This is a genomic window from Bacillus luti, from assembly GCF_001884105.1.
GTDB classification, from domain to species: domain Bacteria; phylum Bacillota; class Bacilli; order Bacillales; family Bacillaceae_G; genus Bacillus_A; species Bacillus_A luti.
Genome location: NZ_MACI01000069.1, coordinates 1 through 115,343 on the forward strand (window position 1 = coordinate 1; position 115,343 = coordinate 115,343).

Below are 115,343 nucleotides of genomic sequence, written 5' to 3' on the forward strand. Positions count from 1 at the left end.
AGATAGTTGTACTCTCGATAAACACTTTTTTAGACGGGATAGCACAACATGCTCATAAACTTAAGTATTTTATTACACCTCAAAACAAAAAATGTACATTTTCTCTTGGAGACGGCCATTTATTCGTTTTGAGATATTTGCTTTTTTTAGCTTGATGACGATGGAGTTCCTTCATCAAAACATTACTTCTTCTTATTTTTATCCAACACATTTTGTTCTTCCGCAAATTCTGTGCCATATGCAAAGCGGCGATTAATATGAATGTTATCGTTGTTGTGCCTTGTGTGTGAATTAGAAAAGCGATGAACGATTACTTCAGACAATGTAAAGATAATTGCAGATAGGATACTGCCCCATGCAATTTGCATATAGTTGTCTAATAAAATATTACCGAAAATCCATACGCTTAAATATGTTAATAAGAAATCTGACATAATGGCACCATTATTGCCAATTCGCTCTAAAATAATTTTATCAACGAACATATAAGATACGATTGTAACGAAGAGACTGAACGAAATAATTTGAACAAACGTTGCAGGGAAAAACAAAGCGAGTCCAATGCTAAAAGCGATGATGCACGATATAAATTTGATAAGTACTACAGTAAAACCATTCAATATTTACACCTCCGATTTATACATAGTTTTGCAATAAATTCAGGAGTTCATACATTGTAACGAATTTATTTAAATAAAACTTTTTCATGTCGTTGTTTTTGTCTAAATATTATAAAAACAATGAAAAAATGTTATAGTAAAATGAGAGTATATGACATTTTTAGGTAAGGGGGAATCCGGGATGTGGATTACTTCAGAAGTAGAAATTCCAGATGAGTTAATTGATCATCTTGAACAAGGGAAGTTAGTGTTATTTGTTGGAGCAGGAGTTTCTATGCAAGGGAAATCAAACTTACCAAATTTTGATGATTTAGTTGATGAAATTGCAAAAAAGTTATACGTTGAAAAACGTGAAATCACTGAACCACATGATTATTATCTTGGTAAAATTGCGAAAACGAAAGACGTACATCAAGTTGCGAGAGATGTTGTTTATATAGAAAAATCAAAACCAAATCCCCTCCATTATGCAATTCCAAGGTTGTTTCCTTTAGATACAGATGTCCGTATTGTGACGACAAACTTTGATCAACATTTTACAACTGTAAGTAAAGAAATGAATAGGGAAATAAATGTTTATTACGCACCAGCTTTACCGACAGGGAGAGCGTTTAAAGGACTGGCATATATACATGGCAATGTAGAACAGGAGAAAGAAGCTTTAATTTTAACAGATGGTGATTTTGGAAGGGCTTACTTAACGGAAGGATGGGCGAGAAGGTTTTTAGTTGATTTATTCTCGAATTATACCGTGTTATTCGTTGGATATAGCCACAATGACCCAGTAATGAAATATTTAGCGACTGGTTTACCACCAAGTACAAGGCGTTATGCATTTGTCGCACAAGGGGAAAATACATACCACTGGGAGCATTTGGGAATCAGACCGATTGTGTATCCAAACAAAGCGAATAATCATCAGTCCCTCGTCAAAGCCGTGAAGCGATGGGCGGAATTAATGGGCGATAATTATATTACAAAAAGAATGCGCATTCGGGATATTGTAACAGTGCCACCATCAGTAGAGCAGGAACAATTATCGTACATAAAGCAGTCAATAAAGAAAATTGAAACAGTTCGTTACTTTGTTGAATTTGCACGAGATTATGAATGGGTGGACTGGCTTGAAGCAGAAGGGAAATTACGCAATTTATTCTTGCTCACATCAAACTATAACGAGGTAGATGAATTACTTGCGGAGTGGTTAGTAGAGCAATTTCTTTTTAGTCATCAAAAGGAACTATTTCAACTTATTTATAAAAATCATTCAAAAATATCCCCATTATTATGGCGAACAATTTGTCGCTATTTAAACGAGATGAAAATAAAGATGGATCCGTTGTTGTTTGCAAGGTGGACACTTCTTTTATTAGAAACAGCTGAAAAAGATAGTAGCTCTATTGAAACTATTTCATATTTACTACAAAAATGTTCTTTTCCTGAGCATAAAGAAATTGCATTATTGTTACTAGCGTTTATTCTAGACGGGAAACTTAAATTAAAGCGTGTAAGAAAGTGGGGAAATGATACGCAAGAATCAATAGAACTCGAGGAATCGAGTCGTATACCAGTGTCTACGTTTTCTCATGTGGAGAAAATTTGGGATGAGAAAATGCGACCGCATATTTCGTATTACGCTGTTCCAATAATGATTATGGGATTAGAGAAGATGCGACTGTTGTCATTAAGACAAACAGCTCTGAAAAAAAGAGATAGGGAAAGTGAAGAGAAAGAATTTCATCAAAACGACCTTGCGTTTTTAATTCAAATTGTAAAAGAGTGTTTAACTTATTTATGTGAAAACGATGAGAAAAAAGCGAATTATTATATTACAGAAATGATAGAAACGAATAGTGTACTTCAAAAGCAAATTGCAATTGATGCGATGAATAAAAATATATTCGTTAGTGCAGATGACAAAATAAAATGGTTGTTACATGAAGGGCTTCTTTTAGATTTCACGTATAAACACGAAGTTTTTCAACTTTTAAAAAGGCAGTATACACATTCTTTAGAAGAAACAAAGGAAGAAGTCATTCAAACGGTATTGAAACACCTTACAGAGGAAAGGGCATTTGATGTATGTCTCGTCTTAGATTTATTATTCATATGCGATTCGAACAGTCCATCTACAGCAAAAGGGTATGAGCTAATGAAGCAAAAGCATCCTCACTTTCATTCTGATCGATACAGTGTACAAAAGAAAGAGACTACAGAACAAAGTATTACTTGTAATGTGACTGCGGATGGTTTACTGCAATTAAAAGATGATGAAATTATGAAGCAAGTTCGGCAATTTTCACAAGACGGTGTTTTCGAACAACGTCATTTTTTAGAGATGTTATCTAAAGCATGTAAATTGAATACAGAGTGGAGTATTTCATTCGCATATCAATTAGTAGGTGTGCATGAAATAAGTAATGAAGTATGGTTTGTTTGTATTAGAGAGTGGCGAAATAACAGGGAGCTGACAAATGAGCAAATCCAAAAAATTATTCCGCTATTGCAGAAATTTGTTAGAAATACAGCTTTCCATTGGTTAATTAGTAGTTTTCTATATGAAATTAGCAATCGATTAGAAGAGTTAGAAGAGAATAGTATACGAGTTGTAAAACGTTTTGCTTTTTCAGTTTTTCCTCAAGTTATGAAAAGTAATACGGATTTTAAGCTTGGAAAACAGGACTTTTACAATGAATCGATTCAGCATCCTGTTGGAAAAATGACAGCTGTATTATTAAAACTGTTATCATATGATCATTTATACGATCGTAATGTGTATGAATATTTATTTTTATTTGAAGAGCAAGTAAGAAATAGTTCAGAACGGACGAACTTTATGTTTGCTCGTTTAATAGCAGATATTACATTTTTATATCATATAGAGAAGCAATGGTGCCGAAAATATTTGTTACCTTACTTAGATTTAAAGAAGGAAAATGAGATTACGAAATATGCGTGGGCAGGTTTATGTTACACGCAAATTAATTTACCGTTATTTACAGAGATGAAGCGATTTATTAAGTGTGCGGTAGAACATTTGGAAGTGTTGCATCCGCATACACGAGAAGCTTTCTTGAAGTGGCTTAGCTTTGTATTTATTAAATGCGTACTGTACTGGGAGCAAAAAACAGATTGGTTATACCCGTTACTCATGCAAGGAAACGAAGAGAAGAAAATTACGTTTATGCAGCATGTATGCTATTACGTCAAAACATTAAGTGCAAAAGAGCAGCAAAAATTTTGGACGGCTTGGCTCAGTGTATTTTTGCGAGAACGGCCAAAAATGGGAGAAATAACAACGAGAGAATATGTAATGCTTTTACGCATTATTTTATACATGGATGAGATTGTAGAAAAAGGATTAGGTATTATATCTCGTACATTTTTAGATGTGAATGGAAAATGTACGGGGGAGGAAATGAAGCAGTTATTTAGTGAAATACTAGATAAAAATGAAAAGATAAAAGCGCATAAAGAAATGTATGCAAATGTGTTTTTTATTTTACTACAAACATGTCAGGAAGCCGATTTTTTTGAAAGTGAAATCATACAAATTAAAAAACAATTAATTGAGTATGAAGTAGATAAACGTGTATTAAATTTAATAGAAAATGAGATAATTCGTATCGGAATTGTAATGGGGAATTCACAAAAGGAGTTATAGGTTGAAAGTGGAATTTTAAAAAATAAATAAAAAGTTGTTGACAGTGTTTTGAAAAGCGTTCTATAATACGAATCATACTTATTCAATTTCAAAAACATTTGAATAAACAAAGTGCAATGAAGAGATCACAGTAGTGGTTAGTCTTACTGTAACAGAGAGCTGGTGGTTGGTGTGAACCAGTACAGGGATAATCATGAATTACAGTCTTGGAGCATCTTTTTCGTAGTAAAGATAGTTTCATCTTTATGAAGGAAAAGCGGTCAATTGATCGTTAACAGTGAAGAGAGGTAGACGGAAAGATGGTCTACAACTAGGGTGGTACCGCGATAAATATCGTCCCTACTGATTTATTCAGTAGGGACTTTTTGTATTTCAGTGGTCCAACTTGAAAATAAAATAGTCATGCGTTGAAAGGAAAAGCAGTAGTTGTTGTTTCCCTGTAACAGAGAGCTGGTGGTTGGTGCGAACCAGTACAAAAACAAGAGCGAATTACAGTCCTAGAGCATCTTTTTCGTAGTAAAGATAGTATTTGTCTTTATGAAGGGAAAGACGGTCAGATGATCGTTAACAATGAAGAGAGGTAGACGAAAGAAGTCTACAACTAGGGTGGTACCGCGATAAATATCGTCCCTACTGATTGGATCAGTAGGGATTTTTTGTACAAAAAAGTGGGGTTTTATCTAGTAGATAGTGTCCTTATAGTAAGTATTCGTTTAAAATAAGAAGAGGTATCGATTCCACTTAAAATTTGTATAATTTATCAGTTCAGAAAATAGAGAATTTTTCATTCTCTTACTATACTTTTAAAACATTAGAGGAGGATTTCCAAATGGCAAATCATGAATTAGATCAATTACGTAAACAGGTAGATGAAATTAACTTACAACTATTACACCTTTTAAACAAACGTGGTGAAATCGTTCAAAAAATTGGTGAGCAAAAGCAAGTACAAGGTACGAAACGTTTTGATCCAGTACGTGAGCGTGAAGTACTTGATATGATCGCAGAGAATAACGAAGGACCATTCGAAACGTCAACAGTTCAACATATTTTCAAAACAATCTTCAAAGCTAGCTTAGAATTACAAGAAGATGATAACCGTAAAGCATTATTAGTATCACGTAAAAAGAAAAAAGAAAACACAATCGTTGATGTAAAAGGTGAATTGATTGGTAACGGAACACAAACGTTCATCATGGGACCTTGTGCGGTAGAAAGTTTAGAGCAAGTTCGCCAAGTAGGGCAAGCTATGAAAGATCAAGGCTTAAAATTAATGCGCGGTGGTGCTTTCAAACCGAGAACATCTCCATACGATTTCCAAGGTTTAGGAGTAGAAGGGCTACAAATTTTACGCCAAGTAGCAGATGAATTCGACTTAGCAATCATTAGTGAAATTTTAAATCCGAACGATGTTGAAATGGCATTAGAATACGTTGATGTAATTCAAGTAGGCGCACGTAATATGCAAAACTTCGATTTATTACGAGCTGTAGGTAAAGTTAACAAGCCAGTATTATTAAAACGTGGATTAGCAGCAACAATTGATGAGTTCATTAACGCAGCTGAATACATCATTGCACAAGGTAACGACCAAATTATTCTATGTGAGCGCGGTATCCGCACATACGAAAGAGCAACACGTAACACATTAGACATTTCAGCAGTACCGATTTTAAAGAAAGAAACACATTTACCAGTTATCGTTGACGTAACGCATTCAACTGGACGTAGAGATTTATTATTACCAACAGCGAAAGCGGCACTTGCGATTGGCGCAGATGCAGTAATGGCTGAAGTACACCCAGATCCAGCAGTTGCATTATCAGATTCTGCACAACAAATGGATATTCCGGAATTCCATAGATTCATGGATGAGTTAAAAGGATTCAAAAATAAATTATCTTAATTCCATATTATATATGCGCTGAAGAGGAAACAGTAGTGCTTATCTCACTGTTAAAGAGAGCTGATGGTCGGTGTGAATCAGTACAAAGGTAAGCATGAATTACAGCCTTGGAGCATCTTTTCCGCTAAATTTTGGAGGAAAAGACGGTCAAACGATCGTTAAAGAAGAAGAGAGGTAGACGAAAGAAGTCTACAACTAGGGTGGTACCGCGATAAATATCGTCCCTACTGAGCGCTCAGTAGGGACTTTTTTGTACAAAAAAATAGTAAAGGGGCAAGAGAAATGAGATACATTACAGCTGGAGAATCACATGGTCCGCAGTTAACGGTTATTTTAGAAGGTGTACCTGCAGGGTTAACACTCGCGGCGGAACATATTAATAAAGAATTATTAAGAAGACAAAAAGGGCACGGACGCGGAAGACGTATGCAAATTGAAACGGATACAGTTGAAATTGTAAGTGGTGTTCGTCATGGGATGACACTTGGCTCACCTATTACGTTAATCGTAAAAAATGATGATTTCAAACATTGGACGAAAGTAATGGGTGCAGAGCCAATCTCGGAGCAAGAAAGTAAAGACATGAAACGTACAATTACGAAACCACGTCCAGGACATGCGGATTTAAATGGAGCAATTAAATACGGTCACCGTGATATAAGAAACGTACTAGAGCGCTCATCAGCAAGAGAAACGACAGTTCGTGTAGCTGCTGGAGCAGTTGCGAAGCAAATATTAAAAGAATTAGGTGTAGAAATTGCAGGACACGTGCTTGAAATTGGTGGAGTAAAAGCAAAACATATTTCTAACTTATCAATTGAAGAAATTCAAACAATTACTGAAAACTCACCAGTTCGATGTTTAGATAAAGAAGTAGAACAAGAGATGATGGATGCGATTGATAATGCCAAAAGTAGCGGAGATTCAATTGGCGGTATTGTTGAAGTCATTGCAGAAGGAATGCCGATAGGCGTTGGTAGTTACGTTCATTACGATCGTAAATTAGATGCAAAACTTGCTGGTGCGATTATGAGTATTAATGCATTCAAAGGTGCTGAAATTGGCGTTGGGTTTGAAGCGGCAAGACAGCCAGGAAGTAAAGTGCACGATGAAATATTGTGGGATGAAGAACAAGGATACACGAGAAAAACGAATAATGCAGGTGGTTTAGAAGGCGGTATGACAACGGGAATGCCAATTGTTGTAAGAGGCGTTATGAAGCCAATTCCTACATTATATAAACCGTTAGCAAGCGTGGATATTGATACGAAAGAAGCATTCCAAGCGAGTATTGAAAGATCTGATAGTTGCGCAGTACCAGCAGCAGGTGTAGTTGCTGAATCTGTTGTAGCATGGGAACTTGCACATGCACTAGTCGAACAATTCGGAAAAGATCGTATGGAGTTAATTCAGCAAAACATTACGCAACATAACAAATACGCAAAAGAATTTTAATAAAAAGGTGGTTTTAACATGCAAGTAAAAGATCAACTATCATCATTACAACCATATAAACCAGGTAAATCACCTGAACAAATGAAAGAAGTGTACGGAGATCATGCATTTGTGAAACTAGCATCGAATGAAAATCCATTCGGTTGTTCACCACGTGTGTTAGAAGAGTTGCAAAAGTCTTGGTTGGAACATGCTTTATATCCAGACGGAGGTGCTACAACGCTCCGTCAAACAATCGCAAATAAATTACATGTACAAACGGAACAAGTACTTTGCGGTAGTGGTTTAGATGAAGTTATTCAAATAATAAGCCGTGCCGTACTGAAAGCTGGAGATAACATCGTAACGGCAGGGGCAACATTCCCGCAGTACCGTCACCATGCAATTATAGAAGGTTGTGAAGTGAAAGAAGTTCCATTAAATAACGGTGTATACGATTTAGACGAAATTTCTTCTGTAGTAGATACCAATACAAAAATCGTATGGATTTGTAATCCGAACAATCCTACAGGAACATATGTTAATGAGCTGAAATTAACTCAATTCATTGAAGGCATTAGTGAAAATACGTTAATTGTCATTGATGAAGCGTACTATGAGTATGTAATAGCGGAAGATTTCCCAGAGACATTACCGCTTTTAGAAAAACATAAAAACATTCTTGTGCTTAGAACGTTTTCTAAAGCATACGGATTAGCTTCTTTCCGAGTAGGATATGCAATTGGACAGGAAGAGTTAATCGAGAAATTAAATGTCGTACGTTTACCATTTAACGTATCTTCATTAGCGCAAAAAGCAGCGACGATTGCTTTTAACGATGAAGCATTTATCGAAGAAATTGTACGTGTGAATGCTGAGGGACTACAACAATACGAAAGTTTCTGTAAGGAAAATGAAATTCCATTTTACCAGTCGCAAACAAATTTCATCTTCTTACCAGTTGAAGATGCTGGAGAGATTTATGAAGCTAGTGCACACGCAGGGTTTATTATTCGTCCGTTCCCAAACGGGGTCCGTATTACAGTCGGAACAAGGGAGCAAAATGAAGGAGTGATTTCAGTGTTAAAACAACACTTTGAAAATAAAAAAAGTAAGTCTCGAGATGAGGCAAATGCGTAAAAAGGTAGTATTAATTGGAACAGGTTTAATAGGAGGCTCTCTCGCATTAGCAATTAAGAAAGAGCACGATGTAACGATAACAGGTTATGATATTTTTCCAGAACAAGTAGAGCGTGCAAAAGAATTACACGTAGTAGATGAAGTAGCAGTAGATTTACAGCATGCATGTGAAGAGGCACATTTAATTGTTTTTGCTTCTCCAGTTGAAGAAACGAAGAAATTATTGCACAAACTAGCGTCATTCCGTTTACGAGAAGATGTAATAGTGACCGATGTTGGCAGTACAAAAGGAACGATTATGAACGAAGCGGAAGCTTTATTTTCAAAGGAAGTTTCTTTTATTGGTGGACATCCAATGGCAGGATCTCATAAAACAGGAGTTGAAAGTGCAAAAGCACATTTATTTGAAAATGCATTTTACATTTTAACACCGATGAAACATGTACAAAATGAACATGTGGAAGAGTTAAAAGGCTGGTTAAAAGGAACAGGATCACATTTTCTCGTTTTAAATACAGAAGAACATGATTATGTAACAGGAATTGTGAGTCATTTTCCGCATCTGATTGCGGCGGGTTTAGTAAAGCAAGTTGAGAAGCATGCAGGTGATAATCCGCTCATTCATCAACTGGCTGCTGGAGGTTTTAAAGACATTACACGTATTGCATCTAGTAGTCCGAAAATGTGGAGTGATATTGTAAAGCAAAATCGTGAGCATTTAATGGTATTATTAAAAGAGTGGATCTCTGAAATGGAAGGTTTATATCATACAGTTTCTACCGGAGATGCAGGCGAGATTCAAAACTATTTTGCAGACGCGAAAGAATACCGTGACTCTTTACCAGTACGAAAGAGAGGGGCAATTCCTGCTTATCACGACTTATACGTCGATGTTTTAGATAAAGTAGGGGCATTGGCTCACATTACGAGTATTTTGGCGCGTGAGGAAATTAGTATTACGAACTTGCAAATATTAGAAGCGCGTGAAGGGTTGCTTGGGGTATTACGTATTAGCTTCCAAAGAGAAGAAGATCGTATGAAAGCAAAGCTAGCGCTTGGAGAAGAAAAATACCAAACATATGAAACAATTTAAATGAGAAGGTGAAAACGTGAAGGAAAGAACGATACAACCTGTTAATAACGGATTAAATGGCAACATTACAATTCCAGGTGATAAGTCCATTTCACACCGCGCTGTTATGTTCGGCGCGATTGCAGAAGGAAAAACGACAATTAAAGGTTTCTTGCCCGGTGCAGATTGTTTAAGTACAATTTCTTGCTTTAAAGAAATGGGAGTAGACATTACGCAAAATGGCGATGAAGTCACTGTAGTTGGTAAAGGGTTAGAAGGTTTACAAGAACCGAAAGCGGTATTAGATGTTGGTAATTCTGGTACAACGATACGATTAATGTCAGGAATTTTGGCAAATACACCATTTTTCTCTTGCGTACAAGGTGATGCGTCTATCGCCAAAAGACCGATGCAACGTGTAACAAATCCATTAAAACAGATGGGTGCCAAAATCGATGGCCGAGAAGAAGGAACGTTTACACCGCTAACAATACGCGGCGGCGATTTAAAAGCAATCGAATATACGTCGCCAGTTGCAAGTGCGCAAGTAAAATCAGCTATTTTACTTGCAGGACTTCGCGCAGAAGGTGTAACAGCTGTTACAGAACCACATATTTCACGCGACCATACAGAAAGAATGCTTGAAGCATTTGGAGTTAAAGTAACTCGCGTGGGGAAAACTGTGAAACTGGCAGGTGGACAAAAGTTAACAGCGACAGACGTTCAAGTACCAGGTGACGTATCATCAGCAGCATTTTTCTTAGTAGCAGGCGCAATCATTCCAAATAGTAAACTAGTATTAGAAAATGTAGGGATGAATCCAACTCGTACAGGTATTATTGATGTTCTAGAGAAAATGGGTGCTACGTTTACTGTAGAGTCAATTAACGAAGGAGCTTCAGAACCAGCTGCAAACATAACAATCGAAACATCCTCATTAAAAGGAATCGAAATCGGCGGAGATATTATCCCAAGATTAATCGATGAAATTCCAGTAATCGCATTAGCGGCAACGCAAGCAGAAGGAATTACAGTAATTAAAGATGCGCACGAATTAAAAGTTAAAGAAACGAACCGTATTGATACAGTCGTTGCAGAGTTAACGAAACTAGGAGCTCGCATAGAAGCAACGGATGACGGCATGATTATTTACGGAAAATCAGCTTTAAAAGGCAATACAGTAAATAGTTACGGCGATCACCGCATCGGAATGATGCTTGCAATTGCTGGATGTATCGCAGAAGGAAAAACAACAATTGAAGATGCAGAAGCAGTTGGCGTATCATACCCTACATTCTTCGAAGAACTTCAAACGTTAGCTAAATAAAGTGATGCAGAGCAGATACGGAATGTATCTGCTTTTTTATGTTAGATTGCAGATAAACATATGTTAGGAAGTTTACGTATAATTTCACTTACCGAACTGTAATAGTAAGAATTATGGTACAATTCAAACAAGGAATGGAGGAGAATTATATGAGTGTCATACAATTAAAAGAAGATAAGTTCAGAGAAGCATTACGTTTATCAGAATACGCTTTTCAATATAAAGTAGATGAGGAACGATTACAGCAACAACTTACAAAGATGAAGGAAAGTCATGAAATATACGGCATTATGGAAGGGAAAGACTTAGCAGCAAAACTACATCTTATTCCGTTTCATATTTACATAGGTAAAAAAAGATTTAAAATGGGAGGCGTTGCGGGGGTAGCGACGTATCCAGAGTACAGAAGAAGCGGGTATGTAAAAGAATTACTTCAACATTCACTTCAAACGATGAAAAATGACGGATATACAGTTTCGATGCTACATCCATTTGCCGTTTCATTTTACCGTAAATACGGCTGGGAACTTTGTGCAAATCGATTAGTATGTCATATGACTAAGAGCGATTTAATTATGAAAAAACAAGTGAATGGTACTGTGAAACGTTTTAATAAGGAAAATCATCCAGAAGAAGTAGAGAAAATCTATGAAACATTTGCAGAGCGTTTTTCAGGGATGCTAGTTCGCAGTGAAAAATGGTGGTTGCAAGCAGTCTATCATGATTTTACATTAGCGATTTACTATGATGAAAATAAAACGGCAGCAGGTTACATGTTATATAAAATAGAAAACTATAAAATGACAGTAGAAGAATTTGTTCCATTACATAATGAAGCGAGAAACGGCCTATGGAACTTTATTTGTCAGCATGATTCTATGATAAAAGAACTAGAAATGACTATAAGTGAAAAAGAACCATTGTTATATACATTACAAGAGCCAAGAGTGAAGGCGGAAGTGAAACCATATTTTATGGGCAGGATTGTAGATGTGGAGCAGTTTTTAAAACAATATGAGTTGAACTGGAACAATGTACAGCAAGAAGTGATCTTACATATTACAGATTCATTTGCTCCGTGGAATAATGTTACAGTGAGACTTGCAAATCATGAAATAACAATTGTAGAAGAAGCAATGGATAAAGGAATCAAGCTAGATATAAATGCACTATCTACAATATTGTTTGGCTACAAACGCCCACTAGAACTTAATGAAATAGAATTAATTAGTGGAAGTGAAGAGGAAATACGAGCATTTGAGAATGTAGTACCAGTGTATGAAGCTTTTATTTACGATTTCTTTTAATTTGCATATAGGAAGTCGGGCTATCCCAATGGAATTTCGGGATAGCTTCTTCTAATATTGTCGGCTTTTGTCGGGAAGTCAATATAATTGGAGTTGAGCTGATATAATTTCATTCACAAACAAGGGATAGAAAATCGCAACTATACTTGTCATACCCTTGACTTTTAATCCATCTAATTTATAATTAAAAAACGGAATGAATTTTCATTCCTGAAAATTGAGGTGGAAAAATGGCTAAAAACAAACAAGAAGACATTTTTGATGCTGCAATACAACTTTTTGCAGAGCGGGGTTATGATGGTACAACAATTCCGATGATTGCTGAAAAAGCAAAAGTAGGTGCAGGTACTATTTACCGTTATTTTGAAAATAAAGAGGCACTTGTTAATTCTTTATTTACGAAAAGTGTTTTACAACTATCGGAATTAATTAAAACCGATTTTCCAGTCGATGCAAATATTCGTGAACAGTTTAGCCATACGTATAACCGTTTATTTGAATTTGCGAGACAAAATGCGGATGCTTTCCTTTTTACAAATTCTCATTGTGATAGTTATTTTCTAGATGAACATAGTAATGAAATATTCGAGGACTTTATGGGCTTCTTCATGAACTTAATTGAAGATGGAATCGAAAAAGGTTTTCTTCGTCCATTACCACCAATTGCTTTAATTATCATTGTATACCAACCAATTGAAAAATTAATTAAAGTTATGGAAACAGGGCAATTAGAATATACAGAAGAATTGGTAAAAGAATTGGAAGAAAGTTGTTGGAATGCTATTAGAATCATTTGATTCTATAGCTTTATAAGGACAGGAATGAACATTCATTCCGAGAAAAGTATTAAAAAAATAACAGGAGATGATAAATCTGTACAATTTAAGGAATGAATGTTCATTCCGGAATTCGTAGTTTTTTAGAATTAAAAAGTAATGTAATAGAAAGATAGGAATGAACGTTCATTCCGAAAAAGGTATTTCTGAAAGAATGGGAATGAATATTCATTCCGTAACTAACGTGAAATTTTATTAGCAGGAGATGATTCAAATGAGCAAGTTAAAAAGTTGGAGAAGTTTATCTTTACTATTATGGATAGTTATTACCATTACAATGATCGTAACGATACCTAATATGGATAAATTAGTGAAAGAAAAAGGGCACATTACGATTCCTAATACAGAACAAAGTAGTATTGCTGACAAAATGATAAAAGAAATGGATAAAGACGGGACAGAAAAGTATGATATTATAGCTGTTTTTAATAGTGGTAGTAAAACAGCATTAACGACTGAGCAAAAAGAAGAAATAACAAAAACAATCAACGCTTTGCAAAATGAAAAAGAACAATTAGGAATTAAAGAAGTTGTTTCACATTTAGATAATAAAGACTTAGAGAAGCAATTAGTTTCTAAAGATAATACGACTATTTTAACGCAAATATCGATAGATAAAAAACATGGTGAAATATCAAAAGTTACAAATAATCTTCATAAAAAAGTGCAAACGAAAGAGGTAAAAACGTACTTAACAGGAAGTGACCTAATAGCGGGTGATTTTCTTAAATCTTCTCAAGAGGGAGTGAAAAAGACGGAAGTTATTTCAATCATTTTCATTCTTGTAGTATTAATCATTGTATTTCGTTCACCTATTGTTCCGATTGTTTCTCTACTTACAGTTGGGGTATCGTATTTAGTTTCTATGGGGGTAATTGCTCATCTTGTAGATCAATTCAATTTTCCATTTTCAAACTTTACACAAGTGTTTGTAGTTGTCGTTCTGTTCGGAGTTGGAACAGACTATAACATTTTACTATATACGAGATTTAAAGAGGAATTAAGTAAACAAGAAAATGCATTTTTGGCCACGAAAGAGACTTTTAAATCGGCAGGGAAAACAGTTATATATAGCGGGGTAGCTGTATTAATTGGATTTGCATCACTTGTTTTAGCGAATTTTAAATTGTATCAATCCACTTCAGCAGTATCAATTGGGGTTGCAGTATTACTACTTGTATTGACGACATTAAATCCATTTTTCATGGTACTTTTAGGGAAAGGAATGTTTTATCCCGTTAAAACATTTAAAGGACATGAAGATAGTCGTTTATGGGGATTTTTTGCAAAAAACTCAGTTGCAAGACCATTTGTCGCTTTAATCATTGTATTCGTGATATCGATTCCATTTATTGTGAAATACTCTAACACGCTTAATTATAATGATTTATTTGAAGTCGATAATAAGTATGAGTCAAAGATGGGGATTAACGTAATTGAAGAGCATTTTCCACCTGGTTTTTCTTCACCAAGTACGTTAGTCATTCAATCGAATAACAAGTTAGATGAGGCGAGTTCGCTTCAAACTTTAGATGAACTAACTGATAAGATTTTGAAAGTGAAAGGTGTTTCAGAAGTATATTCACCGACACGTCCAACTGGTGATAGGATTAAAGAACTATATATAAATAAACAAGCGGGAGAACTAAATACAGGTTTAGGAGATGCCAATGGTGGTATCAAGGAAATTAATGATGGATTAACTACTGCGAAAGATAAAATGGGTAGTAAGGACTCAAATAGCCTTGCAAACGTTCAAAAGTTAATTGATGGAACAAATGAAGCGGAAAATGGTGTTTCAGCATTAGGAACAGCTTTAAATCAACTATCAAATGGCATAAATGACGGAGCACAAGGTGCGCAGCAAATTGAGAGCGGGTTAACTTCAGTAAATGAAAATATAAATGTTCTATCTAATGCAACGTCGCAGCTACATGCTGGTTATGCGCAGTTAGAGAAAGGTTTAAGTTCTTACGATCAATACTTCGGAAGTATTTCTCAAGCGATTGATGGTGCGAAAAAAGGTTATGAGCAAATTGAAATGTTAATGACCAATTTCATTCAAATGAAACCAGAATTAGCAAATGATCCTAACATTCTGCAGACGATAGGTATTGCTAAAGAGGCTCAAAAGCAATTAGGTGGGCTTTCAAATGAGTTAAATCAATTAGCAACGCAGCATAAAGCAGCTATGGGTTCATTTAAAGAAGCGAATCAGTCACTATTGAAAGTAGATAACGGTTTAAAAGAAATGAACAGTGGTGTTACTAAGTTACAAAAAGGCGTTGGTGAGCTGAAAAACGGCTTGAATGAAGGTGCTACAGGTTCAAAACAAATTGCGAATAAATCAGCTGAGTTACAATCTGGTTTAGCGAAAATAAACGATGGGCAAGGGCAGTTATTAACTGGACTAAAAGATTTGCAAGACCAGATGGGGCAATTACAATCTGGTTTATCTAAAAGTACAGAAGGGCTTGGAAAAGTAAGTAACGGCCTGAATGACGCACAGAAATATTTAGGAGAACTGAATGAATCAAAAAGCTCTGAGAAATTCTATATTCCAAAAGAAGTTTTAGAGGGAGAAGATTTCCAAAAAGCTTTGAATACGTACATGTCTCATGATAGAAAGACTGCTAAAATGACAATCATTTTAGACGTAAATCCATATTCGAAAGAAGCGATGCCAATTATTCAAGAAATCAATAAAACAATAGAGGGTACTTTAAAGGGAACGGAATTAAATGATGCGAAAACAGCAATCGGAGGGACAACAGCTAGAAATGTTGATTTAAAAGAAGTAACCGGGCAAGATTTCTTGCGTACTGCTACGATTATGTTGATTGGAATTGGGATTGTATTAATCGTGATTACACGTTCATTATTAAACACAATCTTTATTATTGGATCGTTAATATTAGCGTACTTCGCATCACTGGGCATAAGTGAACTAATTAGTACACATGTATTAAACGTTGAATCATTAAGCTGGAATGTTCCATTCTTTAGTTTTATAATGCTTGTCGCTTTAGGAGTGGATTATAGCATTTTCTTAATGATGCGTTATAACGAGTTAGAAGGGGATTCGGTAACGAAAATTGTAACTGCATCTCGTCACATAGGCGGAGTTGTATTATCAGCGGCATTTATTTTAGGAGGGACCTTTGCAGCGTTAATACCTTCAGGTGTATTAACTCTTATACAAGTTGCTTCAGTTGCTGTTATTGGGCTTCTATTATTAGCGCTTATTATTATGCCAATATTATTGCCGGCTTTAATTGGTTTAACAAGTAAGTTGAAGGGCTATACAAAGAAATTGAGTAATAAAAAATAATTGAATCCCCCTTTAAAGGGGGATTTTTTTGTTACTTAATAAACTTGTCCATGACATCTTTATATTTTGCAAATTCTTCATCTTTCATATCGCCATTCATTTGCAAAAGAAAATCGCCTTTTGCATGTGTATGAGAGAATAACATAGGAGCAGAATTTCCTAATTCATCGTAATATTTCTTAACTTTTTCTAAATCTTCTTTTTTAGTTATCTCAAATAAGCGACCACCGTTATCCTCACCAAGTGCTGGTACTATAATACGTTTCCCTTCTTTACGCAAGTTTCCGAACTCTTTTTGAGGTAAATCAGTTGGGTTTTCTGCTTGGAGACCAGCGTTTTTAAACTCAGTGATAATCGAATCGACAGTTACTTTTGTTTCTTTTTTTTCTTGTTTTGATTCAGTAGGTGTTTTTACGTTATTATTACTACATGCAGTTAAGGAAGTGAGAGATAAACATAATGCTCCAATTATAAATATTTTCTTCAAAATAACTCCTCCTTAAATTGTGAAAATCGCTTCTATATAATATGGTTTCGTTAAAAACATACATTTTATTCAAGATAGAAGATGGATGAATAGCAATCAACCGTTGCTATTCATCCATCTTCTACTATATAATAGCTATAGTCTACAATAATTGAGTCGTAATATGCGATTTTTTAAGACAATCGGTGAGAAAACGCTGAAATAAGCGGTATTAGTAGGAGGACACAAATGATTACAGTAAGTAACGTTAGTTTGCGTTTCGCGGATCGCAAATTATTTGAAGATGTTAACATAAAATTCACGCCAGGTAACTGCTACGGTTTAATCGGAGCGAACGGTGCTGGTAAATCAACATTTCTAAAGATTTTATCTGGAGAAATCGAACCATCAACAGGTGACATACATATTACGCCAGGTGAGCGTCTAGCAGTATTAAAACAGAACCACTTCGAATATGAAGAGTTCCCAGTATTAGAAACAGTAATTATGGGTCACACGCAACTTTACAAAGTAATGCAAGAAAAAAATGCCATTTACATGAAAGAAGACTTTAGTGATGAAGATGGTATGCGTGCTGCTGAACTTGAAGGTGAATTTGCTGAGCTTAACGGTTGGGAAGCTGAGTCAGAAGCTGCAATCTTACTAAAAGGACTTGGTATTGGTGAAGATCTTCATGATAAGAAATTGTCAGAATTAACTGGGGCAGAGAAAGTAAAAGTATTACTTGCTCAAGCATTATTTGGTAAACCTGACATTCTATTACTAGATGAGCCTACCAACCACTTGGACTTAAAAGCGATTCAATGGTTAGAAAACTTCTTAATGAACTTTGAAAATACAGTAATCGTTGTATCCCATGACCGTCACTTCTTAAATAAAGTATGTACGCACATGGCTGATCTTGATTTCGGTAAAATTCAACTTTATGTTGGTAACTATGACTTCTGGTATGAGTCAAGCCAATTAGCTTTAAAATTAACACAAGATGCTAATAAGAAAAAAGAAGAGAAAGTTAAAGAGTTACAAAACTTCATTGCACGCTTTAGCTCAAACGCATCTAAAGCGAAACAAGCAACTTCTCGTAAAAAATTATTAGATAAAATTACATTAGATGATATTAGACCATCATCACGTCGTTATCCATTCGTTGGCTTTACACCTGAGCGTGAAATAGGAAATGACTTATTAACTGTTGAAGGTCTTTCTAAAACAATTGATGGTGAAAAAGTGTTAGATAATGTGTACTTCACTTTAAATAAAGGTGATAAAGTTGCATTTATCGGTCGTAACGATATTGCGATGACAACATTATTTAAAATCCTTATGGGTGAAATGGAGCCAGATAGCGGTTCATTTAAATGGGGCGTTACAACATCTCAATCTTACTTCCCAAGAGATAACTCTAAATACTTTGAGAACAGTGACTCCAACTTAGTTGATTGGTTACGTCAATTCTCTCCACAAGATGAGTCAGAAAGCTTCTTACGTGGTTTCTTAGGCCGTATGTTATTCTCAGGTGAAGAAGTTAAGAAGAACGTTTCTGTATTATCTGGAGGCGAAAAAGTTCGTTGTATGCTATCTAAAATGATGTTAAGTGGTGCGAACGTAATTACACTTGACGATCCAACGAACCATTTAGACCTTGAGTCTATTACAGCATTAAACAACGGTTTAATCGCGTTCAAAGGTACAATGTTATTCACATCTCATGACCATCAGTTCGTACAAACAATTGCAAACCGCATTATCGAAGTAACGCCAAACGGTGTAATCGATAAAGAGGCTACTTACGATGAGTTCTTAGAAAATGAAGAACTTCAAAAACAAGTAGATGAAATGTACAAAGGTCAATAATATATAATGAAAAAACTCGCTCTTTTTAGAGCGAGTTTTTTTGTCGAGAAGACGTACAATCAATGGTGGGTTAAATGAATAATTATTCAGATATAACATTAATGATCAAAAAAAATTAATGTACGAAAGGAATGTAATGATTATAAGGATTTAAAGAATTAGTTGAAGTAGGGGGAATATAATTAAATTGCATTATTTTATCATGTGAAAAATGTGCCAAAACTGGAGATAGATTTGTTTGCGAATGAGTTTATAAAGGTATATAGTATGGGATGTCATAATTAGTGGATGAATCCTTGGGAGAAAACAGGAAATGTTACAAATGTATTTCATTAAATAGAAACCAAGGTCAAAATGTCTAGAAAGAAATAGTTGAATAAATACTAGCTTCAAATTATAATTACTAATATTCTTCATATAGTTAAATAAAAATAATCTATTTGAAGAAGAAAAATTGAATAGAGAGACAGACTTATAATAAATAAGCCTTGGATGATCAAAAGAGGTGGAGAAATGAAACAGTTCTTATTAAAGAGTAAAAGTGTGTTAAGCAATCATTTTGGATTCTTTCTGTTTGCCGTTATATTATTATGGCTCAAAACATATGCAGCGTATGTAACAGAATTTAATTTAGGAATTTCAAACACAATCCAAAAATTCTTGCTGTTTTTTAACCCGCTTAGTTCAGCAGTTCTATTTTTAGGGCTTGCATTATTTGCAAAAGGGAAACGAGCTTACATTTGGGTAATTATTATTAATTTGCTAATGTCCATACTTTTATATGCAAACGTAGTATATTACCGCTTTTTCAGCGACTTTATTACGTTCCCAACATTAACACAATCGAATAACTTTGGAGATTTAGGTGGTAGTATTTTTGCATTGCTACACGTATATGATCCACTATATTTCTTAGATACGATTATTCTAATTGTTTTAGTCGCAACGAAATTTGTAAATCCTAAACCAATCCGTGTTGCGAAGCATAAATTATCTCTAGTATTTGTAGCAGGTATTTTATTCTTTAGTGTTAACTTAGGACTTGCAGAATCTGACCGTCCGGAATTATTAACAAGAACATTCGACCGTAATTATATTGTGAAATATTTAGGCGCGTACAACTTTACAATTTATGATGGTATTCAAAGTGCGAAAGCATCAACAGAACGAGCATTAGCAGATGGTGATAATATGACAGAAGTTAGAAACTATCTCACATCAACTTATGCAAGTCCAAATCCTGAGTATTTCGGTAAAGGAAAAGGAATGAACGTAATTTATATTCATTTAGAGTCATTCCAAAACTTTTTATTAAACTATAAGCTAAATGGTCAAGAGGTTACACCGTTCTTAAACTCATTTACAAAAGATGCGAATACGTTATATTTTGATAACTTCTTCCATCAAACAGGACAAGGTAAAACATCTGATGCAGAGTTCATGTTAGAGAACTCAATGTATGGATTACCGCAAGGATCTGTTTTTACAAATAAAGCTCATAATACGTATCAATCAGCACCAGCTATTTTAGGTCAACAAGGATACACATCAGCAGTGTTCCATGGTAACTACAAAACATTCTGGAACCGTGATGAAATTTATAAATCATTTGGTTTTAATCAATTCTTTGATGCGTCATACTATGATATGAACGAAAAAGATGTAGTAAACTATGGTTTAAAAGATAAACCGTTCTTTAATGAGTCAATTCCATTATTACAAACGTTGAAACAACCGTTCTATACGAAGTTCATTACGTTATCTAACCATTTCCCTTATCCGATCGATAAAGCGGAAGCGACGATTGAACCAGCGAATACAGGTGATTCATCAGTAGATACGTATTTCCAAACAGCACGTTATTTAGATGAATCTGTAAAAGGATTCATTGATTACTTGAAACAATCTGGTTTATACGATAACTCAATTATCGTTATGTATGGTGACCATTACGGTATTTCAGATAATCATAGTGCAGCAATGTCTCAAATAATGGGTAAAGAAATGAACTCATTTGAAAATGCTCAATTACAACGTGTACCTTTAATCATTCGCGTACCAGGAATGGAAGGCGGCGTACAACATCAATACGGTGGAGAAATTGACGTGTTGCCAACGTTATTACACTTACTAGGGACAGATACGAAAAATTATGTCCAATTCGGATCCGATTTATTATCACCAGAGCATAAACAAGTCGTTCCGTTCCGTAACGGTAACTACGTAAGCCCAACGGTAACTGCACTGAACGGTAAATACTATGATACGAAGACTGGAAAACCTGTTGAATTAACAGACGAAATAAAACAAAATGAAATCATGGTTCAAAAATCACTTAAATACTCTGACCAAGTTGTTAATGGAGATTTATTACGATTCTACACACCAGAAGGTTTCACTCCAGTAGATCGTTCGAAGTATAACTATAACCATCGTGACAAAAATAACACGAAAGTTAAGACGACTGAAGACGGGGAAACTAAATAGGTAATAAAAATCCTACTCATTTGAGTAGGATTTTTTATTTGAGAATATATTTATATCGTTCAAAATTTATCCCGCTATTTGCCGGGTAGTAAGACTCCGAGCTTAAAATTCAGCGAAAGCAAAGAAGGTTAAGGTTAGGTTACGTTGCCCGTAAAAGCCTGCTAGGTCAGGAATAAAAAGCAGCGGGGATAAGGAAAACCCAACTGTTTAAAGCTTTACTTTATTTAGAACCATTGTTTACTTTTTGTTTCGCTTTTCCAAAGAACACTACACCCGCAATGATAATAATGATGAATGCCCATTTAATGAAAGGATTACTTTCGAAAAATCCAGCGAACCATTTCTCATCTACAATCATTTTTGCAGCAGTATAAGCTAAAACAGCAGCCCCGATCGTAATGATGACAGGAAAGCGGTCAACCCATTTTAAAATTAATGTACTGCCCCATACGACTACTGGAATAGAAACTAATAACCCGATGATTACTAAAGAAAAGTTACCATGAGCAGCTCCGGCAACAGCGAGAACATTATCAATGCCCATTAACGCATCAGCAATAATAATTGTTTTAATAGCAGACCAAAATCCTTCTTCTGCCTTAATATCATGATCTTTTCCTTCAGCAATTAATTTATAAGCAATCCATATAAGAAGTACACCACCAATTAGAAGTAATCCTGGTATTTTTAATAACCAAACGACAACTAAGGTGGCAGCAGCTCTTATAGCGATTGCTCCAACCGTTCCCCAAATAATAACTTTCTTTTGTTGATCTTTCGGCAGTCGTCTTGCTGCTAATCCGATTACAATAGCGTTATCTCCAGCCAATACTAAATCGATTACAATAATGGCAAGTAGGGCAGACCAATATTCAGGTGAAAGAAAATCCATACATGTATCACTCCTTAAGAGTAATATGTGCTTAGCTGCTCAACGGTATGAAAATTACAAGGAAATTCTTTTTTGATGCATAATTAGGAAAGAAAGGCTTAAAAAAACAATTTCTTCAAATAGTAACCGAACATTATGTACCCGATTATAATGATGGTTATTAACAAAGAGCACTCAAAAAAATGATCCTGGTACAACTCCGGAGCCATCTTTTAAGAATTTAATATTAAATGTGTAGGTTTTGTTTTAAGATTTACTTTCATCTTTTGGGATTACTATTTTTTTTAGGCATGAAACATGCAATAATTAAAGCAACAAAAGATAAGACTAACATAAATACGTAGGCATCACTTGAGCTGAAGATAGAAGTTAATTTCGCTACTTGCATAGCTGATATGTTTCCATGTTCATTAGAGAGCTGTAAAGTATGTGAAGTGGATTGGATTGTATATACGGTGATGATAACCGCTGTTCCAATCGCCCCCGCTAATTGACGAATGGTATTGTTTACTGCTGAACCATGTGAACCCAGCTCTCTTGGTAAAGCATTCAGCCCTGCAGTATTTAAGGGCATCGAAATGAAGCTTAACCCGATTCGTAAAATAATGGTACGAACCATTATATACATATAAGTTGTAGATTCGGTTAAATCAATCACACCCCACATTGAAATAATTATACATATTAAGCCTGTAATAAAGAGTGGCTTTGCTCCGTATTTATCAAACATTTTGCCTGTGATAGGGGATAAGAAGGCATTAATTACAGCTCCAGGTAAAAGAAGTAGCCCGGATTCAAATGCGGTAAAACCACGTCCATTTTGCAAGTAAATAGGTAAAAGAATTAAATCAGCATACATAATCATCGTAATCAGTACGTTAATGACTGAAGTAAGAGTGAAAATTTTATATTTAAATACAGATAAATTTAGTAATGGATCAGTAGACTTTATTTGACGGAAACAGAATAAAGTTGTAACGAATATACCGATGATAATGGTAGTAATAACAACCGGATGATCCCAACCTTTGCTTCCTGCACTACTGAATCCGAATATAAAACAACCAAAGCCAATCGTTGATAAAAAGACACTTAGTATGTCTAATTTTACTTTTGTTGTCTCAGAAACATTCATTAAATATTTTAGCGCGAGAATTATAACGATAAATACAAATGGAGTTAATCCAATAAATAGCCATCTCCATGATACATATTCAATGATAAAGCCAGATAAAGTTGGAGCGATGGCTGGCGCAAAAATGATAGCGAAACCGATGGTCCCCATAATACTTCCGCGCTTTTCACTAGGGTATAAATATAAAATAACAGTCATCATTAGTGGCATAATAATTCCTGCTCCAACTGCTTGAATCATTCGCCCCGTTAACAGAACGCCAAAATTCATGGCGCATGCACAGAGAACAGTTCCAATAAACAAAGAGAGCATCGAGCTAATAAAGAGCTGCCGTGTTGTATAACGTTTCATTAAAAATGCAGTAATGGGAACAAGAACACCGTTTATGAGCATAAAGCCTGTTGATAGCCATTGTACTGTTGCAGCTGTAACATCAAATACGTCCATTAAGTTGCTCATCGCCACATTTAATAAAGTTTGATTTAATGTTGATAAAAAACAACCGGTAATGAGGACAATTAATATAATTTTTTTATTTCTTTCTGATATTTCCTTTTGCATTGGTAAACTCCTTCGTTGTTATCTTGATTTATCGACAGTGTGTCGATAAAATAAATGGTAACAAAATAAATTTTCTTTGACCATGAACAGTTTTACTGAAAATGTCCACTACTCGACATAGAAGGTATGCTCTGTCGAGTAAGTAAAGAGAAAATCTATAAAGGAGTTTTAAAATGTCTACACATAAAAAAGAAGATCCTCGTACAGTTCGTTCCAGAGAAATGTTTAAAAATGCTGTTTTTACTCTTCTAAGTGAGAATCCTAGTATTTCAAGTTTAACGGTTCAGAAAGTCGCAACAAAAGCAGGATTAAATCGAACTACATTTTACTTACATTATCAAGACATTCAAGATTTACTAGACAAAATCACGAATGAGATTTCAAATGAACTTTCTAATAAAATTGTGGATTTAATACATGCTAGAGAGTTATCAGAAAAACAAAAGCTAACACAATTACTGGATTATTTATATACCCATCGAAACTATTTATTTATTTTATTTAAAATGAATCAATTTGAGGAGCAATTATTTTTATTTATAAAGCAATTAATAGAAACGAGAAGAGAGAATACAAACAAGGAGTTACCAGATGATTATGTTGCAGTCGATATTAAAACTGCCTCATTGGTAGGCATTATCATTTGGTGGATAAGGAAGGGACTTCATTTTAGTTCAGATTATATCGCAAATCAAATTTATTTCATGTATAAAGGGTAGTAAGTTGAAAAAATTTATTTAGTGGGGCACCTAAAGAAAAAATTAAAAAGGCAATCTCGCTTGGTATAACGTAGAATTTACCACACCACTTATTTACGGAGAAAACTGTACACGAAGTGTTTCAGGAGAAATTGTCCTGCTTAGATTGACAAACTGTTTTCAAAATAAACATATGTATGGTGTAATTTCATATACCGCACGTATATAATTAAACTTTTAAATAAAAGTCCAATCGTTGCACAGTGCATAAACGAAAATTTGGACTTAATTTTAGGAGAGTTACAAGATAAGATATTAATAGAAAGCGATTTCAAATTCTAATTTTGCAAAGTTAGTATCTATACTTGCAAATCTTCTTAATAACAAGTATAGAAAGGGTGTATGTCATATATGATATTAGATAATCGAAGTATAAGTATATTACAGCAAATTATTCAAGCTGATAGTTATGTTTCTGTATCTCAATTAATGGAAGTCGTGCAAGTTTCTAAGCGAACAATTTATTATGATATGAAAAAAATAGAAGATTGGCTAGTGGCAGAGGATTTAAATTCGTATGAATATATTCGCCCTTTAGGATATTGTTTTGATAATGAAACAAAGCAAAGTGTGATAAAAAAGTTAAATGGATTTACAACTAGCCAATATGAATATTCTCCACAAGAACGAAAAATATTGTTGGTTCTTTATTTATTAACAATAGAGAAAAGAATTCTGTTAGAAGATTTAATAGAGCTTGTGCAAGTAAGTCGTAATACTGCACTTGCTGACTTAAAAAAAATAAAAACAGAGTTAGTGAAGTTTCAGCTCTCATTAAATTTTGATCGGAAAAATGGTTACTATATTAAAGGAAATGAACATGGGAAACGAAATATATTAATCTTAAATCTTTCACAAATAATTTCAAAGCATGGATGGGCATATTTAATCTCGCATGTGAAATACATTACGAATGAGAATAAAAGTATAAACGGTAATAAAGATCACGATGAACTTCTTATAATAAAAAATATACTATCCAATTGTGAAGAGCTTTTAGGAGTTCAGTATACAGATGAGGTACTTGAAAATTTAAGCGTTTACATGTATTTATTCCGTAATCGTATTGTAAATGGAAAATGTGTTGAGATGGTAGATGCTGAAAAGGATGTACTACGAGAAACAAAACAATTTGAGGCAGCAAAATATATTGCAAAACAGTTTGAAAGAGTATTTTTCGTAGAGTTTCCAATAGACGAAATTTATTATATTACGACTCATTTGTTAGGCGCAAAAATAAATGCTCAACAAGCAGATATTGAACAAAATGATATCGATGGAATACAATTTATCGTCGAATATATGATAAAGGATTTTCAACATTATGCTTGTGTTATTTTTCAAAATTACAAAGGGCTTACATCAGACCTATATTTGCACATGAAACCGGCATTTTATCGTGTGAAGTATGGAATTGAAATAGAAAACCCATTACTTTATACAATCCAGCAAAATTATGAAGAAGTGTATATCCTAACAAAAAAAGTGATTCATCATTTTGAAGAATATGTTGGAAAAGCAGTATCAGCTGATGAAATTGCATATATTACTATGCATTTTGGGGCATGGATGAGGAAAGAGGGAATCGTTCCCAGTACAAGGAAAACAGCTCTGCTTGTTTGTCCAAACGGAATCGGTACATCGCGTATGTTGCAGTATCAATTAGAGCAATTATTTTCGAGTGTTGATATATTAAAAGCCATTTCAAAGCGGGAATATGAATTAAATACATTTGATGTAGATTGCATCATTACAACTACTGAACTTGAGAAGGAGAAAATTCCTATCTTTAAGGTGAATCCAATTCTAACCGATTCCGAAAAAGCATCGTTACTACGAAAAATAAATGTAGTTTTATATGGTGAGGATCAAAGTGATTCTGTTGATATGATGATGGGAATTATCCAAAAATACGCAGACATTTTAGATGAAAAGTCTTTGAAAAATGAATTGAGAGAGTTTATGAGTGGCCCGGTACACATTGATAAGGAGGAGAAATATAAGCCTATGTTAAACGAGCTATTAACTAGAGAATTTATTCAGCTTGAGAATCATGTTGAGACTTGGGAGGAAGCAATTCGTGTTGCGTCTGAGCCTTTATTACAAAACGGAAATATTGTTGAAGAATATATTTCTGAGATGATTGTGAATGTAAAGAATTTAGGTCCGTATATTGTAATCGCACCTAAAATTGCAATACCTCACGCTCGTCCAGAAGCAGGAGTCAAAAGGTTAGGGATGAGTTTATTGCAACTAAAAGAAAGTGTTCTTTTTTCAGAAAAACAAGAGCATGCTGCTAATTTAATTATTGTATTAGCGGCGATTGATAATGAGACACATTTGAAAGCGTTAGCACAATTAAGTGAGATGCTATCTGAACCGAAAAATGTAGAGATGTTAATTCATTCAAATTCAGTAGATGAAATGCTAGAAATGATAGCTAAATATTCTAATTAAAGGGGAGATTGAAATGAAAAAAGTATTAGTTGTATGTGGAAATGGATTAGGAAGTAGTTTTATTGTAGAAATGAATGTGAAGAAAATTTTAAACGAATTAGGATTACAAGCAGAAGTATCTCATACAGACTTAGCATCAAGTAAATCAGAACAAGCAGATTTATATTTAGGTGCGAAGGATATCATTTGTAATCTTGAAGATGGTACTCGAACAGTTGCTGGATTAACGAACATTTTAGATTTAAATGAAATTAAAGAAGCATTACAAAAACACCTGATGTAGAAACAGTGAAAGGGGAGTAGTGCTATGTTTGACATAATAATGAAGGATATTTTGGGACAACCTGCAATATTAGTTGGATTGTTTGCGATGTGTGGCTTACTACTGCAAAAGAAAAATTTTGCAGACACGGTTTCAGGAACATTAAAAACAATTATGGGCTTCGTCGTTTTAGGAGGCGGAGCTACTATATTAATAGGAGCTTTAGATGTTTTTGGTAAAATATTTGATAAAGCATTCCATATTAAAGGGATTATTCCAAATAACGAAGCTGTAGTTGCAATCGCGCAACAAACATTAGGAACAGAAACAGCTTTAATTATGGTATTTGGGATGATTGCGAATTTATTAATTGCACGATTTACAAGATTTAAATATGTGTTTTTAACTGGTCATCATACCTTATTCATGGCATGTTTAATTTCAGCGGTATTTTCAACTACGGGTATGCAAGGTACTTCGTTAGTTATTGTAGGATCAATTATTTTAGGGGCACTCATGGTAATTTTTCCAGCGTTACTACAACCGTATGTTAGAAAAATTACCGGCATGGACGACATTGCAATTGGCCATTTCGGTTCGGTCGGATACTTAGCGGCAGGATTTGTTGGTAGTAAATTTGGAAATAAGGAAAAATCAACAGAACAAATTAAAGTACCTAAGTCATTAGGATTTTTACGAGATACATCAGTATCTATGTCATTAACGATGGCTGTGCTGTTCTTTATTGTCGCACCATTTGCTGGAAAAGAATTTATTGAAACAGAATTAAGCAACGGACAAAATTACCTTGTCTATTCTTTCATGCAGGCTATTACGTTTGCAGCAGGTGTTTATATAATTTTAGCAGGTGTACGTATGTTAATTGCAGAAATCGTACCTGCGTTTAAAGGGATCGCAGATAAACTTGTACCGAATGCAAAACCAGCGTTAGATTGTCCTACAATCTTTCCGTTTGCACCAAATGCGGTTATTATTGGTTTTTTAACAAGCTTTATTGCCGGATTACTTTCCATGTTTATTCTTCCATTTATCGGTTTAAGTGTAATTGTACCAGGGTTAATTCCTCACTTCTTCACGGGAGCAACAGCGGCTGTATTTGGAAATGCAACAGGAGGTAGAAGAGGGGCAATACTAGGAGCTTTTGTAAATGGATTACTAATCTCATTCCTACCAGCAATATTATTACCGATACTAGGTGGATTAGGATTTGAGAATACAACATTTGGTGATTCTGACTTTGCAGTTGTTGGTATTTTAATTAGTGAAATTGCGAAGTTATTAGGTTATATTTTTTAATATATAAGATGAAAAGACTTGATAACCTGCTAGAGGGAATCAAGTCTTTTCATTACATACGATTATCATGCCAGAAGTTTAATGGGAAATGTTCGTTCTCATGATAGGCTTCTAATTCATATCCTCTTTCTTTCAGTCCTTTAATAATACCAGGTACTGCTTTAACTGATTGAGGATGAATATCGTGCATTAGAATAACTTCTGTTGGATTTGTAGCATGAGCTAGAACGTTTTCTACAATTTTAGCTGATGCAGCATCAACAGGCATTTTGTTATATTTCCAGTCTAAAGAATCGATTGTCCAATCCCAAACTTTCAAACCATTCTCAACAACTTTGTTGCGAAGAGCTTCATTTAATCCCGGCATTGAGCCGTAAGATGGACGAGTTAATACAGGTGATTTACCTAGAACGCCAGCGATTAAGCCTTGGTCTTCTTTCATTTCGTCTACGTAATGACCTTCTGTGTAAAGTTTCTTGTAGTTATGAGTCATACTGTGCATCCCAACATAGTGGCCTTCAGCATCTTCACGTTTTACAAGATCAGGGAAAGCTTTTACGTTTGAACCAATTAGGAAGAATGTTGCTTTTGCATCTTCTCTTTTTAACATATCTAAAAGCTCAGCTGTATATTTTCCAGGACCATCGTCAAATGTTAAGTAAGCAACTTTTCTAACTTGCCCATTATAGTGCTTTGGAGCTTCTTTTGGTGCAAGAGAAGTTTGAATTTCACTTACAAGTTGAACTGATTTTGCTTCATCCTCTGTACTTGCTAGAGCGGTATGTACTGATCCAAAAGCGGCCTCGTAAGTAAGTAATACCCCAGCGCAAATCAACATAGCTCTTTTCACTAAAGTTGTCATTCGAATTCCATTGTGCATAATTTTCCTTCTCTCTATAAAAGTTCTACTCTACTATATTAGCAATTATAGGTAGGGAAATGCAAAAAAACTTTTTTACAAGTGTAAGAAAGTTTGTCCAAAAGTATGCAAGATTTTATAATAATGGTGTTTTGAGTAAATGGGATAAAAAATGGATAATTCTAATCCTTAATAGGAAACACTACAAAGGATATTTAATTTTAGGAGGCGCTTTAATTGAAGTATAAAAAAATACTTTCTATTTGTATGACAAGCATATTTACAGTAGGATTGCTATTTGGATGTAATACAGCTCCAAAGGATGAACAGGAACCAGATCCAACGGAGGAACCTTCTGAGCAAAGAGAACAGGATAAGAATAAACAGCAAAATCCTTCTAATGAAAAAAATAATGAGTTAAATAAAAAGGATGAACAGGAGCCAGATCCAACGGAGGAACCTTCCGAGGAAAGAAAAGAGAAAAAAGAAAATGAGTAATTATGGATTTGTAAAATTTACAGCATAAAAATGAAAAATAGAAGTAAGTAACTTTAAATTATAAAAGTCATTTCCTATATTTAAGGTAAGTGGCTTTTATATATTTTAAGCATTTCTTTTGAAATGATATTCTTATTAATAGATTTTATTATATCCATAGGTCCAACGATATAGATTGGGACAAATGATATGGTATCGCTTAGGAGTGAGATGGTTAGGGGCAAAAAGATGAAAAATTTTTTGGGGGACATTTATAAAATTTCACATACCGTAATTTAAAAATAAATATAGGAAAATCAAAAAATAATGTAGAATATATCGTACATACATATATGAAGTCAACATAAAACAAAAATGAGGTGGACATATGTTACTTGAAGAAGTAATGCAACAACTAGAAGAATGTGGGACAGAGCAAACGCGTAAGACGTATAAAAACCATGGGGCGAAAGAGCCTTTATTTGGAGTTAGCTTTGCGAATTTAAAATTGTTAAAAAAGAAGATAAAAAAAGATCATGATTTAGCAATTTCATTATGGGAAACAAAAAATATGGACGCTATGACTTTGGCGACGATGGTTTTAGATCCGAAGAAGCTTACGACAGAGCAGCTAAATGAATGGGTTGGAGAAGTCGATTATTATTGTTTAATGGACGTTTTGATGACGGCTATATGTACATCGCCAATTGCAATAGAAAGAATGGAAGAATGGACAAAATCTGATGATGAATGGATCGGAAGAGCAGGCTGGTCCTTATTAGCAAATATAGCGATTAAAAATAAAACGTTACATGATGGTTTCTTCTTACCATATTTAGAAGAAATTAAAACGCATATACATAATGAAAAAAATCGAAAAAAAGAAGCGATGAATAGTGCTTTAATCGCGATAGGAATTCGCAATGAAGACTTAGAGCGACAAGCGATTGAACTTGCACGTGAAATTGGAAAAGTACAGGTTGATCACGGCGCAACGTCATGTAAAACACCCGACGCAGAACCTTATATAAAAAAGGCGAGAGAAAGAGCTGAAAAAAAGAAAGTGAAATGAGAAAAGGGGAAAGGCTATGAAACCAATTGAAGCGGCACAAAGCATAATTACATCACAATTCCCGAATTGTGATGTAGCTTTACTCGGAGGGAGTGTTGCGCGAGGAGAAGCGACTAAAACATCTGACCTTGATATTGTAATAATAGACGATAGTTTGTCATCTTGTTATAGAGAATCCTTCTATAGTAATGGTTGGCCTGTTGAAGTATTTGTACATAATTTTGAAACGTATAAAATCTTTTTTAAAATGGATTGTGATCGAGGGAGACCTTCGTTACCACAATTAGTTTCAGAGGGAATTTCATTAAAAGGGGAAAATGAAATTGTTGAGAAATTAAAAAGAGAAGCGAATGATTTACTAAATAAAGGACCTGCTAAATGGACCGAGGAAACGATGAGGCAAAAACGTTATTTTATTACAGATGCTTTAGATGATTTTATAGGTGCAACAAAAAGAGAAGAAGAATTATTTATCGCTAATTTATTAGCGGATCTTGTACATGAATATGTATTAAGAGTAAATGGTATGTGGCTCGGAAATTCAAAATGGTTTATAAGGGTACTAAGAAGATATGATGAACAATACGCAGACCAATTTGTAGCGTCTTTTGATCATTTTTATACAACGGGAGAGAAAAGAAAATTAATTACTTTTGTAGAAAAAACGTTAGAACAGTATGGAGGAAGAGTCTTCGAAGGATTTTCTATTGGGAAATAAAAAGGGGATAGTAAAATGAATGTACCATTCGTTCAATTAAGAGAATTAACATTAGATGATATAGAAGATCGATATCAATGGTCATTAGATAAAGAAGTGACAAAGCATTTAGTCGTACCAGATCAGTATCCTCCGTTCACGCGTGAAGATACGAAAAAATGGATTGAAGCTTGTATAAGTCGAGCGAATGGTTATGAACAAAGAGCTATCGTTACTGAGAGCGGCATACATATTGGATGGGTAGACCTTAAGAACTTTGATAAAACAAATAAAAATGCAGAACTAGGAATTGCGATTGGAGATAAAAACTATTGGGGAAAAGGATTTGGGATGGCAGCTCTAAACAGCATGTTACTAATAGGATTCTCTCAGTTCGAATTGGAGAAAATTTGGTTACGTGTAGATGAGGACAATACACAAGCTAGAAAGAGTTATGAAAATGCTGGATTTGTATGCGAAGGGTTAATGAGAAATGATCGATTGCGCCAGGGGAAGTTCATTCATCGCTATCGTTACAGTATATTAAAAGAAGAGTATGAACCAAAAGTTAATAGCCTATAAAAATATTATGTAAATTAAAAAGGGGAAGATAAAATGATTCGATTACTTACAAAAGTGGATGCAAAACAATATTGGGAGTTACGTTTACAAGCACTGCAAGTAAATCCAGAAGCATTTGTAACGACTTATGAAGAAGCAGTGCGTCAAGAAAACCCTCTGGAACGTGTTGCTAGTAATCTTTCATCTAACAGTAGTTTTACATTTGGCGCTTTTAATAATGAAAATCGTTTAGTTGGAGTTGTTACGTTATTAACAGAAGAAAAGGAAGCATATAAGCATAAAGGACATATCGTTGCGATGTATGTAGATACTGATAATCGAAGAAGTGGTCTTGCGCGTGATTTAATACGTAAAGCTATTGAAAGGGCAAGAGAAATGAAGTTAGAGCAATTGAATTTAGGCGTGGTATCAACGAACGAACCAGCCAAACGATTATATGAATCAATGGAATTTAAAACGTACGGTATAGAAAAAAATGCTTTAAAGATAAATGGTGTTTATAGTGACGATCAATATATGGTACTGTTTCTTTAAGAGGAGAAGTTTATTATATTACATCCAATTTTAAAAATGTGAATTTTAATTATATTCATTTTTTTGTATAGTATTAAGAAGAAACTAAACAAGGGGTTTTATAATGAAAGCTATTGCAGTAGGAATTTTGGCATCATTTTTCTTTGCCTTTACCTTCGTGTTAAACCGGGCAATGGACTTAGAGGGCGGAAGCTGGATTTGGAGTGCGTCATTACGGTATTATTTTATGGTTCCAATGCTGTTACTTATTGTCATGTATAGGGGGAACTTAAAGCAACTCTTGCAATATATGAGAAACAATCCGAAAGAATGGTTAGTATGGAGTATTATTGGATTTGGCCTCTTTTATGCACCGCTTAGTTTTGCTGGTGCATTCGGCCCTGGTTGGCTTGTTGCATCAACATGGCAAATAACGATCGTCGCTGGTATTTTATTAACACCCTTTTTTGCGGTAGACCCATTACATAAAAAACTTCCAATGAAGGAATTAGTAATGTCAGGCATTATTTTATGTGGTGTTGTGCTTATGCAAGTAGAACATGCTTCTTCATTAGGCATTCGTGAAACCATTTTATGTGTCGTTCCTGTACTTATTGCAGCGTTTGCGTATCCTCTTGGAAATCGAAAAATGATGCAAGTTTGTAAAGGGGAGTTAGATGTATTCCAGCGAGTTCTCGGTATGACATTAGCAAGTTTACCATTTTGGTTTATTCTATCTGGTTACGAAGTATCAACAGGTGGATTACCATCAAGTAGCCAAGTGTTCCAATGTTTTATTGTAGCGGTTAGTTCAGGTTTAATCGCGACAGTACTATTTTTCTTTGCGACAGATCTTGTGAAAGATAATCCGCAAAAACTAGCAACAGTGGAAGCGACGCAGTCTGGTGAAGTTTTATTTGCGCTAGTAGGAGAGCTCATCTTGCTATCTGCTCCAATTCCATCATCTTTATCTTGGATTGGTATGAGTCTCGTAATTGTCGGCATGATACTACATAGTTATGTGGCTGTAGTTGTAAAAAAAGAAGAAAAGATAACAGCGTAATGAGATTAGCTCTTTTTATAAAGAGCTAGTCTTTTTTCATAGAAAGGGATGGAAATATGAATTTGCAGCGAATCAAACAGATTGAAAGCGAACCATTTTTAAATATACTACAGTATGCAGTCGGTCCAAGTGAAACAAGCTTAAAGAAAGCAGTAGTATTTTATCAAAGCGATAAAGGTAGATTATATAAATATGAAGAAAAGGCTTGTATAGGTATTGAAATAATCGGAGCAAATAAAGCGAGAATATGCCACATAGCAGTTGCTCCACAATATCGTCATAAGGGAATTGCGTTGCGAATGATAAGGAAAATAATAGTCATGCATCAATTGACTTATGTAGAAGCAGAGACAGATAAAGAGGCCGTAGAATTTTATAAGAAAATTGGTTTTCAGGTTAAAAGTTTAGGAGAAAAATATCCGGGGATAGAAAGATTTCATTTGTGCTTTAAAAATAAAACATATTGAAATAATCTTAGAATATAATATCCGGAATAGGAATTGAAGAGATAGGTCGTTTTTTATTTAACTGTTCTAATTTTAATAGAAGATATTTATTAGTTTTTGACAAAAATTTAAGCACGCTTGGAATGCTTATTTGATGTTAAGAAAGGAAGTAAAATATGAGTAGATCGATAAATGATGGAACAATTGAAAAAAAGCGTGCAGTCTCATTGGATTTAGCAAGGGGTACTATGCTACTGTTAATCGTACTTGCTCATGCACCGCTTTACTTGTATGCTGCAGATCCTGGAATTATGCACAGGGTGGAAAGCGGTAGTTTTTTTGATCAAATTGTAAATCTTTTTGGTATATTCATAATTGATAACCGTGCAAGAGCAATGTTTGCCGTATTATTAGGCTACGGTTTGGCTCTAGCACTTGAAGGACAAATATCCAAAGGGAAAAATGAAAATCATGCTGTAAAAATAGTGAGAAGACGCTCTTGGTATTTAATACTGTTTGGGATTGTGTTAGCGGTCATAATTGGAGGGCAAGATATTCTTATGGCTTATGGTTTAGCGGGGATTCTTGTTAGTCCACTATTAAAGAGTAAAATGAAAATATTAATTCGAACGTTTATAATTATCGCTATATTGTATATCATTTTTATTCCAATAATATGGGGATTTAATATGCAATCAATAGGCGATTATGGTTTTTCACCAGATGTTTCAGCAAAAGATACGTATTTTAGTACTACAATGTTAAGATTACTTTTCTTTCCAGTTATACCTGTTCTCATTCACTTTATGTTTCCAATTCTTCCTTCTGTAATTCTTGGCGTGTGGATTGCTAGATATCAGTTATTAATAAAACCAGAGAAACATTTAAAAAAATTATATTCTATAACAAGTATAGGATTAGCAATTTCCTTAATAGGTGCTTTGCCTCTATCTTTTATAGGGACTGTATGGTACCCCAGTGTATTTACAGCTGGAATGATAAATGGAATCCATATTTTAACTGGAATTGCTGGAGGGTTAGCATATGCAACGGGTTTCGGGATAATAGGAAGTAGATTGAAAAATCTAGGGTACTGTAGCCTTTCATTAATTGCTTTAGGAAAGCGCTCATTAACATTTTTTGTTTTGAATGAGGCACTACTTGTTATATTTTTATCACCAGTAGCATTTGATTTAGGAGGGTATGTAAGTAACACTCTTGCTGCATTGATAGCTATTAGTATTTGGGTACTGTCTGTCATATTAGCTACAATAATGGAAAAAAATAATCTTAATGGACCATTAGAGATTTTATTGAGACGTTTAGTATATAAAAATAAAAGACGACCCGAGTACTAGGTCGTCTTTTACTGTATTTAAGTCTATAGATAGGTAATCAGGCTATAATAATATTTCGTTTTCATTTAGAGAATAAAAACATAAAAATATGCAAATGTACATATTGTGTATAGTTTGAAAAAAATGCGATTTACATTATATAATAAAGGTAACTGGAAAATTATAGATAAAAGAAATTAGGTGTATAACACATGAGAATGGATAAAAGTAAATTTATGAAAGTCGCTGCTTCAATCGGTGTGTCATCTTTTTTATTAACGGGTTGTGGTGATTATGAAGAAGAAACTGCACAGAAAGAAAGTACGGCTGTAAAAACAGATGATGCGAAGCAAGGGAATGAACAAGGAACATTAAATTGTGACGATAAATCTCCAACAATGGAAAATGTAGAGAAAGATGAGTTATGCAAGGAAAATAACCCTTCATTTTCATCGTATCATGAAAGCTCACATTTACCGATACTTCCATTCGTAGCAGGATATTTATTAGCAAGCAGAACTTCAAATATGAACTATACAGCAAAGCCAAATGTAATGAAGAAGCCGTATACAAACAATGTTATTCCTTATCGTGAAAAAGATGAGAGGAGAACTGGTGGCAGTGGTGGAGGAGGCTATTATGGCGGCACTAACAGTAACAATAATTCTTCGAATAAAGTTGATTTGAATAAGCAACCACCAAATACAACAAATAAAGTGACGCCAGATACAAGTACGTCAAAATCATCTACGACACAAACGCCAAAAGTAAATTCTGGTTCAAGTGGAATTGGGAATGCAAAAGCGCCAGCCGGATCCTAAAATGAAAGGATAATGGAGTCATGTATACAGAACAAGAACAGAAAGAGTATATGAAAGTATGGTTTTCACTCGCAGAAGAGGCTGGTCGACATGGCTTTACTTGGCCGAGTCTTCTGGAGAAGGAAGAATGGAATCAATATATGGCAACAGGAATGTATCGTATGCCGGTAAACACATATATTGCTATTTCAAAAGCGACAGAAGAAATTATGTATGTGTTATATAGAACGTATCAATTTATTGTAAATACGACAGAAGATTTTCAAAAACTTGGATTTCCGCCCGAAACGTGGGAAATTGCGAGAATGAAACATACTGGGTTGTTTTCATATTTTACAAGGTTTGATTTTATCGTAAATGGTGATGATGTTAAATTAATAGAAGTAAATTGTGACACACCAACAGGGTACTTAGAGCCGTCTGTCGCAAATGAAGTGTTATGCCGTTATCATGATGTGAATCATCCCAATCATATTGAAGAGCATATTGTACAGGCGTGGGAACAAATTAAGCATGACTATAATATAGGGCCTGCAGAGACGATATATTTTACTAGTTACGATTGGCACGATGAAGACCGTCAAACAGTTCAATTTTTAAGAAGTTATTGCTTAAATCACCCTACGGAATATGTGGGAATTCAAGATATCGTCGTTGCAGATGATGGTATATATACGCCGAGCGGAGAAAAAATCCAATATTTATATAGACTGTATCCCATTGAATATTTAGTTTCAGATGTCGATAAAAATGGAAAAAGAATTGGACTTCAGTTTTTAGATCATATAGCGCAAGGAAGAGTCACAATTATTAATCCACCGGCTGCTTTTCTTATGCAAAATAAAAGTGTACTTGCATTAATTTGGCAATTTTTCGAAGAGGAAGTTTTCTTTGAGAAAGAAGAGCGAGAAATTATTAAGAACTACTTTCTACCAACATATTTTACAAATAAACCATTTTTAGAAAGAAATGAATCGTATGTTTCCAAACCTTTATACGGACGGGAAGGTGGCGGAGTATCTATATACGATAATGAGGAACTATTAGCTGAAGATAAAACGGAGTATTATTTTGAACAACGGAAAATATACCAGCAATACATAGAAATGCCTGACTACACCATTGATACTTGGGATGGCCCATACACTGGTAAACTATTAATTGGTTCACACTGTATTAGCGGGAGAGCTGCGGGGTTATTTTTACGTGTAGGTGAGAAAATAACGGGAAACTTATCAATGTTTACGGGGCTTACAATCGAAGGATAAAGTAAACAAAGAGCTCATCATTTGTGATGAGCTCTTTGTTTATGTATAAAAAAGCTTTTTTATTGTTGTGATGTAAAACCTTCATCTTTCTTCATTTCAAAGATCTTCTTTCCGTCGCCATCTACAATTTTAATAGAGTTTCTAAGTTTTGGTACACCAATATACAGTACAGGATTTTCATCTTTTCCTTTACCTTTTTCAATATGTAATACGATAACAGATGTGCCTTTTTCGTCTTTTATTTCTTGTACTGTAATTTTATCGTTTTTATATTCTTTTCCAAATGCTAAATAAACCATTCTTTGTCCTTCGCTAATACTACCATTCGAGTAATGAACCATAGTTGGGTCTTCTTGTGCTTTTTCATATAAATTTGATGGGCCATATCCACCTTCATTATATCTTGATTTTTCTAATACCCAATAACTTTCATAGTCATCTTGAATCGAAACACATGCACTTAAGGAAATGAGCCCAAATAGTAGAATAGAGAATAAAAATTTATTCATTTGTTCACCTTCTTTTAATATTGTAAACACAATTAAACTATATCTCACGTGATAATATTACCATTTTTATAGATATGAAAAATGATTAAGTTAAAAATTGAGAAAAATATGATAATATATTTATGTATAAGTTTAAATTTTAATATATAGCTAGTGGGGGAACCGTTATGAAAATAAATGAAATAGTAGCGAATACACAATTTCCAAATACAATTGAATCTATTACAAAAGATTTAAAGGCATTAGGAGTCAAAAAAGGAATGACAATTATCGTTCATTCTTCATTAAGTTCGATTGGATGGATATCTGGTGGCGCGGTTGCGGTAGTAGAAGCGTTAATGAAGGTTGTTACAAAAGAAGGAACGCTTATTATGCCTACGCAATCGTCAGATTTATCCGATCCGAAACATTGGTCAAGACCACCTGTACCTGAAGAGTGGTGGCAGATTATCCGTGATAACGTCCCAGCATTTGATCCACGTATAACACCAACAAGGGGCATGGGGGAAATAGTTGAATGTTTCCGTACATATCCGAATGTAGTGCGCAGTAATCATCCATTAGGAAGTTTTGCTGCATGGGGAAAACATGCAGAGGAAATAGTAAGGGATCATTCGCTATCAATGAGCTTTGGAGAAGAATCCCCATTAAGAAAAATATACGATTTAGATGGACACATATTATTAATTGGTGTTGGCTATGATTCTAATACGTCTGTACATATATCTGAAGTACGTTCTGGTGCACGTGAGTTAATACAAGTAGGAGCACCAATTTTAGAAAACGGTGAAAGGTTATGGAAAGAGTTTGTTGATATGAATTACGATTCTGATACGTTTGTAGAAATTGGTGTACAGTTTGAGCAAAAAGGAACTGTAACAAATGGAAAAATAGGCAACGCAACGTGTCGTATTATGAAGCAACGTGATATAGTTGACTTTGGAACAGAGTGGTTTCGTAAGAAAAATCAGTAAGGGATGGTTACAATGAAGGGGAAAAAAGTATTAATTACGAGCGGTGGTTGTTTAGAAAAATGGGACCAAGTACGCGGACATACAAATATGGCAAAAGGAACAATCGGAAGAATAATCGCGGAAGAACTTATAGTAAAAGGGGCACATGTTATATACTTACACGGTTATTTTGCTGAGAAACCAAGCGATGTACATAGAGGATTAGAATTACACCCATTTGAAGGAATAGTTGATTTACAAGATAAAATGAAAAGTATCATTACGCATGAAAAAGTCGATGCGGTCATTATGGCAGCGGCTGGATCAGATTGGGTTGTGGACAAGATTTGCGATCAAGATGGGAATGTTCTTGGTATGAATGGGAAAATTTCAAGTGATATAGCGCCGATTATACATTTTAAAAAGGCGCCGAAAGTATTAAAACAAATTAAAGAGTGGGATCCAGAAACAGTACTCGTTGGTTTTAAACTTGAAAGTGATCTAAATGAGGAAGAACTGTTTGAAAGAGCGAAAAATAGAATGAAAGAAGCAAAGGCGAATGTAATGATTGCAAATTCACCACATTCTTTATATTCGCGCGGGGCTGTGCACTATATAATTGGTCAAGATGGTAACGGTAAGTTATGTAATGGGAAAGATGAAACAGCGAAAGAAATTGTCAAAAGCTTAGAGATATTATGTAGTCGTATTACTGCTTTGTAAAATTTAATTTTTAGATAAGAATGAATCTGCATAGTATATAAATGAGCGAGACTTTAATCGAATGTGAAGCGTAAACCAATCAAGATCTATACAGAGAATAATTGGTGAGGAGTGGGTTCTATGGAACATTTATTAAAGCAAGCTATTAAACTTCGGGACGAAAAGAAATATGCGCAGTCCAGAGAGATACTTATAGGATTAACACATTTTACAAGGGATGCAGAAGTGCTTTATCAATGTGCTTGGATACATGATGTAATGGGTCTTGAAATAGATGCTGTGCCGTATTATGAGCAGGCAATTGCAAACGGCCTTGAAGGAGAATCACTTTGCGGTGCTTATATTGGTCTTGGCAGTACATATCGTTGTATAGGTGAATACGAAAAGGCAATTACAGTATTAGAAGCTGGGGTTAAGAAATTTCCAGAGAACGATCCAATGAAAGTGTTTTTATCATTAGCCAAATATAACGTAAACGATCACGAATCCGCAATGAAGTTATTACTAGAAACTGTCATAAAAGTAGAAGAGGTAAAAGAATTTGAACGTGCCATTTCATTTTATAAAGACCGTTTAAATGAGGTTTTTAAATAGAGGAGTGACCGTATGAACGTATCCATATCGCGAAAGCGAAAAGGAATTTGGATGGGGCTCGTATCTTTCATTATGTTATCAAACTATTTATTGTATGCCCTTCCAATAGTACCAGCCGCACCGAAAGAAGTAGTGCTTGGTTCATTATTAGATTGTATGTTTGTAATTCCAGTCATCACGTATTTCTTAATTATTCGAAAGAGATATTCATTAACGTATATATGCCCTGTTGTAATAGCTGGTTATATATTTGCCAGGTTTATTATTCCAAGTGACTATTTACAAGATTTTTCATACGTTTCTTATATTATTGTTGCGGGAGAAATTGTATTTGTATGCTTAGAATTATTCCTTCTGTATAAAATTGTTAGAATGTTCCCTAACATAGTAAAAAGATATAAAGAATATAAAAGAGAGTATTTTTCATTTTCTTATGCGATTGAAGCAGCGTTTGACGCTACTATGAAAAGGGGAAAATTAGTAGATGTCATTGTAACAGAGTGTAAGTTAATCTATTATGCATTTTTATCGTGGCGTGTAAAAGTACCAGAAGATGAATCTGCGTACTCATATCATAAAAAGACTGGTGCTATAGGTGTTTATATTATGATTATCCATGCAACAGCAATTGAAAGTATCGGTTTTCATTATCTGCTTCATCAATGGAGTCCAGTGGTAGCTTGGATTTTACTCATATTAAACATATATGCAATGATTTATTTTATAGCTGAAATACAAGCGATGCGTAAAAATCCAATTGTTGTAACAGAAGAACTAATAATCATTCAAATTGGATTAGGAAAGAAAGTTGAATTGCCATTTACACAAATTGATGATATTGCGTTCTACAAAGGAGAGTCCTTAAAAGCAAAAGAAGAAAAAGAGGTATTGGATGCAACTGTTATGGAGTTCATAAAAGAACCTGCTACTTTTGAAATAACACTAAAAGAGCCAGTGAAAGCACAATTATTATATGGATTTTCTAAAACAGTAAGTCGTGTTCACTTAAATGTTGATGAAGAACGGAAATTTTATGATGCGGTTACTGAAAGGTTAAAACATATGAATGGTGGATAGTGAAAAACTCCTTCTAAATAAGAGGGAGTTTTATTGTGTAATTGTAGACGACATAATATAAAGACTTCTTTATCACTATATAAATCGATATAATTAAGACTAGAATTAGCATAAGGGGAAACAAAATAATGAATAAATTACAAACAGCAAAAAGTGAAATTATAGAAAGAAAAATTCGGTATGACTCGACAATAGTAGATCACAATTGCTTAATACTTGAAAAGAAATCGCAGAGCATCATTTTATTTCATGAGGTGCAATATTCATTTACGATGACTACACATGATTCGAGTTTAACAATACCGAAAGGAAGTTACACCATTGCATACTATTGGGAAAATCGTCCGTACAATTTATACATATGGAGAGATAAGAATGGAATGTATTTAGGCTCTTATTTTAATGTTGTAAAAAATACGCAAATAAGAGACGAACTAGTGTCATTTGAAGACTTAATTATTGATATTTTGGTATTTCCAAGCGGAGAATACTTTATTTTAGATGAAGATGAATTACCGGAGCCTTTAGAGAATTTTGAGGGTGGTTATGTGGCTGAAGCTCTTTATGTATTAAAGGAAATAATTCAAAAATCGCTTCCTCAAATGATTGAAGAGACAGAAATGGTGCGGCCAAAATAAAGTGTAATCGATTTGAAAAGAAAATATGTATTTAATGAAATTGAGTAGTCTTAAGTTATATGAACTAACTTTTTGGATAAATCTAAAGTTAGAAGCATATTTCTTGGGGTTACTCTTTTTTATAGGGATTTAGTAAGTGAAGAAATTACAATACATTTACGAATATGTATGCTTAGTTTTGAAACTGATTTTACATTTTTATCCCGCTTTAATGGGCAATAAGACCCCCACCTCAAAATTCAGCGAAAGCAAAGAAGTTAGGTGGGGATCAACTGCCCATAAAAGTCCGATTGGTTCAACTAATAATCAGTGGGGGATGAAGAAAACCCCCACTGATTAAAGTTTCACTTTATTAAAAAAGATTGACTGAATTAAGTTCAGTCAATTATGATTGAATCAGATTCAGTCGTGAAAAAAACATACTAGGAGATGACCTATGAAAAGAATATCAAAAGAACCAGATATAAGAAGGCAAGAGTTAATGGATATTGGCTTTGAACTATATATGAAAAATGGTATGAAAGGATTTGGCATAAAAGATGTTGTGAATCATGCTGGTGTAGCAACGGGCTTATTTTATTATTATTTCAAGTCTAAAGAGAATTTTGTTGATGAAGTATTAAATGATTTTATTGTGAAAAATATGGAGTTAATTGAAGAAATACTTATTTCGAATGAACGGTCTGTCATGCAAAAGATGAAAGCTTCTCTAAATATATTTTGGACATTTATCGAAAAATTAGCACCTTATAAAAATGTGAGTTCGTTTCAGACGGAACAACATTTTCAACTGGAACAGAAATTATTTACGCGGATGCAGCCATTAATTCGACACGTAATCGAAGAAGGGGTGAAAACTGGGGTTTTTAATACTGATAACTCATTATTAGCATCAGGATTTATTTTATACGGTCTTAGCAGTATTGCTCATTCAGAGGTGAATTTGAATCTAGATACAAAGCAAGAAATGATTAATTTAGTATTAAATACACTACGATACGATCAAAGCGAAGGAGAATGTATATGAAAATTATTATCACTGGAAATAATATTTCGAATGAACAACTTACAAAGTGGAAAAGAGAGCGTATTAAAAAAGTTTTAAATACATTAGGACATAAAGAAACAGAGTTAAATGATACAGACGTTATGATCAAAAAACTAACGGAACTAAAGTTAAATTATTCATACAATAAAATGTATGCTAAGTTAAAATCTAAACTTAAATTAAGTGAAATGGGTATGCGTATTTGTACTGTTTTATCTGGCGATAGACGAAAGTTTTCAAAAACAAGTATATATTTAGACGGGATTACAGCAGAAGAAGCGATAAATGGAATTGATAGTTTTATGCTTGAACAATCACGTGAAAATGATCAAGTGAATTTATCAGCTTGTCCTGATCACTATGTACTAAGACCCTTTGGGGAAAATGAATTAGAGGTTATCGAAACTACTGGTAATTCTCCGTTTCCGGTTCAATTTTTTATTGTTTATGGTGACGAAACGGGATTGAAGACGCCTAGAGATAAGTCTTATCAATACCAATCAACAGGTGTAGCACGTATGAAAGACGGTACTACTATTGGTGGAGTTCGACATCAATTCAAAGATACAGATACTGGAATAGAAGTAAGTCTAGTTGTAGAGTTTCCAGCACTTTGTCCTAATAGCCTTATTAAATCGCATCAAATGCATTTGGCATGTGAGTTTTCTTATTGGCTACAGTGGATTAAGGACCGTAAAAAATAGTTTTCAAATAAACAATAGTCAAGATGTTCAAACAAATCATATGTATGTTTTAATAAAACCTAGTTGACTTATCGGAAATATTTGTATAATATGTACTTAATTCCATAACGTATTGCTGATTGGAGAAACCAAAGGCATTTTATCAATAGATAAAATGCCTTTGGTTTTTTTATTGCATAAATACTGAATCTGTTCATTTAGATGAATCATTTCAAGGAGGGGGAAAAGTGACTGTTTCAATTGATGGGGTATCAAAATGTTTTTCGAAACAAACTGGTACTGTTCAAGTATTAGAAGATATTAATTTCCAATTAGAAAAAGGGGATTTTATTACAGTAATCGGTCCGAGTGGTTGCGGAAAAAGTACACTATTAAAAATTATTGCGGGTTTAGACAGCGATTTTGAAGGTGAAGTCATTATTGATGGGGAGCACATAACAAAACCGAGTAAGAAGCAAGGGTTTATATTTCAAGAACACCGTCTGTTTCCATGGTTAACAGTCGAAGAGAATATTGCAGCTGATTTGTCATTAAAAGATAAGTATGTGAAGGATAAGGTAAAGGAATGGGTTGAAATTGTTCGGTTAGACGGTTTTGAAAAATCATATCCGAAAGAAATATCAGGCGGGATGTCACAGCGTGTTGCGATTGCAAGAGCGTTGTTAAGGGATCCGAATGTATTATTGCTTGATGAACCATTTGGGGCACTTGATGCGTTTACCCGGAGTCATTTGCAAGAAGTACTGCTCAACATTTGGGAACAAAAGAAGACGACAATGATATTCGTTACACATGATATAGACGAAGCCATATATCTTTCGAGCCGAATTGTCATTATGAGTGCAAAGCCTGGAAAAATACATAAAGTGATTGAAAATAATTTACCTTATCCGCGTAGTAAAACTTCAGAGTCATTCCAAGAGATTCGTAAGAAGGTATTACAGCAGTTTGAGCATGGGGGATTGATTCAAACAAGTATATAGGGAAAGAGTGATTATATATGTATAAAAAATTCAAAGGTCTTTCTTTTGCTTTAGCTATATCTTTATTTTTATTCGGATGCGAAAAAAGCACAGCAAGTAGTAAGAAGGAAGATGTAACAGTACAAATTGGTATACAGCAAGGATTAAGTCCACTATTACTCGCGCAGAAAAAAGGATGGTTTGAAGAAGAGTTTAAAAAAGAAGGCGTTAAAGTGAAGTGGACAGAATTCCAAAGCGGCCCTCCTTATTTTGAGGCTATCGCATCAAACCGATTAGATTTTGGTGAAGTTGGAAATTCTCCAGTCATTTCAGCGCAAGCAGCAGGTATTGGATTTACCGAAATTGCCAATACAAGTTACGCGAGAAAAGGAACAGGAATTCTCGTTCCAAAAGATAGCAAGATTACGAGTGTAAAAGATTTGAAAGGTAAAAAAATAGCGGTAGCAAAAGGAAGTAGCGCATTTAATTTATTATATCGCGCGCTAGATAAAGAGGGTATCGATGCAAAAGATGTAAATGTCATCCAGTTACAACCAGATGAAGCGCAGCCTGCATTCGAATCAGGATCAGTAGATGCATGGGCAATTTGGGATCCTTTTATATCGTTACATACGGTAAATAAAGGAGCGAAAGTGATTGCAGATGGTGAACTATTAAATGTTTCTTCCCCGGAATTTTTAATTGCGAGAACAAAATTTGCGAAAGAGCATCCGGAATTAGTTGAGAAATTTCTCAAAGTTTATGAAAAAGCACGCGTATGGCAAGATGAAAACTTAGATGAAGCGATAAAAATATATACTTCTGCAAAGAAAATAGATGCAGAGATTGTAAAAGAAGTGTTTAATCACGACAAACCTATTTTAGTTCCAGTTACGAAGGAAATAATAGCGGAACAGCAAAAGACAGCAGATTTTCAATATAAGCTTGGTTCTATCAAGAAAGAAATTAAAACAGATAATGTTGTAGATAATTCTTTCGTAGAAAAAGCGTTAAAGGCGAAGTGAAAAGAGGTTTTGTAAATTGGAAAATACGAAGGCTGTTGTGAAAAGGGCGAGTATAACGATTGGCAAAAGTAATGTGAAAAAAGTGCGAAAAACAAATGTAAAAGTGTTAGTAAGAGCGATCACTATACCAATTATCGTATTAATAATTTGGCAGTTAGCCGGCGTATTCGATCTAGTTTCTAAAACAGTATTACCAACGCCGTTGGATATATTTCTAGCTTTTCAAGAACTTATAAAAACAGGAGAGTTATTCGGTCATTTAAGTATTAGTGTATTCAGGGCTGCGGCTGGTTTCTTTATTGGCGGGAGCTTAGGAATTATTTTAGGAACGATTGTTGGATTTTCAACGAGAAGTGAGCAATATTTAGATCCCTCAGTACAGATGTTAAGAACTGTACCTCATTTAGCTGTTGCACCGCTTTTCGTATTATGGTTCGGATTTGGCGAAACATCGAAAGTGTTATTAATTGCAGACGGGGCATTCTTCCCTTTATACGTAAATGCATTTTTAGGTATTAGAGGTGTAGATTCAAAGTTATATGATGTTGCGAGAGTGTTAGAGTTTAATAAACGAAAATTAATTACGAAATTAATTTTGCCTGCAGCATTACCGAATTTATTACTTGGAGCACGTTTGTCTTTAGGCGTTGCATGGGTCAGTTTAGTAGTAGCAGAACTTATGGGATCTACAGAAGGTATTGGTTATATGATTATGGATGCAAGGCAATTTTCAAATACAGATATCGTATTTGTTGGAATTATTATTTTTGCATTCGTTGGGAAGTTTTCTGATTCCCTCGTACGTTTACTAGAAGTGAAGTTTTTAAGATGGCGAGATAATTTTAAAGGGGAAATAGGGAATTAATATATAAATTATTAGGGGTAATTTATATAGAGTGTATTAGTTGACGTTTCAAAACAATTAAGGGGTGTGTAAAGGTATGGAATTATTATGGTTTATTCCGGCGTATGGAGATGGTCGATATTTAGGAACGACTAAACGAGGAAGAGCAGCTGAGTATGGTTATTATAAACAAGTTGCACAGGCAGCCGATTATTTAGGATATACAGGTGTGTTACTTCCAACTGGTCAAGGATGTGAAGACCCTTGGGTGTTAGCATCAGCTCTTGCTGCTGAAACAGCGAAGTTAAAATTTTTAGTAGCGGTTAGACCAGGACTTATGTCACCAACAGTTGCAGCGAGAATGGCTTCTACATTTGATAGAATTTCAGACGGCAGACTTCTAATTAATGTAGTAGCTGGAGGAGATCCGGTTGAATTGCGAGGTGATGGATTATATCTTGAGCATGATGAAAGATATGAAGCAGCGGATGAATTTTTAAAAGTATGGAAATCGACATTGCAAGGTGAAACGATATCTTTAGATGGAAAACATATTAAAGTTACAGATAGTAAAGTTGTGTTCCCGCCAGTTCAAACACCGTATCCTCCTATATATTTCGGTGGATCATCATCTGCTGGAAAGGAAGTTGCAGCAGAACATAGTGATGTATATTTAACGTGGGGCGAGCCACCAAAGCAAGTAAAAGAGAAAATAGAAGAAGTAAGAAAACTGGCAGAAGAGAAGGGGCGTACAGTACGATTCGGCATTAGGTTACACGTAATCGTAAGAGAAACAGAAGAGGAAGCATGGGAAGAGGCTGAGAGGTTAATTCAATATGTAGATAACGAAACAATTGAACTTGCTCAAAAGACATTTGCAAGATATGATTCAGTTGGTCAAAAACGGATGACCCATTTAAATAAGGGCACGAGGGAGTCATTAGAGATAAGTCCTAACTTATGGGCTGGTATTGGTCTTGTAAGAGGTGGGGCAGGCACTGCGCTTGTAGGAGATCCGTATACAGTAGCGAAAAGGATAAAAGAATATGAGGCGTTAGGAATTGATACATTTGTTTTATCAGGATATCCGCATTTAGAAGAAGCATATGAAGTAGCGGAATTATTATTTCCATTATTGAAAGACGAGAAGAAACAAGAAAATAAAATCGTTGGTGAAATGATAGCTGATGCATATGCATTAAAAAAATAGTGAGAAATAAAAAACTCGCAAGTTATTAAGCTTGCGGGTTTTCGTCGTAAACAATTAATAAATATGGTAAAATTAAGAGGTAACTTATGGTACGGTTGGTTGTTCAATTATCACTTCTCCAAATTAGGAGGGGGGTGATAATACATGAGTGAAATTACGTTGTTACTGCAAGGTGGACTGTTTCTCGTTGCATTGTTAACGTTTATTGTCGTCTTAATTGACAAGCTCAAAAAATAACAACCCACCTATGCCTATAGAATGTGGGTTGTTTTGTTTGTAAGAAACAAATAGGATAAATGAACAATCCAATCTGCTAAGTTACGTGGACTAGTGTGTAGCCGCACACTAGTCTTTTTTATTTATATACAATTTATAATTAGATTATGTGATTGTATTGTTCTTTTCATAATCATTATAACATAGTGTCTTTTCATCAAGAAAGGAGACCGTATGTTCTGATTTCGGTTATATAGAAGGAGTTTTTTCTTTAAATAGCTCATCCATATACTGTTTTAAACTTTGGACATAAAATTCCTGCCTATTTACGTTATTTACACCGACAATTGGTGATGGAAGTTCATATCGTTTTTCTGATAAATGAACGACAACGTCAAAGATATCAAATAGACGAATGAAACAAAATAGGCCGTCTTTATCGCTTAATAAAATAAAATAATGGTTTTCACTATTTGTATTTAATGTATTCCATAGTGAACTTTTACTTAAGTCACGAACAATGCTCTTTTCTTTTAATTCCATAAAATCGGCATTTGATAGAATGTTAGAGATATCAATTGCATCGGGATCTTCAAAGTAACCATCAACTGTTTGTACACCAAAAGTATAGGCCATTTTTAATACACTCATTTTGTATTTGCGGTTATCTAAAAGTAATTCACGTTGAATAGAGCTAGCTACTTTCGTTACACGTTCTTCTTTCCAAATTTCATTATGTAGTGAAATATCGTGCTTTTTACATAGTTTCATAATTAATGCATTAGAATAAAGTATTTCATCACTTACTTCAACAACATCTGTCTCAGCCGCCGCAAGTTCCTCGCCGTGTTCATTCGTATAGAGAGGGGAGTCGATTTGTTTTTTCATTTGCTCAATCTTATATTGACTTAATTTATGCCTAATTAAAGGGCGATCAATATTTGTTGTCATTTGTTCATGACAAGTATCACAAATTGAGTTTGTGAAATAATATCCACATAATATTTCTGGAATGACATATTGTTCACTAAGTTCTTTCGTATCTTTTCTGCAAATGATGCATTGTGTCATATTTATCACCTTTACCTGCAAATTTGTATGTAATCTCATTGTAGTGTATTTATTGGCATTTTGGAATATTGTAAAGGAAAATATTATGTGAAATTCATGTTTATTTTGGTACAATATAAAGAAGTGCTAGTTTAAAGGAGGACGTTTTTTTGAAATCGAAAGTGCACTTTTGGACATTAGAAGTGCTGATGGTTGTAGGAATCATATTTATTTGCACAAAAATATCGTTTCTATTTCAACCGATCGGTATCTTCATATCAACATTATTTTTCCCAATTTTAATAGCGTTATTTTTATACTTTGTATTTAATCCTTTGTTAGTCTTTTTGGAGAATAAAAAAGTTCCTAGAAATTTAGCGATTTTACTACTATATCTTTTTATAATCACATTAGCTGGGGTTGCTATTGGAGTAGTTGTTCCAACCATCTCACAACAGTTAATGGATTTAGTAAAAAATATGCCAATGTACATAAAAGAGGGGAAAATATACATACAAGAGTTATCCCATCATAGATTTTTTGAATGGATATCTACACAAAACTACGTTTCCATTGAAACAATTGAAAAAAATGCGATTGAATCTTTAAAGGAAATACCGAACACAATTACGTCGAGTGCAACGGCTGTCTTTGGAATCATCACGAATGTTGCGTTAGTTATATTTACAGTACCTTTCATATTATTTTATATGTTTAAAGATGGACACGCCTTTCCAGGGAAAGCAGTTAGTCTATTACCTGAGTCTTACAGAGAAGAAGGACTTCGTATTATAAAGGAAACGAATGAAACATTATCTGCGTATATTCAAGGGCAATCGCTCGTTTGTATATTTGTAGGTGCTTTTACTTTTATCGGTTATTTAATTATCGGTTTACCGTACGCTTTCGTTTTAGGGATTATTGCAGCATTTACAAATATTATTCCGAACTTAGGCCCATTCATCGGTGCAGCACCAGCTGTAATTGTAGGTTTGTTCGTATCTCCAATGCAAGCGTTGTACGTAATAATTATCGTAACAATTGTACAGCAGTTTGAAAGTAACATTATTTCACCACGTATAATGAGTTCAAAATTAAATATCCACCCGTTAACAATTATTATATTAATTTTAGGGGTAGGTAACTTCGCAGGAATTATCGGAATGATTTTAGCAGTGCCAGTTTACGCAGTAACAAAAACGGTTGTTTCGAACTTAGTGAGATTGTTCAAGACGAAACGAAGTAATCGAAAATAGTATATGTTGAGAAAGATACACCATTTTTTAAGTGGTGTATCTTTTTGTTTAAAAATATTTAAAAGTGTATGAATGAGATGTTATTATATATTTTTTATATATCAAATGTAGCAGGAAACTCGTGTGACATATGCTTTATAAAGCTATGTGGAATCTCTCTGAACTATCCAAATCATTTCTTTACACCGTGCTATCGACATCACAATCGACTCCTTTCAATTTATATATTTAAACGATTAAAGGTGAGTGTAGTACTTACTTCTACGATCACGAATTTCATCAATAATTTGTTTATATTGTTGCTCTCGTTTTAATTCATTTTGAGATATCGTTTCTTTTTGAATCGTAATAGTTAAAAAGAAAAGGTGAAACTTCATATGTGAATTCCTCCTTTCAAATCGGAATTACAGATGACTACAGTAATGGCTTTGTCTTTCTTTTACATTATCCATAGCCTGATTAATTTGTCGTTCATGAAGCATGTCAGCCTTAGACAATTTGTTTTTTTGAATGGTAATGGTTAAAAAGAACACTTTAAATTTCATTGGATTTTTGCTCCTTTATAAGTGATTTAGAAAAGACGATTGTAAAAAGAAGATTGAAGTTCTTTAACTTCGTCCATAGTATTTTGAACGTGTTGTTCATGTAAAACCTCATTTTGTGAAAGTTTACGTTTTTGAATAGTAATAGTTAAAAAGAATGCTTTAAATTTCATTAGAATGTTGCCCCTTTAGGATTTATTTAGAAAAGACGGTTGTAAAGGGATGATTGAACCACTTTAACTTCGTCCATAGTATTTTGAACGTGTTGTTCATGTATAATCTCTTTCTGTGAAAGCTTACGTTTTTGAATAGTAATAGTTAAAAAGAATGCTTTAAATTTCATTAGGTTATTGCCCCTTTAAAATATATTTTTAACACATTTGTGTATAGTATGAACTTTTAATGTCCGTTATTTTATCCATAGTGTGTTTTAATTGTTGGTTACGAATGATTTCATCTTCAGATAATGTTTTTTTCTGAAGTGCAGTCGTAAAAAAGAAAATATGAAAAGTCATAAATGAATTCCTCCTTTCGAAAAGGAATTACAGGTGATCACAATACAGCACTTGGCGCTCCTTAACATCATTCATAGCATTTTCAATCTGCTCATTATGAAAAATTTCAGCTTTGGAAATTGTATTTCTTTGAATCGTAATACTTAAAAACAATACGCTAATAGTCATCGAATGTTGCTCCTTTCTTTAAAAAATAATGTAAGAGACTAAAAAATCGCACAAAAAAGCCACAGGAAGATATAGTTCTCCTATGGCCAGGCGTGAAAAAGCCACAGGAAAGTATACGACCTCCTGTGGCGAATTTATGAATTAATTGAGATAAAGTACGATTTTCAATTCTCCGTTAGGGTGGTCGAATTCATATTTAATTGTCCAGAAAACACAGGTGCAGTCAACGCTAAAGTTAATGCATGTAATTGTAATTTCATCATTTTCTTCGACCTCCTTTTAGAATATTTTTCTTACGTTAGTAAGTATATACAATTAATGGATAATTGTAAACATAAAAATTGAAAATTTTTAATTTTGATTAAAATGCGTATGTTTTAAAGGGATTTGACGAGAAGTTTTGTATTTAACGAAATAGCGATAAAAATGGGGGATGCTAAATGAAATATATGCATCGTAATGTGGTTGTTATGCTAACAATTTTTTTATTTATGACTACTTGTTCTAAAGGAGAAAGAATAAAAGAAATATCTGATGTTGAAACTACAAGTTTTTTTAAGGTAATCATTTTTAAACGAATGATTACCTTTTTTTGTATAAGAAATTTATGGAAAACTAAAGTTCTATGTGATATGGTTAATTACATAAGTAATGAACCTATGAACCTAAGGTGGTGAAATTGTGAAACCTACTCTGGAGCAAAACAAATTAATATACATACAAATTGCAGAAACCATTGAATCTGATATTTTAAAAGACATATTGCTTGAAGAAGAACAAGTTCCATCAACAAATCAATTTGCGAAGATGTTACAAATAAATCCAGCTACTGCAGCTAAAGGGGTAAATGTATTAGTGGATGAAGGGATTTTATATAAAAAGAGAGGGATCGGGATGTTTGTTGCAAAGGGAGCGAAAGAAGTTGTACTAAAAAAAAGACAAAACACTTTTATGACCGAATATTTACCTAAAGTGTGGGAAGAAGCGAAAGTGCTAGAAATATCAAAAGATGAATTGATGGATATGATTCAAAAAGTCACGAAGGAGGAGAAAGAGGGATGATTGCACTTGAAACGTTAGAGTTAACGAAAAAATATAAAAAGAAAATAGCTGTAAATGATGTAACGATTTCTTTGGAAGAGCATAAAATATATGGTTTGCTTGGAAGGAACGGAGCAGGGAAAACGACTTTATTAAACTTACTGGCAGGACAAATTATTTCGAGTAGTGGAAGTGTATCTGTATTTGGTGAAAGTGTATTTGAAAATAGTAAAGCAATGCAAAGTATTTGTTTTGTTAGAGTAAAAGAAGAAGCTCATTTAAGTTATAAAGTAAAAGAAATTTTTAAGATGTGTAGCATGTTTTATAAAAATTGGGATGGAGCTTATGCTGAAGAACTGGCAAATAAATTTCAGCTGAATATGACAGAGAAATACCATAAACTATCCCATGGTATGCAAACAGTCGTAGGAATTATTCAAGGGCTAGCAAGTAGAGCACCAATTACTATTTTTGATGAACCAACTACAGGTTTAGACGCAGCACACCGTGAATTATTTTATTGTCTACTACTAGAAGATTACGGTGAGCATCCACGAACAATTATATTGTCAACACATTTAGTAGAAGAAGTAACTCATGTTATTGAAGATGTGATAATCATCAAAGAAGGAAGATTAGTTGTTCAATCCTCGGTGGAAGATTTATTACAACAAGGTCATATTATTTCAGGGCAAAAAGATAAAGTGGACGAGTTCTCAATCAATAAAAAAGCGTTAGAACGAGAAGTTTATGGAAATAAGGGCATTACTGTCATATGGGAAGAATTGTCTAATGAAGATTATGACTCTATTGAAAAATTAGGATTAGTAGTTGATGGAATAACATTACAAAAACTATTTATACACATAACTGGCGGTGAATTGATATGACGATATTAATGAAGCAGTTAAAGTTACATATAAAATTTCACTATAAAGCAATATTAATATTTTGGATGGTAGCTTTACTCATTAAAGGAACTATGAATGCAGCTCATTTATATGAAATAGAAATTGGCTATATTCCTGAATTTATCGCTAATCCTTCAATAGCGATTATGGTGTTTATCGTAGGGAGTGTTTTCATTATTCAAGATGATTTATTTCGTTTAGCTGTTTCATTTGGTGTAACGAGAATACAATATTTTTTCGGAGCCATTTGTTACATTGTAATGCAATCCGCATTGTTTTCATTTCTTCAAGTATTGCTTTTACAAGATTTAAAATATAATGTAGTACATGTTAACTTTTGGGAGCAATCGATACAACAGTTTATTTTACAACTTTTATTTTATGTTACGACAGCATGTTTCTTTCAACTAGTAGTCGTGTTTAAGCAAAGATTTAAGTGGATCGGTCTTATGATTGGTGGGACGCTTTTCTTATCAATGAATAGTGTACTTTATGGAGAAGCCGGGATAACAGGTTTAATATTTACAAACGATGCATCTTTAATAGACATTCCTTATTTTACTGTTATTTCAATCGGATTAACTATTCTTTATATCATAACTAGTAGCATATTTATTCGTAAAGTTTCATTTGAACAAACAGTTTGAAATATTGATAGATTATTATTTTAGAGAGAAGGAAAGTATATGGGAGACACTTCTTCACTAATAACTGTCTTTTTATGTATTGCACTACTAATATTTTGGCGTCGTTATCGCTCTATGTATAAGCCAATAAAAGGCACAGGAAAACGTATTTTGTGGCCATTACTATTTTTAACTCCAGGTATTGTATGGTTTTTTGGTCCCGTACATCCAGCTATCTTACAAGTAATATTAGCAGCATTAATTGGGGTTCTTTTCGCTGTACCACTTATCGTTCTAACAAATTATGAGCGAAGAGATGATGGGAATATTTATACGAAAAAAAGTGCAGCTTTTTTAATTACTTTTATTGCACTTATTATTTTAAGATACGGTTCAAGACAATATATTGTTGATTTAGATCAACAAACGATCGGTTTATTATTTTACGTTGTTGCTGTATCATATATCATTCCGTGGAGAATTGCGTGTTATATTAAGTTCAGGAAAGTTTGGCGGGAAAATAATACTCATGCTATGTAAGAAAAAACGTCTCTTTCGAGAAGTTTTTTTCTTTTTATATGTAATTGAAATCATTTGTTGAAGTGCAAGCTGACATACAATATTATAAATATAAAAAAATTGAGGGGAAGTAGGGTGGATATAAATGCGTACGATTTTACTTTTTCTAAATAACATACCCATCAATGAAATAGAGAACATTAGACAAAAACATGATCCTTTATTTGGATTAATTCCACCGCATATAACGATCGTATTTCCATTTAAGAGTAATATTTCAAATGATGAATTAAAATCTCATATTTTGAATTTATCAAAAGAGGTAGGCAAAATTGAAATTGAGTTTGCAAATCGTACCACTAGTGTAGGAAACTATTTATTTTTGGAAGTGAAGAAAGGGAAAGAACAAATAGAAGAACTACATGATATCCTGTATACAGGACCTTTATTACAATTTTTGAATGAAGACATTCCGTACATACCACATATAACAGTCGGCAGAAAGACAAGTGCCGAGTTAGCTGCTGAAGTAGTTAAGGATATGCCTAGTTTTCATAAGAAGTTAAATTGTGTGATTGATAGAATTAGTGTAGAACGAATCGGAGAGAACGGGGAATCCATTATTGAATTTGAAGTGCCATTACAAAAAAGCTGACAAAAGTCAGCTTTTTAATTTTGTACATGAAGTAATGTACCAATCGCACCGCTGTAACCATCATCTTGTAGGAAGACTGGTATTTTATTTTGATATTCTGTGTAACTACGAATAATATTTTGAAGGTGTACGTTATGACATAAAGTCGAACCGATATAGATAATATGTCCCATGTCTTTCGTTTCGGCAAATTGGAGGCTTAATGCGGTAACGACCTCACCTACAAGCCCTTGAACGGTTGCGATTATATCTGACTTACTAAAATTCGAGTTTGTATTGGTTGCTTTCCCAAAGTTACTAGCTGTTAAGTTAGTATCAATAGGGGAGAGAATATTACCGTAAATATCTCCGACTGTAATGTCTAAATCTTTTCTAGAACCTATTTTTGTCAAAGGGATTACATCTTCAAACTGATCTATATTTGTTAATAGTTTTGAAAGTCCCATAATTGTGCCACCGCCAACCCCAGTTCCACCGGCGCGAATATATTGGTCATTATAAACGTAATGGATGGAAGTACCTGTACCGATATTTGTTAAAATAAAGTTGTTTATAGAATGTTTTTCTTTCTTTAATATGTATCGGACACCAGCAAGAGTAGCTTCAAATTCGTTCAGTTCAACTACTTTATATGAATCTGAAAGTAGTTGTTGTAATTGTTTTGCTTTTCCACCCGTAATACATATTTGTTTCATTCCATTGATGTTCTTAAGCCAATCAATAATTTTATCTTGTTCAAGTGAATAAAATTTTTCAAAAGCTAATTGTTTGTTTTCGTCAAAATAAGCAATTTTCGTTAATGTGCCTCCAGCATCGATACCGACTATACTTTCCATTTTCCTACTCCCAACTATGTAATATGTTTATCCTGTTAATTTCGATCAGACCGGTTGGCGGGGGATAGATAACCCGGACCGAATTAAAAGTCACTTATTCTGCTTGATATATTAATAGCTTTTCTATAGTTACAATCAGCTGATTATTAACCGTTGCAGTACCTTTACCGAGAATAAAACCTCGGCGATTGCGAGTTAGCTCATAATGCAAATCAAGTTTATCAGCGGGATATGCTTTTCCGTGGAATGCAACTCCATCTAAAGAGGAGAGAAAGCCTAATCCTTCAGAATCGCTTGTATGTACAAATGCACTAAGCTGAGCCAGTGCTTCCACAATTAACATATGAGGCATATGTTTTTGATTATCATTTATAAACCATTCGTTATTTGTAATGAGTTTGTATCCTGTAACGGATTCACCTTGTTTTATGTTTGTTACTTTATCAATCATTAAAAAAGGATAACGATGGGGAAGTGTATCTTTAACATACATATGAAAGTACCTCCAATGAATAATACCCCTGCTACAGTTAAGCAGGGGAGTTACCATTAATTTTTAACTAATTCATTTACTTTTTCAAGAGAAAAAATGCCGCTATTTCTAATGTTTTCAACAACTTGTTGTAACACTTCTTTATCTTGAACGAGTGCAATACGTACAAAGCCTTCACCGTGAGGTCCGAATGCATGACCTGGCGTAACAACGACATTCGCACGATCCATTAATGCATAAGCAAATTCTATAGAAGTCCAGCCTTTTGGAATTTCGGCCCAGACGAACATACTAGCAGCTGGTTTATCGACATTCCACCCAAATGTACGGAATCCATCGACTAAAGTATCTCTACGTTCTTGATAAATACCGCGGTTTTTTTCACAAAATGCAGCGCCATTTCTAAGGGCAGTGCATGCTGCTTTTTGAATTGGTAAAAACACACCGTAGTCTGTATTTGATTTAAACTGTGTAAGTGCACCAACAATTTCTTCATTTCCAATCATGTACCCAATACGGCTACCTGCTAAACTATAACTTTTTGATAAAGAGTTAATTTCAACGCCAACTTCCTTTGCGCCAGGGACTGATAGAAAGCTTATTGGCTTATTACCATCGAAATAAAATTCAGCATAAGCAAAGTCATGGACAACAATAATATTATGCTTTTTCGCGAACGCGATGACCTCTTTAAAGAAATCTTCGTGAGCCATTGCTGGAACTGGATTTCCTGGGAAGTTTAAAATCATCATCTTTGCTTTATCGGCGATTTCTTCCGGGATGTCTTGTAAGTTAGGTAGGAAATCATTGTCTTTCGTTAAAGGCATGTAGTAAGATGTTGCTCCAGCCATTTGAATTCCTGTTTCATAAGCTGTATATCCTGGATCAGGAACTAATATAATATCTCCCGGATTCGCATAAACCATAGGTAAATGAACGAGTCCGTCCTGTGAACCCATTAATAATAAAACTTCTTTATCGGCATTTAATATAACATTATGAATGTTGTTGTAATATTCAGTTACAGCTTCGTGAAATTCTTGAATACCACTTAATGTGTATCCGTAGCTTTCTTTTTCACTCGCTGTATGTACCATTTCTTCTCTTACAAAGTCAGCAGGTGGCATATCAGGATTCCCGATACTTAAATCAATCATTTTGTGACCTGCTGCAATCTTTTCTTTTTTATACGCCCCTAATTCACTAAATATAGAAGATTGGAATGCTTTCATTCTAGTTGCTAACGTGTATGTCATCAAAACCCCTCCTAAAAACAGTGTTTTCTTTCTGCGTTTTTAATAATTCTGAAAACACATGTTTACATTTTATCATTTTTTTATGAAAATTAAAACGATTGACAAATTTAGAGGAAGGATTAGTTTATTTTAAAAGAGTGGGGAATATGTTTGAGAAAGCTTTTTAAAGTAAAATAACGCAGAAAATATTTTCTGCGTCTTACATGAAGTGTCATCAGTTCTTTTTATATGTACATAATCTTTCCACTGCATAAAAGTATACATTTAATGTACCATCGACAACTTTTATAGTTTGATCCGATGTAAATGAGTTACCATAATCAATGTGATACACATTAGAATCTTTTACAAATGAACCTTTGTATAAATCTTCTTTTTTCTTCGTTGTTTGCATTTCCACTAAATTTTGAATAATTTTTTCTTTCTTTACTTCTTTTACAACTGTTTCAAATTTATAAAATGTAGGACAAAGTCCATTTTTGTTGTCAACGACTTCCCAAGAACCGAATATATCATTATTGCTACATCCACTAAGTAGAATGATGAGTATTGGAATAAGTAATAGACCCTTTTTCATTTTCTTCTCCTTTCTTTTCAGTTTCAATAAACGTGCGAATACGATAAGACTATTGTAATAAAAAATGTTTAAATTTTTATAAAGAATTATTTAATTTCACATAAAAATTTGGAGAAAGGTGAGGTTTTTAAAGTGAAAAGGCATGAATCTAGTGTAATCTAGATTCATGCCTAGTACCCTATCTTAAGTTATGTTTGTTGAGGATAAATGAAGCGGAAAGAAGAATGACAATGCCATTTACAATATATACATTTACAATAACAAAGGTTAGGTTAGCTATTCCAAAACCATCTTTATCGAATATAGAAGTGAATGCTGTAGTAGTCAAAAAGATAATGGGAGTTAACAATAAAAATAGGAAACCTGCAACAATCCTTCTTTTAAAATTATTTTGAGATAAGGAAATGGCTAAAAAATTTAGGATACCAAACATAACTAATGAAAAAAGAAAGATAATTAATAATTGGATAACATCATACATTTCCACAGCTCCTTTTTGAAAAATCTATAATTTATTGTATTCGAAAGTAGTAGGGGATACTCCTCTAAATCTTTGACTATACAAAGTATATAATTTTTCATCCTAGAAATTGAAAAAGAATGGACCCAGTAAAATGCTGAATCCATTCTTAAGGAGTATAAGTCTTACTGCCCGTAAATCCTCTGCCGATTAAATTTTTACCTTATACATTCGCAGATTGTGACGTTTGTTTTTCAAATTGTTTTTGCTTAGATAGAGAAATAAAAATAATCAACAATGAAATAACTCCGAAGATGAGAACCATATATTGTAATCCAATCGTATCTAAGAAGAATCCCGTTCCGAGTAATACGATTTGGAACATAACTCTCTCAAACATATTACGGAATGAGAAGAGACGTCCGTGATAACTTTTTTCTACTTTCGTTTGGAAAATTGTCGACATAATTGGGAAGAAGCAACCTACACTAAATCCAAATAAACCAAATGATACAAGGGCCATCCATTTTACATCACTAAAGAATAACGAAAGGTGTGCAAACGCAGTACAAACTGCGAAGAAATATAGTAATTTTTCAGGTTTGAAATGATCAGATAGACGTTTAATAACGAAAGCACCTAGCATAAATGCGATACCTTCAATTGTATATATGAATCCTTTAATCGTTGGATCATGTTGCATTTCGCTAATATTAATAACCATTAAATTAAACCCGGCTATAAATAATAGGGGGATAATACTTAATATAAGTGCTGTAAAAGCAATTGGAATTCCTTTTAAAATACGAAAGACTTCCATAAAGCTATTATCTTTTGCAGCTTGTTTACTTGGTGTTATTGATTTCTTGTCTTCAAATTGCAGGAAGAAAGTTGAGAGGAATAGTAAAGCGTATGCTGCCATGGAGAGGGCATACATATACTGTAAACTCATTACAACTAAAAGAATTCCACCTAGTGAAGTACCTGCAATACGAGCGATGGTACCTACATTCATATGGACACCGTTCATCTGTAATAACTCATGTTCACTAACAATTAGTGGGATTACAGATTGTAATGCAGGGAAATAAAATGCAGCTGAAATTTGAAGTGCAATCATAAATGCAATCATAAAGGCGATACTTTCATATTGAATAGCGAAAAACATAAAAATAACACTTAAAACTCGACCAAATCCAGCATATAGAAGAACTTTCTTCTTTTCATACTGATCGATAACACGACCAGCCATAGGACCAACTAGAACACCTGCTAGTAATCCGATAAATAATATAACTGATTTCATGAAATCAGAAGGGACATATTTTTGCATGAATTCAAGGTTACCAAGTATACCAAGCCATAATCCTAGACCAGCAATAAATTCCCCAATTAGAACAATCCAAACGTTTTTATTACGCCACATAATATAAAACCTCTCCGTCTTTTAAAATAAAAAACTCGTATATAAAACCTCCTTATTTATGTATTATTTTTTCACGCTCTTTTTTAGAGTCAGAGTCTATAATACGTGTTTCATTAGTGGATTTCAATCTTTTTGATTGTGTAAATGTTCGTAGGTTTATATATTAAAAGAGTGTAAAAAATATGAATGTGTAATTCAATTGTAAATTCTTATATAATGCTATTTATATTTAAATATTCAGATGTTAAAATTTATTATTAAGTAGGAGGTGAATAGTATAGAAACACATTTATGTGAAGTAAACCTATGTAGCACATATTTGACTAGCGTAAAGTTTGAAGAGGAAGTATACAAATTCCTCCTTCGTAAAGATGAAATAGTAGGGGAAACTTTATGTTTATTAGAGAATGAAAGAGAGTATGTTTTATTACATGAAGAACAAGCTATGAAAACAGGGGTTTATATAACAGGTCAATTAAAAAAAGACTTGTTTAAAGGTTGGTTATGGATAAGTGTGAATGAATCTGGTATATATAGAAAAAAAGTGACAGAATTAGAATTAGAAACGTAACAATTTATAAAAGAATCGATCAACATCGATATAGGAAATAAAAAAGGTCAAACCCCTCTCATGTGAGAGGGGTTTGACCTTTCAATTTAAGTTAGGCAGAAAACTCTTCTTTACGTACTTCGAAGAATTCATTTCGGCGTAAGTAATTATACGTTTTTTCCGAAACTTCTTCTTCTTGAGAGACTAAAAAACGACGATTAAACGCATAGAAGGATTGACCTTTAATTAATTTTACGTAATATATTTTAAACGCCTCCTCTAACTGGGATATGTCTTGCTTCATATTATGATAGCCGATATCCCTATTAAAAATACTTGGAGTTTGAAAGAGGATAAGTGGAAAAATGAAAGAGCTTACAAATTTGTAAGGTTTGTGTCACCTTTTCCGATAGTTTCAATTAATCAATTGCTACTATACTACAAATAAGTTCCATAAAATAAGGGGGTAAAAAGATGGATGAAGTAATTGGAGAAGTTGTAGCTGGAATTTGTGAATTTGTAGTAGAAGTAACGGCAGATGTTATAGGTAACTTAGTTTCAGGAAATGAAAAAGAGGAAAAAGAAATTTTATAGAAAGATTTAAATTAAAAAACTGATTTTAACATACATAGATAAACTGTGGGATACGTCTCACAGTTTTTTATTTCTTGGGGTGATATGTCATACGTCTAAAAGAGGAATTGATAATATGAACGAGAACTTATTAATTAACTGAATCGTATATGTGAATAATAATAGAAAGAAGATGATAAAATGAGCAAAGAAGAGCTTGTAAAGAAACAGTTCGGTAGTAATGCAGAGAAGTATGTGAAAAGTAAAATACATGCACAAGGACCGGATTTACAATATGTAGTTCAACAAGTTGAAACTCGCCATAATACTCGACTTCTTGATATTGCTACTGGTGGTGGACATGTTGCAAATATATTAGCACCTATGTTTGCAGAAGTAGTTGCACTTGATTTAACAGAAACGATGTTGGAAAAAGCAAAAGATTTTATAAAGAAAAATGGGCATGAAAATGTTTCTTTTGTAGCTGGAAACGCAGAAGATTTACCATTTGCAGATCAATCTTTTGATACAATTACATGCCGTATTGCAGCACACCATTTTACGAATCCGGTGCAATTTATTTTTGAGGTGAATCGTACGTTACAGGATAAAGGGCTATTTATATTAATAGATAATGTCTCACCAGAAAATAATGAATTTGATACTTTCTATAACTTTATAGAAAAGAAACGAGATCCGAGTCATGAACGAGCTTTAAAGAAAACAGAATGGATTAAGTTATTGGAAAAAAGCGGTTTGCAAATGCAGTCATGTTTCACCTTTGATAAAAAGTTTGATTTCGACTGGTGGTGTGACATGATGGACGTACCAGTGCAAAAGCGTGAAAAGTTAACAGAGTGTATGATGAAAACACCAAATGAAATGAAAGAATACTTTAATATTCAATTTGAAAATCATAAAGTAGAGTCGTTCTATACTGAAATGGCAATGTTTATATGCAAAAAAAGTACAACGTTACAAAGATAGAGTGAAATTTTAGTCGGTGGGAGAGTGTCCACTTCTTTCTTATTACTAGTCTTCACCAATCGAGCTGCCCCCGGCAAATAGCAGAATAAATATGTTGCAGTCTTTCCGAAGTACGATATACTTAGTACAGAGAAAATGAGAATTGAGGAATAGTAATAATGATTCGTGTACGTATTGAAGGAACTGAGGAAGAAATGCTTGAATTTATGGAGAAAATGCCGGACATTCCTGGTTTTGAAAAAACACATATGAGAGAACCGAGAAGAGGAAATAATCCAAAATATGATTCCAGTAAAAATGTACTAGCATATTTATCTTATAAAAAGATAGAAGTCGCCAATAAATAGGCGGCTTTTTTTATTTTGTGCGGTTTCACCCCCTTGTCTTTTTCGCATAATAATGATAGTAGGTTACGCTGAAGAGGGGTGAAGACAGTTAATAAGAAAATAATTTTTTTCGGAGATTTTGGTATTGATGATGCCGTAGCTTTAATTTATGCAAATAAAACATGTAAATTAGATATTTTAGGTATTGTTGCAGAGTATGAGAATGTATCGAGGGAAATTGTTACGGAAAATGTATATTTTTTAGAAAGATACTATGCGACAAAAGTGAAAATTATTGAAGGGGCTAGTAGGCCTATGACAGCTGAAGAACCTTTATTTTTCCCTGAAATTCACGGTGATCACGGATTGGGACCAATTATTCCACCTGAAATGCGAAATTGTAAAAGGGAAAATTTTTGTGAGTTGATTACATTAATTGAGCCGTGTCCAGAAGAGATTATTATTGTTGCGACGGGACGGTTGACAACACTTGCAACGTTATTTTTATTGTATCCAAATGTAATGAATCGTATTTCTTCTTATTATATAATGGGAGGCGCTTTTCTATTTCCTGGTAATGTTACACCAGTATCTGAAGCGAATTTTTACGGTGACCCAATTGCGGCGAATATTGTTATGAAGTATGCGCAGAATGCTACTATATATCCGTTAAATGTAACGCAAGCAGCACTTATTACACCTGAAATGGTCGATGTTATCGATAAACAAGGAACCGGACAGGCGAAATTAATTAAGCCAATGATTGATTTTTACTATGATAACTTTTATAAAAAAGAGTATCCGGGTATTGGTGGGAGTCCGATTCACGATTTACTTCCGTTCATTTCATTTATTAATGATGATATTTTTGAATATAAAAAATCAGCAGTTTGGATAAGTACGACAAATGATGTAACGAGAGGTCAAAGTGTTGCGGATTTTAGGAAAATATTTGAGCCAACGACGTTTGATAATAGACCTGTACAAAAAATCGCGGTTGGTTTTAACTATCCAGCTTTTAAAGACGAGTTTATGAAGACGATATTGAAGCCAGATTGTCCTTAAGTTTTTTATATACAATCTGAATGATTTTTAAAGAGCGAATAACTTATGAGAAATGAAACATAACTAATGATAAGTAATTGTTTCTAATTATAATTTTTTTTTCTATATAAAGGAGGCTTTCATATGATTTGGTCATTAATTGTCGGTGGTATATTAGGATGGTTTGCAAGCTTAATCACTGGAAGGGATGTACCTGGTGGTGTAATTGGTAATATTATTGCTGGTATTGTCGGTTCTTGGCTCGGTACGGCGCTACTCGGTAAATTTGGTCCTGTTATAGGCGGATATGCAATTGTCCCGGCTTTAATAGGCGCAATTATTTTGATTTTCATCGTAAGTTTTATATTTCGATCAATGCGAAAATGAATACAAGGGACTGCTTGCGTTTGTAAGCAGTCCCTTTGAATTATGTTGTTTAATCTGTTATGCTACTGTTATACAATCAGGAGGTGTCAGCATTGAAAACATTTACAGTAAATTTCCATCAAGAAGATAATGCAAAAGCGACAACAGTACATAAACTAAGTGAAGAGGACTTCAATAAAGCAACAGAAAAAGGTACTCGTCATCTATTTGATTTAGATACAAACGTTGGTTTCTTTGTATTCTTTGACGCAGAAGATGCAGAAGGAAATGATCAATACTTAATGTTACAATACGAAGGGGATCATGAAGAGCCTAGCGCTTGCTACGGATTTGATTTAAAACTATACTATCAATTTTTAGCGCTATACTTAAACGATCTTGAATTCCATGGCGAGACAGATGAGGAAGAGGAAGAGTATGGTCCGATTCATCATTTAGCGCATTTACTTTATCATATTGTGGAAGATGGTAAATCAATCGAAGTGTAATATATATATTTGAAGCTGTCCTTAATTAGGACAGCTTTTTAATTATATGATATAGGTTATATAGACCACAGGTTAAATAAGTGGAGTTTACGTTAGGTTTCTTATTTCTTCCATGTTTCAATGGCGATACATCTGTTATAATGAGCGTAAATAAATTTCTGGAGGCTAATTCAATGCTTGTAGATGTAAAACACTTTATTAAAGCAGCAGGTTTAACATGTATAACGGCACTGTGTGGAGATAGTACATTCGCTCATAATTTTGAAACTGTAAAAAGTACAATTACTACATATGTAAAGAAATTAACACTTATCTCTTAGTTTTACTTTAACGGGTTCAGTTACGGGAGAGAAAATATAAAATAACACACAAATTAGGGATGTAAATCACATATGATTTAGCATCCTTTTTTATTGTTATTACAGTGTTTAAGCACTTTTATCATTGCCAAATTGGTTTTTATATCTATTCTAATTTCAATCCAAAATACGCACAAATGGCTCTAACGATACTTCGAACCCATTATTACTTTTTTATGCCATTTACTACAAAGGAAGGGAAAAAGAAAACAGTAAAAACACAAGCACAAAGATTGGGGATTACTGACAAAGTGTTTGATTTAAAAGATATAATTTACTTTAGATAGTTCACTCAAATAATGGTGGACTATATTTTTTTTGAAAGGGAAATGGAAAATTTATGATAAAATAATTATAGAGATTGTGAAAAAATGTTCTTAAATTAACGGTCAGGTTACTTTAAGAAGGATTTTTCAAAGGAAATGGTGAACATCATATTTTGAAGGGGTGATTGCAGTGGAGTAAGTGATTTTTTTAATCTTGGTTAAATACTTTGAAGGAAGGGATTTATATCTATGAATACAAAACTAATAATAGTAGAAGGTTTACCTGGGTTTGGAAAATCAACCACTGCAAAGCTAATAAATGAAATTCTAAGCCAAAATAAAATTGAAGTTGAACTATTTTTAGAGGGAAATTTGAAGCATCCAGCCGACTATGATGGTGTATCTTGTTTTAATAAATTTGAATTCGATAGATTATTATCTAACAGTGGAAATTTTAAAGAGGTGCTTCTTAAAAGAGTTCTAAAAAAAGGAAGCAATTATTTATTACCATACAGAAAGATAAAAAATGAGTTTGGTGACCAGTTTTCGGACGAATTATTTAACGCTATTTTTAAAAACGATATATATGAATTATCATTTGATAAAAATGTTGAATTAATTGCTGACAAATGGAATGACTTTGCTGAAATTGCTCTAGAAGACAATAAGGTTTATATCTTTGAATGTTGTTTCATACAAAATCCATTAACTATTGGGATGATTAAATATGGTGAACAAAAAGAAAAAATAATAAATTATGTAATGAAAGTTGCAAAAATTATAGAGAATTTAAATCCAATTTTATTGTATGTAGAACAAGATAATCTTGAATTTTCATTTAGGAAGGCATTAAAAGAAAGAACTCCAGAATGGTCCACAGGAATTGTCGACTATTACACTAACCAAGGCTATGGGAAAGAACATAACCATTCAGGTGTAGAAGGAGCGATAAACGTTCTTGAAGCTAGAAGGAATTTAGAGTTAGAAATATTCGATATGTTAAAAATGAAAAAAGAAAAAATCAATAATACAAAATATGAAATTGACTCATATAGGTCAATGTTAAAAGATAAGTTAACAACACAAATGGTGAAATAGCTTTTTACACTAACTGGTGCTTTAGTTTGCTATTTATAATGTGAAACGGGGTGCGAAATGCATACAAATTATTGTGTTATTTCTAATGGTTATTAGCATTTTTCTCTCCCTAAACTGAACCCGTTAGTTTTACTTCAAGTTCTTTTTTATTTGATATAAAGTCTGTTATTTTTTGTATTTACATATACCTTTTGTGACACACTCTATTTCATGCGATAGAAGAAGGATATAGAAGGTAAAAAGAGAAGGGGTATATAAGGAAAGTATAAACAACAAAATCTCGATTTAATTCAAGCTAAAAATGATGTTATAGAATGTTTATGAATAGGAGGTAGAAAAGTATGAAAGTATATTTGAGAGTACTGAAATTTTTTCTAACTTTAACATGTGTAATAACATTGATTGCTTGTACGAATACGGAGGAAAAGAAACAAAAAAATTCAACATCTGAAAATGATACTTCTGAAATGGGTAACAAGAATGAGGATGCTGAGCTGAAAAATCAAGATTCAACAAAACCTTCAGCCGATTCTAATTCGAAAAATACAGCACTTAACCAAAAATCAATTAACCATGTTAAAGAGTTGTTTGAACAAGCGAAAGAAGGTAAAGCGCCTAATATACCGTATGCAGCACATACAGGTGACATCGAGGAAATCGAAAAAGCGTGGGGAAAAGCAGATAAAACAGAGCAAGCAGGTAACGGAATGTACGCAACTTTTACAAATAAAAATGTTGTATTTGGGTTTAACAAAGGATCACAAGTTTTTGATGTACGTTCTTATCATGCTGAACTTAAGTTAATTACGTTACAAGAAATTGAAAAAGCTTTAGGAAAACCAGCATCGGTTAAAGTAAATGGTAATGATAAAATATACGTTTATAAAGTAAATGACCAATTTGAATTAAAGTTCGTTATTCCAAATTCAACTGGTAAAGTAAATCATATTTCGGTTTTCTCACCGGAGGATAGTATTAATAAAATGGCAGGTTAAAAGAGCTGTTCCTATAGGGACAGCTCTTTTACTTTTGTACGTTCTAATGACTGAACGAAAACGGCTTGAATGATTCCGCCAATTATTAAGAAGAAGGCACAAATATAAAATAAAGTACTACCACTAAATGTGCTTACTAATAATGCTCCTACAAACGGTCCGCAAGTTCTTGAAATATCCCAGTGTATACCGTAAATCGAAAAGTACAATCCGCGTCTATGACTTGGAGCGATTTGTGAAACGAATCGAAGTAAATGATTTAAAGCAATGCTTTGCCCAATTACTAAAAAGAGTAATGTAAAGAATAATGACCATATTGTTGTAGAATAACCGTATCCAATCGCAGCTAACGTATAGCAAGTATAGGAAATGATAATGATTTTTGACATTGAAAATCGTTCGGACCATTTTACAAGAAATATTTGGAGAATGACTTCCATAACAGCTTTACAAGTCGAGATAAATACGAGTACGTATAGAAAATTTGGAAATACACTTTCGGCATATATTCGATAATTCGATTCGGTTTGAGCGTAGAAAAAACTAATAGGAAGTGTCGAAACCATAAGACCAAATACAGCATAATGTTTTGAAATAAATTGTTTCGGTGAATATATGTCTTTCGCTGTTTCGGCATTTTTCATAAGTGGAGCTGTTTCAGGAAGCTGCGTCCAAATGAGTACGGCATATAGCGTAAGTGCTACACCTTGCAGCATAAATAAATATTCAGGGTGGCTATTATAGAAAAAGGCGCCGAGTAATGGACCAATTACAGACCCAATCGCTCCCATCGTTTGCAAAACAGCAAATATTTCAGCCTGTTGTTCTTTCTTTGTTAAGTCAGCGATTTGAGCCCGCTGTGCGGGAATATATAAGGAGCGTCCAATACCATTTAAAATATACAGTAAAGCGAAAAACGCGACTGATTCAGCGAAAACGAATCCACTTACGGCAAAAGCTTGTAAAAGTAATCCGATTAACATGATTTTCTTTCGGCCGTATTTATCTGTTACACCCCCAGCAATTAATGTAAACACAATATCAGATAGTGGCTGTAATCCAAAAAGAAGCATCGTTACGATGATATTTCCATTTAACGCTTTATTAACGTGAACAATAAAAATAATGGCTAACATCGCTTCTGTCGTTCGGACTAATAATTCACCAAAAAAACGAATGAGAATGGGCTTGTTATAACGATTTATCAGTTGATTCATTTCTATGTCCTCCTCTCTATATTGAAATGATAAGATGGAAGCGAGAAATGAAAAAGGGTAGAATGAAAGTGGGAGATTTTTCATCTTTTAGGGGGCGCTTTATGACGATTTTGGAGCAATATATGCACCTATGGCTTCAGTATGGAAAAGGAAGATCAGAAGGAGAACAAATAGAAATAACAATACAAAATATATCTGAAACGTTGTTTTGTACAGAGAGAAATAGTAAACTAATCATAAAAAAATTGGAAGAACTACATTGGATTATGTGGTTTCCTGGAAGAGGAAGAGGAAATCGTTCGAAATTGTCATTTGAAAAACATCCACTATGTTTAATTTTAGAAAGAGGAAAAGAAATAACGAGACAAGGGGATGTAAAAAGCGGAAACGCCTTTATTGAAAGGTATGAATCGTATTTTCCATCGCTTCAAATAAAATTTCAAACTTGGGTCGATTCGATATTTGGTTATCAAGTTGAACGGACATTTCAAGGAAGAAAAGATGTACTACGTTTGCAAGTACAAATGAATCTCGACATCGCAGTAGACCCTGTCTACGCTACAATGCGCTCGGAATGTCATATGGTAAAACATATATTCGACACACTCGTATATGTAGACGGTAATACAAACATTATAGAACCAAGACTTGCATTTCACTGGGAATATAATGATGCTGACAAGATATGGACGTTTTATTTACGAAAAGGAGTCCGCTTTCATAACGGAAAACAACTTACTGCACATGATGTTATATATTCATTGAATCGATTTAAGAAAGCTCATAACAATCCACACGCATGGATGTTACAACACGTTGCATCTGTCCGTTCAGTAGATGATTATATTGTTGAAATTCAATTACATATGGAAAATAGAATGTTTTTACATATGTTAAGTGCAGAACAGTGTTCTATCGTAAATGAAGATGAAGCAGGAGACTTAATTGGAACAGGTCCTTTTAGGTTAAATAAAAGGAATGAAAATCTATTTATATTAGAAGCTCATCATTTATATTTTCGAGAAAGACCTTTCCTAGATCGAGTTGAATTATGGAATGTAAAGCAAAGTGTAAATACATATGATGTTTTAGTAAAGGCGCAGTATAAAGATAGAGAGAAACATAATAAAGAACTGTCTCGACTTGAGTCGAATGTGACATATATAACATGTAATCTTGCAAAAGAGGGACCAATGCAAGATGAGTTATTTAGGAGAGCGCTATATAAAATCATTCATGGCGATACAATCGTTCAACAACTTGGCGGGGAACGTGGAGAAGTGGCAAAAGAGCTATTATTAGCAAATGATATCGCAATAAAGAGTGAAGAAGATATACAAGGTTTAATTAAGGGAAGTACTTACCGTAATGAAGTGCTACAACTTTATACATTTAAAGGACGGGACCATGTTGAAGATGCACATTGGATACAAAAAGAGTGTTCGAAATATGGTGTGAATATGGAAGTCAATTTTCTTGAAACAGAAGAGTTACTGCACATAAATACGATACAAAAAGCCGATATGATGCATGATAGCGCAACGATTAGTGAACGGTTAGAAGATAGTTTGCTGTACATGTTTCTTACAAAAAACAGTTTCGTTCATCAGCATAGCAATATAAAATTTAATGAAGTATTACAGCCGTATTTTACGGAAAATCAATTAAAGAAACGGGATACATTGTTGCGCGATATTGAGGACACATTGTTACGTCAAATTCATATTATACCGTTATATCGCAACAAGCAAGAGGTAAGTACACATGAAAAAGTACAAAATATAATGATTAATTCACAAGGGTGGATTGATTTTTATAAAATATGGTTTAAACCTTGATGAATAAAGGTTCTTATGCATTTTCCATGAAATGTGTAAGGGCCTTTTTTGTATGTAAAATAGGTTTGTTTTACATATTGTTACGCTACATGTTATAAAAGTATATTTACAGCGTAACAGTGTTATGTTACATTGTTATCAGGAAGGAGTGTTATACAGTTGAGTACAGATTTAATTTCAAAAAAAGATTTATTAGAGCTTACTGGTATTTCATATGGACAGTTATATAGGTGGAAGAGAAAAAATTTAATTCCGGAAGATTGGTTTGTTCGGAAGTCAACATTCACTGGTCAAGAGACATTTTTTCCGAAAGAAAAGATATTAGAGCGTATAGATAAAATCCAAACGATGAAAGAGGATTTATCACTAGATGAATTAGCGAATATGTTTTCGCCAAGTGTGACAGAGATTCTTTTAACGAAAGAAGATATCATTCGTAAAGGGATTACATCAGAATCTGTTTTACAATTCTTCATAGAGCAAACGAACAAAACGGCAGACTTTCGATTTGTAGATATTCTTTATGTGTATATGTTAGAAGAATTATTACAGTCAGGCGAAGTTAGTTTGGAAGAAGGGAAAATGGTTCTGCAAGTTTTACGAGAAAATTATGAAGCGATTAAGCATAAAAATTGTGACTTAGTTATGATCCGAAAAATGGGGATTTCTACATGCTTATTAGTATCAAATGTTGAAGATTTGATTTTTGAAAAGGGAACGAAGATTGTTTTACGCGAAGCAATTATGAAATATACCGAAGCATTAAAAACTAAACTATTGTAGTGGAGGAGAAATAATGCGTACAGAAAATTTAATTATAAACGGTTATGGTACATCGAATGGTGGTGAGTTTTATAAAGTACAACTAAATGGAAAAGGGACTGTGAATGGAAATGTTGAATGTGAGCAATTTGAATGTAACGGTTACGGTGCAGTTACTGGCGATTTGAAAAGTAATAGTGCACGAATTAGCGGATCTGGTAAAGTCGATGGCACAGTTCATGCTGAAACGATGCGAATTGATGGAAAAGCAACAATTACGCAAAATGTAAAGGCAGACAGTTTGAAAATTGCAGGAAAAGGTACGATAGGTGGAAATGTCACTGGTGAAGAATTTAAAGTCAATGGTCAAGCCACAATTGACGGTAATTGTGAAGTGGATACTTTTTCTTCAGAAGGACAATTTACAATTGGCGGATTATTAAGCGCTGATGAAATAAATATTAATATTCACGGTACATGTCGAGCGAAAGAAATTGGCGGTCAAACGATTAAAGTAAGACATAGATCAGGTACATTAAGTAGGCTGTTTAAAACAGTATTTGGTTTGCAGTTAGAAGCTGAACTTTTAGAAGGTGACAATATCGATATTGATTATGCTCACATAAAAACGGTAAGAGGAAACAATGTTACAGTAGGACCGAACTGTGAGATTGAACTCATTGAGTATACTGGTGTTCTTACTGTTGATAAAAGTGCAAATGTAAAAGAAATTAAGCAGATGTAAGGGAAGGGAGAAATCAGTATGGAACATCAACATAGTCTTACAGTGAATGGTTCGGGTAGTTCGGCAGGCGGAGATTATAATAAAGTGAAGATTCGCGGCGAAGGAACAATTTCTAACGATATGAGTTGCAATGACTTTAAAACGTACGGCACAAGCGACGTGCGCGGTAATATGAAAGTTAAAAATTATGTCGTGTATGGAGATAGTGAAGTACAAGGGAATGTAAATGCTGAATATATAAAAGTATACGGTAACACAAAAATAAATGGTGATGCTCATATTGAAAAAATAAAAGTTAGAGGTATGATAGATATTGCAGGAAAGTTTTCAGGTGATTTTGTCGATGTAAAAGGTGCTTTAAATGTGAAGGGAGATATTGAAGTGGAGGAACTATCACTAACGGGTGGTCTTGAAAGTGATGGATTACTTAATGCCGAAAATATTGAAATTTCACTCCGTTATGAAGGAAGTAAAGTAAGAGAAATCGGGGGTAAAAAGATTACAGTTCGTAAAAAATCGCGATTCGTTCCATTTATAAGTCATGCTGGGAACCTTCAAACATCAATTATTGAAGGAGATGATGTTTATTTAGAACATACTATTGCTGAAGTAGTAAGAGGAAACAACGTTACAATTGGACCTGGATGTGAAATTAGTGTTGTAGAATATCATACTAGTTTTAATCAGAAAGGAAATGCATTCGTCAAAGAACATAAACAAATATAAGTAGTACGAGGGAGAATACGAGATATGGTTGAGAAGAATAATAAGCTCGGCTTTGTTGTGGCGGGCTTATTGCTAGGTATACTAATGGCATCAATGGATAATACCATTGTCGTAACGGCGATGGGAACGATTGTTGGTGACTTAGGAGGCCTTGAAAACTTTGTATGGGTCGTTTCTGCCTATATGGTCGCAGAAATGGCAGGTATGCCGATTTTCGGTAAACTATCAGATATGTATGGTAGAAAGAGATTTTTTATTTTCGGTTTAATTGTCTTTATGATTGGTTCGGCACTTTGTGGGACTGCTGAAAATATTACACAGTTAGGTATTTATCGTGCCATCCAAGGTATTGGCGGCGGGGCATTAGTGCCGATCGCGTTTACTATCGTTTTTGATATTTTCCCTCCTGAAAAGCGCGGGAAAATGGGCGGATTATTCGGAGCGGTATTTGGTTTATCAAGTATTTTCGGGCCGTTACTTGGCGCATATATTACAGATTACATTAGCTGGCACTGGGTATTTTATATTAACTTACCGCTTGGCGTTTTAGCACTTATTTTTATCACATTCTTTTATAAAGAGTCACGAGTTCATAGAGAGCAAAAAATTGATTGGTTTGGCGCAATTACTTTAGTTGGTGCAGTAGTTTCTTTAATGTTTGCTTTAGAACTTGGTGGACAAAAGTATGATTGGGATTCTAGCTTTATTTTAAGTTTATTTGGCGGATTCGCTATTTTAGTCATTGCATTTATATTTATTGAACGTAAAGTAGAAGAACCAATCATTTCATTTGAAATGTTTAAACAACGCTTATTTGGAATGAGTACCATTATTGCATTATGTTACGGAGCTGCATTTATGTCAGCAACTGTGTATATTCCGTTATTCATTCAAGGTGTATATGGCGGGACTGCAACAAACTCAGGATTATTACTTTTACCTATGATGCTAGGATCAGTCGTAACAGCGCAGTTAGGCGGATTTTTAACGACTAAGCTGAGCTACCGAAACATTATGATTATTTCTGCTGTTATTATGCTCATCGGATTATTCTTATTAAGTACGTTAACGCCAGAAACAAGTCGTGCCTTATTAACTATTTATATGATTATTATCGGATTTGGAGTAGGTTTCTCATTCTCTGTACTAAGTATGGCTTCAATTCATAACTTCGGTATGGAACAGCGTGGATCTGCGACTTCAACGAGTAACTTCATTCGTTCATTAGGAATGACACTAGGTATTACAATCTTCGGAATGATCCAAAGAACAGGTTTCCAAGATCAATTAGAAGAAGCATTTAAAGATATGAGCGGGGGAATGAATACAAATGCTTTAGGAGATTCAAGAGCTATTCTATCAGAATCGGCAAGATCTCAAATTCCACCGCAAATATTAGATAAAATTATTGACGCTCTTTCTAGCTCAATTGTCCAAACATTTATGTGGGCATTGGTACCAGCTGGTTTAGCATTCATATTTATTTTCTTTATGGGAAATGAGCGCATGGTAATTAAGAAACAACAAACGAATAAAAAGAGTGAAACATCAAAAGCATAATGAAAAAGCTCCTTTCCAATTGGAAAGGAGCTTTTTCGTATGTACGGTGTTAGATTAGCCTTCGATAATTTCGTATTCTTCGTCTGCAAGTAATAAAATTTGTGTTTTCTTACCTTTGTTTTGAACTTCGATTACATCGTATGCACCTAAGTCTCTTACTTTGCTTTGAGAAGCGTTAACCATAACTTCAATAGAATCAATTAAGATATCTTCTTCAATGTATGATTCAGGCAATGCCATATCTTCAGTATCTAATACACATGCGTATAGATTTTGTAAGTTTTCAGCAGTTGGATTTTGCTCCTCAACATCAATGATGTTTTTTACTGCTTCCACATTTTCTTCTTTTGCTTGGTACACTTTAATTTTAGCCATTGTTTTAATCTCCTTTATAACGTAATCGTAGAGGCTACACCTCATTATAACGTTTTTTTCATGAAAGATGAAATTGTTATATGTATTTATAGTAAAAAATATGTGTTATCACTCATTATTGGTGCAAGATCCTTATTCATATTATGAATCGGGAACTGTATTCCTACGTTAAAGTTATATTGTCCAAGCTTTTCTTATATTCCGCTCATATTATATGTATTAGATAAAACATATAGGGAAGGGATGGAGTGTAAGTGGGTTGTGAGCCGAAACGAAATTATCGTTGTTGCCAAAATAGTATTTGTGAATTTTTGCGAAATCTAAAGCCTTTTACAAAAGTTGAGAGTATTGTAATCGCCGGAAACGAAATTGTTGTATCTTATTTTCTTTCATTTAATAAGAGGAATGGTATCGTATCTTTTGTACAAGAGGATAATGAAGTTATTTTTGTAGATTGCTCTAGGATTGATGCAATTCGAATAGGAAAAGTGTGTAGTTGTAAAACGAAAGTTAAATTTATTGAAGAGGATTTTAGTTTGCTTGGAAATGTTTGTCCGCGATGTTTAACAGAGGGAAGTACACTTTTTTTTGACTTTCACAATTCAGAATTGAATTTATCACTACAAGCAAAAACAATTGATGCACCTAGTTGTACTGAGTTTATAGATGAAAATGGCAATGTAGTGAAGCAGGTTACAATAGTTGGGGAAGCAGTTGTTTCTAAAGACTTTATTCAAGTACCGGAACTGTTAAATTTTCGATTAGTTTTATCTGATACGGCTGGGAATCCTTTGAAATTTGGAATACTGTTCATTAATTTCCCTGATCTTACGTTTATTATTCTTTTCGCATCGAGTGGATACCTCAACATTTCGAATTGTTTGAGAATGGAGAGTGAAACTGGTAATGCTGAAATAGAAGAAATGAAAAAGATAATAAATAATGACAATAATACGTACAAGTCAATTATTAAGGTGACTAAAATATATACAAATGGTGCCATAGAATCCTTTACTTCTAAGAAGGAGATATAGCGTATTTATAATTGATTAATCCTCTTACAAGATAGTGAGAGTTTATATATATATGAATTGAATTGTATTAACGAAAAAATTGCTTTGTTAATATGAATGTTAGTAAAGCAAATAAGAAAAGGGCTATTGAAGTAGCCCTTTTTTACTATGTAAATAGTTGTGAGTAACTTTTATTAAGATTAATTAATAATTGTGTTATTTACTAAATTCTTTTTGAGCTCCCATGTAGCTTCCGATGATATTTTGATAACTTGGAAGGTGCTTAGCAAGTAAAGCTCCAAAGCCTTCAACATCATTTCTCCAGTCACGCTGTAATTCAGCTGCAACGCTAAACCAGTTCATGAGTTGAACTCCCCCATGGGCCATACGCATAAGAGCGGCATTAGCGACTTGTTTATTAAAAGTTCCAGATGCATCAGTTGCCACAAACACTTCATATCCTGCATTTACAGCAGATAGCGCTGGGAATGCAACACAAACATCAGTAACGACGCCTGCGATAATTAGCTGTTTTTTACCTGTTGCTTCAATAGCTTTTACAAATTCATCATTGTCCCATGCGTTTATTTGTCCAGGACGCGCTATTTTAGGCGCATTTGGAAAAAGTTCAATTAATTCTTGCATAAGTGGGCCATTTGGGCCATCTTCAAAGCTAGTTGTTAAAATAACCGGTAAATCAAAAAACTTAGCGGTATTTGCAAGAGCTAAAACATTGTTTTTGAACTCATCAGTGCCATAGTCACGCACTAGGCTAGAAATTAGACCAGTTTGGTGATCCACAAGAAGAACAGCGGCATCACTTTTTCAAAGACGAGAATAAAAATCAGACATTTTATAATCCCCCTTAAAAAGTTTATTTACAAATTAATCTTACAGTTATTTAGATGGGTTTGGTATACGTGAAAAAGTTTTTCAATAAATTGTCTTTATTTAGATATAAAGATGTATATTTTAAAACTGCAAAAGTGAATTTTACTTTTTTGATTAGGTGTTATAATAATTTTATATTTATGAATATTTTATAATTATATGAAATTTAGTAGATGTTTGCTTATATGTAGAATAAAAGGACTTATGAAAAAAGTAGAGGTACATTGATTCTAATGAAAGCAGGAATGTAAATGATATATGAAGCGAATATGTATACAAGAGAAAAACTAGTTACTATGTTCGAAGATTTCAATAACGTTGTTTTACTTTCTTATTTACAGGGACATATGGGTACCGCTTGGGTAAATAATCTTGAAAATCCAACAGTAGCGCAAATTACGATAGGGATTTTCACATTTTATGCTGGGGATTCAAATGCGAAAGAAACAGAAGAATTAGTACGTAATATTCCTGATAGAACGTTAGTAATCGTGAATAATGAAGAGTGGAAAAAGCGTTTAGAAACATTTTACGGTAGAAAAATAGATAAGTTTTTACGCTATAAATTCAAACGTAATGCGGAAGTTTTTAATCGTTCAAAATTACAATCTTTTATATCAGTGCTTCCAAAAGGATACGAGTTAAGAAGAGTAGATGAAGATATCGTAAATAACCCTACATTACATAAAGTCTCTGAAGATTTTATAAGTCAATTTCAATCAGTTGAAGATTATATAAACCGAGGTATAGGGTATTGTATTTTGCATAAAGGAGAAGTTGTATGCGGTGCATCATCATATAGCATTTATGATAAAGGGATTGAAATTGAAGTAGCGACTGATCACAATCATAGAAAAAAAGGATTGGCGACTATAGTTAGTGCAGCGCTAATCTTGGCCTGTTTAGAAAAAGAGATATATCCAAACTGGGATGCAGCGAATACTACATCTGCAAAACTAGCAGAAAAGTTAGGATATGTTTTTGATAAGGCATATGATACTTATTTTGTGGATAATAGGTAAATGAAAGAGGATTTGTACGAATTGTACAACGCAAAAAAGCTAACAGATCCTATTAAATTAATATTAATTAATTCTTTTTTAAAATTACAAATTGGGTATAAAAACCGACTTAAAAAAGTCGGTTTTTATTTTTTAACAATAAGGTAAGGTGCTTCCAATATTAATTTGCTGGTGCATGAATATTATGGAATGAAGAAATTAATAAAATTAATTTTATCTATCTTAATAAATTTAAGAATAGAATTTTGAAAGTTTCTTCGGAAATATTGTTATCTTTTTAACTATTGAACTTACTCAACATATTATGGTATTTTTCCGCGATTCTAGTTAAGAAATTTCATTTTTAATAGGTAAATATTCATAAAAACTAAGTATATTAAGCTGTGTATATTTGACTATTAAAGAGAAAATACTCTTTATATTTGCAAATGATAAAAGTGACTATGATACAAGCCCACGCATTAATAGAAAAAGTACATATACAGTAAAGAGAGTAAAAAAACTCTAAATTCTTTTATAAAGGAGATTATAAAATATGAGTGAACAATGCCCAATTAATGTACCATGTCAAGTAGAAGGACAAACTCAAACACCATTAAGTGATGCAGCTGCAACACCAATTCTTACTCCAGGAGCACCGATTGTAAAAATACCAGTTGTATTAGCAGAAAGAACAATTCAAATTGTTGTAGAATCTGATATTTCATTAGATCCTCCAGCAGTTGAAATTAAACGTATCTTAAAAAATGTATTTTTAACACAGTGTAAATTAGTTCCTGTAGCATTTACTCCAGTACCAGGTACAAATTACCGCCGAGTTACAAGAGCAAAATTATTTGTACAAGGATATATTCGTAAAAATATTGAATATGCAAATGATGAGTGTAATGGAGTGCTATATGACCGCGTTGCTAATGTTCCATTTTCTGGTTTTGCAGATTTAACAGCAGCTGATTTTCTATCACAAGCTTTAGTAGCTGCTTCCTCAGATACTACTTCTCACTTTATTAATCCTAAAAATGGTGATCTACCACGTTTAGACAAATACTTCTTCGAAAATACAGTTTTTTATAATGAACAACCGTATTGCGAATTAGTCAGCGCTCAATTTTTCGAGTTAGACTTTTCCCCTTGTCCAACAGAATTAAACGAGCCATTTGAAACTCTTCGTGAAAAAATTGTACTAGACCTTACTTTAAAAGTGTTGCAAGTACAACAAGTACAAGTATAAAAATAAAAAAGGCGTTGTCTTTAATAAAAAGACAATGTCTTTTTTATTATTATAAAACATATATAATGATGAAATGCTCGCGTACAAAAAGCATATTCTTATGAATTTCATCAGATGGGGGGATGGTGATGAATAAGCCATGGGTTGGTAAGGGAATATGGAACAAAGTTTACAAAGGGAAAATGCTGAATGTTCAAGATGATTCGGGCGAAATAAGAAAAAAAGGGGAGATTGAAGAAATTGAATCAAAAAAAGAAGACGTAGTAATGGAACTAGAGAGAGAAGAAATGACAATTGAGTTAAAGAAAGAAAGGGAAGAAACTGGATCAGTAAAAGAAGATAAAGAAATTAGATTAGAGGAAGAGAAAGATGTAGATGTAGAAACTGGATCAGCAAAAGAAGGTAAAGAGATTGGATTAGAGGAAGAACATGTAGTAATTGAACCAGAAAAAGAAGAAATGATAATTGAATCAAAGAAAGAAAGAGAAGAAACTGAATCAGTAAACGAAGATGAAGAGATTAGATTAGCGGAAGAAGATGAAGAAACTGAATCAGCAAAAGAAGGTAAAGAAATTGGATTAGAGGAAGAAAGTGTAGTAATTGAACCAGAAAAAGAAGAAATGACAATTGAGTTAAAGAAAGAAAGAGAAGAAACTGGATCAGTAAAAGAAAATAAAGAAATTAGATTAGAGGAAGAGAAAGATGTAGATGTAGAAACTGGATCAGCAAAAGAAGGTAAAGAGATTGGATTAGAGGAAGAAAGTAAAAAAATTGGATTAGAGAAAAAAAGTATAGATTCAGGATCGAAAATAGAGACTTCAGTACGTTCAATAGTAGTAAAAACTCCATTTTCTATTATTTCGGATGTGACTAGTTTTATAAAATTCCCTAATATTAATGTGAAAACTCAAGAGGCGTTTGTATTTCGTAATGAACAAGATGTAGGCGGGCGTGAGCTGGATGCTAAGTTATTAACTACAGTGCAACATTATCATGAAGGAGTTAATTGTAATTTAATTTCTTCAAATCTTTATGAAAAGAGAGTGCTTTTAGAAATTCCTAATCAAAAAGTAAAAGGGAATATGGAAGGGAATTGGGTAGATGCATCTTCGTGGATTCCTATCCACGGTATAATATTAGAGAAGGAAGATGAAGCAGACGTAAATAATTATATAACTGCGAAACTACCAATAGAAATAGGGAGATATAAAGGTGAAGTTAGTTTACAAGAAAAAGTAGAATTTAAAGAAAAAGTTATAGGGATAAAAGAGGTGTCACAGGAAATTATTTTAACAAAAAAAGAATTCTTATTGCCAAAAATAATAAAGGAAGGAAATAATTCATCTAAAATTGAAAAAGGGAGTTTACTTGTAGAAGGTTATATTTTTCAACGTATAGAATTTATTTCAGAGCGCAGTATATCTCATGATAACGCGTATCAGCTAATACAAAATATTGTATTGAAATTAACAGTGCAATTATTACAAGAACAGGAAGCTTGGGTGCGGATTATATAAATGATTACATCTCCAAAAATTAGCTAATAATATCTTCAGGAGTATGTAATAGTGAAACTTCAAAATAATGCTAGTAAATTTTTAAACGAGCTAGCAAATAAGGGATGGGAAAAGATGCGAAATACAACTGATGGATTGTTTGAAAAAATTATTTGATAGATGAAACGAATAAATCTTCGTTAAAACATGATGTATATTAGAAGGTATATCCCCTACAAGTAAAGAAAACTCACAACTTAAATAGTAATACATGTTTATCGTAAGTTTTTAAACACCAATTATATTTTTTTAGAATAATTGGATGGACAACCTCTTGTGTTGTATCTACTTCAGTAAAACCATATTTTTTATAAAAGTTTTTTAATTCTTCGAAAGGGAGACAGAATACATTTTGAATATGTAATTTCTTCGCTGTTTGCACTAAAAATGAAACGAGTTCTCCTGCTAATTGTAACCCTCTAAATTTAGGGGCGATGAAAATACCACCCATTTCCATAGTCTCTCCGTCAATTTGGACTAAACGACCTACACCTGCATACTCACCCTTATATGTAATAATCGCAACTTTATCTCGATTTAAATCACTTGGTACAAATCCTATGGATTCGTATTGTTTATTAATCCATTCTAAATCTTGAAAGGTGGCTAGTTGTATACCCATATGTCTCCTCCTTTGGAAAAGTATTAATATTCTTATTATATATAGCTTATTACATAGTGAAAAGGGGATAAATCGAAATCATTTTTCTCAGCGGTTCAAGTTTTGAAGAATAGTGCATATAATATAAAGTCTTTTCCTTTCTTCATTTAAGTTTTACGTATATAATTTAAAAGTACTATTATTTATTTTCATATTTATATTTTTAACAGAATAGAGGTTTAAAAATGGGTGTTAAAATCATTACGGATAGTGCGGCGGATTTACCGGTAGAATTGCTGCAGGCATATGATATTGATTTAATTCCACTCCGTGTATATGATGAAGCAGAAACAGAGTATTTAGATGGAGTTACATTAAATTCAGTTACATTATTGCAAAACATGAGAGAAGGCGCAGTGTATAGAACGTCATTGCCTTCACTTGAAACGTTCCAAGAAAAATTTGTTTCTTATGCAAAAGAAGGTAATCCTTGTATATATTTAGCTTTTTCATCTGAACTATCTGGTACATATCAATCGTCAGTTGTTATTAAAGAAGAAGTAAAAGAAACATATGCTGATTTAGATTTAGAAATTATCGATACGAAATGTGCTTCGCTTGGTCAAGGGCTTGTCGTATTAGAAGCTGCTAAAATGGCGAAAGACGGCGCATCAAAAGAAGATATTTTAAAGCGTGTTGATTTTCTAATGAACCATATGGAACATATCTTCACTGTAGCTGACTTACAGTACTTAGTGAGAGGTGGACGTTTAAGTAAAGTAGCAGGATTCATCGGTGGTTTACTAAACATTAAGCCGATCTTAAACGTGGAAGAAGGAAAACTTGTACCACTTGAAAAGGTAAGAGGGAAAAAGAAAGTGCTTGGCCGAATTGTAGATATTATGGAAGAGCGCGGAAAAGACTTAAAAGGTCAAACGATCGCTATGACTCATGGTGATGACTTAGAAACGGCCGAGGCATTAAAAGCATTAATTACAGAAAGATTTGGCTGTGAAGTATTTATCGTAAATACAATTGGTGCAGCAATCGGAGCACATACAGGACCTGGTGTTATTACGTTATTTTTCTTAAATGAAGTAGAGTAAAGGATTGATCTTTTGATCAATCCTTTTTGTTTATTGTTATAATGCTAAGAAAATTATTATTTCATTTGTGATTAAGGCTAAGTACTTATTTAATCTAAAAACCAGAATTCAATCCGATAACGACAGTAGCGTCCAGTTTCTCGTCTCTAACCACTTTCGTAGTGAGGCCAGCACGAGTGAAAATTTCAAATGTCTGAGGTGCCTGTATTTCACTCGTCTCTATCAAAAGATGTCCTCCTGGTGCTAGCCAGAGAACCGCTTCATCTACTACTCTTCGCTGAATGTCAAGTCCATCCACTCCGCCGTCAAGCGCCAACTTTGATTCATATAGGCGAGCCTCCTGTGGAAGCAGTTTGATAGCTTCAGTAGGAACGTAAGGTACATTCGCAACTAAGGTGTTCACATGACCTTTAAGTGAAAGGGGAAGAGATTTATACAAATCACCTTCAAAAACATGGCCACCGAAATCCATTACGTTGCGGCCAGCGCATTGTACTGCGATAGGGTCAATGTCAACAGAATATAATTCAACTTGTCCTAAAGCTGCCGACAGTGCGACACCTACAGCACCTGATCCGCAACATAAGTCAACAATGATATCATTGGAGCATGACAGGGCTTCAGCTTGGTGAACAAGGAACTTGGTACGTTGGCGCGGCACGAAAACACCTCGGTCCACTTCTATCCTCAAACCACAGAACTCTGCATATCCAACAACATATTCTAGAGGTAAACCATCAACTCGCATTTTCACCATTTTTTTAAGGTCATCAGGAGTTCGTGCCTCTGAGATAAGGAAACGAGCCTCTGCTGCTGCGAAAACACAACCTGCGCTCTGAAGCTGGTTAATTATACATTTTTCCATTTTATCGCCTAATAAGAAATTAAATTGTTTTCCTATTTATCTCACCACTTTTGATAAGTTTATTTATAATCCTGTATTCGTTAAAGAGTGAAGATATCCTTCTGTTGTGGCTGGAGTTAAGTTAATAAAGAATAGGCTAAGTGAAATTTTTTCTATTATTGCGTTTACATGTTGTGTAGCGGTTTATCCTTTTATTGGAGGAGTGATACTTATTCCAATAGCGGTAGATCTAGTGCTGTAATGCTACTTACATTGGAAAAAAGGTAGACTTTTAAATAGGAAAAAATAAGAAATGTTAAACTGGATTCATTTAAGGAAGAATATTTAAAAATATTAAAATATTGTGGGTTCGTATATAATTATGGAGAGATTAACTTTCTGTAACTATTTGTAAAAATAGGAGGCTAATAAAATGAATATGCTTATACAAGCTCCGACTAACTGGGATTTATGCAGATTATATTCCAATGAACAGGAACTTATGATTTCTATAGAACAGCTAACAGTAGAATATAAAGCAACAAAAGACCAAGTAATCCTTTCACAACTTATACAGGAAATCGAAAAAGCAGAGTATTACTTATATTGCCGATCTATTGAAGATGATAAACAACCTGAAGATGCTTTACTAAGTGTAAAAACAAATCAATTAAAGAAAGAAGTTCAACTATTAATAGAATCTAGTAAGGAACAAAGTGTTAACAATCCAATTATTAGCCTATTAGAAAATGAACTAAAAGCTTTGGAAAACATGTATATACAATTACGAAACAAGATTGAAGTAATACATGGTAAAGAAACTTTATTTTATGGACAAGCAAACTACGTTGCAATGAATAGTGATGATCATAATAAAAGATTAAAAGTATTTGATTCTCTTACAAATGCTTTGAATAAGAAAAAAAGGGATCTTTGCCACTGTATTGAATCAAATAGGGAGATTACGTAATGCAAAAAGTAATGAAATAGAAGATAGAGAAATTTTAACACAATCACTTCGTGCGAATGGCATTTCAGAAACTGTATTATTGCAAATGTGGAATGCAACAGAAGAAAATCTTGATAAATTAGTAAGTGTTTTAAACGTATATAAGAAGGATAAAGCTTCAATTACATGGCATGAACTCATGACGTTAAAAGAAAATAATGAGAACGTGATCCCGTTTTCGGTAGCAGTACAAAACATATATGATGCATTAAAAAATATAGATGAAGAATTAGGAGAATTTGCACGGGGTGCAATAGAGAATGGATGGGTAGATGCGGAACCGAGAGATGATAAACCACCAGGTGGGTTTTGCGCTCCTTTTTTCAGTGAAAAGGAATCGCGAATCTCTATGCGATATGACGGAAGTATCGATAGTTTAAGAGTACTTGCTCACGAATTAGGTCACGCTTGGCATTTTTATAATATGAGTTTTGAACAGTCTAGTTCATTTTTAGATGATTATTTGCCAATGAGTACAGCTGAATCGGCGTCTATTTTCTTTGAAACTGTACTCATAAACTATTTAATTGAAACTACAGAGTGTATTGATATGAAAAAGTCATTGCTTAGTTGGAAAATAAGAAACTGTTTTAATTATGTTATGGCTATTCGAGCATCGTTTCAATTTGAGAAGAAGTTTTATGAGAAACGTAAAGATGGTCCTTTAAGTGCTGATGAAATTGAAAAACTATCAATAAGGGCACAAGAAGAAGCGTATGGAAATGCTTTAAGTGAATATCAGCCATTTGTATGGATGAAATATGTTCAGTTTTATATTGCTGATGTTCCTTTTTATAATTATCCATACACATTCGGATATTTGGCGAGTTTTAGTTTATTAGAGATAGCGAAAGAAAGTAAAGGTACTTTTCATTCGAACTATAAAAAGTTTTTACGAGAAACAGGAAAATCTCCTGTGGAAGAACTTATGAAAAAACATTTTGAAATAGATATAGCAAGCTATACATTCTGGGATAACGCTTTTAGACAAATTTCTAAAGACATTGATGAATATTTGAGGCTTTTTTAGAGTGAAAAAGGGGACTACATACATGAACAGAATCGGCATTATCGGAGCAATGCAAATTGAAATAGACTTACTTTTAGAAAGACTAGTTATAGAAGAAGAACAGACGATTGCGGGAATGCCTTTTTACATTGGCGAATTCATGGGAACAAAAGTAATTATTACACGTTCTGGTGTAGGGAAAGTAAATGCAGCCGCATGTACGCAAACATTAATTCATAAATTTGATGTAGATGCTATCATCAATACGGGTGTTGCTGGCGGGTTACATCCGGATGTGAAAGTTGGTGATATAGTGATTTCAACAAATGTTACCCATCATGATGTAAGTAAGACTCAAATGAAAAACTTATTCCCGTTCCAAGAAGAATTTAATGCAAGTAAGAAATTAATAGAATTAGCACGTAAAGCGTGCAATAGCAGTAATTTACATATGAAGGTTCATGAAGGAAGAATTGTAAGCGGTGAATGTTTTGTTGAAGATTCAAAACTAAAAGCGAAATTAATAGATGAATATGCACCGCATTGTACAGAAATGGAAGGTGCAGCAATTGGACATGTCGCCTACATAAATGAAGTACCATTTCTCGTTATACGATGTATTTCTGACAGTGCAGACGATGAAGCTCAAATTTCTTATGATGACTTCGCGAAAACTGCCGCAAATTATTGTTCAGAAATTATCGTTGAGATGCTGAAAAATATTTCGAGTAAAACTTATAGTTCAAAAGGAGAGAATGACATGTTACAAGCATTAATTTTTGATATGGACGGAACGTTATTTCAAACTGATAAAATTTTAGAGTTATCGTTAGATGATACTTTTGATCATTTAAGATCATTACAATTATGGGATACGGTAACGCCAATTGAAAAATACCGTGAAATCATGGGTGTGCCGTTACCGAAAGTTTGGGAAGCTTTATTACCGAATCATTCTATTGAAGTAAGAGAACAAACAGATGCATATTTTTTAGAAAGATTAATTGAAAACATTAAAAGCGGAAAAGGTGCCTTATATCCGAACGTAAAAGAAATTTTTACATACATAAAAGAAAATAATTGTTCAATTTATATTGCTAGTAATGGTTTAACTGAATACTTACGAGCAATTGTATCGTATTATGCTTTAGATCAATGGGTTACTGAAACATTTAGTATTGAACAAATAAACTCACTTAATAAAAGCGACTTAGTAAAAAGTATTTTGAACAAATATGATATAAAAGAAGCAGCTGTAGTTGGTGACCGATTATCTGATATAAATGCAGCGAAAGATAACGGTTTAATCGCAATTGGATGCAATTTTGATTTTGCGCAAGAAGAGGAACTTGCTCAGGCAGATATAGTAATAGATGATTTACTGGAGTTGAAGGGGATAGTATCTGGAGTGAAGAATACGCATGCTACGAGTTGAATAAGGTAATAATCATAAAAATGCTCAGAATAAATGATTCTTGAGCATTTTTATGTATTTTCATAGAGGAGGAATTAACTTGAAAGATATATACATTCAACAAATTGAAGATTTAATGATATACGAATACGACTATCTTGTTCAAGAAAGTAAAGACGAAGGATTTAATTTCCTATTAAAACTAATAAATGAATATGAAAATGAGATAAATACATTTAATAAAACTGTTGAATGTTTATATGGTATTTTTCAAGGAGAAAAGTTAATTGGAATTGGAGGGTTAAATGTGGATCCATATACAGAAAACAATAAGATTGGCCGGTTAAGGAGATTTTATATTTCAAAGGACTATAGGCGTACAGGGTTAGGGAACTTATTATTAAATCGCCTATTAAGTCATACGGAAAAATATTTTCAAATTGTTGTTTTACATACAGATACAAAAAGGTGGCATGAATGCTAGAGCGTCAAACAGTCTAGTAATAGACGAAAAGACCTAGCATTCAAACTCAAGCCCCCGCCGAAACGTTTTATCTCAGTGGGGGAGTTGACGCTTGTCCAACAAATCAGTGTGGACAATTAAATGATTATATAAGGATTGGAACTTAAAAATAGGGAGAGTTTTAGAGGGATTTCAAACTTAAAGATAACGGTTTAATTGCGTATAGAAGTAGCTATCATTTTTTGAAGGCTAATAGTAAAAATAATGTTTGTATAATTTCGTATACCAATTTAATAGTACAAAAAAGAACCTCATCAACTAAATTTTAGTTGATGAGGTAACTTTTCTGTAATCAATTACATTTTAACTTTCATCTGTTTCAATAGAACCTTTGGATCACCTTTCACATAATAAAAATGAGGATTATTTTCATCATCGTAAAGCATAATATAAGGTTTTTCATTCAGAGGAAGTAAAATAAGTACTTCATCAATCGTTGAATGTAACCATTGATTTGCGATAGAAACTGGTTTAGTTAAAGGGATTTTTATCATATGGCCATCTTTCGGAACGACGTTTAAGTTTTTAAATGGACCAGTGATTGCTTTAGCGTATTGGACTGCCTCTTTTTCAATTGCTGGATCTAAAGATTGTTTTTGAACGACCATTTCTTTTTGACAATCAAACACTTCAATTTGTTTATTTATATTTGCAAAAGCATTTGTTGATAATAAGAAAAACAGAAAAGCAATGACCCCGATTTTTTTAAACATAATACAACACCTCATTATTACTATGCCCTCAGATGCTATAAATATTTTTCTGTCACATTCATGTAACAAAGACGTTGTATGATACAATTGGTTTTTTGCTTAAAAGTAATGGAGGAATAAGAGTGAAAGTATTAATCGCAGATGATGAACAAGATATGTTGAAAATTTTAAAAGCTTATTTTGAAAAAGAAGGCTTTGAGGTTTTGTTAGCGAAAGACGGGGAAGAAGCACTTCAAATTTTTTATGATGAGAGAGTAGATTTAGCTATATTAGATTGGATGATGCCGAAACAGAGTGGTATTGCAGTCTGTCAGGAAATAAAAAAGAATTCAAGTGTAAAAGTGTTAATGCTAACAGCGAAAAGTGAAAGTGAAGACGAATTAGCTGCGCTTCAAAGTGGAGCAGATGAATACGTAAAAAAGCCATTTCATCCAGGGGTATTAATTACTCGAGCGAAAAAGCTTGTACAGCATGATGATGTAATTCAAGTGCAAGATGTTAAGATCAATTTCGCGAAAAATAAAGTGTTTAAAAATGATATAGAGTTAGAAATTACAAAAACCGAACTACAGTTAATAAAGTGCTTTTTGCAACATAAAGGGATGATTTTAACTCGTAAAAAGCTGTTAGATATCGTATGGGGATTTGACTATTTTGGGGAAGAGCGAACGGTTGATACGCATGTAAGAAGATTGCGTAAGAAAATAGGAGAGAATGTTATAAAGACGCATCGCGGGCTTGGATATAGTTTGGAGGAACAAAGTGAATAAACTCGGAAAAAAGCTATTTCTCAGCATTTCTTTAACGGTCATTCTAATTTTTACGATTTCATTATTATTAATCAACTATCTCTTACCGAAATATCATATTTACAAAACACGTGAGAATTTGGATGAATTTACAACACAAATACAAAATACATCGGTTAAAGATTTTGAAGAAGTTATTCATACAATCGAAAGTGAAAATAACGTTACAATTGCATATACACCAATCAATCAGTCAGAAGATGATATGAATGAAGCTTTACGCATGCAACTTACGAAAAAGAAAGTAACGTTAAATAAACTTTGGATTACGAAAGACGAAGTACTAAAAGTGAAAATGGAAGGGCAATCGAATAAACTGTATGATCAAGAGAAGTTAAAAGCCAGCTTCTTTGCTAAATATATTGCGAAAGATGATTCGCTAATTTTAATTGGGACTTCTATTGCACATTCTAACGAAATTATAAAAACGTTAAATACATTTTATTTATACATTTTTTGTTTCTCACTCCTACTTATTATTTTACTTGTGTGGATACTTTCCAAAATAATAACGACGCCACTGAAAGAGCTAAGTGATGTAGCTCAAGATATTTCACGTTTGAAGTTTAAACGAACGAAAGTGAAAACGAATGATGAAATAGGCGACTTAGCCAATAGTATCAATATTATGAGCGATAAGTTACATGAGGCACATCAAGATTTAACAGATCGGAATGAACATTTAAAACGATTCATGGGTGATGTTACTCATGAATTAAAAACACCAATCGCATTAGTAAAAGCATACTCTATCGGAATAAAAGACGGTTTAGATGATGGTACATACTTAAATACCATTATTAAACAAACAGATCAAATATCAAACTTAATTGAAGAACTATTACGATTTTCCAAATTAGAAAGAGATAGTTTACAAAAAGAAGAATTCCCTATTGAACCACTAGTCCAAAGTATAATAGATAAGCATAAGATTGAATTGGAGTCGAAAGAAATTAAGTTGCGAGTGAAATACAATGCGGATGATTCGATTGTTTATGCGGATGTAAATAAAATGGGAATGGTGTTTCAAAACTTTATTTCTAATGCAATCAAATATACTACGAATCAAAATATAAAAATTAATTTAGAAGAGAGAATAGATGGTGTTTATTTTAGTATTCAAAACGGTATTGATGCTGAACAAATTAAAGATATCGATAAAATTTGGGAACCTTTTTACGTTTTAGAGTCTTCGCGAAGTAAAGAAAAATCAGGTACAGGATTAGGACTAGCGATAGTAAAAAGTATTTTAGAGAGACATAGTTTTGATTATGGTGTCTCTATTATAAATGAAGAGATACAATTTTATGTGAATATAAAAAAAGGCTAATGTAGGATTAGTCTTTTTTTACTGTTTGAGAAATTATCGATAATAGATAATTTCTCAACTTTTATATAAAATTAAAACTGAATTTTCAGTTATTTTGTTATATAGTAAAAGAGAGCAATTAAGGGGAGGGAACATTTTGAGTAAAAAGAAAATAGCAATTACACTGTCAGCAATGCTATCTGCAACTTTTATACCTAACTTGACAACGGATGTGCATGCAGAGAAGAAAGAAGAGACAAGCAGTACGAAAATTGAATTAGAAAATGGGATGACAAAACCAATTTATTCTCTTGATGAAGCAATTATTGAAAATTTATTTGTAGAGACAGAAGTTGATAGTGATCGCGATGGTAAAAGGGACCGTGTATCGATAAAGGTTATGCGTCCAAAGACTGATCCAAATGTGAAAGTTCCTGTTATTTATGAAATGAGCCCGTATCGGTCAGGGTTAAAAGATGTTCCAGTTTATAATGTAGATGAAGAATTGTATGCGTATGGTGGAAAGCCATATGGGGCGGTTAATCTTGGCTCATACGGAAACTATTACGTGCCAAGAGGTTATGCTGTTATTTTAGGGGAAAGTATTGGGACTGGTAAATCAGATGGATGTCCTACAACTGGAGATGAACAAGAAATACTTGGGACGAAGTCTGTCATTGATTGGGTGAATGGACGTGCGAAGGCATACACAGAAAATGGTGAGGAAGTTAAGGCTGATTGGTCTACAGGAAATGTAGGTATGACAGGGGTTTCTTACAATGGTACATTACCAAATGCTGTTGCAACGACTGGAGTTGAAGGATTAAAAACGATTATTCCAATCGCAGCGATTAGTAGTTGGTACGATTATTATCGCGCAAATGGTGCAGTCATTGCTCCAGGTGGATATCAAGGAGAAGATACAGATAATATGGCAGAGGCAGTGCTGACAAGACAGAATCCAGAAGTTTGTGGCCCGATAATTAAAGAACTCACTGCTGGACAAGACCGGAAAACTGGTGATTATAATGATTTTTGGGATAAACGAAACTATGTCAAAGATGCTAAAAACATAAAAGCAAGCGTATTCGTCGTTCATGGTTTAAATGATTGGAATGTAAAAACGAAGCAGTTCGCGCAATGGTGGGATGCGCTTGGAGAAAATGATGTACCTCGTAAAATGTGGTTACATCAAGGTGGACACGGCGGAACATCAAGTAATAACTGGCAGCAAACACAAAATAAATGGTTAGACTATTGGTTGTACGGAATTGAAAATGGAATTATGGATGAACCAATGGTTGATGTACAACGAGAAAATAAAACATGGGAAAAGTTGAAAAATTGGCCAGATCCAGCAGCTGTTCCATCAAAAATTCGTATGTATTTAAGTAATAAAGCAGTTAATTTACCATTAGGTATGGGATCTATTAATAAAGTTTTCTCGATTGTAGATGATGCAAAAATCAAATCAAATCAATTAGTAGAAAAACCGGAGCTAGAAGTAGCAAATCGATTAGTGTACACAATGCCTGTACTGCAAAAAGATACACGTATTAGCGGTACACCGAAGATTTCATTTAAAGGAAATATTGATCGCTCTGTATCTAATTTAACGGCATTACTTGTTGATTACGGCGGAGCGAAGCCTGAAATCGTTACGAGAGGTTGGATGGATCCGCAAAACTTAAATAGTATAAAAAATTCAACAGCACTTCAACCAGGTAAAGATTATACATTTACATGGGACATGCAACCAGATGACTATGTATTTAAAGCTGGGCATCAAATAGGAGTAGTTTTAATCGCAAGTGACTACGACTATACAATTAGACCGAAAGCTGGAACGAAACTAACAGTAAAATTAAGTGAAGTGACATTACCGATTGTGAAATAAATGGTTAAAACAAAGAGCTTACGATAGTAAGTTCTTTGTTTTTTTGAAATGATACTGTATAGAAATGTGATGATATATTATGAACTTTTATTGGTAGAAACAAAAAAACTTATAACAAATAAAACTATTGCATTAATGAATAAGAGCCCACTAAAGGTCAGCCCCGCAATAGCTCCAGCGAACCCATCTCCTACTTTTTCACCAATCACGTGCAAAGTGGTGAAGAAAACAAGGGGAGAAGCAAGAATGAAAATACAACTAGCTATTTTCCATGTTTGCTTATATTTCTTTGCTATAAAGAAAATTAGTGTATTAAAAGCGATAAGAAGAAAAAGAAATCCAATTAATGAATTCATCATATCCTCCTTTTGAGAATTCCACATATTTATTTTGAAGGGAATATTATATAATGGAATTACATTATATGGAAATCGATATTACCAAGAACGTTTTTTAAAATTCTCGAAGAAATGTTAGAATTGGGACGAGTCATTATTCCATTTCTTCAGGATAATTTTAAAGTTGCTATAAAAGTAACTGCCTTATTTTCAATCTTATGTGGTTCGGAGGAAAAAATATGAAATTCATAATAATATTTGGCCCACAAGCAGTTGGGAAAATGACGGTTGGACATGAATTAGAAAAAATAACCGATTTGAAGCTGTTTCATAATCATATGACAATTGATTTTGTTAGTCCATTTTTTGATTACAGTACTAAGGAAGCAAAAAGGTTAGTGAGTTTGTTTCGGAATGAACTATTTGAAGAAGTGTCTAAAAGTAACTTATATGGAATGATATTTACATATGTTTGGGCGTTTGACCTACAATCTGACTGGGAATATATAAATCATATAGTAAGTATTTTTGAATCAAAAGGTGGAACAGTATATTTTGTAGAGCTGGAAGCAGACTTAGATGAACGATTAGAACGTAATAAAAGTCCGCATAGATTAGAGCATAAACCGAAAAAAAGAGATATTGAGTGGTCTGAAAAAAATTTAAAAGAGACATTAAAAAAACATAGGGTGAATTCACTGCATGGTGAAATTAAAAGTGAAGAATATATAAAAATTAATAACACGCATGTAACTGCTAGAGTAGTAGCAAAAATGATTAAAGAGAAATTTAAATTATAAAGCTTATTGAATTTATGCATTCATCGTCCAAGCATTCTCCTAAAAATTTCATAAAATACTTATATTAAAGGAGATTATTGTAAAATAATCGTTATTTTAAATGAAAATTTAATATAAGAAAGTAGGGAAATAAACTTGGAAAATGCACAACCAGGAAGAGTCGAAAATCAAGTTTATTCGAATAGAGTTTTAAGATCAGAGTTCGATGAGAATTGGACAACTTGTATTTCAAAAAGTGGTTATGTAAATTATATAGCTACAAGTAATGGTGCAGAAGTAATTGTATTACTTGCTGATGGTTCGAGAAAATTATTAGTGTTCGATAAAGGTGGAAAAGTAATAGTGGGTGGCGGTGGTACGAGTCACTATAGTAAACCGCATGTGGCAATCGATATTGTGTAACGCATGGTATACTAAGTAAGCATTTCCTATTTTGGGAAATGCTTTTTTATGTTATAGTATAATAGTGTTTAAAGATGATGTTATTTTAATATAATTCAAATCTTGTTATGTATTATTTTTATATTAAATAACCATTCAACGTATTTTTTTATATAAGGAGTAATAATTAGGGAAATGAAAAATATAGATTTTATACTAGAAAGTGATGAGAGATTAAAACCGTCTGAACGATTAGTACTATTATTATTAGAGAAACATAGAATGTTATATACGAACGATCTATTGGCGTTATCTAATTTATCTTACAAAACACTAACAGATTCATTAACTGCGCTTGTTTTAAAGTCATATGTGTTAAAGGAAACTGGTAAGGGTAGAAGGCAGAATTGTTATAGATTAGTTTGATTTCAAAGACTTATTACATAGTTTTTTCAAATGTAAGGCTTAATTTTATTTTAGTTTTCAATTGAAAAAAGTAAATAAATAACTGTTGTTTGATACGTGTAAAGTGCTGCTGTTTTCAAATTATAATTTCGTTTCATTTTTGTAACTGCAATGAAGTTGTGATAAAAAACGATAGTATTTAAAAAAATACAAAAATGAAATGTGAAAAACAATCCGTTAACAAGCGGGTTGTTTTTTTATTGGAATAATAAATCATTAAAATAATAGTATTATGTAAACTTTTTAAATAGAGAAAGAATGCATCATTTTTAATAGAAGTACAATTAAAAGTGCAGTGGTTGTAGGTTAAACTTTAGTTTATATTTAAATAGAATAATTAAAGAATGTTATTATTTTAATAAAGGTGTGAGAGTATTGGATGAGACTCAAGTCATGATTTACTTTAATCTGTACGGAGATAAATTCCCATTAGAGGTTGTTTCAGAACGATTGAAAGTAAGCCCAACAAAAAGTTTTAGCAAAGGAGACATAATTAGCAAAACAAATGAAAGTGATAGCGAAAGTCGAACAAGAAGCTATACATCATGGGAACTAGGTACAGGATATAAGGAATCACTTGATGTAGGGGAAATGATGGAGCAAGTAATTGTACAAATAAAAGATAAGTCAGCCATTATAAATGAACTAAAAAGAGAATTTGGATTAGAATGTAGGTTCACCATTGTAATTAAAATGAACGATGGACATACACCAGCATTTCATTTAGATATTTCTGTGATTGATTTCGCCAACAGAATTAAAGCTGATTTTGATATAGACTTATATGTTAATCCTTATATTGAGGAGAGCCTGTGCTAAGTAAGAAAACTCTTCTACAATAGTAGAAAAAGAATAACATAAACTACTATTTTATTGCAGCATACATAAAAAAAATCGGTGGAAATATGGAAATGTCGTCGAATGCTATCTTTAATTGGTTAATTTATGAGATATTTTTGTGAAGGAGCTTATTTTATAAGAATAGAATTTAGTTAAGTAAGAAAACGTGCCGATGGTAGTGAAAAATATGGGTTAGGGGGATTTGAATGAGGAAACTCAAACGAGTAAATGTTCCTAATATACCAGAGCAACAATCACAGCCTAGTCACAATCGTACTATAAACAAAAAGAAGTTAAGGCGGCTTATTTTAATGGCTCTTTTTATTGCGGCAACTACTTTGTACGTTCAATATATTTTAACGAAGCAACAAGAGATAATAATGAATAAAAAGGATACGATTACGAATCAAAAGAAGCAATTAGTTTCATTAAAGAAGGATCAATCGTCTTTAAAGACTAATATCGAGAATTTAACGGATAATGAAGAAGAAATCTTGAAGTTTGCGAGAAAAGAATATCAATTTTCTAAGTCGAACGAAACAGTGTTTGTATTACCAAAGTAACGAAACAGTTAGCGATAGCTAACTGTTTTTTATTTGTGTAAGAAGTGTGGAAAAGAAGAAATGAAATCTTGTCATGGTACAATGACGCATGACATATTTTAAGGTAAAGTGTTAAATCCTTTCTTCAGTTATATAAATGAATATCCTTAATTATGGAATATATGTAAAAATAAATGTTGTTAAAATTCTGATAATTTTATATAATATGCGTAAGCGGATACATTTTTTAATCAACGTTGAGTTTACTGCTCATACGTCTGTTAAGAAAACCGTTATCCTCGTTTAAGAAAGGAAGATAGCTGTGTACGCTTCAAATACGATTTATATCGTAGGGGATGCAAAATCTCCTCAAAACAATCCGATTACAGAGAAGTTTAAAAGCTATTTTGTAGCATTTGTAATTGAAAAGGATACAGGGAAAATTGTTGATGCAGATTGCTCAGCAACAATTGCATTAACATTTCAGTTCGTTAAATATTTATTTTTACATAAAAACATTAACGATCCAGATTTATTAATACAAATAAATAATCGTTATTTCGGTTCATCTCAAAAGGCTCTACTTGTGGCGCTAAAAGATGCGCAGAAAAAATATAATCAGATCGCTGCTTTGTCTACACATTCATAGACAAAATCCAGCCGTAAGAATCTTTCTTATGGCTGGATTTTTTTATTACACATTAATGGTCAGTAGCTCACTTACAGTAAAAGTAAACGAGAAATTAATTGCACATAAAAGCCCAATTTCTTCAATTTAATGTTTCGCTTTATTGGACAACGAAAGGATGAACGATATGAAAATTACTAATGTAAAAGTGAAGCGCCGGCAAGTAAAGCTTCATACCCCTTTTAAAACAGCACTTCGTACAGTAACAGAAATTGAAAGTATCGATGTGTTTGTTCATACAGATAAAGGGATTATCGGCAAAGGCGCGGCAACTGCAACACCAGTTATTACTGGTGACTTTGCAAACGGGATAGAAGAGGCGATTGTAGGACCGATTCGTTCGTGTTTAATTGGCCAAGATATACTTCAATTCCAACAATTATTACAGCGCATTCAAATGAGTTGCATTGGAAATTCGAGTGCGAAAGCAGCAGTAGATATCGCTTTATACGATGTATATTGCCAATATCAAAATGTGCCATTATATGCATTATTAGGCGGGAAGAAAGAGATTCATACAGATATTACAGTGAGTGTGGATGAACCTTTATTTATGGCAAAAGAAGCGAAGAAACATATAGAAAAAGGATTTCAAACATTAAAGATTAAAGTGGGGAAAGAGGCACATTTAGATTTGGAGCGCATTGAGGCAATTCGAAATGTGGTACCAAAAAATACGACGTTACGTTTGGATGCGAATCAAGGCTGGAGTCCAAAAGAAGCGGTATCTATCATTAAAGAGATGGAAAATCGTAATTTAAATATTGAATTTATTGAACAACCAGTACACGCGAAAGATTGGGATGGGTTAAAGTACGTAAAAGAAAATGTAGGGACGCCAATTATGGCTGATGAAAGTATATTTTCAGCAAGTGATGCATTAAAACTCGTTCAAGGAAAATACGCAGATTTAATCAATATTAAATTAATGAAATGTGGTGGCATACGTGAAGCATGGCGTATCGCAGATATTGCAGAAGCAGCTGGTGTGAAGTGTATGGTGGGCAGTATGATGGAATCTTCACTTTCTGTTAGTGCTGTTGCCCATTTAGCGGCAGCTCATCCTAATATTCATTACTTTGACCTTGACGCACCACTGTGGTTAATGGAAGATCCTGAAGGAATGTCATATTCTGGTTCAAAGGTAAACCTCCATTCTACAGTGAATATTTAATCTTAGAAGAAGTGAAAAATTAACTATCTTTTAAGGGGGATATATATATGAAAAAAGTAGGAACTGTATTTTTAACAACTTTATTTATATTTTCATCGTTTACATCGGTAAATGCGGAAGAAAAGAAGGATCGTAAAGCATTTATAGATGTATCAGCAGCTACTCTTTGGACTGCGCCTGATTCATTACGACCAATTGATACACCAAGCGCAACAAATCCAGTTGAGTTGTGGAAGTGGACGAAATCAATGACGCTTGATGAGAAACTATGGTTAACAAGTGCTAATAAATTAGAAACGCAAGCACTACTTGGTCAAGAAGTAACTGTTATTGATAAGAGAGGTGACTGGGCGAAAGTGTTAGTCCATGGTCAGCCAACACCACGAAACGAAGAAGGTTATCCGGGATGGATGCCTGAAAAACAATTAACGTATAATCAGGAATTTGCAGATAAAACAAATGAACCTTTCGTATTAGTAACGAAACCGACAGCCATTTTATATATTAATCCTTCTGAAAAACATAAATCGCTGGAAGTTAGCTATAATACACGTTTGCCGCTACTTAGTGAAGATGCAATTTCATATCGCGTATTATTGCCAAATGGTCAGAAGGCGTGGCTACGGAAAAATGATGGAACGGTTTATCGTTCTCAAAATACTATTCCGGCTCCGATGGCCGATGATTTAATAAACACAGGAAAAATGTTTTTAGGATTACCTTATATATGGGCTGGTACAAGTGGTTTTGGATTTGATTGTTCCGGATTTACACATACGATTTATAAATCACACGGTATTACAATTCCGCGAGATTCTGGACCGCAATCAAAAGCTGGAGTTGCAGTTGATAAAGAAAACTTGCAAAAGGGAGACTTAATCTTCTTTGCTCATAATCAAGGGAAAGGTAGTGTTCATCACGTTGGCATGTATATTGGTGATGGAAATATGATTCATTCTCCAAAAGCTGAAAGATCGGTAGAAATTATACCGCTAAATACACCAGGATATATAGAAGAATTCGCTGGTGCACGTCGTTACTTACCTTAAAACATAGAGGGGGTTTTTAGATGAAAAAGGTTGTTCGCTACTCATTAGTTAGTACTCTATTAGTTTCTTCATTTTTAGTTGGCTGTGCAAAAGAAAAAACAGCTACAAAACCGAAAGATGAGAAGAAAGTATTACAGCTACTAGAAACAGGTGAAATTCCATCACTAAATTCAGGTAAAGTAACAGATGCGGTATCGTTTAACGTATTAAATAACGTAATGGAAGGGCTATTCCGCTTATCAAAAAATGATGAAGTGATCCAGGCAGGGGCGCAAAAATATGAAGTGAGTAAAGATGGAAAGACATATACGTTCTACTTACGTGACGCAAAATGGTCTAATGGAGATCCAGTAACCTCTCATGATTATGTATACGCTTGGAAGCAACTGATTAACCCAGACACTGCTTCTCAATATGCATATATTGCGTATGATGTAAAAAATGCAGAGAAAATAAATAAAAAACAACTAGGACTAGATGAGTTAGGAGTAAAAGCAAAGGATGATAAAACATTCGTTGTAGAGCTAGAACATCCTGTACCGTATTTTACGAAGCTACTCATTTTACCATCCTTCTATCCAATTAATGAAAAGTATGCGAAAGAGCAAGGTGATAAATACGGATTAGAAGCGAACAAAACGATATACAATGGGCCATTTACATTATCAGAGTGGAAGCATGAAGCTAGTTTTACAATGAAGAAAAATGATAAGTATTGGGATAAAAAAGAAGTGAAATTAGATGAAGTCAACTATCAAATTGTAAAAGAAATTTCAACTTCGGTAAATTTATATGAAACAGATAAAGTTGATAGAGCGGTCATATCTACAGAATTTGTAGATAAATATAAAACGAATAAAGAACTAAAACAATATACAGATCCGGTTATGTACTTCTTCCGTTTTAATGAAAATGTACCGATTCTTAAAAATAAAAATGCACGCCTTGCGCTGAGTACAGTGTTTGATAAGAAAGGCCTCGCAACTTCATTTTTAAACGATGGCTCGATAGCTGCAAACTACTACGTACCAAAAGGATTTTTAAAGGGACCAGATAAGAAAGATTTTAGAAGTACAGCAGGTGAGTTTAATAAGACAGATGTAAAGCTGGCTAAGGAGTATTGGGAAAAAGCAAAACAAGAGACAGGCACGAATGAAGTGACGTTAGAACTATTAAACTATGACCTAGAAAACTTTAAAAAAGTAGGAGAATACATTAAAGAGCAGCTTGAGAAAAATTTACCAGGCTTAAAAGTAAATGTGAAATTGCAGCCGCATACTCAAAAACTAGCACTTGAGAAGAAGAAAGAGTATGAAATGTCATTATCACGTTGGTTACCTGATTATCCAGATCCAATGACTTACTTAGAAGTGTTCCTTTCTGGAAGTAGTGTGAATAATACCGGATATGCAAATCCGGAATATGATGCGTTAATTAAAAAGATTAAAACAGAACTGGGTAATGATGAAAAAGCACGCTGGAAAGCACTGCAAGATGCTGAAAAAATACTATTGAATGATGCAGTAATTGCACCGGTATTCCAGCGCGGGTTATCTTACTTGCAAAAACCTTACGTGAAAGATTTATACGTACATCAATTCGGTCCAGCAACAAGTTTGAAGTGGGCAGATGTACAAAAATAAAGGAATGGAGAAACAGATTTCACACGTGTGATAGTCTGTTTTTTCTTTTATATTCAAATGAATTATAGACATTTATTATGTTTTTTCATCTTTGAAAAATAAAATTATTACTAAAATTCCAGTGTGAAATGTATGTAGAATCTTGTATAATTAACGTGTTTCTATGGAAACATTTTCTTGCGCTATTTATATAGGGTTTAATAGAACAAGGAAAGAAATACATACATGTATATAATAGATAAATAGAATGGAACATGTATAGAGAAAAAGGAGAAAAAAATGACGTGTCAAAAACAAGGGTTACAATGTAATAGCGAGAGAAAGAGGAATAGACGATGAAGATGAAGCATGCTTTTGGTCCGATTATTATAGCATGTCTACTCTTTTTTATTGTCGTGCTTATTCCATCTAAAAGTTTCGTATCACTTATTAGCGATAAGAAAGTTGAAGATGCAGCAACTTCCTTACAAAAAGAAAAATTACAAAGTGTTTTCTTACAGCAAAAAATGTTAGAGAATTCGCAGTATTTACCGATGTACGGTTCATCAGAATTTTTACGAATGGATGCATACCATCCGTCTAATTATTTTAAAGTAAATCCAGCAGGTTTTACACCTTATTTAATTGGAATTGGTGGTACACAAAGTTTAGCTCATATATTAAATATGACGTCTACAATGGATGAGTTAGAAGGTAAAAAGGTAGTCTTTGTTCTATCACCACAGTGGTTTACAAAGACAGGGGTATCACAAGGGGATTTCACTAACAATTTCTCAAAGCAACAAGCATATCATTTTATTTTTAATGATGAGATAAATCCTGAAATGAAGAAAAAAATTGCGAAACGTTTACTAGATTATAAAGTTGTTCGTAAAGATGATATATTAAGAAACTCATTAGAAGGTATTGTATATAATGACACAAAACATAACATAAAGGCAGGGATAGTTAAACCACTCGCTTATATGCATCGAAACATTTTAGATCATAGGGATTTGTTTAATTCCTTATTTAAGATTGAACCGATGAAAGAAAAAACAAATATGGGACTACGTTCACTATCTTGGGAAGATGCACGTCAACATGCAGAACAAGAAGGGAAAGCTGAGTCTACTACAAATACATTCGGAATTGAAAACCCGTATTACTATAAACATAATTTTAAGAAAAAATTAAAAGGGCTAAAAAACTTTAGAGCAAATGAATCGTATGATGAATCACCAGAATATGATGACTTACAAATTGTTTTAGATCTTTTCAAAGAAAAAAATGTCGAACCACTCTTTGTTTCTGTTCCTGTAAATGGACCTTGGTATGATTATGCTGGGTTCCCGAAAGAACGCCGTGATGTGTATTATAATAAGGTTCGCGCGCAAGTTGAAAAAGCAGGATATCCAGTAGTTGATTTTTCTGGCCATGAATATGATAAGTATTTCTTAAAAGATACAATTCATTTAGGTTGGAAAGGTTGGATTTACTTTGATGAAGCGGTACAGAAGTTTTATGCTGAGAAATAAAGTAGAGAAACCGGAATGGCTATTAGCCGTTCCGGTTTCTTAGTATAGAGGATTTTGGTGTGGGCAATTCGGAAATGCATGTATATCTTGAATTTGTCTAAAATCATAATGTTTCATTGCGAACTGAGCTTGGTACAGGTATTCATACACATATAATTGACCATCATGCGCTGAACATAATACACCAGAAGTTCCTTGCCCATTGATGAAGGAAATACCGATAGGGCGTCCGATTAAGTATTGTATTTTTTGCTGCCAATGCATAGGGGAATCACTCCTTTTTGAGATAATATACGAAATGAATGAGTGAATTGTTGCTTATCCACGTAAATCTTAAGTTGGAGGTTTTTTATGTAATTTCTAGAAGTTATATATGAATCGGTTATAAGTGTGAACGAGGAAGGAATGAATTATGGAGAAAGAAAGTATTTTGGAAGAAAAGTTAAGTTTAATAGAATGGTGTCAAATATTTAAGTGTGTAACTCATGATGTATGGTTTGAATCTTTTAGAAAAGGTTCATGGGGAATTGCAGATGTGATTTCACATTTTATCGTTTGGGATGAATTTGTAATGAAGTATCGAATTCCTTAATTTATTAGTACTCAATCAGTACCTCACATTCCAACAGATGTAGAAGAAATGAATAAGAGTGCAATGATATACGCGAGATCAGGTATTTCAAGAGAAGAACTTATTAACCAATTTAGCTATACTCGTAAACAATTAGTAGACGAAATTGAGCGAATTCCTGCCTATAATTTTCATAATACATTTCAAATTGGTACTAAAAAAGTGAGACTAGATCATTATTTTTCATCACTCATTCAACATGACTTAAAGCATAAAGAAGAAATAATACAATTTCTAATATATAATCAAGCATATAATAAAAACCGCTAACATTCTTAATGAATGTTAGCGGTTTTTATTATATTTTTAAGCAAGATTTTTACGTTTTTTTGTCCATTTTTTGATGACGAAGTATAAAAGAATAAGTATGATGCCACCAATTGCGAACGATTTCACATACGGTCCAGCAATATCGTTAATATTCTCCCAGTTTTCTCCTAGTTTTTCACCTAAATAAATGAAAATGATTGACCAAGGAATTATCGCAAGTGCTGTTAATGTAGTGAAACGTAGCAATGGCATTTTTGTAATACCAGCAGGAATTGAAATCGCATGACGCACTACTGGAATGAAGCGCGCTGTGAAAATTACGCCAGTTCCATAACGATTAAACCAATCTTCAGCAGCATCGATTTGTTTTTTATGAATGAAAATATATTTTCCGTAACGTTCTAATACAGGGCGACCACCGTATCGGCCAATCCAATAAATAAAGACTTGGGCAATAACACCGCCAATTGTACCGAATACAACTGCACCTACAAATGAGATACTTCCATTTGATACTAAGTATCCAGCATAAGCGAGGACAATTTCACTCGGGATAATTTCAATCATTAATCCAAGCATAATGCCCCAATAACCTAATCCTTCAAAAAACGTTAATACGGAATGAATAAAACTACTTAACATTGTTGCACCTTCTAGTTCATGAATTTTTGCATAGACATCCCTTTTAATTAACTATGTAAAAGGTTTACTATATGTAGATTATACCTTATTTACATAGGGGATTGCTATTTCAATTCTTTTATGTCTCATATAAGTAATATTGTAAAGGATATTAGCCCAGTTTTCATGAAGAGAAAATGAAAAGATTGTTAAAAATTTCTCATATATTAATGATAATAAACTGAAAATTAAGTATAATAATGTGAGCTTTTATTTATAAAAATAGGAGGAGAATACATGCAAATTAATGATCCGATTTATGGAACAATCTCTATTCGTGATAGAGATATCCTTCGATTAATAGATACAAAAGCATTTCAAAGGTTGGCGTGTATTAAACAACAAGGACATACATACTTTGTACACGAAAACGCAATACATACGAGGAAAGAGCATTCAATAGGTGTATATGTATTAGTAAATAAAGTGATAGAACATCTTACAGATATTGGTGACATTTGTTTGTCAGAATACGAGAGGAAATTATTATCTGTTGTAGCTCTCCTACACGATGTTGGACATGGTCCATATTCACATTGCTTTCAACAAATATCAGGTGAAGATCATGGTGATTGGACTGTACGAATCATTCAAGAGGATGAAGAAATACGCATGATTTTAAATCAGACATGTGGATTATTAGATGATGTAACGAAAGCTTTAACAGAAGATGGAGTTTTTCAAATTATAGATGAACTATTATTTAATTCATTAGGAATGGATCAATTAGATTTTTGGAATAGAGATTTATATTACTCATCGCTTGAATTAGAAGGTTTACGGATAGAAGAATTGATTACTTATATGCGTTTCGTTAACGGTAAACTTGTAATTGAAGAACTAGGAATCCCTTTAATCGAACAACTAATGAAAATGAAAGAAGGGCTTTATCATAATGGATTTGGCAACCCGTTTGTGATAGGTAAAGACTTATTGTTGCAAAAGATTTTTAAAAAGATAGAAGAGAAAAGTCTTTCTTTCTATACGCCTGAGCTTCAAAACTTCTTTTATGAAAGAGAGAAGTTAGCAGTAGAGGATTTTCTTCCGTTACATGATGGAATAATTTTCAATGAATTAAAGTGTTTTGAAAAATCAAACGACGTAGAAATAGCAGCATTAATCCAGCTATATTATTCGGCAACTAAAAGTTTAGCATTTGAAAAAGGAACAGAGGGTGATTTTCATAAGAAAAATAGCAGCTTAGCGGTAATCACCGAAAAAAAGGCTTACAGTTCATATGTAGGTGGTATTTATGTTTATAGTGAGGGAGAGTTAGAGGATATTATAGAAAAATCACCTTTCATTCGAGAGATAGTAAGATTACCTACAAAAGAATATGCCTATTCAATTTGAGTTTATTTAGGTATTTCTAAATGTTTCGCGAGGAGTGAACAATATGAAAATTCCCTTATCACTTAGACAGGTACTTCACTTTCAAATAACGAATTATAATGTTAATAAAATTTTTATTGAAACTTAACGTGATGAAGGTGAAAATATGAAAAAAGCATTATTAGAAAAGGCCTCATATCTACATAAAGCAGAATTAGAACAATTACATAAAGCTATATTAGTTTCCGAGAAAGCACATGAAGGACAATTCCGCGTTTCCGGTGAGCCGTATATTACTCATCCATTTGCAGTTACAGAAATTTTGTTAGATTGTAAGGCAGATATTATAACTTTAATTGCAGCATTACTACATGATGTGGTGGAGGATACAGATTATACAATTGAGTATATACGTGATATATTCGGTGGAAAAGTGGCTGATATTGTAGAAGGGTTAACTAAAATTGATAAAAAACAAATCCCTAATAAAGAAGAGTATGAAGCAATAAATTTAAAGAAGTTATTGTTAGCTACACAAGAAGATATACGAGTAGCTATTATAAAAGTGATAGATCGTCTCCATAACATGAGAACTTTACAGGTGAAAGCTGTAAAGAAACAAGTTCCTTATGCAAATGAAACACTCAAAATTTTCGCTCCGATTTGTAAAAGGCTAGGGCTACTACATATTCAGCACGAATTAGAAGAGTTAGGTTTTTTGTATCTTAATCATTCTAAATATAAGGGAATGAAAATCCTTTTACAAAATTATGTTAAGTTATTAGAGGGTTTGTCTCAAAATATAATGCAAGATATAAATAATTTTCTAAATCCATCTTTAATATTTGAAGTTAACTATGAAGTAAGCCCTATTTATACAGCTTATTCTCGTCTCCAAGATATTCAAGACATTACAGCAGTGTCAAAAATAATTATCACGGCCTCAAATAATTTAGACTGTTATAAAATATTAGGAGTTATACATCAACTATACCAACCAATTCCATATCAATTTGAAGATAATATAGCAATTGAAAGTGATGTATTAAACAGATACTTAAAGACCAAAGTAGTGATCAATAACCATGAAATAGTGATATGTATTGAAACAAAAATAAATCAGGAGATACGAGATAAAGGAGTATTTCATGTACTTACAAAAAGTATAACTGATAAGGAGATGCAAAATATAATTCATAAATTGATGGATCATTTTATTAAGACAAATGATCTAGTAACTCAAGATGCGATTGAATTTTATGATTTAGTATCATATGAACTATTCCAAGATAATATTGTTGCATTTACTCCTAAGTTAGATTCCGTAAACTTACCGCAAGGTGCTACTGTAATTGATTTTGCTTTCGCATTAAACCCTGAAATTGCTAAGTATATGTCAGGTGCTAAAGTTAATGGTATAAATAAATCGATAATAACGAATGTTTCACATCTAGATATAGTTGAACTTTTGGTAACTGAAAACATTAGTAATGTGAGACAGGGTTGGTTAAGTTTTGCTAATAGCTCAAAAGCTCAAATCGAAATTTATAAAGAGTTACAAAGATGAAGGAATTAAATTTATCGAGAAAACTTGTTCGAAATATAATAGAATGAAATGATCATTTTTGAATTAATAATAGGCGATTATGGTTTTTTATAATTAATATCTAGAGAAACAAGCATTAACCTGTTCTAAGTATGTAACAGGTTAATGCTTGTTTTCGTTATAAAAAAATAGAAGCATTTCTGCTCCTATTTTTTTAAGGCTTTACATCTAAATTTTGTAAAAATAACGTTGCTGTTACGTAACGTTTTGCTAACATTTGTACATAGGCGGTATGCACAGATAATGTGGCAATAATAATCGCGTTACGAATCGCTTCACGTTGCTCGTTATTAATTTGATCGAACTTGCTTGCGATTTTATCAGCTTTTTCTTTTACGATGTTTTCAATTGTATGAACTGTATCTGTTGCATTTAATTGTAAGCAATTCCCTTGATTAAGTTCTTCAAATAGAGAAGAGTATGCTCCGTATAAATGAACAGGGTTGATTAAGTCATCACTTCGATCCGCTGGGTCATTTACGATAAGGCGCAATAGCTTACGAATGGATTCAAAATCAAGTGCTGTTTTTAAATCTTCAACAATGAATAATAGTGCTGCTTGTTCGATTGAATATTTTTTTCCTTTTTGAGGAGAGCCAATCATTTCTTTTATATCTCGTTTCACCCAGTTTTGCATCGCAGTTACAGAGAAACTCGTGTTTTCAATCTGATTGCCCAGTGCAACTATTTCATTTAATGAAAAACCAACGTCTGTATCTTCAATCTTAATCAATTTTTCAAAAATAGGTGAAAGTGCGGTAGTAATAAAAGCAGTAACGCTTTGTCCGCTTTCAATATCTTTTTTATGTGACTTTGCCCAAGCTTCTTGTAATATTCCGAGAGGCTTTTTCGTATTCCATCCTCTTAGTGATAGAAGAAGGGTAGCCATTTCGTTTCGTGTGAGATGAAATGTTTCCATCTTTTCACCTCCAAAATAATAAAAAGTTCTTATGAACCTATAATATGTTTTGTTTCTTTTAAAGTCAATTCTGTTTTGCTTATTTTTTCCTTTGTCACCAAACTGTTGAAGTAAATAATACTTGCATATTTCGACAAAAGTTCATATAATAAGTTCATAAGAACCTTTAAAATGTTTTTAAAAACAAATCTATCATTCTAAATTTACTAGAAAGGTAGATTTCACATATATCTATATAAAAGGAGAATGGATATAATATGTTGAAAAAACTTGTAGCAGTAATGACAGCATTCATGGTGATCTTTGGAGCTAGTAGCTTTATATTTGTAGATCATGCAGCAGCGAAAAGTTACAAATCTGGTAAAAAATCATTTACACCAAGTTCAGGTCAAAAGTCAAAAGTTGACTTAAATAAAAAAGACTCTAACGTAAATTCTCAAAAAACGACTCCAGATTCAAAAACAAAAGCAACAAACACAGCACCAAAAAGTAATAAAGGCAGCTTTATGAAAGGTTTATTACTAGGTGGTCTTGGTGGTTTACTAATGGGTAGCTTATTTGCAAATATGGGAGCTCTTGGTTCTGTATTAGCATTTATGGTAAATATGTTAGTAATGGCTGGTATCGTAATGTTAGCAGTTCGTGCATTTAAATACTTCAAAGATCAACGCAAGAAAAAGGCAGATGAAGTAGCATGGAAACAATAAAAATTTCTGAACAAGAACTTATTAATGCGCTTTGTGTGTATATCGCTGAAAAAAGACAAGTTGGACCAGAAGAAGTTTTAGTTGAACTGATGTATGATGATGACTATGGTTTCTCAGCTGAAGTAGAGGTAAATGGTCGTCAGCAAATATTAATTCAAGCAAACTTAATTGAGGCACTACGCTTGTTACTTGACAGAGAATATAATGTCAATTCATTTGCGGCAAGGTTACAGCTTGAACTAGATGATGAAGAAGGTATTTACGCATTAGCGAAATTTAATAACTCGGATGAGTAGTGAAAAGAGCTGTTGAGAGTAATCTCAACAGCTCTTTTTAGTATGTGCATAGGAAGAGGAATAATCACGCCAAATTTCATTCATTTTTCGTCTGCCAGCATCGATCATTGGATTGAACTGAATTGCAGCTTGTTGACGTACGGTGTGTACATTTTGGATTGCTTGTTGCAAGTGTTGTTCAATCGAATTAGATTTTTTATTTGCTTGTTTTACGATTGAATATCCAGCAACTGCTCCTTGCGCCATTGCGATTTTTCCGCTTTCAATGCCAGTAATATTGCCTGCTACAAATAAGCCGGGAAGAGGGGTTTCCATTGTTTCGGAATGAAGAGGGACGTGTCCACCTAATTCTGAGATGTATTGGAAAGGACAACCAGCTACAGCGGCAAGCTCGGCAAGCGGATATAAGCCACCAGCAATACAAACGAAGTCTGCCTCTAATATTTTTTCTGATCCATGAATAATATTACCTTTAGAATCAATGCGGGCAACGCGAACCCCTTCAACTTGATCCGTTCCGATAATTTCAAGTGCTGCTTTACGGAGATGAAGCGGTGTTCCATTTATTTTCATCCCGTTATTTGGATAGAAAGTTAATCCAGTTTTTCGAATCCAATCATTTTTCATCAAACGACTACCTATTCGCAAGAAAGCAGATGGGGCAAGGTGAGCCGCATTTAATAGTGAGTTTAAAACTTCTTCTGGTTCACCAGCTTTTTGGCTTAACTCACTTTTTTCAGGGAGTACGATATGATCCACTTTAATTCCAGCTAATTGCAGTTCATTTAAAATCGCAAATGACAAAATGTTAGCACCAATAATGATTCCTTTTTTCCCAACTTGAACTCGGTGAACATTTGTCATAACTTGCGCTGCTCCAATCGACATTACCCCTGGAAGTGTCCAGCCAGGAAGGGGAATAGAATATTCGGCAGCCCCTGTAGCAAGTAGAACAAACGGTGCTTCTAACGTACCGATATTTGTATGTACAAACCAATTACTTTCATCTTTATCTAAATTAAAGACAGAAACACCGCATTGAATTTCGACTGAAAGTGATTTTGCTTCTTCATGAAGGCGTTTTGATTCTTCTATTCCGTTCCACCATTCTCCAGTCGGCTCTTGATGCAACTGTCCTAACAATCTTCCACCTGGCTTCATAAATTCATCAATAACGAGTACATTTAGTCCGAAACGTGCACAAGAGATAGAAGCTGATAATCCTGCTGGTCCTGCACCAATAATAATTACATCTCTCATCCCTTTTTCACCATCTCTCTCACGATATTCGGGTGCTGTTTTCCGCTTTCCACAACCATATTGTCTTCTACAACAGTTAAGCAAGCGCGTATATTCGTTTGATTATTTACTGTCACGCGGCATTCAGAACAATGTCCGATATTGCAATAAATGCCCCGCGGTGTTCCGCTATCTTCATGTACTCTTAACGTTCTTATTCCGTTTGCTAGTAAGGCAGCAGCAATTGTTTCATGTTCATACGCTTCATATTGTTGACCGTTAAATTGAAAAGTGATGCGCTGACTATTATTTAAACTGCCTAAAATAGGGTGATGTGTAATTCTACTCATTTGCTCTCACCTACCGATCCAAAAGTAACTGCACGTACTGGTGGCTGATATTTTAAAGGAATTTCATTCGAGTTTATATTAGGATTTGTATTCTCGATCATTCGATCTATCATCATTCTACATGTGCGGCCACCACAAAATCCCATACCAGCACGTGTTCTTAGTTTTAATTCCCTTGCCGAGCAATTATACTCAGCGATTGTTGATTGAAGTTGTCCGTATGTTACTTCTTCACAACGACAAACAATTACGTTCTCTTTATTCGTCATATGTATTCCTCCTCTAGTTCGGTTTGCACAAATTATAATGCAAAAACTGTGCCAAAGTAGAGGAGGAGAGGTGGTTATTGTAATCCGAGTTTTTTTAATCGATTATATAAAGTAGCCCTCGTTATGCCAAGTTGCTTTGCACATTCTAATTTATTTCCATTTAGAATTCGTAAAGCTCGTTCGATTACCTTTTTCTCATGTTCATCCATTTCATTTTGTAAAGAGAGGATCGTGTTGTTGTTACTTAGCAAAAGGGAATGAGGCGTTTCGCTTTCTAAAGTTTCATTTGTGTGAAATGGTAAATATTCTTGTTTTATAATACCGTCTGTCGCAAATACGACGAGTCTTTCAACTACGTTACGGAGCTCACGAATATTACCTGGCCAATTGTAATGAAGTAGTTCATGCATAATACTTGAAGGTAAGTCGCGAACTGGTCTGTTATAGTTAATTGAAAAATCATTTAAGAAGGAGTACGTTAATTCGATAATATCTTCTCGTCTTTCTCGTAGTGGTGGAATATGCAAACTAACTACATTTAAACGATAATATAAATCTTCTCGGAAAGTTCCTTTTCTCATTTCTTCTTGTAAATCACGATTTGTAGCAGCGATAATGCGAAAATCAATATTTATTTCTTTTTCTCCACCAACTCGGTAATATTTTCGTTCTTGTAGTACACGTAATAGTTTTACTTGCATATCGAGTGGCATTTCGCCAATTTCATCGAGGAATAAAGTACCGCCTTGCGCCAACTCAATTTTCCCTTTTTTCCCTTTACTATTTGCCCCAGAAAAAGCGCCTCGTTCGTATCCGAATAACTCACTTTCAAATAGCGCTTCTGGAATTGCACCACAGTTAATTGAAATGAAAGGTGCAGTTGCTGTTTCGCTTGCTTCGTGTATCGCTTTTGCAAATACTTCCTTACCAACACCACTTTCCCCAAGTATTAAAACAGTCGACTTCACAGAACAAACCTTTCGAGCTAATTGTATCGTTCTTTGTATGACAGGACTTTTTCCGTTCATTGCATGGAAAGGATCGGATGTATCTTTATACTTTGCGACTTCTTGTTCTAATCGGTGCATTTCATGCGACATATTAAATAGTTTTTCATTCAAAGCGACTTGATTTGTAACATCCGTTTCTGAAACGACTGCCCCTATTATTTTATCGTTACAATAAACTGGGTTTGAATTAATTAATACGAACAAATCAGGGCGAGGCTGATGGAATTGAGCGATTATGCTTTTTCCACTATGTAATGATTGTAAAATTTCTAAATCTTTATAATCAAAAAAACGAGTGATCGGTTGCCCAATAATTTCATTATGTTTTACTGAAAAAATCTTTTCAGCACCATCTGTCCAAGTACGAACGCATTCTTTATCGTCAATGACTGTAACAGAAGAATCTGACGTTTGAATAACAGTGTTATAAAAGGCTTGTAGTTCATTGTAATACTTATAAAGAAAAGGAATCATTTGCTGTGTAGTAATACAGTATATAGGTTCTTCGTTTTCGTTCATGATGACAACAGCTAGTTCATGAGAAAATGCGTCGATTAAAGCAGTGAAAGAGTCATCCTCATATATAACTGCACAATTCCATTTTTCAGTAGTTGAATGGATGTAATAAAATTTCTCATTTACTTGCTTGATTGGTTGCAGGATACTTTTGTGATCCATTGGCAAAATTTTTATAAATTCTTTTATTGTCGGAAATGAAAATGCCATAGTGCCCTCCTATTATGTAAAAAAATTTAGACAGTGATAAAAAAATAATACACCTATTCACGATAAATTTAAAATATTTTTACAAATAAAAATATTAATTATAAAAAGTGTATATATTTAGAGTTGGCACGTCAATTGCATAAAAGAAAGTGAGAGGTTGAGGGGGAAAGGAGGAGTGTTTTGTGAGGCACTGCGACGTTTTAATTATAGGTGGCGGAATAATAGGGTGTTCCATCGCTTATTACACTTCAAAATACGGAAGAGATGTAACAATCATTGAAAAAGGAGAATTTGTCAGTGGGACGTCTTCACGGTGTGATGGAAATATATTGGCAATTGATAAAGATCCAGGGTTTGATAGTCAAATGTCATTAGTAAGTCAAAAGTTAGTAACAGAACTAAGTGAAGAATTGGAGCATTCATTTGAATATAGGGCACCTGGCAGCATCCTCGTTTGTGAATCAGACGAAGAAATGGAAGCGGCGCAGCAATGGGTAGATAGGCAAAAAGAAGCTGGTTTACCGTTTCGAATGCTTGATAGGCAAGATATAAGAGCGGAATCACCATTTTTTGCTGATGATTTATTAGGTGGTTTAGAATGCGCAACTGATTCAACTGTAAATCCGTATCTTCTCGCTTTTTCGCTTTTAGCAGATGCGAAAAAATTGGGTGCAAAAGCTTATAACCATACAGAAGTTAAGGAAATGAAAAGAGAGGAAGACGGCTCATTTATTGTAGAAACGACAAACGGTACATATACTGCGAAGCAAGTGGTGAACGCAGCTGGTGTGTGGGCTCCTAAAATTGGACAGATGTTAGATGTCAATATCCCAATTGAACCGAGAAAGGGACATATTATTGTAGCTTCAAGGCAACAACACGTTGGCTGCCGTAAAGTAATGGAATTTGGTTATTTAATTTCTAAGTTTGGCGGAAAACGACAAGTGGATGATTTGACTGAAAAATACGGGGTTGCACTTGTATTTGAACCGACAGAAAGTCAAAATTTTTTAATTGGTAGTAGTCGGGAATTTGTAGGATTTCACACGAGAATAAACAATGAAGTTATTAAATGTATTGCAAACAGAGCAATTCGTTTTTATCCGAAAATGGCGGATATGATGGTGATCCGTTCATATGCAGGTTTACGTCCATGGACAGAAGATCATTTGCCGATCATTTCACGTGTGGAGCATATCCCGAACTATTTTATAGCAGCGGGGCATGAAGGTGATGGGATTAGTCTTGCGGCAGTTACTGGGAAGGTGGTTGAGGAGCTGTTAAATGAAAAAGAAACAATCATTCCTATTGAACCACTTCGTTTGAGTCGTTTTACAGAAAGGGTGTTAAACCGATGAGGTCACAAAGAGTCTTTACGACGATTGATACACATACGGGCGGAAATCCAACGAGGACATTAATTAGCGGACTTCCAAAGTTAATTGGAGAGACGATGGCAGAGAAGATGTTGCATATGAAAAAGGAGTATGACTGGATTCGCAAATTGTTAATGAATGAACCACGTGGACATGATGTAATGTCAGGTGCACTATTAACAGATCCGTGTCACCCTGAAGCTGATATAGGTGTTATATACATAGAGACAGGCGGGTATTTACCGATGTGTGGCCACGATACAATCGGTGTATGTACAGCTTTAGTCGAATCAGGATTAATCCCGGTAGTTGAACCGGTTACTTCTTTAAAGCTAGATACACCAGCTGGCTTAGTTGAAGTAGATATTTTTGTCCAAGATGGGAAAGCGAAAGAAGTCTCCTTCAGCAACATACCAGCTTTTTTATTGAAAAACATTACTGTAGACGTTGAAGACATTGGAACTGTAGAGGCTGACATTGCATATGGAGGGAATTTTTATGCCATTATCGATGCGAAGTCAGTAGGCTTAAATTTAGTGCCAGAAAACGCATCTACGATCATTGATAAGGCAATTCATATTCGAAATACAATTAATGATAAGTTTGAAATCATTCATCCAGAGTATTCGTTTATAAGAGGGTTAACACATGTTGAATTTTATACAGATCCTACTCATGCAAGTGCGCATGTGAAAAATACAGTTGTTGTTCCACCAGGAGGAATAGATCGATCTCCATGTGGTACAGGAACATCGGCGAAGTTAGCGGTATTATATGCTAATCGAAAAATAGAGATTGATGAAGAGTTTGTCCACGAGAGTATCGTTGGCTCTCTATTTAAAGGGTGCGTCATAAATACGACAAATGTTGAAAATGTTGAAGCTGTCGTAACGAAAATTACTGGCTCAGCTTGGCTTATGGGTATGCACAGATTTTTTTACAATGAAAAGGATCCACTTAAAGAAGGTTTTTTGTTAATTCCGCCGATGGAGCATGAAACGGAGGATGTAAAATGAACATTCAAAAAATGTATACAGCAGTAGATGTACATGTAAATGGTGAAGCATTTCGTGTAATGAAAGATGTACCATGCAAATACTACTACAGTTTGGAGCAACTAAACGAACAATTTTCCGGTGAATTAGCAGAAGAAATGAAGCTTTTATTAAATGAACCACGTGGTTTTATCGGTTTAAATGGATGTATTGTCGTTCCTTCTATTCATAATGAAGTGGATGCAGCTGTATTGTTTTTCAATCATGAAGGGTCCATTCCCCTTCATTACGGAGGCATTGTCGCAGTAATAACGATGTTACTAGAAAGCGGATATTTAAAAAAGAGAGAGTCTAATCAATACAAAATTGAAACGCTATCTGGCATATTTTCAGTCCATGCGTATGTTGAGAATGATGAGGTTGTATCTGTTTCGTTTGAAAGTAAACTATGTTATATGATTGAGCAAAATTTACAGGTTGGTAATATCAGTTACTCTCTCATTCAAGCAGATAAAGTATATGCAGTTGTAGAAAAGGATACGTATTCGCCAGAAATTCGTATTGAAAACATTTCTGAATTGAAAAAATGGGGAGAAGCTACACTTCAAGCTATACAAAAACAGTCTTTAATAAAAAGACTTATTTTAGTAGATTCCACGCAAAAAGAAAAGAACCATATAAAGTCTATTACATTTCATGAAGATAACTTTATAGTACGATCACCAGGTTTTGTTTCTACCATTGTGTCTTATGTTCATGCGTTATTTAAAAATGATTATATAGCGAATAAACCTTTTATAAATGAAAGTATATTTAATAGCTTTATAACAGTGGAAAAAGTGAAGAAGGAAGAAACGGGTTACATTTTCCGTTTTGAAAGTAGAGGATTTATTACAGGTATGCAGACGTTTTTGCTAGATTCTACAGATCCGTTTCCAACAGGATTTCTATTAAAATAAAATGTTAAAGGGAGAGATAAAGATGCAAAAAATTAAAGGGGCATTTCCAGTATTAATAACACCGATGGATGAGTTTCAAGAGATTGATTGGAAAGGTGTAAAACAAAATGTAAATTACTTTATTGAGCAAAAGGTAGCTGGAATTATTATTAATGGAAGTACGGGAGAATTTGTTAGTTTATCAAAAGAAGAACGATTTAATATGGTAGAAACTGTATTAAAAGAAGTTGATGGCCGTATTCCCGTTATCGTTGGTACTGCAGCAGAGACGACGAAAGAAACGATTGAATATACGAAACATGCAGAAGCGCATGGAGCGGATTGTGCATTAATTATTAACTCTTACTATTGTAAACCGAAAGAAGAAGAAATCTATTTTCATTTTAAAGAAATCTCAAACGCAGTAAACATACCAATTATGTTATACAATAATCCATTTACTTCTGGTGTTGATATGAGTACAGAACTTATGCTTCGAATC

Annotated in this window: 117 protein-coding genes, 7 pseudogenes and 3 other annotated features (1 of these 127 running past the window's edge); of the genes and pseudogenes, 90 read left to right on the forward strand and 34 right to left on the reverse strand. The window is 33.7% G+C overall.

The window, feature by feature from the left end; all coding sequences use genetic code 11:
• Nucleotides 1–182: 182 nt before the first annotated feature.
• On the reverse strand, nt 183–620 hold the full coding sequence (locus BAQ48_RS16040; RefSeq protein WP_071711862.1) for a YndM family protein: 438 nt from the start codon (nt 618–620) through the stop codon (nt 183–185).
• A 181-nt stretch (nt 621–801) separates the two neighbouring features.
• Here BAQ48_RS16040 and BAQ48_RS16045 point away from each other — a divergent pair, with 181 nt between their 5' ends.
• From BAQ48_RS16045 to BAQ48_RS16085, 9 genes are all read left to right on the forward strand, one after another.
• Nucleotides 802–4,284 carry a DUF4020 domain-containing protein gene (locus tag BAQ48_RS16045; RefSeq protein ID WP_071711863.1) on the forward strand — a complete coding sequence of 1,161 codons (3,483 nt, stop codon included), beginning with the start codon at nt 802–804 and terminating at the stop codon, nt 4,282–4,284.
• Between the two features lie 107 nt (nt 4,285–4,391).
• Nucleotides 4,392–4,628, forward strand: a binding site (T-box leader).
• A gap of 54 nt (nt 4,629–4,682) precedes the next feature.
• Nucleotides 4,683–4,919: a binding site (T-box leader), on the forward strand.
• 194 nt (nt 4,920–5,113) lie between these two features.
• Nucleotides 5,114–6,190, forward strand: coding sequence for a bifunctional 3-deoxy-7-phosphoheptulonate synthase/chorismate mutase (locus BAQ48_RS16050; protein WP_071711864.1), 1,077 nt, complete (start codon nt 5,114–5,116; stop codon nt 6,188–6,190).
• Nucleotides 6,191–6,199: 9 nt separating this feature from the next.
• Nucleotides 6,200–6,419: a binding site (T-box leader), on the forward strand.
• Nucleotides 6,420–6,472: 53 nt separating this feature from the next.
• Complete coding sequence (aroC, locus tag BAQ48_RS16055) at nt 6,473–7,645, forward strand: chorismate synthase (RefSeq protein WP_071711865.1); 1,173 nt, start codon at nt 6,473–6,475, stop codon at nt 7,643–7,645.
• Between the two features lie 18 nt (nt 7,646–7,663).
• Nucleotides 7,664–8,764, forward strand: coding sequence for a histidinol-phosphate transaminase (hisC, locus tag BAQ48_RS16060; RefSeq protein ID WP_071711866.1), 1,101 nt, complete (start codon nt 7,664–7,666; stop codon nt 8,762–8,764).
• Entirely contained in the window at nt 8,757–9,857 is a 1,101-nt protein-coding gene (gene tyrA, locus BAQ48_RS16065; RefSeq protein ID WP_071711867.1) for a prephenate dehydrogenase, read from the forward strand. Before hisC ends, tyrA begins: the two co-directional genes overlap by 8 nt.
• A 16-nt stretch (nt 9,858–9,873) precedes the next feature.
• Nucleotides 9,874–11,163, forward strand: a complete 1,290-nt coding sequence (aroA, locus tag BAQ48_RS16070; RefSeq protein WP_071711868.1) for a 3-phosphoshikimate 1-carboxyvinyltransferase — start codon at nt 9,874–9,876, stop codon at nt 11,161–11,163.
• Nucleotides 11,164–11,312: 149 nt separating this feature from the next.
• Nucleotides 11,313–12,470, forward strand: a complete 1,158-nt coding sequence (locus BAQ48_RS16075; RefSeq protein WP_071711869.1) for a GNAT family N-acetyltransferase — start codon at nt 11,313–11,315, stop codon at nt 12,468–12,470.
• A 230-nt stretch (nt 12,471–12,700) separates the two neighbouring features.
• Entirely contained in the window at nt 12,701–13,267 is a 567-nt protein-coding gene (locus BAQ48_RS16080; protein ID WP_071711870.1) for a TetR/AcrR family transcriptional regulator, read from the forward strand.
• Between the two features lie 253 nt (nt 13,268–13,520).
• Nucleotides 13,521–16,637, forward strand: coding sequence for an MMPL family transporter (locus BAQ48_RS16085; RefSeq protein ID WP_071711871.1), 3,117 nt, complete (start codon nt 13,521–13,523; stop codon nt 16,635–16,637).
• Between the two features lie 31 nt (nt 16,638–16,668).
• Here BAQ48_RS16085 and BAQ48_RS16090 read toward each other — a convergent pair whose 3' ends face one another.
• Nucleotides 16,669–17,124, reverse strand: a complete 456-nt coding sequence (locus BAQ48_RS16090) for a stress protein (protein ID WP_071711872.1) — start codon at nt 17,122–17,124, stop codon at nt 16,669–16,671.
• A 228-nt stretch (nt 17,125–17,352) separates the two neighbouring features.
• Between BAQ48_RS16090 and BAQ48_RS16095 the strand changes: the two genes are divergently transcribed.
• Complete coding sequence (locus tag BAQ48_RS16095) at nt 17,353–18,978, forward strand: ABC-F family ATP-binding cassette domain-containing protein (protein WP_071711873.1); 1,626 nt, start codon at nt 17,353–17,355, stop codon at nt 18,976–18,978.
• A gap of 513 nt (nt 18,979–19,491) precedes the next feature.
• Nucleotides 19,492–21,465, forward strand: a complete 1,974-nt coding sequence (gene ltaS / locus BAQ48_RS16100) for a lipoteichoic acid synthase (protein ID WP_071711874.1) — start codon at nt 19,492–19,494, stop codon at nt 21,463–21,465.
• 220 nt (nt 21,466–21,685) lie between these two features.
• Here ltaS and BAQ48_RS16105 read toward each other — a convergent pair whose 3' ends face one another.
• A complete protein-coding gene (locus BAQ48_RS16105; protein ID WP_071711875.1) occupies nt 21,686–22,357 on the reverse strand; it encodes a TerC family protein in 672 nt (223 codons plus the stop codon).
• A gap of 259 nt (nt 22,358–22,616) precedes the next feature.
• Nucleotides 22,617–24,053: a DHA2 family efflux MFS transporter permease subunit gene (locus BAQ48_RS16110; protein ID WP_116758528.1), complete on the reverse strand. Its 1,437-nt coding sequence runs from the start codon at nt 24,051–24,053 to the stop codon at nt 22,617–22,619.
• Nucleotides 24,054–24,226: 173 nt separating this feature from the next.
• Between BAQ48_RS16110 and BAQ48_RS16115 the strand changes: the two genes are divergently transcribed.
• From BAQ48_RS16115 to BAQ48_RS16130, 4 genes are all read left to right on the forward strand, one after another.
• Nucleotides 24,227–24,772: a TetR/AcrR family transcriptional regulator gene (locus BAQ48_RS16115; RefSeq protein WP_071711876.1), complete on the forward strand. Its 546-nt coding sequence runs from the start codon at nt 24,227–24,229 to the stop codon at nt 24,770–24,772.
• 390 nt (nt 24,773–25,162) lie between these two features.
• A complete protein-coding gene (locus BAQ48_RS16120) occupies nt 25,163–27,268 on the forward strand; it encodes a BglG family transcription antiterminator (protein WP_071711877.1) in 2,106 nt (701 codons plus the stop codon).
• A 13-nt stretch (nt 27,269–27,281) separates the two neighbouring features.
• Entirely contained in the window at nt 27,282–27,551 is a 270-nt protein-coding gene (locus BAQ48_RS16125) for a PTS sugar transporter subunit IIB (protein WP_071711878.1), read from the forward strand.
• A 24-nt stretch (nt 27,552–27,575) separates the two neighbouring features.
• Complete coding sequence (locus BAQ48_RS16130) at nt 27,576–28,847, forward strand: PTS ascorbate transporter subunit IIC (protein ID WP_071711879.1); 1,272 nt, start codon at nt 27,576–27,578, stop codon at nt 28,845–28,847.
• Between the two features lie 52 nt (nt 28,848–28,899).
• Here the strand turns inward: BAQ48_RS16130 and BAQ48_RS16135 are convergent, their stop codons facing one another.
• Nucleotides 28,900–29,727: a peptidoglycan-N-acetylglucosamine deacetylase gene (locus BAQ48_RS16135; protein WP_071711880.1), complete on the reverse strand. Its 828-nt coding sequence runs from the start codon at nt 29,725–29,727 to the stop codon at nt 28,900–28,902.
• Nucleotides 29,728–29,943: 216 nt separating this feature from the next.
• Here BAQ48_RS16135 and BAQ48_RS16140 point away from each other — a divergent pair, with 216 nt between their 5' ends.
• From BAQ48_RS16140 to BAQ48_RS16185, 10 genes are all read left to right on the forward strand, one after another.
• The gene (locus BAQ48_RS16140) at nt 29,944–30,204 is read left to right on the forward strand and encodes a hypothetical protein (protein WP_071711881.1); all 261 of its coding nucleotides are present in this window, start codon (nt 29,944–29,946) and stop codon (nt 30,202–30,204) included.
• A 367-nt stretch (nt 30,205–30,571) separates the two neighbouring features.
• Nucleotides 30,572–31,255 (forward strand): DNA alkylation repair protein, encoded by a 684-nt coding sequence (locus BAQ48_RS16145; RefSeq protein ID WP_071711882.1) that lies wholly within the window; start codon nt 30,572–30,574, stop codon nt 31,253–31,255.
• A 16-nt stretch (nt 31,256–31,271) separates the two neighbouring features.
• Nucleotides 31,272–31,973, forward strand: a complete 702-nt coding sequence (locus tag BAQ48_RS16150; protein WP_071711883.1) for a nucleotidyltransferase domain-containing protein — start codon at nt 31,272–31,274, stop codon at nt 31,971–31,973.
• Nucleotides 31,974–31,988: 15 nt separating this feature from the next.
• Nucleotides 31,989–32,534: a GNAT family N-acetyltransferase gene (locus BAQ48_RS16155; protein ID WP_071711884.1), complete on the forward strand. Its 546-nt coding sequence runs from the start codon at nt 31,989–31,991 to the stop codon at nt 32,532–32,534.
• 33 nt (nt 32,535–32,567) lie between these two features.
• Nucleotides 32,568–33,068 carry a GNAT family N-acetyltransferase gene (locus BAQ48_RS16160; RefSeq protein ID WP_071711885.1) on the forward strand — a complete coding sequence of 167 codons (501 nt, stop codon included), beginning with the start codon at nt 32,568–32,570 and terminating at the stop codon, nt 33,066–33,068.
• 103 nt (nt 33,069–33,171) lie between these two features.
• A complete protein-coding gene (locus BAQ48_RS16165; protein ID WP_071711886.1) occupies nt 33,172–34,110 on the forward strand; it encodes a DMT family transporter in 939 nt (312 codons plus the stop codon).
• A gap of 56 nt (nt 34,111–34,166) precedes the next feature.
• A complete protein-coding gene (locus BAQ48_RS16170; RefSeq protein WP_071711887.1) occupies nt 34,167–34,577 on the forward strand; it encodes a GNAT family N-acetyltransferase in 411 nt (136 codons plus the stop codon).
• A gap of 155 nt (nt 34,578–34,732) precedes the next feature.
• Entirely contained in the window at nt 34,733–35,914 is a 1,182-nt protein-coding gene (locus BAQ48_RS16175) for a DUF418 domain-containing protein (RefSeq protein ID WP_071711888.1), read from the forward strand.
• A 191-nt stretch (nt 35,915–36,105) separates the two neighbouring features.
• Entirely contained in the window at nt 36,106–36,714 is a 609-nt protein-coding gene (locus BAQ48_RS16180) for a hypothetical protein (protein ID WP_071711889.1), read from the forward strand.
• 20 nt (nt 36,715–36,734) lie between these two features.
• A complete protein-coding gene (locus tag BAQ48_RS16185) occupies nt 36,735–37,982 on the forward strand; it encodes a glutathionylspermidine synthase family protein (RefSeq protein ID WP_071711890.1) in 1,248 nt (415 codons plus the stop codon).
• 59 nt (nt 37,983–38,041) lie between these two features.
• On the opposite strand, the gene BAQ48_RS16190 is transcribed toward BAQ48_RS16185, so the two are convergent.
• Nucleotides 38,042–38,491: a hypothetical protein gene (locus tag BAQ48_RS16190; RefSeq protein WP_071711891.1), complete on the reverse strand. Its 450-nt coding sequence runs from the start codon at nt 38,489–38,491 to the stop codon at nt 38,042–38,044.
• 173 nt (nt 38,492–38,664) lie between these two features.
• On the opposite strand from BAQ48_RS16190, the gene BAQ48_RS16195 reads away from it, so the two are divergent.
• From BAQ48_RS16195 to BAQ48_RS28285, 12 genes are all read left to right on the forward strand, one after another.
• Nucleotides 38,665–39,465, forward strand: coding sequence for an AAC(3) family N-acetyltransferase (locus BAQ48_RS16195; protein WP_131800851.1), 801 nt, complete (start codon nt 38,665–38,667; stop codon nt 39,463–39,465).
• A 12-nt stretch (nt 39,466–39,477) separates the two neighbouring features.
• On the forward strand, nt 39,478–40,167 hold the full coding sequence (locus BAQ48_RS16200) for a phosphopantothenoylcysteine decarboxylase domain-containing protein (RefSeq protein ID WP_071711893.1): 690 nt from the start codon (nt 39,478–39,480) through the stop codon (nt 40,165–40,167).
• A gap of 120 nt (nt 40,168–40,287) precedes the next feature.
• Complete coding sequence (locus BAQ48_RS16205) at nt 40,288–40,761, forward strand: tetratricopeptide repeat protein (protein ID WP_071711894.1); 474 nt, start codon at nt 40,288–40,290, stop codon at nt 40,759–40,761.
• 12 nt (nt 40,762–40,773) lie between these two features.
• Entirely contained in the window at nt 40,774–41,838 is a 1,065-nt protein-coding gene (locus tag BAQ48_RS16210) for a hypothetical protein (RefSeq protein ID WP_071711895.1), read from the forward strand.
• A 128-nt stretch (nt 41,839–41,966) separates the two neighbouring features.
• On the forward strand, nt 41,967–42,476 hold the full coding sequence (locus BAQ48_RS16215) for a ribonuclease FAU-1 family protein (RefSeq protein WP_071711896.1): 510 nt from the start codon (nt 41,967–41,969) through the stop codon (nt 42,474–42,476).
• 436 nt (nt 42,477–42,912) lie between these two features.
• Nucleotides 42,913–43,503 carry a TetR/AcrR family transcriptional regulator gene (locus BAQ48_RS16220; protein ID WP_071711897.1) on the forward strand — a complete coding sequence of 197 codons (591 nt, stop codon included), beginning with the start codon at nt 42,913–42,915 and terminating at the stop codon, nt 43,501–43,503.
• Nucleotides 43,500–44,228: a hypothetical protein gene (locus BAQ48_RS16225; RefSeq protein ID WP_071711898.1), complete on the forward strand. Its 729-nt coding sequence runs from the start codon at nt 43,500–43,502 to the stop codon at nt 44,226–44,228. The genes BAQ48_RS16220 and BAQ48_RS16225 overlap by 4 nt, the downstream gene beginning before the upstream one ends.
• A 227-nt stretch (nt 44,229–44,455) precedes the next feature.
• Nucleotides 44,456–45,211 carry an ABC transporter ATP-binding protein gene (locus BAQ48_RS16230; protein ID WP_071711899.1) on the forward strand — a complete coding sequence of 252 codons (756 nt, stop codon included), beginning with the start codon at nt 44,456–44,458 and terminating at the stop codon, nt 45,209–45,211.
• Nucleotides 45,212–45,228: 17 nt separating this feature from the next.
• Nucleotides 45,229–46,215: an aliphatic sulfonate ABC transporter substrate-binding protein gene (locus BAQ48_RS16235; protein ID WP_071711900.1), complete on the forward strand. Its 987-nt coding sequence runs from the start codon at nt 45,229–45,231 to the stop codon at nt 46,213–46,215.
• Between the two features lie 16 nt (nt 46,216–46,231).
• Nucleotides 46,232–47,080, forward strand: coding sequence for an ABC transporter permease (locus BAQ48_RS16240; RefSeq protein ID WP_071711901.1), 849 nt, complete (start codon nt 46,232–46,234; stop codon nt 47,078–47,080).
• A 76-nt stretch (nt 47,081–47,156) separates the two neighbouring features.
• Nucleotides 47,157–48,269, forward strand: a complete 1,113-nt coding sequence (gene ssuD / locus BAQ48_RS16245) for an FMNH2-dependent alkanesulfonate monooxygenase (RefSeq protein WP_071711902.1) — start codon at nt 47,157–47,159, stop codon at nt 48,267–48,269.
• 144 nt (nt 48,270–48,413) lie between these two features.
• Nucleotides 48,414–48,506 carry a putative holin-like toxin gene (locus tag BAQ48_RS28285; RefSeq protein ID WP_001290205.1) on the forward strand — a complete coding sequence of 31 codons (93 nt, stop codon included), beginning with the start codon at nt 48,414–48,416 and terminating at the stop codon, nt 48,504–48,506.
• Between the two features lie 228 nt (nt 48,507–48,734).
• Here the strand turns inward: BAQ48_RS28285 and BAQ48_RS16250 are convergent, their stop codons facing one another.
• Nucleotides 48,735–49,556, reverse strand: a complete 822-nt coding sequence (locus BAQ48_RS16250; protein WP_071711903.1) for an HNH endonuclease — start codon at nt 49,554–49,556, stop codon at nt 48,735–48,737.
• Nucleotides 49,557–49,705: 149 nt separating this feature from the next.
• Between BAQ48_RS16250 and BAQ48_RS16255 the strand changes: the two genes are divergently transcribed.
• Nucleotides 49,706–50,791, forward strand: a complete 1,086-nt coding sequence (locus tag BAQ48_RS16255; RefSeq protein ID WP_071711904.1) for an AI-2E family transporter — start codon at nt 49,706–49,708, stop codon at nt 50,789–50,791.
• Between the two features lie 236 nt (nt 50,792–51,027).
• On the opposite strand, the gene BAQ48_RS16260 is transcribed toward BAQ48_RS16255, so the two are convergent.
• From BAQ48_RS16260 to BAQ48_RS16285, 6 genes are read right to left on the reverse strand one after another with little or no spacing between them, the layout of a single operon-like run.
• Nucleotides 51,028–51,168: a YrzI family small protein gene (locus tag BAQ48_RS16260; RefSeq protein WP_071711905.1), complete on the reverse strand. Its 141-nt coding sequence runs from the start codon at nt 51,166–51,168 to the stop codon at nt 51,028–51,030.
• Nucleotides 51,169–51,195: 27 nt separating this feature from the next.
• Nucleotides 51,196–51,336 (reverse strand): YrzI family small protein, encoded by a 141-nt coding sequence (locus tag BAQ48_RS16265; protein WP_071711906.1) that lies wholly within the window; start codon nt 51,334–51,336, stop codon nt 51,196–51,198.
• A 26-nt stretch (nt 51,337–51,362) separates the two neighbouring features.
• Nucleotides 51,363–51,506 (reverse strand): YrzI family small protein, encoded by a 144-nt coding sequence (locus BAQ48_RS16270; RefSeq protein ID WP_071711907.1) that lies wholly within the window; start codon nt 51,504–51,506, stop codon nt 51,363–51,365.
• Between the two features lie 26 nt (nt 51,507–51,532).
• Complete coding sequence (locus BAQ48_RS16275) at nt 51,533–51,676, reverse strand: YrzI family small protein (protein ID WP_071711908.1); 144 nt, start codon at nt 51,674–51,676, stop codon at nt 51,533–51,535.
• Nucleotides 51,677–51,704: 28 nt separating this feature from the next.
• Complete coding sequence (locus tag BAQ48_RS16280) at nt 51,705–51,848, reverse strand: YrzI family small protein (RefSeq protein WP_000142706.1); 144 nt, start codon at nt 51,846–51,848, stop codon at nt 51,705–51,707.
• A 27-nt stretch (nt 51,849–51,875) separates the two neighbouring features.
• Complete coding sequence (locus BAQ48_RS16285; protein ID WP_071711909.1) at nt 51,876–52,016, reverse strand: YrzI family small protein; 141 nt, start codon at nt 52,014–52,016, stop codon at nt 51,876–51,878.
• Nucleotides 52,017–52,456: 440 nt separating this feature from the next.
• On the opposite strand from BAQ48_RS16285, the pseudogene BAQ48_RS16290 reads away from it, so the two are divergent.
• From BAQ48_RS16290 to BAQ48_RS16315, 6 genes and pseudogenes are all read left to right on the forward strand, one after another.
• Nucleotides 52,457–52,576: pseudogene (locus tag BAQ48_RS16290) on the forward strand (DUF4825 domain-containing protein); the annotation flags it as partial.
• A gap of 121 nt (nt 52,577–52,697) precedes the next feature.
• Entirely contained in the window at nt 52,698–53,078 is a 381-nt protein-coding gene (locus BAQ48_RS16295; protein WP_071711910.1) for a GntR family transcriptional regulator, read from the forward strand.
• Entirely contained in the window at nt 53,075–53,947 is an 873-nt protein-coding gene (locus BAQ48_RS16300; protein ID WP_071711911.1) for an ATP-binding cassette domain-containing protein, read from the forward strand. Before BAQ48_RS16295 ends, BAQ48_RS16300 begins: the two co-directional genes overlap by 4 nt.
• The gene (locus BAQ48_RS16305; RefSeq protein WP_071711912.1) at nt 53,944–54,615 is read left to right on the forward strand and encodes a DUF4052 family protein; all 672 of its coding nucleotides are present in this window, start codon (nt 53,944–53,946) and stop codon (nt 54,613–54,615) included. The genes BAQ48_RS16300 and BAQ48_RS16305 overlap by 4 nt, the downstream gene beginning before the upstream one ends.
• Before the next feature lie 39 nt (nt 54,616–54,654).
• Nucleotides 54,655–55,134, forward strand: a complete 480-nt coding sequence (locus BAQ48_RS16310; protein WP_071711913.1) for a CcdC family protein — start codon at nt 54,655–54,657, stop codon at nt 55,132–55,134.
• A 124-nt stretch (nt 55,135–55,258) separates the two neighbouring features.
• A complete protein-coding gene (locus BAQ48_RS16315; RefSeq protein ID WP_071711914.1) occupies nt 55,259–55,768 on the forward strand; it encodes a 2'-5' RNA ligase family protein in 510 nt (169 codons plus the stop codon).
• 14 nt (nt 55,769–55,782) lie between these two features.
• Here BAQ48_RS16315 and coaW read toward each other — a convergent pair whose 3' ends face one another.
• The 6 genes from coaW to BAQ48_RS16345 form a co-directional block, all read right to left on the reverse strand.
• A complete protein-coding gene (gene coaW, locus BAQ48_RS16320) occupies nt 55,783–56,604 on the reverse strand; it encodes a type II pantothenate kinase (RefSeq protein ID WP_071711915.1) in 822 nt (273 codons plus the stop codon).
• 94 nt (nt 56,605–56,698) lie between these two features.
• Nucleotides 56,699–57,097: a 3-hydroxyacyl-ACP dehydratase FabZ family protein gene (locus tag BAQ48_RS16325; RefSeq protein ID WP_071711916.1), complete on the reverse strand. Its 399-nt coding sequence runs from the start codon at nt 57,095–57,097 to the stop codon at nt 56,699–56,701.
• A 56-nt stretch (nt 57,098–57,153) separates the two neighbouring features.
• Nucleotides 57,154–58,353 carry an LL-diaminopimelate aminotransferase gene (locus BAQ48_RS16330; protein ID WP_071711917.1) on the reverse strand — a complete coding sequence of 400 codons (1,200 nt, stop codon included), beginning with the start codon at nt 58,351–58,353 and terminating at the stop codon, nt 57,154–57,156.
• Nucleotides 58,354–58,567: 214 nt separating this feature from the next.
• The gene (locus BAQ48_RS16335; RefSeq protein ID WP_071711918.1) at nt 58,568–58,930 is read right to left on the reverse strand and encodes a hypothetical protein; all 363 of its coding nucleotides are present in this window, start codon (nt 58,928–58,930) and stop codon (nt 58,568–58,570) included.
• A gap of 178 nt (nt 58,931–59,108) precedes the next feature.
• A complete protein-coding gene (locus BAQ48_RS16340) occupies nt 59,109–59,411 on the reverse strand; it encodes a hypothetical protein (protein WP_071711919.1) in 303 nt (100 codons plus the stop codon).
• Nucleotides 59,412–59,613: 202 nt separating this feature from the next.
• A complete protein-coding gene (locus tag BAQ48_RS16345) occupies nt 59,614–60,816 on the reverse strand; it encodes an MFS transporter (protein ID WP_071711920.1) in 1,203 nt (400 codons plus the stop codon).
• A 319-nt stretch (nt 60,817–61,135) separates the two neighbouring features.
• Between BAQ48_RS16345 and BAQ48_RS16350 the strand changes: the two genes are divergently transcribed.
• Nucleotides 61,136–61,387, forward strand: coding sequence for a hypothetical protein (locus BAQ48_RS16350; RefSeq protein ID WP_242660467.1), 252 nt, complete (start codon nt 61,136–61,138; stop codon nt 61,385–61,387).
• Nucleotides 61,388–61,478: 91 nt separating this feature from the next.
• Here BAQ48_RS16350 and BAQ48_RS16355 read toward each other — a convergent pair whose 3' ends face one another.
• Entirely contained in the window at nt 61,479–61,631 is a 153-nt protein-coding gene (locus tag BAQ48_RS16355; protein WP_071712142.1) for a YqbF domain-containing protein, read from the reverse strand.
• Nucleotides 61,632–62,140: 509 nt separating this feature from the next.
• On the opposite strand from BAQ48_RS16355, the gene BAQ48_RS16365 reads away from it, so the two are divergent.
• From BAQ48_RS16365 to BAQ48_RS16400, 9 genes and pseudogenes are all read left to right on the forward strand, one after another.
• A complete protein-coding gene (locus BAQ48_RS16365; RefSeq protein ID WP_071711922.1) occupies nt 62,141–62,926 on the forward strand; it encodes a class I SAM-dependent methyltransferase in 786 nt (261 codons plus the stop codon).
• A gap of 158 nt (nt 62,927–63,084) precedes the next feature.
• Nucleotides 63,085–63,273, forward strand: a complete 189-nt coding sequence (locus BAQ48_RS16370) for a DUF3970 family protein (RefSeq protein WP_071711923.1) — start codon at nt 63,085–63,087, stop codon at nt 63,271–63,273.
• 78 nt (nt 63,274–63,351) lie between these two features.
• Nucleotides 63,352–64,317, forward strand: coding sequence for a nucleoside hydrolase (locus BAQ48_RS16375; protein WP_071711924.1), 966 nt, complete (start codon nt 63,352–63,354; stop codon nt 64,315–64,317).
• A gap of 123 nt (nt 64,318–64,440) precedes the next feature.
• On the forward strand, nt 64,441–64,683 hold the full coding sequence (locus tag BAQ48_RS16380; RefSeq protein WP_000638303.1) for a GlsB/YeaQ/YmgE family stress response membrane protein: 243 nt from the start codon (nt 64,441–64,443) through the stop codon (nt 64,681–64,683).
• Between the two features lie 92 nt (nt 64,684–64,775).
• Entirely contained in the window at nt 64,776–65,171 is a 396-nt protein-coding gene (locus BAQ48_RS16385) for a hypothetical protein (RefSeq protein ID WP_000847585.1), read from the forward strand.
• A gap of 173 nt (nt 65,172–65,344) precedes the next feature.
• A complete protein-coding gene (locus tag BAQ48_RS16390; RefSeq protein WP_071711925.1) occupies nt 65,345–65,491 on the forward strand; it encodes a chorismate mutase in 147 nt (48 codons plus the stop codon).
• Between the two features lie 140 nt (nt 65,492–65,631).
• Nucleotides 65,632–65,817, forward strand: a pseudogene (locus BAQ48_RS28290) (hypothetical protein); the annotation flags it as partial.
• 228 nt (nt 65,818–66,045) lie between these two features.
• The gene (locus BAQ48_RS16395) at nt 66,046–66,894 is read left to right on the forward strand and encodes a P-loop NTPase family protein (protein ID WP_071711926.1); all 849 of its coding nucleotides are present in this window, start codon (nt 66,046–66,048) and stop codon (nt 66,892–66,894) included.
• A gap of 341 nt (nt 66,895–67,235) precedes the next feature.
• Nucleotides 67,236–67,889 carry a YjgB family protein gene (locus tag BAQ48_RS16400; RefSeq protein ID WP_071711927.1) on the forward strand — a complete coding sequence of 218 codons (654 nt, stop codon included), beginning with the start codon at nt 67,236–67,238 and terminating at the stop codon, nt 67,887–67,889.
• Between the two features lie 11 nt (nt 67,890–67,900).
• Here the strand turns inward: BAQ48_RS16400 and BAQ48_RS16405 are convergent, their stop codons facing one another.
• Nucleotides 67,901–69,106 (reverse strand): MDR family MFS transporter, encoded by a 1,206-nt coding sequence (locus BAQ48_RS16405; protein WP_071711928.1) that lies wholly within the window; start codon nt 69,104–69,106, stop codon nt 67,901–67,903.
• A 101-nt stretch (nt 69,107–69,207) separates the two neighbouring features.
• Here BAQ48_RS16405 and BAQ48_RS16410 point away from each other — a divergent pair, with 101 nt between their 5' ends.
• The 5 genes from BAQ48_RS16410 (at nt 69,208) to BAQ48_RS16430 (ending at nt 74,737) form a co-directional block, all read left to right on the forward strand.
• Nucleotides 69,208–70,944 carry an ABC transporter substrate-binding protein gene (locus BAQ48_RS16410; RefSeq protein ID WP_071711929.1) on the forward strand — a complete coding sequence of 579 codons (1,737 nt, stop codon included), beginning with the start codon at nt 69,208–69,210 and terminating at the stop codon, nt 70,942–70,944.
• A 159-nt stretch (nt 70,945–71,103) separates the two neighbouring features.
• Entirely contained in the window at nt 71,104–71,727 is a 624-nt protein-coding gene (locus BAQ48_RS16415) for a YhbD family protein (RefSeq protein WP_000102262.1), read from the forward strand.
• A 13-nt stretch (nt 71,728–71,740) separates the two neighbouring features.
• Complete coding sequence (locus tag BAQ48_RS16420; protein ID WP_071711930.1) at nt 71,741–72,451, forward strand: bactofilin family protein; 711 nt, start codon at nt 71,741–71,743, stop codon at nt 72,449–72,451.
• An 18-nt stretch (nt 72,452–72,469) separates the two neighbouring features.
• On the forward strand, nt 72,470–73,177 hold the full coding sequence (locus tag BAQ48_RS16425) for a polymer-forming cytoskeletal protein (protein WP_071711931.1): 708 nt from the start codon (nt 72,470–72,472) through the stop codon (nt 73,175–73,177).
• A 24-nt stretch (nt 73,178–73,201) separates the two neighbouring features.
• Entirely contained in the window at nt 73,202–74,737 is a 1,536-nt protein-coding gene (locus BAQ48_RS16430) for an MDR family MFS transporter (RefSeq protein ID WP_071711932.1), read from the forward strand.
• A gap of 54 nt (nt 74,738–74,791) precedes the next feature.
• On the opposite strand, the gene BAQ48_RS16435 is transcribed toward BAQ48_RS16430, so the two are convergent.
• Nucleotides 74,792–75,112, reverse strand: coding sequence for a hypothetical protein (locus tag BAQ48_RS16435; RefSeq protein ID WP_071711933.1), 321 nt, complete (start codon nt 75,110–75,112; stop codon nt 74,792–74,794).
• A 254-nt stretch (nt 75,113–75,366) separates the two neighbouring features.
• Between BAQ48_RS16435 and BAQ48_RS16445 the strand changes: the two genes are divergently transcribed.
• Nucleotides 75,367–76,146 carry a BC_2878 family exosporium-associated protein gene (locus BAQ48_RS16445; protein ID WP_071711934.1) on the forward strand — a complete coding sequence of 260 codons (780 nt, stop codon included), beginning with the start codon at nt 75,367–75,369 and terminating at the stop codon, nt 76,144–76,146.
• Nucleotides 76,147–76,341: 195 nt separating this feature from the next.
• Here BAQ48_RS16445 and ycaC read toward each other — a convergent pair.
• A pseudogene (gene ycaC / locus BAQ48_RS16450) lies at nt 76,342–76,977 on the reverse strand (isochorismate family cysteine hydrolase YcaC).
• Nucleotides 76,978–77,267: 290 nt separating this feature from the next.
• Here ycaC and BAQ48_RS16455 point away from each other — a divergent pair.
• The 3 genes from BAQ48_RS16455 (at nt 77,268) to BAQ48_RS16470 (ending at nt 80,786) form a co-directional block, all read left to right on the forward strand.
• The gene (locus BAQ48_RS16455) at nt 77,268–78,038 is read left to right on the forward strand and encodes a GNAT family N-acetyltransferase (protein ID WP_071711935.1); all 771 of its coding nucleotides are present in this window, start codon (nt 77,268–77,270) and stop codon (nt 78,036–78,038) included.
• Nucleotides 78,039–78,573: 535 nt separating this feature from the next.
• Entirely contained in the window at nt 78,574–79,269 is a 696-nt protein-coding gene (locus tag BAQ48_RS16460) for a CsxC family protein (RefSeq protein WP_071711936.1), read from the forward strand.
• A gap of 128 nt (nt 79,270–79,397) precedes the next feature.
• On the forward strand, nt 79,398–80,786 hold the full coding sequence (locus BAQ48_RS16470; protein WP_084064741.1) for a BC_2427 family protein: 1,389 nt from the start codon (nt 79,398–79,400) through the stop codon (nt 80,784–80,786).
• A gap of 229 nt (nt 80,787–81,015) precedes the next feature.
• On the opposite strand, the gene BAQ48_RS16475 is transcribed toward BAQ48_RS16470, so the two are convergent.
• Nucleotides 81,016–81,447: a GNAT family N-acetyltransferase gene (locus BAQ48_RS16475; RefSeq protein WP_071711938.1), complete on the reverse strand. Its 432-nt coding sequence runs from the start codon at nt 81,445–81,447 to the stop codon at nt 81,016–81,018.
• Nucleotides 81,448–81,671: 224 nt separating this feature from the next.
• Here BAQ48_RS16475 and BAQ48_RS16480 point away from each other — a divergent pair, with 224 nt between their 5' ends.
• Nucleotides 81,672–82,532 (forward strand): DegV family protein, encoded by an 861-nt coding sequence (locus BAQ48_RS16480; RefSeq protein WP_071711939.1) that lies wholly within the window; start codon nt 81,672–81,674, stop codon nt 82,530–82,532.
• 94 nt (nt 82,533–82,626) lie between these two features.
• On the opposite strand, the gene BAQ48_RS16485 is transcribed toward BAQ48_RS16480, so the two are convergent.
• Nucleotides 82,627–83,397 (reverse strand): putative protein N(5)-glutamine methyltransferase, encoded by a 771-nt coding sequence (locus BAQ48_RS16485; protein ID WP_071711940.1) that lies wholly within the window; start codon nt 83,395–83,397, stop codon nt 82,627–82,629.
• Nucleotides 83,398–83,506: 109 nt separating this feature from the next.
• Between BAQ48_RS16485 and BAQ48_RS28295 the strand changes: the two are divergent.
• The 4 genes and pseudogenes from BAQ48_RS28295 to BAQ48_RS16500 all read left to right on the forward strand — a co-directional run.
• A pseudogene (locus tag BAQ48_RS28295) lies at nt 83,507–83,638 on the forward strand (APC family permease); the annotation flags it as partial.
• Between the two features lie 171 nt (nt 83,639–83,809).
• Nucleotides 83,810–85,415 (forward strand): annotated as a pseudogene (locus BAQ48_RS16490) (M3 family metallopeptidase).
• A 22-nt stretch (nt 85,416–85,437) separates the two neighbouring features.
• Nucleotides 85,438–86,829 (forward strand): 5'-methylthioadenosine/adenosylhomocysteine nucleosidase, encoded by a 1,392-nt coding sequence (locus BAQ48_RS16495; RefSeq protein ID WP_071711941.1) that lies wholly within the window; start codon nt 85,438–85,440, stop codon nt 86,827–86,829.
• A gap of 79 nt (nt 86,830–86,908) precedes the next feature.
• A pseudogene (locus tag BAQ48_RS16500) lies at nt 86,909–87,277 on the forward strand (GNAT family N-acetyltransferase); the annotation flags it as partial.
• A gap of 350 nt (nt 87,278–87,627) precedes the next feature.
• Here BAQ48_RS16500 and BAQ48_RS16505 read toward each other — a convergent pair.
• Entirely contained in the window at nt 87,628–88,044 is a 417-nt protein-coding gene (locus BAQ48_RS16505; RefSeq protein ID WP_071711942.1) for a hypothetical protein, read from the reverse strand.
• 122 nt (nt 88,045–88,166) lie between these two features.
• On the opposite strand from BAQ48_RS16505, the gene BAQ48_RS16510 reads away from it, so the two are divergent.
• The 3 genes from BAQ48_RS16510 to BAQ48_RS16520 all read left to right on the forward strand — a co-directional run bounded on the left by BAQ48_RS16510 (nt 88,167) and on the right by BAQ48_RS16520 (nt 92,059).
• Entirely contained in the window at nt 88,167–88,814 is a 648-nt protein-coding gene (locus BAQ48_RS16510) for a response regulator transcription factor (protein WP_071711943.1), read from the forward strand.
• Complete coding sequence (locus BAQ48_RS16515) at nt 88,807–90,183, forward strand: HAMP domain-containing sensor histidine kinase (protein WP_071711944.1); 1,377 nt, start codon at nt 88,807–88,809, stop codon at nt 90,181–90,183. Before BAQ48_RS16510 ends, BAQ48_RS16515 begins: the two co-directional genes overlap by 8 nt.
• Before the next feature lie 136 nt (nt 90,184–90,319).
• Nucleotides 90,320–92,059: a Xaa-Pro dipeptidyl-peptidase gene (locus BAQ48_RS16520; protein ID WP_071711945.1), complete on the forward strand. Its 1,740-nt coding sequence runs from the start codon at nt 90,320–90,322 to the stop codon at nt 92,057–92,059.
• A gap of 77 nt (nt 92,060–92,136) precedes the next feature.
• Here the strand turns inward: BAQ48_RS16520 and BAQ48_RS16525 are convergent, their stop codons facing one another.
• Nucleotides 92,137–92,418 (reverse strand): hypothetical protein, encoded by a 282-nt coding sequence (locus BAQ48_RS16525; RefSeq protein WP_071711946.1) that lies wholly within the window; start codon nt 92,416–92,418, stop codon nt 92,137–92,139.
• 218 nt (nt 92,419–92,636) lie between these two features.
• Between BAQ48_RS16525 and BAQ48_RS16530 the strand changes: the two genes are divergently transcribed.
• From BAQ48_RS16530 to dltD, 10 genes are all read left to right on the forward strand, one after another.
• The gene (locus tag BAQ48_RS16530) at nt 92,637–93,197 is read left to right on the forward strand and encodes an AAA family ATPase (RefSeq protein WP_071711947.1); all 561 of its coding nucleotides are present in this window, start codon (nt 92,637–92,639) and stop codon (nt 93,195–93,197) included.
• A 135-nt stretch (nt 93,198–93,332) separates the two neighbouring features.
• Nucleotides 93,333–93,599, forward strand: coding sequence for a hypothetical protein (locus tag BAQ48_RS16535; RefSeq protein WP_000426493.1), 267 nt, complete (start codon nt 93,333–93,335; stop codon nt 93,597–93,599).
• Nucleotides 93,600–93,773: 174 nt separating this feature from the next.
• The gene (locus BAQ48_RS16540) at nt 93,774–94,004 is read left to right on the forward strand and encodes a hypothetical protein (protein ID WP_000789034.1); all 231 of its coding nucleotides are present in this window, start codon (nt 93,774–93,776) and stop codon (nt 94,002–94,004) included.
• A gap of 414 nt (nt 94,005–94,418) precedes the next feature.
• Nucleotides 94,419–94,862, forward strand: coding sequence for a DUF4279 domain-containing protein (locus BAQ48_RS16545; RefSeq protein ID WP_071711948.1), 444 nt, complete (start codon nt 94,419–94,421; stop codon nt 94,860–94,862).
• Between the two features lie 227 nt (nt 94,863–95,089).
• A complete protein-coding gene (locus BAQ48_RS16550; RefSeq protein ID WP_001228735.1) occupies nt 95,090–95,446 on the forward strand; it encodes an FtsB family cell division protein in 357 nt (118 codons plus the stop codon).
• A 301-nt stretch (nt 95,447–95,747) separates the two neighbouring features.
• Nucleotides 95,748–96,074 (forward strand): DUF3870 domain-containing protein, encoded by a 327-nt coding sequence (locus BAQ48_RS16555; RefSeq protein ID WP_071711949.1) that lies wholly within the window; start codon nt 95,748–95,750, stop codon nt 96,072–96,074.
• Between the two features lie 157 nt (nt 96,075–96,231).
• Nucleotides 96,232–97,287: a dipeptide epimerase gene (locus BAQ48_RS16560; protein ID WP_116758530.1), complete on the forward strand. Its 1,056-nt coding sequence runs from the start codon at nt 96,232–96,234 to the stop codon at nt 97,285–97,287.
• 47 nt (nt 97,288–97,334) lie between these two features.
• Entirely contained in the window at nt 97,335–98,336 is a 1,002-nt protein-coding gene (locus BAQ48_RS16565) for a C40 family peptidase (protein WP_071711951.1), read from the forward strand.
• A gap of 20 nt (nt 98,337–98,356) precedes the next feature.
• Nucleotides 98,357–99,979 (forward strand): peptide ABC transporter substrate-binding protein, encoded by a 1,623-nt coding sequence (locus tag BAQ48_RS16570; protein ID WP_071711952.1) that lies wholly within the window; start codon nt 98,357–98,359, stop codon nt 99,977–99,979.
• Nucleotides 99,980–100,314: 335 nt separating this feature from the next.
• Nucleotides 100,315–101,496 (forward strand): D-alanyl-lipoteichoic acid biosynthesis protein DltD, encoded by a 1,182-nt coding sequence (gene dltD / locus BAQ48_RS16575; RefSeq protein ID WP_071711953.1) that lies wholly within the window; start codon nt 100,315–100,317, stop codon nt 101,494–101,496.
• Between the two features lie 39 nt (nt 101,497–101,535).
• Here dltD and BAQ48_RS16580 read toward each other — a convergent pair whose 3' ends face one another.
• Complete coding sequence (locus BAQ48_RS16580; RefSeq protein ID WP_000558703.1) at nt 101,536–101,760, reverse strand: hypothetical protein; 225 nt, start codon at nt 101,758–101,760, stop codon at nt 101,536–101,538.
• 148 nt (nt 101,761–101,908) lie between these two features.
• Here BAQ48_RS16580 and BAQ48_RS16585 point away from each other — a divergent pair.
• Nucleotides 101,909–102,397 (forward strand): annotated as a pseudogene (locus BAQ48_RS16585) (DinB family protein).
• Between the two features lie 36 nt (nt 102,398–102,433).
• On the opposite strand, the gene uptA reads toward BAQ48_RS16585, so the two are convergent.
• Nucleotides 102,434–103,039 (reverse strand): undecaprenyl phosphate transporter UptA, encoded by a 606-nt coding sequence (uptA, locus tag BAQ48_RS16590; RefSeq protein ID WP_071711954.1) that lies wholly within the window; start codon nt 103,037–103,039, stop codon nt 102,434–102,436.
• A 276-nt stretch (nt 103,040–103,315) separates the two neighbouring features.
• On the opposite strand from uptA, the gene BAQ48_RS16595 reads away from it, so the two are divergent.
• The gene (locus tag BAQ48_RS16595; RefSeq protein WP_071711955.1) at nt 103,316–104,431 is read left to right on the forward strand and encodes an HD domain-containing protein; all 1,116 of its coding nucleotides are present in this window, start codon (nt 103,316–103,318) and stop codon (nt 104,429–104,431) included.
• A 145-nt stretch (nt 104,432–104,576) separates the two neighbouring features.
• Nucleotides 104,577–105,977: an HD domain-containing protein gene (locus BAQ48_RS16600; protein WP_071711956.1), complete on the forward strand. Its 1,401-nt coding sequence runs from the start codon at nt 104,577–104,579 to the stop codon at nt 105,975–105,977.
• 193 nt (nt 105,978–106,170) lie between these two features.
• Here BAQ48_RS16600 and BAQ48_RS16605 read toward each other — a convergent pair whose 3' ends face one another.
• Nucleotides 106,171–106,935, reverse strand: coding sequence for a DUF1836 domain-containing protein (locus BAQ48_RS16605; protein ID WP_000447236.1), 765 nt, complete (start codon nt 106,933–106,935; stop codon nt 106,171–106,173).
• Nucleotides 106,936–107,192: 257 nt separating this feature from the next.
• On the opposite strand from BAQ48_RS16605, the gene BAQ48_RS16610 reads away from it, so the two are divergent.
• Both BAQ48_RS16610 and BAQ48_RS16615 read left to right on the forward strand, forming a co-directional pair.
• Entirely contained in the window at nt 107,193–107,642 is a 450-nt protein-coding gene (locus BAQ48_RS16610) for a hypothetical protein (protein WP_000914469.1), read from the forward strand.
• Nucleotides 107,630–107,938 (forward strand): YxcD family protein, encoded by a 309-nt coding sequence (locus BAQ48_RS16615; protein ID WP_000447759.1) that lies wholly within the window; start codon nt 107,630–107,632, stop codon nt 107,936–107,938. The genes BAQ48_RS16610 and BAQ48_RS16615 overlap by 13 nt, the downstream gene beginning before the upstream one ends.
• 24 nt (nt 107,939–107,962) lie before the next feature.
• Here the strand turns inward: BAQ48_RS16615 and BAQ48_RS16620 are convergent, their stop codons facing one another.
• From BAQ48_RS16620 to BAQ48_RS16635, 4 genes are all read right to left on the reverse strand, one after another.
• On the reverse strand, nt 107,963–109,198 hold the full coding sequence (locus BAQ48_RS16620) for an NAD(P)/FAD-dependent oxidoreductase (protein ID WP_071711957.1): 1,236 nt from the start codon (nt 109,196–109,198) through the stop codon (nt 107,963–107,965).
• The gene (locus tag BAQ48_RS16625; protein WP_071711958.1) at nt 109,195–109,527 is read right to left on the reverse strand and encodes a (2Fe-2S)-binding protein; all 333 of its coding nucleotides are present in this window, start codon (nt 109,525–109,527) and stop codon (nt 109,195–109,197) included. The genes BAQ48_RS16620 and BAQ48_RS16625 overlap by 4 nt, the downstream gene beginning before the upstream one ends.
• Nucleotides 109,524–109,796, reverse strand: coding sequence for a (2Fe-2S)-binding protein (locus BAQ48_RS16630; protein ID WP_071711959.1), 273 nt, complete (start codon nt 109,794–109,796; stop codon nt 109,524–109,526). Before BAQ48_RS16630 ends, BAQ48_RS16625 begins: the two co-directional genes overlap by 4 nt.
• A 74-nt stretch (nt 109,797–109,870) precedes the next feature.
• Nucleotides 109,871–111,532 carry a sigma-54 interaction domain-containing protein gene (locus BAQ48_RS16635; protein ID WP_071711960.1) on the reverse strand — a complete coding sequence of 554 codons (1,662 nt, stop codon included), beginning with the start codon at nt 111,530–111,532 and terminating at the stop codon, nt 109,871–109,873.
• A 182-nt stretch (nt 111,533–111,714) separates the two neighbouring features.
• Between BAQ48_RS16635 and BAQ48_RS16640 the strand changes: the two genes are divergently transcribed.
• The 4 genes in view from BAQ48_RS16640 to dapA are tightly spaced (at most 22 nt apart) and all read left to right on the forward strand, a layout consistent with a single transcriptional unit that may run on beyond the window.
• Nucleotides 111,715–112,890: an NAD(P)/FAD-dependent oxidoreductase gene (locus BAQ48_RS16640; protein ID WP_071711961.1), complete on the forward strand. Its 1,176-nt coding sequence runs from the start codon at nt 111,715–111,717 to the stop codon at nt 112,888–112,890.
• On the forward strand, nt 112,887–113,924 hold the full coding sequence (locus BAQ48_RS16645) for a proline racemase family protein (protein ID WP_071711962.1): 1,038 nt from the start codon (nt 112,887–112,889) through the stop codon (nt 113,922–113,924). The genes BAQ48_RS16640 and BAQ48_RS16645 overlap by 4 nt, the downstream gene beginning before the upstream one ends.
• Nucleotides 113,921–114,862, forward strand: a complete 942-nt coding sequence (locus tag BAQ48_RS16650; protein ID WP_071711963.1) for a proline racemase family protein — start codon at nt 113,921–113,923, stop codon at nt 114,860–114,862. Before BAQ48_RS16645 ends, BAQ48_RS16650 begins: the two co-directional genes overlap by 4 nt.
• 22 nt (nt 114,863–114,884) lie before the next feature.
• On the forward strand, nt 114,885–115,343 hold the 5' portion of the coding sequence (gene dapA / locus BAQ48_RS16655; RefSeq protein ID WP_071711964.1) for a 4-hydroxy-tetrahydrodipicolinate synthase. 438 nt of this gene lie beyond the right edge of the window; the window shows 459 of its 897 coding nt (coding positions 1–459); the start codon lies at nt 114,885–114,887; the stop codon falls past the right edge of the window.

Excerpts from the sequence above, each read along its gene's own strand:
- BAQ48_RS28285 (WP_001290205.1), top strand. The coding sequence starts at position 48,414 with ATGAGTGAAATTACGTTGTTACTGCAAGGTGGACTGTTTCTCGTTGCA.
- BAQ48_RS16420 (WP_071711930.1), top strand. The coding sequence starts at position 71,741 with ATGCGTACAGAAAATTTAATTATAAACGGTTATGGTACATCGAATGGT.
- BAQ48_RS16200 (WP_071711893.1), top strand. The coding sequence starts at position 39,478 with ATGAAGGGGAAAAAAGTATTAATTACGAGCGGTGGTTGTTTAGAAAAA.
- BAQ48_RS16325 (WP_071711916.1), bottom strand. The coding sequence starts at position 57,097 with ATGTATGTTAAAGATACACTTCCCCATCGTTATCCTTTTTTAATGATT.
- BAQ48_RS16280 (WP_000142706.1), bottom strand. The coding sequence starts at position 51,848 with ATGACTTTTCATATTTTCTTTTTTACGACTGCACTTCAGAAAAAAACA.
- BAQ48_RS16210 (WP_071711895.1), top strand. The coding sequence starts at position 40,774 with ATGAACGTATCCATATCGCGAAAGCGAAAAGGAATTTGGATGGGGCTC.
- BAQ48_RS16595 (WP_071711955.1), top strand. The coding sequence starts at position 103,316 with ATGCAAATTAATGATCCGATTTATGGAACAATCTCTATTCGTGATAGA.
- BAQ48_RS16525 (WP_071711946.1), bottom strand. The coding sequence starts at position 92,418 with ATGATGAATTCATTAATTGGATTTCTTTTTCTTCTTATCGCTTTTAAT.
- BAQ48_RS16155 (WP_071711884.1), top strand. The coding sequence starts at position 31,989 with ATGAATGTACCATTCGTTCAATTAAGAGAATTAACATTAGATGATATA.
- BAQ48_RS16095 (WP_071711873.1), top strand. The coding sequence starts at position 17,353 with ATGATTACAGTAAGTAACGTTAGTTTGCGTTTCGCGGATCGCAAATTA.
- BAQ48_RS16305 (WP_071711912.1), top strand. The coding sequence starts at position 53,944 with ATGACGATATTAATGAAGCAGTTAAAGTTACATATAAAATTTCACTAT.
- BAQ48_RS16085 (WP_071711871.1), top strand. The coding sequence starts at position 13,521 with ATGAGCAAGTTAAAAAGTTGGAGAAGTTTATCTTTACTATTATGGATA.
- BAQ48_RS16310 (WP_071711913.1), top strand. The coding sequence starts at position 54,655 with ATGGGAGACACTTCTTCACTAATAACTGTCTTTTTATGTATTGCACTA.
- BAQ48_RS16635 (WP_071711960.1), bottom strand. The coding sequence starts at position 111,532 with ATGGCATTTTCATTTCCGACAATAAAAGAATTTATAAAAATTTTGCCA.
- BAQ48_RS16530 (WP_071711947.1), top strand. The coding sequence starts at position 92,637 with ATGAAATTCATAATAATATTTGGCCCACAAGCAGTTGGGAAAATGACG.
- BAQ48_RS16560 (WP_116758530.1), top strand. The coding sequence starts at position 96,232 with ATGAACGATATGAAAATTACTAATGTAAAAGTGAAGCGCCGGCAAGTA.
- BAQ48_RS16335 (WP_071711918.1), bottom strand. The coding sequence starts at position 58,930 with ATGAAAAAGGGTCTATTACTTATTCCAATACTCATCATTCTACTTAGT.
- BAQ48_RS16495 (WP_071711941.1), top strand. The coding sequence starts at position 85,438 with ATGAACAGAATCGGCATTATCGGAGCAATGCAAATTGAAATAGACTTA.
- BAQ48_RS16470 (WP_084064741.1), top strand. The coding sequence starts at position 79,398 with ATGAATAAGCCATGGGTTGGTAAGGGAATATGGAACAAAGTTTACAAA.
- BAQ48_RS16630 (WP_071711959.1), bottom strand. The coding sequence starts at position 109,796 with ATGACGAATAAAGAGAACGTAATTGTTTGTCGTTGTGAAGAAGTAACA.
- BAQ48_RS16260 (WP_071711905.1), bottom strand. The coding sequence starts at position 51,168 with ATGAAGTTTCACCTTTTCTTTTTAACTATTACGATTCAAAAAGAAACG.
- BAQ48_RS16135 (WP_071711880.1), bottom strand. The coding sequence starts at position 29,727 with ATGCACAATGGAATTCGAATGACAACTTTAGTGAAAAGAGCTATGTTG.
- BAQ48_RS16480 (WP_071711939.1), top strand. The coding sequence starts at position 81,672 with ATGGGTGTTAAAATCATTACGGATAGTGCGGCGGATTTACCGGTAGAA.
- BAQ48_RS16580 (WP_000558703.1), bottom strand. The coding sequence starts at position 101,760 with ATGCATTGGCAGCAAAAAATACAATACTTAATCGGACGCCCTATCGGT.
- BAQ48_RS16475 (WP_071711938.1), bottom strand. The coding sequence starts at position 81,447 with ATGGGTATACAACTAGCCACCTTTCAAGATTTAGAATGGATTAATAAA.
- BAQ48_RS16605 (WP_000447236.1), bottom strand. The coding sequence starts at position 106,935 with ATGGAAACATTTCATCTCACACGAAACGAAATGGCTACCCTTCTTCTA.
- BAQ48_RS16505 (WP_071711942.1), bottom strand. The coding sequence starts at position 88,044 with ATGTTTAAAAAAATCGGGGTCATTGCTTTTCTGTTTTTCTTATTATCA.
- BAQ48_RS16565 (WP_071711951.1), top strand. The coding sequence starts at position 97,335 with ATGAAAAAAGTAGGAACTGTATTTTTAACAACTTTATTTATATTTTCA.
- tyrA (WP_071711867.1), top strand. The coding sequence starts at position 8,757 with ATGCGTAAAAAGGTAGTATTAATTGGAACAGGTTTAATAGGAGGCTCT.
- uptA (WP_071711954.1), bottom strand. The coding sequence starts at position 103,039 with ATGTTAAGTAGTTTTATTCATTCCGTATTAACGTTTTTTGAAGGATTA.
- BAQ48_RS16570 (WP_071711952.1), top strand. The coding sequence starts at position 98,357 with ATGAAAAAGGTTGTTCGCTACTCATTAGTTAGTACTCTATTAGTTTCT.
- BAQ48_RS16625 (WP_071711958.1), bottom strand. The coding sequence starts at position 109,527 with ATGAGTAGAATTACACATCACCCTATTTTAGGCAGTTTAAATAATAGT.
- BAQ48_RS16550 (WP_001228735.1), top strand. The coding sequence starts at position 95,090 with ATGAGGAAACTCAAACGAGTAAATGTTCCTAATATACCAGAGCAACAA.
- BAQ48_RS16125 (WP_071711878.1), top strand. The coding sequence starts at position 27,282 with ATGAAAAAAGTATTAGTTGTATGTGGAAATGGATTAGGAAGTAGTTTT.
- BAQ48_RS16235 (WP_071711900.1), top strand. The coding sequence starts at position 45,229 with ATGTATAAAAAATTCAAAGGTCTTTCTTTTGCTTTAGCTATATCTTTA.
- BAQ48_RS16460 (WP_071711936.1), top strand. The coding sequence starts at position 78,574 with ATGAGTGAACAATGCCCAATTAATGTACCATGTCAAGTAGAAGGACAA.
- BAQ48_RS16380 (WP_000638303.1), top strand. The coding sequence starts at position 64,441 with ATGATTTGGTCATTAATTGTCGGTGGTATATTAGGATGGTTTGCAAGC.
- BAQ48_RS16600 (WP_071711956.1), top strand. The coding sequence starts at position 104,577 with ATGAAAAAAGCATTATTAGAAAAGGCCTCATATCTACATAAAGCAGAA.
- BAQ48_RS16425 (WP_071711931.1), top strand. The coding sequence starts at position 72,470 with ATGGAACATCAACATAGTCTTACAGTGAATGGTTCGGGTAGTTCGGCA.
- coaW (WP_071711915.1), bottom strand. The coding sequence starts at position 56,604 with ATGGAAAGTATAGTCGGTATCGATGCTGGAGGCACATTAACGAAAATT.
- BAQ48_RS16205 (WP_071711894.1), top strand. The coding sequence starts at position 40,288 with ATGGAACATTTATTAAAGCAAGCTATTAAACTTCGGGACGAAAAGAAA.
- BAQ48_RS16405 (WP_071711928.1), bottom strand. The coding sequence starts at position 69,106 with ATGAATCAACTGATAAATCGTTATAACAAGCCCATTCTCATTCGTTTT.
- BAQ48_RS16345 (WP_071711920.1), bottom strand. The coding sequence starts at position 60,816 with ATGTGGCGTAATAAAAACGTTTGGATTGTTCTAATTGGGGAATTTATT.
- dltD (WP_071711953.1), top strand. The coding sequence starts at position 100,315 with ATGAAGATGAAGCATGCTTTTGGTCCGATTATTATAGCATGTCTACTC.
- BAQ48_RS16390 (WP_071711925.1), top strand. The coding sequence starts at position 65,345 with ATGCTTGTAGATGTAAAACACTTTATTAAAGCAGCAGGTTTAACATGT.
- BAQ48_RS16455 (WP_071711935.1), top strand. The coding sequence starts at position 77,268 with ATGATATATGAAGCGAATATGTATACAAGAGAAAAACTAGTTACTATG.
- BAQ48_RS16315 (WP_071711914.1), top strand. The coding sequence starts at position 55,259 with ATGCGTACGATTTTACTTTTTCTAAATAACATACCCATCAATGAAATA.
- BAQ48_RS16145 (WP_071711882.1), top strand. The coding sequence starts at position 30,572 with ATGTTACTTGAAGAAGTAATGCAACAACTAGAAGAATGTGGGACAGAG.
- BAQ48_RS16045 (WP_071711863.1), top strand. The coding sequence starts at position 802 with ATGTGGATTACTTCAGAAGTAGAAATTCCAGATGAGTTAATTGATCAT.
- BAQ48_RS16300 (WP_071711911.1), top strand. The coding sequence starts at position 53,075 with ATGATTGCACTTGAAACGTTAGAGTTAACGAAAAAATATAAAAAGAAA.
- BAQ48_RS16075 (WP_071711869.1), top strand. The coding sequence starts at position 11,313 with ATGAGTGTCATACAATTAAAAGAAGATAAGTTCAGAGAAGCATTACGT.
- BAQ48_RS16220 (WP_071711897.1), top strand. The coding sequence starts at position 42,913 with ATGAAAAGAATATCAAAAGAACCAGATATAAGAAGGCAAGAGTTAATG.
- BAQ48_RS16185 (WP_071711890.1), top strand. The coding sequence starts at position 36,735 with ATGTATACAGAACAAGAACAGAAAGAGTATATGAAAGTATGGTTTTCA.
- ltaS (WP_071711874.1), top strand. The coding sequence starts at position 19,492 with ATGAAACAGTTCTTATTAAAGAGTAAAAGTGTGTTAAGCAATCATTTT.
- BAQ48_RS16650 (WP_071711963.1), top strand. The coding sequence starts at position 113,921 with ATGAACATTCAAAAAATGTATACAGCAGTAGATGTACATGTAAATGGT.
- BAQ48_RS16645 (WP_071711962.1), top strand. The coding sequence starts at position 112,887 with ATGAGGTCACAAAGAGTCTTTACGACGATTGATACACATACGGGCGGA.
- BAQ48_RS16160 (WP_071711885.1), top strand. The coding sequence starts at position 32,568 with ATGATTCGATTACTTACAAAAGTGGATGCAAAACAATATTGGGAGTTA.
- BAQ48_RS16330 (WP_071711917.1), bottom strand. The coding sequence starts at position 58,353 with ATGACATACACGTTAGCAACTAGAATGAAAGCATTCCAATCTTCTATA.
- hisC (WP_071711866.1), top strand. The coding sequence starts at position 7,664 with ATGCAAGTAAAAGATCAACTATCATCATTACAACCATATAAACCAGGT.
- BAQ48_RS16050 (WP_071711864.1), top strand. The coding sequence starts at position 5,114 with ATGGCAAATCATGAATTAGATCAATTACGTAAACAGGTAGATGAAATT.
- BAQ48_RS16370 (WP_071711923.1), top strand. The coding sequence starts at position 63,085 with ATGATTCGTGTACGTATTGAAGGAACTGAGGAAGAAATGCTTGAATTT.
- BAQ48_RS16275 (WP_071711908.1), bottom strand. The coding sequence starts at position 51,676 with ATGAAATTTAAAGCATTCTTTTTAACTATTACTATTCAAAAACGTAAG.
- BAQ48_RS16080 (WP_071711870.1), top strand. The coding sequence starts at position 12,701 with ATGGCTAAAAACAAACAAGAAGACATTTTTGATGCTGCAATACAACTT.
- BAQ48_RS16105 (WP_071711875.1), bottom strand. The coding sequence starts at position 22,357 with ATGGATTTTCTTTCACCTGAATATTGGTCTGCCCTACTTGCCATTATT.
- BAQ48_RS16540 (WP_000789034.1), top strand. The coding sequence starts at position 93,774 with ATGAAAAATATAGATTTTATACTAGAAAGTGATGAGAGATTAAAACCG.
- BAQ48_RS16410 (WP_071711929.1), top strand. The coding sequence starts at position 69,208 with ATGACGATTTTGGAGCAATATATGCACCTATGGCTTCAGTATGGAAAA.
- BAQ48_RS16150 (WP_071711883.1), top strand. The coding sequence starts at position 31,272 with ATGAAACCAATTGAAGCGGCACAAAGCATAATTACATCACAATTCCCG.
- BAQ48_RS16620 (WP_071711957.1), bottom strand. The coding sequence starts at position 109,198 with ATGAGAGATGTAATTATTATTGGTGCAGGACCAGCAGGATTATCAGCT.
- BAQ48_RS16395 (WP_071711926.1), top strand. The coding sequence starts at position 66,046 with ATGAATACAAAACTAATAATAGTAGAAGGTTTACCTGGGTTTGGAAAA.
- BAQ48_RS16215 (WP_071711896.1), top strand. The coding sequence starts at position 41,967 with ATGAATAAATTACAAACAGCAAAAAGTGAAATTATAGAAAGAAAAATT.
- BAQ48_RS16190 (WP_071711891.1), bottom strand. The coding sequence starts at position 38,491 with ATGAATAAATTTTTATTCTCTATTCTACTATTTGGGCTCATTTCCTTA.
- aroC (WP_071711865.1), top strand. The coding sequence starts at position 6,473 with ATGAGATACATTACAGCTGGAGAATCACATGGTCCGCAGTTAACGGTT.
- BAQ48_RS16130 (WP_071711879.1), top strand. The coding sequence starts at position 27,576 with ATGTTTGACATAATAATGAAGGATATTTTGGGACAACCTGCAATATTA.
- ssuD (WP_071711902.1), top strand. The coding sequence starts at position 47,157 with ATGGAATTATTATGGTTTATTCCGGCGTATGGAGATGGTCGATATTTA.
- BAQ48_RS16120 (WP_071711877.1), top strand. The coding sequence starts at position 25,163 with ATGATATTAGATAATCGAAGTATAAGTATATTACAGCAAATTATTCAA.
- BAQ48_RS16340 (WP_071711919.1), bottom strand. The coding sequence starts at position 59,411 with ATGTATGATGTTATCCAATTATTAATTATCTTTCTTTTTTCATTAGTT.
- BAQ48_RS16250 (WP_071711903.1), bottom strand. The coding sequence starts at position 49,556 with ATGACACAATGCATCATTTGCAGAAAAGATACGAAAGAACTTAGTGAA.
- BAQ48_RS16175 (WP_071711888.1), top strand. The coding sequence starts at position 34,733 with ATGAGTAGATCGATAAATGATGGAACAATTGAAAAAAAGCGTGCAGTC.
- BAQ48_RS16610 (WP_000914469.1), top strand. The coding sequence starts at position 107,193 with ATGTTGAAAAAACTTGTAGCAGTAATGACAGCATTCATGGTGATCTTT.
- BAQ48_RS16225 (WP_071711898.1), top strand. The coding sequence starts at position 43,500 with ATGAAAATTATTATCACTGGAAATAATATTTCGAATGAACAACTTACA.
- BAQ48_RS16435 (WP_071711933.1), bottom strand. The coding sequence starts at position 75,112 with ATGGCTAAAATTAAAGTGTACCAAGCAAAAGAAGAAAATGTGGAAGCA.
- BAQ48_RS16180 (WP_071711889.1), top strand. The coding sequence starts at position 36,106 with ATGAGAATGGATAAAAGTAAATTTATGAAAGTCGCTGCTTCAATCGGT.
- BAQ48_RS16115 (WP_071711876.1), top strand. The coding sequence starts at position 24,227 with ATGTCTACACATAAAAAAGAAGATCCTCGTACAGTTCGTTCCAGAGAA.
- BAQ48_RS16485 (WP_071711940.1), bottom strand. The coding sequence starts at position 83,397 with ATGGAAAAATGTATAATTAACCAGCTTCAGAGCGCAGGTTGTGTTTTC.
- BAQ48_RS16365 (WP_071711922.1), top strand. The coding sequence starts at position 62,141 with ATGAGCAAAGAAGAGCTTGTAAAGAAACAGTTCGGTAGTAATGCAGAG.
- BAQ48_RS16265 (WP_071711906.1), bottom strand. The coding sequence starts at position 51,336 with ATGAAATTTAAAGTGTTCTTTTTAACCATTACCATTCAAAAAAACAAA.
- BAQ48_RS16430 (WP_071711932.1), top strand. The coding sequence starts at position 73,202 with ATGGTTGAGAAGAATAATAAGCTCGGCTTTGTTGTGGCGGGCTTATTG.
- BAQ48_RS16615 (WP_000447759.1), top strand. The coding sequence starts at position 107,630 with ATGGAAACAATAAAAATTTCTGAACAAGAACTTATTAATGCGCTTTGT.
- BAQ48_RS16110 (WP_116758528.1), bottom strand. The coding sequence starts at position 24,053 with ATGCAAAAGGAAATATCAGAAAGAAATAAAAAAATTATATTAATTGTC.
- BAQ48_RS16285 (WP_071711909.1), bottom strand. The coding sequence starts at position 52,016 with ATGACTATTAGCGTATTGTTTTTAAGTATTACGATTCAAAGAAATACA.
- BAQ48_RS16270 (WP_071711907.1), bottom strand. The coding sequence starts at position 51,506 with ATGAAATTTAAAGCATTCTTTTTAACTATTACTATTCAAAAACGTAAA.
- BAQ48_RS16165 (WP_071711886.1), top strand. The coding sequence starts at position 33,172 with ATGAAAGCTATTGCAGTAGGAATTTTGGCATCATTTTTCTTTGCCTTT.
- BAQ48_RS16170 (WP_071711887.1), top strand. The coding sequence starts at position 34,167 with ATGAATTTGCAGCGAATCAAACAGATTGAAAGCGAACCATTTTTAAAT.
- BAQ48_RS16400 (WP_071711927.1), top strand. The coding sequence starts at position 67,236 with ATGAAAGTATATTTGAGAGTACTGAAATTTTTTCTAACTTTAACATGT.